Here is a 111385-nt window from a genome sequence, read left to right on the forward strand (position 1 = left end):
ATCATCCTGGCCAACATCCATCCACGATGGACATCAACCAAAGGAATCCGTCACAATCAATCCATGACGGGGTTGTGCATCATGCACTGGCTTTTAACACACTGTTGAGTTCTCAAGAAACGGACGCGTACACCCTCACCAGAACCACTCACGCGGTCCCCGCTCGGAGGCGCTCATTTCGTTTTGTTGTGCTTCGTTCGTTGTGTCTTAATTCTTTCAGCCGTTCAAGTCCCTGTCAAATTGACCGGACCCGCTCGACCTGCAGAAATTAAGCCGCGCCCCCTTTCGGAGACAACCCCTCTAACTTACCAGCACGTTGACCGATCTGCGAATCGATCTCCGGACCCGCGAGTCTGAAGGGATTGCCGGCGACCACGCCACAACACACCAAAGTCACCGGAGTGAAGGAGGAGGGTTGCGCCGCACCGCGTCGGCTCCTAAAGATTAGCAGCGCTCCCGACCTCTCGTGCCGCTTCGCCGCGTTCTCCGGCAACAGAACGATCACGACCGAACATAGACTCCCCCCGTGAGCAGTAACACGCCGCCAGTGGCGAAGAAGGTCCCTACGGAGCGCACCCATCACGGCGACACCGTCATCGACGAGTACGCCTGGCTGAGCAACAAGGAAGATCCAGACACCACCGCCTATCTGGAGGCGGAGAACGACTTTCTCAAACAGGAGACCGCTCACCTCTCCGAGCTCCAGGAGCAGGTGTTCCAGGAGATCAAGGGCCGCACCCAGGAAACCGACCTGTCGGTGGCCAGCCGGAAGGGCGCGTGGTGGTACTTCACCCGCACCGAGGAGGGCAAGCAGTACGCGGTCTCCTGCCGTGTCCCCGCCGACAGCGACGCGCCCCCGGAGATCACCCCGGGCGTGCGGCTCGAACGGGAGCAGGTGATCCTCGACGGCAACGAGCTCGCCGGCGACAGCCCGTTCTTCTCGATCGGCACCAGCTCCGTCACCCCTGACGGGACGATGCTGGCCTACTCGACCGACTTCAAGGGCGACGAGCGTTTCACGCTGAGGTTCAAGAACCTTGAGACGGGCGAGCTGCTCCCCGACGAGATCGCCGACATCTTCTACGGAGGCGCCTGGTCGGCCGACGGCTCGGCGTTCTTCTACACCCGCGTCGACGACGCCTGGCGTCCCTACCAGGTCTACCGGCACACCCTCGGCACCCAGGAAGACGTGCTGGTCTACGAGGAGAGCGACGAGCGTTACTGGGTGGGCATCGGGCTGACCCGCAGCGAGCGCTACCTCGTGCTGGGCGCCGGCAGCAAGATCACCAGCGAGGTGCGCATCCTCGACGCCAACGACCCCACGGGCGAGTTCCGGGTGGTCCGTCCCAGGACGACCGGCGTCGAGTACGGCGTCGAGCACGCGGGCGACTTCTTCTACGTGCTCCACAACGAGAACGCCGAGAACTTCGAGCTGGCCACCGCCCCGCTCGACGACCCGGCCTCCTGGACCCCGCTGATCGCGCACAGGGACGACACCAGGCTCCTGGAGATCGACGCGTTCTCCGACCACGCTGTCGTGCACTTCCGCCGCGACGGCCTGACCGGCCTGCGCGTGCTCCCCTACAGCTCCGCCGGGGAGACCTGGCGCGAGCGGGTCGAGGCGTCGGAGCGGAACGCGTACGAGATCGACTTCCCCGAGCCGCTCTACGACGTCGGCCCGGCCGGGAACCCGGAGTTCACGACCCGGCGGCTGCGGCTGGCGTACACCAGCATGGTCACCCCGCCCAGCGTGTACGACTACGAGCTGGACACCCACGAGCTGATCCTGCTCAAGCAGCGGCCGGTGCTGGGCGGCTACGACGCGAACGACTACGAGCAGTTCCGCGAGTGGGCCGTCGCCGAGGACGGCACGAAGATCCCCGTGTCCATCGTCAAGCGCAAGGACGCGGCGAAGCCCGCGCCGACCGTCCTGTACGGGTACGGCAGCTACGAGACCTCGATCGACCCCGGGTTCTCCGTCCCGAGGTTGTCGCTGCTCGACCGGGGGTTCGTGTTCGCCGTCGCGCACGTGCGGGGCGGCGGTGAGATGGGCCGGCGCTGGTACGAGGACGGCAAGCTCACCAGGAAGCGCAACACGTTCACCGATTTCGTGGCCGCGGCCAGGCACCTGAAGGCGACCGGCTGGAGCGAGCGGGTCATCGCCAGAGGCGGCTCGGCGGGCGGTCTGCTGATGGGCGCGGTGGCGAACCTGGCGCCGGAGGAGTTCGCGGGTGTCGTGGCCGAGGTGCCGTTCGTGGACGCGCTGAACACCATCCTCGATCCGTCGCTCCCGCTGACCGTGATCGAATGGGACGAGTGGGGCGACCCGCTGCACAACCCCGACGTATACGCGTATATGAAGAGCTACTCACCGTACGAGAACGTGGACGGCCGGCCGTACCCGCCGATCCTGGCGATCACGAGCCTGAACGACACGCGCGTGCTCTACCACGAGCCGGCGAAGTGGATCGCCAGGCTGCGGGCGACCGCGAGCGGCGGGCCGTTCCTGCTGAAGACGGAGATGGGCGCGGGGCACGGCGGGCGCAGCGGGCGTTACGACGCCTGGCGGGAAGAGGCATTCGCGCTCTCCTGGATCATTGAGAGGGGCACGTCATGACATATCAGGCCGACGAGGGGCGCTACGAGCGCCAGCCGTACAACCGCAGCGGGCGCAGCGGGCTCAAGCTCCCCGCGGTGTCGCTGGGCCTGTGGCACAACTTCGGCGACAACCGGCCGATCGAGAACTCCCGGGCGATCCTGCGCCGGGCGTTCGACCTCGGGGTGACGCACTTCGACCTGGCCAACAACTACGGCGTGCCGTACGGCTCGGCGGAGCGGAACTTCGGCCGGATCCTGCGCGAGGACTTCCTGCCGTACCGGGACGAGCTGATCATCTCCACCAAGGCCGGCTACGACATGTGGCCCGGCCCGTACGGCGAGTGGGGCTCGCGGAAATACGTCCTGGCCAGCCTCGACCAGTCGCTCCAGCGCATGGGCCTGGACTACGTGGACATCTTCTACAGCCACCGTCCCGACCCGGAGACGCCGCTGGAGGAGACCATGGGCGCGCTGGACCGGGCGGTGCGCTCGGGCAAGGCGCTGTACGCGGGCATCTCCAACTACTCGGCCGAGCAGACCACCCAGGCCGCGCGCATCATGCGCGAGCTGGGCACCCCGCTGCTCATCCACCAGCCGTCCTACTCCATGATCAACCGGTGGATCGAGGGCGGGTTGCTGGACGCGCTGGAGGAGGCGGGGATGGGCTGCATCGTGTTCTCGCCGCTGGCGCAGGGGCTGCTGACCGACCGTTACCTCGACGGGGTGCCGGCCGACTCGCGCGCGGCCACCAGCAGGTTCCTGAGCGAGGACAAGATCGACCGGGAGCTGGCGCGCGACCTCAACGAGATCGCCGGGGCCCGGGGGCAGACGCTGGCCCAGATGGCGCTGTCGTGGACGCTCAGGGATCCGCGGGTGACGAGCGTGCTGATCGGGGCCAGCAGCGTCAGGCAACTGGAGGACAACGTGGCGTGCGTGGACGGCCCGGCCTTCACCGAGGACGAGCTGCAGGCCATAGACAAGATCACAGGGCTTCGGACCGCTGGAGGTAGGTGAAGGCGGCCCAGCCGGGCAGCACCGGCAGCCAGAAGGTGAGCAGCCGGTACAACAGCACGGCCGAGGTGGCCAGTTCCTTGGGCACCCCGGCCAGCACCAGGCCGCCCACCAGCGCCAGCTCGACCGCGCCCAGACCGCCCGGTGTGGGCGCGGCCGAGCCGATGGCGTTGGCCGTGAGGAAGACGACCGCCACGGCGGTGAAGCTGATCTCGTAACCGAACGCGGCGATGCAGGCGTCCAGGCACAGCACGAACATGAGGGTGATCATGAGTGTGCCGAAGGACGCCTCGATCATCTTGCGCGGCGACTGCAGCACGTCGAGCAGCCTGGGCAGCACGTTCGAGAAGAGCTTGCGCAGCCGCGAGGTCACCAGGCGGCGCAGCGGCGGCACGCCGAGCACCGCCACGACCAGCACCGCGACCGCGAGCAGCACCAGGACGAGCCCGCGCGACGGCGTGAACGAGGTGGCCGTGTTGGAGCCGGTGATGTAGGCGAACAGCGCCAGCAGCGAGATGTGGAAGACCAGCATGATGAGCTGCGAGGCCCCCACGCTGGCCACCGCGCTGGCCGGCGTGATGCCGCGTTTCTGCAGGTAGCGGGTGTTGATCGCGACACCGCCCACCGCGGCGGGCGCGACCAGCTTGACGAAGGAGGAGGCGAACTGCACGAGCACCGTGCGCCAGAGCGGCAGGTGCTCGGGCACGAAGCCGCGCAGCATCAGCGCGGCCGCCACGAAGCTGGCGAACGAGGCCACCAGCGCCAGCCCCGACCAGGCCCAGTTGGCCGTGGTGAGGACGTGGTAGACGTCCACCTGGCTGAGCTGGGAGAGCACGATGTACGCGGCCAGCGTGCTGGCGATGATCGTGATCAGGGTGCGCGGGCGGAACCGTTCGAGGCGGATCTCCTCGACCTTGCTCTGCGGCTTGAGCGCGACGATGTGCTCGCGGATGCCCGGCAGTACGTTCTTGGCCTTCGCCAGCGCCGCGCGGGTCTCTCTGGTCAGCGCGATGCGCTGGAGCAGCGGCATGGCGGCGGCCAGCGCGTCGGGCCCCATCACGGCCGCCGCGGCGCGCACCGAGCGCTCGGGGCCCACGCGCAGTGACAGGTAGGTGAGGAGCTGGGCGACGTCGAGCCGCAGGAGCAGGTCTCCGGCGGCGACCTCGCCGCTGCGCGCGTCGGTGAGCACGACCCGGCCCGACCGGTCGAGGTGGATGCTGTCGCCGGTGAGCCTGCGGTGCGCCAGGCGCTGGATCTGCAGCAGCTCGACCTGCTCCCAGATCTGCGCGAGCAGCTCGTCGTCGATCTCGGCGTCGGGCACCTCGTCGAGCGGGCGGGTCTCGATGTGCTCGTAGGCGAGCAGCGCGGCCTCGGTGCCGATCTCGCTGGTGCCGAGCAGGCGCGGCGTGCTGGCGCCGGCCGCCTGGGCCGCGTACGCCATGAGCGCCTCGCGTTCGAGCTCGGCCCGCAGCGACCTGATCGCCCGGCGCTTGGTCTCGGAGTTGAGCCGGAAGCGCCGCCACAGCCGGTACGGCAGCCCGGCCACCTGCCGGTCGCGGTCGAGCACGGTGACGTCGAGGCTGGAGCCGTCCTTGAGCCCGATGGCGTAGCGGCGGCTGCCCTGGTGGTCGTCCTCGATGCGGCGGGCGGAGATCGGCGCGAACGACAGCTTGCGCAGCGCGGCCACCACGGCGCTGCCCGCCGGCCTGGTGTTGGGGCTGCCGACGCCGTACAGGGTGGCGTAGCCGATGGCCATGCCCACCAGGACCGTGACGATGGCGCTGGGGATCGTGATCTGGCGGCCGGAGAAGAAGGCCAGGATGTAGAGCGCGATGGTGGCCCACATCAGCATCCGCCAGGTGGGGCGGCGGGAGATGCGGACGGCGGTGGCGTACGCGATCACCGAGGTGAGCAGCGTGTTGAGCGGCTCGATCGTCCTGTCGCCGGTGAGCAGCACGCGCAGGTCGTCGACGTTGCCCGCGACGAGCCACTGCCCGAGCAGGAACGACCCGGCCATGCCCACGATGGCGGCGATCAGCCCTTCTGCGACGCGCAGCCCGTCGCGGTGGAAGACCCGCTCGACGGCGAAGGCCACGGGCACGATGAGCACGGCCGCCCCGCCCAGGAACGCGGCGATCCTGCTGAGCAGCGGTACGAGCTCCGCGCCCTCCTTGACGTCGGCCTCGAGCCCGATGAGCGTCTGCTTGGCGACCAGGGCGAGCAGGATGACCGCGCCGAGCACGATGAGCGTGGCGAAGAAGCGCAACAGGTCGGACGGACGGCGCAGGCGCTGGGGCAGCAGCGGCTCTACGACGTAGACGTCGGTTTCCGCGCGTGACTCAGCCACGGCTGGATCCCCCTCCGCGAGGTCCTCCGTGTCATCTCGTTCCCTGATATCGGCCACCGACAGCGATTCTGCACCTTCCCGGCCGAGACCGTACGATCTCTAACTTCCAGTGTCCTCAATCGTCCCCGCAGTAGTCGCACCGGGCAGGCTACACGCTGGAGTTCCCACTGTTCACCTCCGAATTGTTGTAGACGCGTAGACGTAAGCTGTGACCCATGTCGGGTGAATTGAGGGTTTTGGGGGCCTGTCCGCTGGACTGCCCGGATACCTGCTCATGGGTGGTGACCGTCGAGAACGGCCGGGCCGTCAAGATGCGCGGCAACCCCGACCAGCCCTACACCAGGGGCGCGCTCTGCGTGAAGGTCAACCGCTACCTGGAGCACACCCGCGCCGACGACCGCATCCTCCACCCGATGCGCCGCACCGGGCCGAAGGGCTCGGGCCAGTTCGAGCGGATCACCTGGGAAGAGGCGCTCGACGAGATCTCCGTACGGCTGCGCGGCATCGTCGAGGAGCACGGCGGCGAGGCGATCTGGCCGTACCTGGGCACCGGCACGCTGGGCTACCTGCAGGGCTGCGAGGGCGTGGCCGGTCGCCGGTTCTGGAACCTGCTGGGCGCCTCCAAGCACTGGCTCAACATCTGCTCGGCGGCCGGCAACAGCGGCCTGCGGCGGACGAACGGCACCGCGGCCGGCATGGATCCGGAGAACTTCGCGCTCTCCAAGCTCATCCTGCTCTGGGGCACGAACACGCTGACCAGCGGGCACCACCTGTGGAAGTTCATCCAGGACGCCCGCGCGAACGGCGCGCACGTCGTCGCCATCGACCCGATCCGCACCAGGACCGCCGACCAGGCCGACGAGCACCTGGCGATCAGGCCGGGCACCGACGGGGCGCTCGCGCTCGGGCTGCTCAACGTCGTGCTGGCGGAGAACGCGCAGGACGAGGAGTTCCTGGCCGAGCACACCGAGGGCTGGGCCGAATTCCGCGAGGAGATCCTGCGCCACCCGGTCGAGCGAGTGGCGGAGATCACCGGGATCCCGGCCGAGGCCGTCCACAGGCTGGGGACGAGGCTCGCCCACACGCGCCCGACCGCGCTGCGCGCCACCCACGGACTCCAGCGGCACGCGGGCGGCGGGGCCGCGCTGCGCACGATCGCCGCGATCCCCGGCGTCACCGGCGACTGGCGCCACCCCGGCGGTGGCATGGCCTTCTCCACCAGCGACCACGTGCACCTCAACGTCGACAGGCGCGACGACCTGCTGGCCGCGCCGGTGCGCACGCTGGTCATGACGAAGATCGCCTCGCAGCTCGAGTCGGTGAAGTGCCTGTGGGTGTACGCGGCCAACCCGGCCGGCTCCTCCCCCGACTCCAACGCCATCAAGCGGCAACTGGCCCGCGAGGACCTGTTCACGGTGGTCATGGAGCACTTCCCGACCGACACCGTGGACTACGCCGACATCGTGCTGCCCGCGACCATGCAGACCGAGCACCACGACCTGCACGCCGGCTACGGGCACCTCTACCTGCTGTGGAACGAGCAGGCCGTGCAGCCTCCGGGCGAGTGCCTGTCCACGACGGAGACGTTCCGGCGGCTGGCGGCGCACATGGGGATGACGGAGCCGTCGCTGTTCGACTCCGACCTGGAGCTGGCCGAGCAGCTCCTGACGAGCGGGCACCCGTCGCTGGAGGGCATCACGCTGGACCGGCTGCGCAAGGAGGGCTGGGTACGGCTGAACTACCCGCGCCCCTTCGCGCCGTTCGCCGAGGGCTTCCCGACGCGTTCCGGGCGGCTGCGCTTCCCTCCGGCCGGGCAGGCGTACGTGCCGCCGCACACGGCCGCCGCGGCGGGGCGCTCGCCGTACCCGCTGGCGCTGGTCACGCCCGCCTCGCACACGTTCCTCAACACGACCTTCGGCAACAACCCGGAGCTGCGGCGCCGCGCCAAGGGCCCGGTGGTGCTGGTCAACCCGGCCGACGCGGCCGACCGCGGGCTGGTGGCCGGCCAGCGCGTACGCGTGCGCAACGACGGCGGCGAGTTCCTGGCCGACGTGGAGATCAGCGACCGGGTGTCGGCCGGGGTGGTGGCCTCGACGAAGGGCCACTGGCCCAAGCTCACCCCCGGCGGCGCCAACCCGAACGCCGTCGTGGCCGAGCGCGACGCGGACATGGGGCGGGGCCCCGCCTTCCACGACAACCTGGTGGAGCTCACCCCGTACGCCCCCTGACCGGCCCCGCACCCGCCGCCCGCGCATCCTTCCGGGGACGGCCTACAGGGCCAGCTTGTAGCCCACGTGGGAGTCGGTGAAGCCGAGCGAGTCGTAGAAGCGGTGCGCGTCCGTACGGGACTTGTCGGAGGTGAGCTGCACCATCGCGCAGCCGCGCGCCCGCGCCCGGCCGATCGCCCACGTGATCATCCTGCGGCCCAGCCCCTGACCCCGGGTCGAGGCGGCGACCCGGATGGCCTCGATCAGGCACCGCTCGGCCCCCAGCCGCGACAGCCCGGCGAGGTACGTGAGCTGCATCGTCCCCACCACCTTGCCGTCGACCTCGGCCACGATCAGCTCGTCGGCGGGGTTGGCGTCGATCCGCTCGAACGCGACCAGATACCGCTCGTCACCCGGGTCGCCCTCCCGCGCGGCACCCAGGGGGTCGTCGGCCAGCAGCACCACGATGGCCGGCACGTCCTCCCTGCGCGCCGGCCGGAAGATCAGCGACAGCAGGTAGTGGGACTCCATGAGGGCGGGGTTCGACGGCAGGGCCATGACCTTGCCGCTGGGCGTGAAGCCCTTGCGCGCGTAGAGGGCGCGGGCGGCGTGGTTCTGGTCCACGGCCCAGAGGCCGGCCTCCTCGGCGCCGGCGCTCCTGGCCCACTCGACGCCCGCGTCCACCAGCCGGGAGCCCACGCCCGCGCCCCTGGCCTCGGGCGCGACCCACATGGACAGCACGTGCGCGTGCCGCGGCTCCTCCAGCATCATGCACACCATTCCCACGTCGGCGCCGTCGCGCGTGGCCACCCAGTAGCGCGCGTCCGGGTTCGCCAGCCGCTCCGCCCACTTCTCGGGCGGGAACTCGACCTCGCGGCCGTACGAGGACCCGAACGCGTCCGGCGAGTCCCGCAACGCGCGCAGGCGAACCTCCCGCAGCCGCGCGCCTTCGTCCGGACCGAGCTGCACAATGTCGATTTCCCTCATGTCCGAATCATGTCAGGGACAGTTCAGGGTCCGTCCCCGATGCCCCCAGGGTGGGACAAAAGGCAGCATGACGGTATGAACGAAATCAGTCGACGCGATGAGGTCTCGCTGTCCGGCGCCGCTCTCCGGGGCGCCCCTTGGAAGACCGCCGCCATCGGCGGCGGTGTCGTGTCCGCCGCCAGCTTCGGCATGGGCGTGCTCACCGGTGGCGGCGACCTGGTGTGGGCCCTGGGCCTGGGCGTCAGCCTGTTCGCCCTGATCGCCGCCATCGGTTCGGTCTCCAAGCCGAACGAGGGCGACCGGGTCACCCGCCAGGCCCGGCTCTGGTCGCTCAAGCATCCGTGGAAGTTCGCGCTCCTGCCGGCCGGCATCACGGCCGTGCTGGACTATCCGGTGCAGCTCGTGCTCGACGGCGAGGGCGTCTTCGGCTCGGCCTTCGACGCCCTGTGGCACGGCGCGCTCGTCTACCTGATCGCCGGCATCCTGACGCTCACGATGCAGGGACGAGCGCGATCGGGCCAGTGACCCCCGATCAACCCGCGGTGGCCTCCCTCTCGGCCTGGCTCCTGCAGACGCAGAACTCGTTGCCCTCGGGGTCGAGCATGGTGACCCAGCCGGTGCCGTCGGGCTTGCGCAGATCGTCGAAGACCGTCGCGCCCAGCCCGACCAGCCGCTCGACCTCCTGGTCACGAGTCCTGCCCTCGGTGCCGTTCACGTCGAGGTGCACCCGGTTCTTGACGGTCTTGCCCTCCGGCACGCGGATGAACAGCAGGAACGGATCCTGCTTCGTACGCAGCATGACCTCGTCGTCCCCCGGTTGGTCCCCCTCGCCCAGGGGCAGGCCCGTGGCCTTGCTCCACCAGCTGGCGATCTCGTAGGGGTCGGCGGCGTCGATGGTGACGGCATGAATCTCGATCATGAGGCCACCCAATCGCGACACCACCAAAGGCGTCAAGCCAGTGTTCGCAGCCCGATGACGCCGGCCAGGATCAGGGCGATGGAGATGAGCCGGGGCAGCGACACCTCGTCCCCCATGGCGATCATGCCCAGAATCGCGGTGCCCGCCGCGCCGACGCCGGTCCAGACGGCGTACGCGGTGCCCACCTCGAGCGACTTGAGCGCGTACGAGAGCAGCCCGAAGCTCAGCACGGCCGTGACCAGGAACGACAGGGCCCACCACAGATGGGTGAAGCCGTTGCTGAGCTTGAGCGAAAGGGCCATGGCGACCTCGAAGACGCCGGCCAGGAAAAGGACGATCCACGCCACGATGCGACTCCCTGAAGACGAGACTGACACGGTGCGTCGTCTTGGCGTTCCGGGTACGGCGCGTCTCGTCCGGGAGTCTTTTCAGCTCATCTGAGTGAACGTCGCAGGTAGAGCGATCATTCCCACCAGATCGTGACCCACCGGTCACGGGGCACCGGCCACATGCCGAGCTCCAGCACCGTCGCCGCCATCTCATCGGCCCTGGCGGGATCGAGGCAGACCCGCCGGCACGCGCTGGCGGCCAGCTCCTCCAGCGACGTGAAACGTTCCAGAGGGGCTTCCCTCTCCTCCACCCGCACCGCGAACCCGAGCGCCGCCGCCAGCGCCACGCAGTCCTCCGCGATGGGCCGCACCGGCCGGTCCACGCCGTGGAAGTGCTGCCACAGGGGCGCCATCCAGCTCATGGGATGGCGGTGCGGCAACTCCAGGACCACCCTGCCCTGCGTACGGGCGTCGAGCGCGCGCAGGAAGTCGGCCAGGTCGGGCACGTTGTAGACCACGTGCGCCGCCACGGCCGCGTCGGCCATCGGGACCTGGTCGGACACGTCGGGCCAGCGGCCCACGACCGTCGTCACCGGCACGCCCAGCTTCTCCGCCCGGGCCGTCAGCCCCTCCAGCATGGAGGCCGAGGTGTCCACCGCGTAGAGATGCCCGATGCGCCCGTGCAGCGGCAGGGACGCGGCCCCCGGGCCGGAGCCCACGTCGAGCAGCGTGCCCTTGTGGGGAAGGCCCTCGGACAGGCGGGTCATGGTCGGTCCGTCGTCAGGCTCGGTCAGCGCCCTGTCGGTACGGGTGCCGAACCTTTCGGGCGAATGACTCCACGGGTCCACGGGAGCCTTGGCCAGGATCTCGTCCGGAATCGCCCAGGATTCCAGTCGCTCTCGCCATCGTGCGGCGAGTTCTTCGGCGTCCATGGAGACGAGCATGCCATGCATAGCCTGGGTTACCCGCGGGTAGCATTTCAGAGTAAGGTTACTCACCAGTACAGAAGCCTCGGTTCAAGGAGATCGACGCCCATGGGCCACTACAAGAGCAACGTGCGTGACCTGGAATTCAACCTTTTCGAGGTGTTCGGGAGACGCGAGATCCTCGGCACAGGGCCATTCGCCGAAGTGGACGAGGATGTCGCCCGCAGCGTTCTGGACGAGATGAGCCGGCTCTCCACCGGCGTGCTCGCCGACTCCTTCGAAGAGGGCGACAGGCACCCGCCCGTGTTCGACGCGGCCACCGGCTCCGTGAAGGTCCCCGAAGGTTTCAAGAAGTCCTACAAGGCGCTGGTGGAGGGCGGCTGGGCGCACCTCGACCTGCCCGCCGAGCTGGGCGGCCCGGGCATCCCGCGAAGCCTGGCCTGGGCCACGGCCGAGATGGTGCTCGGCGCGAACCCGGCGCTCTACATGTACGCCGCGGGCCCCAACTTCGCCTACACCCTGTGGAAGGTGGGCACGCCGGAGCAGAAGCGCTTCGCCGAGCTGGCCATCGAGCACAACTGGGGCGCCACCATGGTCCTCACCGAGCCCGACGCGGGCTCCGACGTGGGCGCCGGGCGGACGAAGGCGGTCCAGCAGCCCGACGGCACCTGGCACATCGAGGGCGTCAAGCGCTTCATCACCAGCGCCGAGCACGACATGTCCGACAACATCTTCCACCTCGTGCTGGCCCGGCCCGAGGGCCACGGCGCCGGCACCAAGGGGCTGTCGATGTTCCTGGTGCCGAAGTACCACGTGGACCTCGAGACCGGCGCGCTCGGCGAGCGCAACGGCGTCTACGTCACCAACGTCGAGAAGAAGATGGGCCTGAAGGTCTCCACGACCTGCGAGCTGACCTTCGGCGACAAGCACCCGGCGATCGGCTGGCTGGTCGGCGACGCGCACGAGGGCATCAAGCAGATGTTCATGGTGATCGAGCACGCCCGCATGATGGTCGGCACCAAGGCCATCGCCACGCTCTCCACCGGCTACCTGAACGCCCTGGAGTACGCCAAGGCCCGCGTGCAGGGCGCCGACCTGACGAGGATGACCGACAAGACCGCTCCCCGGGTGACCGTGACCCACCACCCGGACGTGCGGCGCGAGCTCATGCTGCAGAAGGCGTACGCCGAGGGCATGCGGGCGCTGGTGCTCTACACGGCCACGTTCCAGGACACCCTGCTCATCGACCCGGACGACCGGCACGCCCAGCAGATGAACGACCTGCTGCTGCCCATCGTGAAGGGCGTCGGGTCGGAGCGGTCGTACGAGCTGCTCTCCCGCTCCCTGCAGACGCTGGGGGGCTCCGGCTACCTGCAGGAGTACCCGATCGAGCAGTACATCCGGGACGCCAAGATCGACTCCCTGTACGAGGGCACGACCGCGATCCAGGGCCTCGACCTGTTCTTCCGGAAGATCCTGCGCAACCAGGGCGCGGCGGTCGGCTCGCTGCTGGCCGAGATCAACGAGTTCGCCGGCTCCGAGGCGGGCAACGGCCGGCTCAAGGAGGAGCGCAAGCTGCTCACCGAGGCCGCCGCCGAGGTCAAGGCCATGGGCGACACGATGGCGGGCTGGGCGCTCGGCTCGCTGGAGGTGCCCCAGGAGGTCTACAAGGTCGGCCTGAACACCACCAGGTTCCTGCTCTCGCTGGGCGACCTGGTCATCGGCTGGCTGCTGCTGCGCCAGGCCGAGGTGGCCCTGGCCAAGCTGACCGAGGACGAGGACCCGTTCTACCTGGGCAAGGTCGCCGCCGCCTCGTTCTTCGCCAAGACCGTGCTGCCCCGGCTGTCCGCCGAGCGGCGCGTGCTCGCCTCCACCGGCCAGGAGCTCATGGAGCTCCCCGAGGAAGCCTTCTAGGACCACCACCTCTGCCACCCGCGGCAGTCACACCGGCCGGGCGCCCGCATCCGTGCGGGCGCCCGGCCGTCGTTGTGTCGGCCCGGACACAGTCACCGGATCCGGGGACGGGTAACGTCCCGGCCATGAGTTCGTCTTCACATGACCATCCCCTGCCTCCTCCGCGCATCGAGGAGGTGTCGGACGGCGTGTACGCATATCTCCAGCCTGACGGGAGCTGGTGGATCAACAACACCGGGTTCCTGGCCGGCCGGCGCGGCGTCGTCGTCGTCGACGCCTGCTCGACCGAGCGCCGCACGCGGGCCTTCCGCGAGGCCATCGGCAAGGTCAGCGACCGGCCGATCACCACTTTGGTCAACACCCACCACCACGGGGACCACACGTTCGGCAACTGGCTGTTCCCCGAGGCCACGATCGTCGGGCACGAGGGCGTACGCGAGCAGATCATCGCCGACGGCGTCCCCGCCTACCGCGCCGCGTGGTCGCCCGAGGTCGAGTGGGGGAAGATGGAGATCGCGCCGCCGTTCCTCACCTTCACCGACCGGGTCACCCTGCACTCCGACGACCTGCGCTGCGAGGTCAGGCACGTCGGGCACGCCGCGCACACGACCAACGACTCCTACGTGTGGATCCCGGAGCGGCGGCTGCTGTTCTCGGGTGACCTCGTCTTCAACGGCGGGACGCCGTTCGTGCTGATGGGCTCGGTGGCCGGTGCGCTGCGGGCGGTCGAACAGCTCAGGGAGCTGGGGGCGGAGACCATCGTGCCGGGGCACGGCGAGGTGTGCGGGCCGGAGGCGTACGAGCCGGTCGAGGGCTATCTGCGCTTCGTGCAGGAGACCGCCCGGCGGGGCAAGGAGGCGGGGCTGACGCCGCTGGAGACGGCCAGGGAGACGGACCTGGGCGAGTGGGCGGGGCTGCTGGACGCCGAGCGCATCGTGGGCAACCTGCACCGCGCCTACGCCGAACTCGACGGGCAGCCCCTCGGCGCGCCGATCGACCTGGTCACCGCCGTGCTGGACATGATCACCTACAACGACGGGAAGCCCTTGTCGTGTCTCGCCTGAGATGCGACGGGTGTGATCAACGATAGTCGGGTATGACCGAGGCTGTACTCGCCGTTTGCCTGGAGGTCGTCATGGGTGTCGGGGTCAGCATCTTCTTCCTCACGCTCGGCGCCATCCTGAGGTTCGCCATCGAACCCGACGTGTTCGGTCAGAGCGTTCACATGGACGTCGTGGGCGTCATCTTCATGATCGTCGGCGGCGTGGGAGTGGTGCTGAGCATCGTGCTGGCCCCGAGGCGGGGCCAGACGTCCGACCACAGACTGATGCACCGCGAGAACAACCCGCCTGACCTCTAGAGGCTCAGCTGCACGGCGGCGCGGGTCGCGAGGATCGGCTTGATGTGCTGGGCGATCACTGCCTGGTGGTCGGGGTGGTCGCGGTAGACGAGGTAGTCGTCGAGGCTGTCGAAGTCCGCAACCACGCCGTAGTCGTGGTTGCCCTGGTTGATGAGCGCGTCGGGGCCCACCGTGTAGGAGCGCAGCTGCGGGATGAGACCCGGCAGTTTGCGCAGCTCGGCCGTCACCGCGGCCTTCTGCTCGTCGGTCGCGTCCTCGGTCCAGGTGAACAGCACGATGTGGCGAATCATGCGAGTCACTTTATCGATGTATCTGATCCGGGCCTCGCGCACTCTGACGTGATCGGGGTGCGGGCGTCCCCACCGTACGGCGATCGCCGGGGGAGGGGTCCTCCCGGCGGTCGCCGTACCCGGTCCGGAGGTCAGCTCCAGGCGAGCATGCGGATGGGGTCCTCCAGCATGGCGCCCACGTCGCGCAGGAACAGCGAGCCCAGCTCGCCGTCCACGATCCGGTGGTCGAAGGAGAGCGACAGGGTCGTCACCTTGCGGACCGCCAGCTCGCCGTCCACCACCCACGGCATGTCCCTGACCTGGCCGAAGGCGAGGATGGCCGACTCGCCGGGGTTCAGGATCGGAGTGCCGCCGTCCACGCCGAACACGCCGACGTTGGTGATGGTGATGGTGCCGCCGGACATCTCCGCCGGTTGCGTACGGCCCGCCCGGGCCGTCTCCGCGAGCTGGGCCAGTCGCCTGGCCAGGTCGGGGAGCGACAGGGCGTGCGCGTCCTTGACGTTGGGCACCACCAGGCCGCGCGGGGTGGCGGCGGCGATGCCCAGGTTCACGTAGTGCTTGACCACGATCTCCTGGGCCGCCTCGTCCCAGGAGGAGTTGATCATCGGGTGCCGCCCGACCGCGGTCAGGACGGCCCTGGCCACCAGGAGCAGCGGGGAGACCTTGACCTCGGCGAAGTCGGGGAGCGCTCGCAGGCGGCGCACCGCGTCCATGGTGCCGGTCATGTCCACCTGGAGGAACTCGGTGGCGTGGGGGGCGGTGAAGGCGCTGGTGACCATGGCTTGGGCGGTCATCTTGCGTACGCCCTTGACGGGGATGCGCTCTTCCCGCTCCCGCGGCTGCGGAGCCGCCACGGGGGCCTGCGCGGGGGCCTGGGCCGCCGCCTGGATGTCCTCGCGGGTGATCGAGCCCTGCGGGCCCGTGCCGGTGACGGCGGTCAGGTCGACGCCCAGGTCCTTGGCCAGCTTGCGGACCGGGGGCTTGGCCAGGACGGCCACCCGGCTGGGCAACGGGGCCGCCGGTGCCGGTGCCGGTTCGGGGGTCGGGGCCGGGGCCGGTTCGGGGACCGGAGGGCCGTCCACCTCCACCCGGGAGGGGTTGGCGACCGGGTTGGCCGGGACGCCGGGGGACGGTTGCCTGCGGGGGCGGCGTTTGGTGGCGCCGGTCTTGACGCCGTAGCCGACCAGGACCGCCTGGCGTTGCTCCTTGGGCGCCGGGCTGCCGTGGGCGCCGGGCTCGACCGCGCCCTCCGCCGGCGGCTTCGGGACCATGTCGTCCGCCAGGGCCTCCAGCCTGCCCGCGGCACCGCTCTCGGCCCCGGCGCCTGAAACGGCGGCCGGGGCGGTGACGGCCGGAGTGGTGGCGGCCGGAGTGGTGGCGGCCGGGGCAGCGCCGGTCGGGCCGGGGGTTTCGCCGGGCTCGGTGGTGTCGACGGCGATGATCGGGGCACCGACGTCGACCGTCTGGCCCTCCTCGGCCATCAGGCCCGCCACCACGCCGTCCCACGGGATCGGCAGCTCGACGATCGACTTGGCCGTCTCGATCTCCACCACGATCTGGTTGACCTTGACGTCGTCACCGGCCTTGACGTGCCAGCGGACGATCTCCGCCTCCGTCAGGCCCTCGCCGACGTCCGGGAGCTTGAACTCGCGTCGCATTGACAACCCCTCAGTATCCGAAGGTCCGGTCGACGGCGTCGAGCACCCGGTCCAGGTCGGGCAGGTAGTGCTCCTCCAGCTTCGACGGCGGGTAGGGGGTGGAGAAGCCGCCGGTCCGCAGCACGGGCGACTCCAGGTGGTAGAAGCACTGCTCGGTGATCCTGGCCGCGAGCTCGGCGCCGAAGCCGCTGTTGACGGGCGCCTCGTGCACGACCACGACCCGCCCGGTGCGGCGCACGGACTCCATGACGACCGGCTCGTCCAGCGGGTTGAGCGAGCGCAGGTCGATGACCTCCAGCGAGCGCCCGTCGTCCTCGGCGGCCGCGGCGGCCTCCAGGCAGGTCTTGACCATGGGCCCGTAGGCCAGCAGCGTGACGTCGCTCCCCGGCCGCACCACCTTGGCGGCGTGCAGCGGCGACCACCAGTCGGTGGAGGCGGTGTCGATGTCGGCCTTCTCCCAGTAGCGGCGCTTGGGCTCGAAGAAGATCACCGGGTCGTCACTGCGGATGGCCTGCTGGATCATGGTGTACGCGTCGGCCGGGTTGGAGCAGGCGACGACGCGCAGGCCGGCCGTGTGGGTGAAGTACGCCTCCGGCGACTCGCTGTGGTGCTCGACCGCCCCGATGCCGCCGCCGCACGGGATGCGTACGACGACGGGCAGCTTGATCGCGCCGAGCGAGCGCATCGGCATCTTGGCCAGCTGGGTGATGATCTGGTCGGCCGCCGGGAAGACGAACCCGTCGAACTGGATCTCGCACACCGGCCGGTAGCCGCGCAGCGCCAGCCCGATCGCGGTGCCGATGATGCCCGACTCGGCCAGCGGCGTGTCGATGACGCGGTCCTCGCCGAAGTCCTTCTGCAGGCCGTCGGTGACCCGGAACACGCCGCCCAGCTTGCCGACGTCCTCGCCCATGATGAGGACCTTGGGGTCGTCCTCCATGGCCTTGCGCATGCCTTCGTTCAGTGCCTTTGACAAGCTGAGAACGGTCACTTCTCGAACCCCTCCAAGTACGCGGCGAACTGGGCGCGCTCCTGGTCGATCAGGGCGTGGGGCTCGCTGTAGACGTGGTCGAAGATGTCGAGCGGCTCGGGGTCGGGCATGGCCAGGCAGCGCCGGCGCAGGTCGGCGCCGAGCTGGTCGGCCTCGGCGTCCACCGAGTCGAAGAACGCCTGGTCGGCCTGCTCGTTCTTGAACAGGAACGACTTGACCCGCTCGATCGGGTCCTTGAGCTTCCACGCCTCCAGCTCGCTGGCCACCCGGTAGCGCGTGGGGTCGTCGGTCGTGGTGTGGGCGCCCATCCGGTATGTGTACGCCTCGATGAGCGTCGGGCCCTGCCCGGTGCGGGCGGCTTCGAGCGCCTTGCGCGTCACCGCCAGGCAGGCGAACACGTCGTTGCCGTCGACCCTGATCCCGGGGAACCCGAAGCCGGAGGCCCGGCGGTAGAGCGGGATACGGGTCTGCTTCTCCAGCGGCTCGGAGATGGCCCACTGGTTGTTCTGGCAGAAGAACACGATGGGGGCGTTGAAGACGCTGGCCCAGATGAACGACTCGTTGACGTCACCCTGGGAGGTGGCGCCGTCGCCGAAGTAGACGATGGTGGCGGCGCTGGCGTCGTCGCGCTGGATGCCCATCGCGTAGCCGACCGCGTGGAGGGTCTGGCTGCCGATCACGATCGTGTACAGGTGGAAGTTGTGCTCCTTGGGGTCCCACCCGCCGTGGTTGACCCCTCTGAACAGGCCCAGCAGCTTCACCGGGTCCACGTCCCTGCACCACGCCACGCCGTGCTCGCGATAGGTCGGGAAGGCCATGTCGGAGTCGGTCAGCGCGCGGCCCGAGCCGATCTGGGCCGCCTCCTGGCCCAGCAGCGAGGCCCAGATGCCCAGCTCGCCCTGCCGCTGCAGCGCCACCGCCTCCAGGTCGATGCGCCGGACGAGCATCAGGTCGCGGTAGAGCGACCGGATCTCCTCCGGGGTCAGGTCTATGTCGTAGTCGGGATGCTCGACCCGCTCGCCCTCCGGGGTGAGCAGCTGGACGAGCTCCGGGGGTGCGTCCGCACCGCGAGAGGCGTCGATGGTCATGCCACTCCTGCTGGTCGGGGCCGGTGTCGATGGGGTTGCCACGTGGCCGGCCTGCCTTGCGACGAACCGGGAGGTGGAGGTTCGTCAGCGTTTGGGGCCATCGTGGCAGACGTCACAGCCCTGTGCGCAAGCCCCATGTCCTCCCCGTTCCCGTTGTGTTCGCAGCCACACGCGCCGGTAGGCTGTGCTTCCCATTCACCCACCGCTCCCAGGAGGAACGCAGTGGCCCGCGTCATCGTGGACGTCATGTTGAAGCCCGAGATCCTCGATCCGCAGGGCCAGGCGATCGCCAGGGCGCTGCCCAGGCTCGGCTTCTCCGGCGTCTCGGCCGTGCGTCAGGGCAAGCGCTTCGAGGTCGAGATCGACGGTCCGGCCGACGATGCGGCGCTGGACGAGGTCCGCAAGATGGCCGAGACGCTGCTCGCCAACACCGTGATCGAGGACTACAGCGTCCGGGTTGAGGGCTAAGTCACATTTGGCGCCCTGTTTTCCCCTGGGGCGGTTAAAGTGAGGTTCCGACGTGCCACAATGCCACGGGCGTGCCAACACTAAATAACAACAACGTGATTTTGCGGTTAGCCCCGATTTCTCAGGGAAACCTACTCCAGGTGACATTCTGGCGCCCGGAGGAGTCCGGTGGATATTGAGTTCTCGTTGGCACTGCCCCGGGATGCGATCGGCATACCGATGGTCAGGCGAGTGCTTGGTGATGCCATGCGTTCACTCAACGTGAGCGAGACCTGCATCTCCGACATGCTCCTCGCCGTGTCCGAGGCGTGTTCCAATGCGGTCCGGCATGGAGGGCCGGCCAACCGCTACGAGGTTACGGCGGCGATCGGGTCCGGCCAGTGCGACGTGCGCGTCGCGGACAACGGTGACGGCGTCCCGTCGATGCCACCGCACTTCCCCCCTCCCGACACCGAGAACGGCCGCGGCCTGCTGATCATGCGCTCCGTGGTCGACGAGATCTCCTTCGGCGTCACGCCTGGCCGCGGCACCACGGTCCACCTGCGCAAGCTGCTCGCCTGGGACGACGGCGCCGAGGCCCGTCCCCGCGAGCTCGCCGCGGTCTGACCTGGTCGTTCGATCGGCGGCTGCGCTGCTCCGGGCCGATGCGGACCATGTGTGAGCACCCGATAACCTGATTACACCGCCGTCCACCCCGATCGGACGGTGGCGCGCGCATTCCTCCGGAGGGGACGACTGTCATGAGCGCTGCCCGTGTGGGCGTAGTCACGTTTCCAGGAACTCTCGACGACCAGGACGCAGCCAGAGCCGTACGCCTCGTGGGCGCGCAGGCGGTCCCGTTGTGGCACGCCGACCACGACCTCAAGGGGGTCGACGCCGTGTTCCTGCCCGGCGGCTTCTCCTACGGCGACTACCTGCGCTGCGGCGCCATCTCGCGCTTCGCGCCGCTCATGGACGAGCTCGTGCCCGCCGCCAGGGCGGGGCTGCCGGTGATCGGCACCTGCAACGGGTTCCAGATCCTGTGCGAGGCGCACCTGCTGCCCGGCGCGCTGACCCGCAACGCCTCGCTGCACTACGTCTGCCGTGACCAGCGGGTCAGGATCGAGCAGACCGCGACCGCGTGGACCAACTCGTTCGAGCAGGGCCAGGAGATCGTGCTGCCGATCAAGCACGGCGAGGGCCGCTACGTGGCCTCCGAGGACACCTTGGCCGCGCTCGAAGCGGGCGGTCACGTGGTCGTCCGCTATGCCGGCGGCAACCCGAACGGCTCGCTCAACGACATCGCCGGCATCCGCAACGAGGCGGGCAACGTGGTCGGCCTCATGCCGCACCCGGAGCACGCCGTCGAGGAGCTGGTCGGCGCCCCGAGCACCGACGGGCTCGGCTTCTTCACCTCCATCCTGAAGAACCTGGTGAACGCATGACAGACAGTGTGAAGCGGGCGGCGGAGACTCCCGACGAGCCGATGCCCTTCGCCGAGCTGGGGATGAAGCAGGACGAGTACGACCGGGTCAAGGAGATCCTGGGCCGCCGTCCGACCGGCTCCGAGCTGGCCATCTACAGCGTCATGTGGTCCGAGCACTGCTCGTACAAGTCCTCCAAGGTGCACCTGAAGCAGTTCGCCACCAAGGCGCCCAAGTCCGAGGCGCTGCTCGTGGGCATGGGCGAGAACGCCGGCGTGGTCGACATCGGCGACGGCTGGGCGGCCACGTTCAAGATCGAGTCGCACAACCACCCGTCCTACGTCGAGCCGCACCAGGGCGCGGCCACCGGTGTCGGCGGGATCGTCCGCGACATCATGTCGATGGGCGCCCGCCCGATCGCCGTCATGGACGCGCTGCGCTTCGGCGCCGCCGACGCCGTGGACACGCGCCGGGTGCTGCCCGGCGTGGTCGAGGGCATCAGCAGCTACGGCAACTGCCTGGGCCTGCCCAACATCGGCGGCGAGGTCGCCTTCGACCCCTGCTACATCGGCAACCCCCTGGTCAACGCCCTGTGCGTGGGCCTGCTGCGCAAGGACCAGATCAAGCTGGCCACCGCGCCCGGCCCGGGCAACAAGGTCGTGCTGTTCGGCGCGTCCACCGGCCCCGACGGCATCGGCGGCGCCTCGGTGCTGGCCAGCGCCACGTTCGAGGACGAGTCGCAGGCCAAGCGCCCCGCCGTGCAGGTGGGCGACCCGTTCATGGAGAAGCTGCTCATCGAGTGCTGCCTGGAGCTGTACGCGGCCGACGTGGTCGTGGGCATCCAGGACCTCGGCGCGGCCGGCGTCTCCTGCGCCACCACCGAGCTCGCCGCCAAGGGCACCGGCGGCATGAAGGTCGACCTCAACCTGGTCCCGCTCCGCGACCCCTCGCTCAGGCCCGAGGAGATCCTCATGAGCGAGTCCCAGGAGCGGATGATGGCCGTGGTCCGGCCCGACGACATCCCCGCGTTCATGGCGATCTGCGAGAAGTGGGACGTGCCCGCCACCGTCATCGGCGAGGTCACCGACACCGGCCGCCTGGTCATGACCTGGGACGGCGAGACCATCGTGGACATCCCGCCGGGCACCGCCGCCGACGAGGGCCCCGTCTACGAGCGCCCCTTCCACGAGCCCGCCGGCCAGGCCGCGCTCAACGCCGACACGCCCGACCGGCTGGAGCGGCCGACCGACCTGCGGGAGACGCTGCTCAAGCTGCTCGCCTCGCCCAACCTGGCCTCCAAGGAGTGGGTGACCTCCCAGTACGACCGCTACGTCCGCTCCAACACCGTGCTGGCCCAGCCGGCCGACGCGGGGATGGTGCGGATCTCCGAGGTCATGGCGGGCGCCGAGCCGACGACGCGCGGCATCGCGCTGTCCACCGACGGCAACGGCCGCTACGCCAAGCTCGACCCGTACGCGGGGGCGCAGCTCGCGCTCGCCGAGGCGTACCGGAACGTGGCCGTGACCGGCGCCAAGCCCCTGGCCGTCACCAACTGCCTCAACTTCGGCTCCCCCGAGGACCCGGAGGTCATGTGGCAGTTCGCCGAGGCCGTGCGCGGCCTGGCCGACGCCTGCCGGGCGCTGGGCGTGCCGGTGACCGGCGGGAACGTCTCGTTCTACAACCAGACCGGCTCGACGGCCATCCACCCGACGCCGGTCGTGGGCGTGCTCGGGGTCATCGAGGACGTGGCCAAGCGGGTGCCGTCCGGGTTCGTCGCCGAAGGGCTGCGGGTCGTGCTGCTCGGGGACACCCGCGAGGAGTTCGGCGGGTCCGAGTGGGCGCACGTCGCGCACCGCCACCTGGGCGGGCTGCCGCCGCAGGCGGTCCTGGAGGCCGAGCAGGCGCTGGGCACCGTGCTGGTGGAGGCGGCGCGCCGGGGGCTGCTCGAAGGGTCGCACGACCTGTCCGACGGCGGCCTGGCCATCGCGCTCGCCGAGTCCTGCCTGGCGAGCGGCGTCGGGGCCAGGGTGGAGCTGAGCGGTGACGCGTTCACCGACCTGTTCAGCGAGTCGGCCTCGCGGGCGCTCGTCGTGGTCCGGCCGGAGGCGTACGACGAGTTCGCCTCGCTGTGCGGGCGCCACGAGGTGCCTTGCTACGGCCTCGGGATGACCGGCGGGGCGTCGCTGGTGGTCGAGGGCGTGTTCGAGGTCTCCGTCGAGGAGCTGCGGGAAACGCACTCGGCGGCGCTTCCCGCGCTGTTCGGCTGATTTCTTCCACAAGAGGGCCGGTACGGGTCATCCGTGCCGGCCCTTTCGTTCCGGTGCGTTACGCCTTCTTCATGCAGACGACGTAGACGGTGCCGTTGACGCTGGTGCCGTTGTTCCCGCCGCCGTAGTTCTTGGCTTCGGGCGCGGGCGTCTCGGTGGTGGTGGTGCTGGCGTAGGAGTTGTGGCCGTTGTCGTCCTTGGACACCGAGACCGTCCAGCCACCGTTGGTGGGCTTGCTGGCCATCACGACGGCGTTCTTGAGCGTGCCGAAGGAGAAGCCGCCGCCCGTCACCATCCCACCGGGCCCGCAGTAGGCGGTCTCCGAGCCGAGCGAGTTGATCGACGCGACCTTGGTGTAGGTGATGTAGGAGCCGCCGTTGCCGGGCTCACCCTTCTCGCCCTTGTCGCCCTTCGGACCCTGGGGGCCCTGGGGACCCGCCGGGCCGGTCGCGCCGGTCTTGCCGGGCTCACCCTGCTCGCCCGGCTTGCCCTGCGGGCCGGCCGGGCCCGTGTCGCCCTTGGGGCCCTGCGGGCCCTGGAGGCCCTGCTTGCCCTGCGGGCCGACCGGCCCCATGTCGCCCTTGGGGCCCTGCGGGCCGGCGGGGCCACGGTCGCCCTGCTGGCCGGTCTGGACGGTGGTCGTGGACGAGCCGCCGCCGATCAGGATGCGCTCCTCCGTCTTCCGGCACTTCGTCGTGGGGTTGACGATCCGGGCGTACCGCGACTTCTTGTGCACGCAGGCGTGCACCTCGGCGGCGGCGGACGAGGCGGTGGCGACGCCACCGACGGCGAGGAGCGAGGCGGCCAGCGCTCCGACAGTGGCGAGCGTGATCGTGCGCCCGCCGCGAACCTTGATAGCCACGGCTTTCCTTCCAGAGGAACGAGTGATGCTCATGTTGTGCATGAGATTCACGTTTCAAACGTTCCAAGGGATGGCAGAAACTACATAACGTATCCATCACGAAACGGAGGGTTACTGACCAGATTGACCGATTGTCGGCAACTTCGGTGAGTAAAAGGACGCATCGAGGACATCGGTACCGCGTGGATAATCGGGTCTGTGTCAACGCCCGGTCGCCCTCCCTACCTCCCACCGGCCACTCAGCCGGTGCGTGGTGTGGTCTGGGCCATCCATCTGGTCCTGCCCCTGCTCGGACTCTGGCTGCTGCTGTCGCAGCCGGACGTCAACGTCTTCTGGCAGCACAACGCCGGCCACTTCTGGATGATCATCCTGGTCGCCGGGGTCAACGTCGTGCTCGGCGTCCTCATCAGCGAGGCGTCGCGGCGCCGGCAGGACGCTCGGCTGTTCCTGGTCTCCATGGTCTTCCTGAGCAGCGCCGGGTTCTTCTTCCTGCACGGCCTGGCCACACCGAAGATCATTCTGCCCACCGGATCCGTGGGGTTCGACCTGGGGCAGCAGGTGGGGCTGACGATCGCGTCGGCGTTCGCGTTCGCCTCGGCGCTGCCGCTGGACGCCAAGGCGGCCAAGGCCGTGCTGGGCTCGCAGCACTTCATCCGGGCCGTGCTCCTCGGGTTCATGATCCTGTGGGGCCTGGCGTCGCTGATCCCCGGCCTGACCCCCCTCAGCGAGCCGCCGATGGTCTCGCCGATCGACTGGCTGGTGTGGGCGTCGGTGCCCGGCCTGCTGCTGTACGCGGCGGCGAGCGTGATGATGTTCCTGCTGCACCGGCGGCGCCCGTCGGCCATGCTGATCAGCCTGATCACCGCGTACGCGCTGCTGGCCGAGTCGATGATCGCCGGGATGTCGCAGCTCAACTGGCATCTGTCCTGGTGGGAATGGCACATCCTGCTCACCCTGGCCTTCGTGTTCGTGGCCTACAGCGCCTACCTGCAGTTCCGGCGGGAGGGGTCGAGCGCGGGCCTGTTCGACTCGGTGACGCTGTCGGCGACCGTGGCCCGCATCCGGCGCGACTACGACGAGGCGCTGGAGGAGCTGGTCGAGCACGTACGCCGGGGCGAGCCGCTGGCCGCGACCCGGCTGTCGGGCAAGTTCCGGCTCAACGAGAGCCAGGCCGCCGTGCTCGACCGGGCCGGCGAGGCGCTGGCCAACGAGCGGGAGCTGTCGGAGCGCCTGTCCGCCCTGGTGGCGGTGAGCGCGCAGACCAGGATCGGCCTGCCCGAGGACCAGCTCCTGACGACGTCGCTGGAGCGGGTGCGGCAGGCGTACGGCGATGTCAAGATCGCCCTGGTCGCCGACGGGCGGACGCAGATCGGCTCGCGCGACTACCAGTTCGCCGACGGCAACCCGATCAAGCGCGACCAGCTCCTGGCCTTCCCCCTGACCGTCAAGGGCAACCTGGCGGGCGTGCTGGAGGTGCCCATCGGGCGGACGAACCAGGACGAGGCGCTGGCCGCGACGCTGGCCGGGCAGCTGTCCATCTCGCTGGAGAACGCCCGCCTCTACCAGGAGCTGCACACGCTCTTCCACCAGTACATGTCGCCCGACGTGGCGCACGCGCTGCTCGCCGATCCGGGGCAGGCGGCGCTGGGCGGCGAGCTGAAGGAGCTGACCGCGCTCTTCGCCGACCTCAAGGGCTTCACCACGTTCTCGGAGAAGGTCACGCCCGGCGAGATCGTCGAGATGCTCAACCGCTACCACACGGCCGCCGTTCCCTGCATCCTGAACAACGGCGGCACGATCGTGCAGTTCGTCGGCGACGCGCTGCTCGCCCTGTTCAACGCCCCGGCGACGCAGACCGGGCACGCCCGGGCGGCCTGCCGGGCGGCGCTGGAGATGCAGCGGGCGGCCTCCGAGGTGGCCGAGGAGATGGCCTGGAAGCGGACGGACGACGTCGAGTGGCCGACGTTCCGGGTGGGCGTCAACACCGGCCCCGCGCTGGTCGGCAACATCGGCAGCCCGGAGCTGCGCGGGTTCAACGCGATGGGCGACTGCGTGAACGTGGCCGCCCGGCTCCAGGCCGTCGCCGAGCCCGGCACGGTCGTGATCGGCGAGACGACCTACCGGCAACTGGGCGATGGCGTGTCGGTGAACCCGTTGGGCCAGCTCAACCTCAAGGGCAAAGAAGAGCTCGTGGCGGCCTACGTTCTGACCGAATTGAGATAGAAGGGTGGTGCAGGTACCGACATAATCGGGCGCATGGATTCAGAGCCCGGTGAGTTCCTGACCCTTCTCACGGACCAGGAGGTCGAGACCCTGCGCGCCGCCGGTCGGCAGCGGCGCTGGGATCGGGGCACGACCATCATGACCGAGGGCGACACCTCCGACTGGGTGCTGGTGCTGCTGGAAGGCCGGGTCAAGTGCTCGTCGCACACGAGCAGCGGCACCGAGGTGGTGCTGGCCGTGCGCGGCCCCGGCGCGCTCCTGGGCGAGCTGTCGGCCATCGACGGATCCCCGCGCTCGACCACGGTGACCGCGCTGGAGCCGATCTCCGGCATCGTGGTGCGCGACTTCCCCGCCTTCCTGGAGGCCCACGGGCGCATCGCCGTCCTGCTCATGCAGCTCATCAGCGGGAAGCTGCGCGACGCGGACCGCAAGCGCATCGAGTACGGCGCGTTCGACACCACCGGCCGGGTGGCGACGCGGCTGCTGGAGCTGGCCGAACGCTACGGCGAGAAGACCAACAGCGGCGTGCGCGTGGCGCTCCCCCTGTCCCAGGACGAGCTGGCCGGCTGGACGGGCGCCTCCCGCGAGGCCGTCAGCAAGGCGCTGCGCACGCTGCGCGACCGGGGCCTGATCGAGACCGGCAGGCGGCGCGTGGTGATCCACGACCTGGAGGGGTTGCGCAAGCGCGCCAGGTGACGCAGGTGACCCTGGTGACAAAACGGACGTACGTCGTACGTCATAGTGGAGGGCATGGTCGCGGTCACCCCCCAGGACGACACCCGCATGCGCTACGCCTGGCGGGTGTGCGCGGTCACCAGCCTGGGCCTGGTCCTCATCGGCATCGCCGGCAGCACGCTGAACGTGGCCTTGCCCACGGTGGTGCGGCACTTCCACGCCGACGCGCTTGAGTCGGGCTGGATCCTGCTGTCGTTCCTGCTGGTCAACACCGCCAGCCTGGTGTTCTTCGGCCGAGTGGCCGACCTGCTCGGCAGGCGGGAGGTCTACCTGACGGGCTTCGCCCTGTTCACGCTGGCCTCGCTGCTGGCCGGGCTGTCGCCCGACGTGTGGTTCCTGATCGCGATGCGGGTCCTCCAGGCGATCGGCGCCGCCATGATCCTCGCGAACGGCACCGTGATCATCACCGACGCCTTCCCGCCCGACCGGCTCAGCCAGGGCATGGGCGTCTACATCGGCACGCTGTCGGTGGCCCAGCTGGCCGGGCCCACGCTGGGCGGGCTGATCGCGGAGACGGCCGGCTGGCAGTGGATCTTCTGGGTGAACGTGCCGGCCGGGCTGGTGGCGCTCGGCGTCGGAGCGGCGATCTTACGCAAGATGCCCAGGCAGCCGAAGGTGCCCGTGGACGCGCTGGGCAACGTGCTGGTGTTCGCGGCGCTGTCGGCGCTGCTGCTGGCGCTGTCGGAGGCGGGCACCGGCGGGTTCTCCAGCCCGGTGGTGCTGGCCGGGGCCGGCGTGTTCGCCGTGCTGCTGCCGGTGATCTTCCTGACCGCGCGGCGGTCCCCGAATCCGGTGCTGGACCTGCGGCTGTTCGGCGGGCGGCTGCTGACCTACGCGAACCTGGCCTCGTTCTGCAACGCGCTGGCCAGGTCGGCGCTGATCCTGGTCGTGGCGCTCTACTTCCAGGCGGCCAGGGGGGTGGACGCGTTCGAGGCGGGGCTGAGCGTGCTGCCCGTGCCGGTCGGGATCGGGCTGGCCTCGCCCGTCGTGGGCATGCTGGGGCGGAAGGTGTCGCCGTACGCGCTGTCCATCGGGGGCGCGCTGCTGAGTGCGGCCGGGCTGGGCACGCTGATGCTGACGGCCGATCCGGCGACGCCGTACTGGGTGATCGGGATCGGGCTGTTCGTGGCGGGCTGCGGCAGCGGGACGTTCCTCACGGGGAACACCACGCAGGTCATGCGGGCGCTGCCGAGCGGGAGCCTGGGGGTGGTCAACGGGTTCCGCGTCATGGTGATGAACGTCGGCATCGTGATCAGCGTCGGCCTGTCGCTGAGCGTCCTCACCGGCTCGGTGGGACCCGCGTTGCGGGAGCAGGTCTACGCGGGGACGCTGTCCACGTTGTCGCCCGTGGCGGTGGGGCAGCTCATGGACGGCTTCCAGCGGGCGTACGCGGTGTTGTTCGCGGTCGCCCTGGCCGGAGCCGTCCTGGCGGCGCTGGCGCGCCCTCAGAAGGCGGTGGCGAGCCGGGACTCCACGTCCCGGTAGCGGGAGACCGGGACGAGGTGGACGCCGGCGAAGGCTCCGGTGTCGCGCAGGGCGAGGACCTGCTCGCAGGCCGCCTCCACCCCCGCCATCCGGTCCGCGGCCACCTTCTCGATCAGCTCCTCCGGCAGGGCGATGTCGGGGATGGCGGCGGCCAGGGTGCGGGCGTGGCGCTCGCTGGCCAGGACCATGACGCCGGCGTAGACGGGGACGTCGACCGGGTGCGCCTCGCGCCACGCGACCTGGGCCTCCACCGAGAAGCTGACCTGGGAGAACAGGAAGTCGGCGGTACGCTTCCAGGCCGGCAGCGGGCGCAGCGCCGCGGCCGCCCCCAGCCGGACGCCCGGCGTGAACTCCCGCGCCTCCTCGATCATCGACCGCACCGTCAGGTCACTCGTCCGGTTGCCGCTCGTCGGCTTGTCGCCGTAGACGAACAGGAACTGGTCGACCCCGTAGGCGGCCGCCGTCAGCAGGTCGCGCCGGAAGCCGAGCAGGTTGCGGTCGCGCGAGTTGAGACAGGCGATGCCGCGCCCGCCCATCGCCTCGACCTCGTGGGCCACGGCCACGCTGGACACGGTCGCGCGGCCGATGTGGTTGTCGGGGATGAGGAACGCGCTGGCGATCTTGCTCATGGTGCCGATCTGGTGCCTGACGTGCTTCAGATCGGGCTTGGTCGGGGGTTCGATCTCGCAGATCAGCTCGAAGGACATGATCACGACCCTATCGCCTGGCCGCGAGCGCCTCTATGCCGCCGAACGTCCCCCTGACGGCCGCCGTCCTCGGCGGCATGCCCAAGGACAGGTCGGGCGTGGCCTCGGGCATGCTCAACGTCTCGCGGGAGGTGTTCGGCCTGCTCGGCATCACGGTGCTGGGAGCCCTGCTGACCTCCAGGCAGGGCGCCGGGGACCTGCCGCCGCTGCCGGCCTTCCTCGACGCCTACCGGTTCACGCTGGTCGTCGCCGCGGTCATCGTCCTGGCGGGGATCCCGGTCGCGCTCTACTCGCTGCGCGACCGGGAGACGCCCCCCCGAGCCTCAGGCGGCCGCCCCGGTCACCGTGGGGTCCTCGAACTGAGTCCGGTACAGCTCCTCGTAGCGGCCGCCGGCGGCGAGCAGCTCGGCGTGGGTGCCGCGCTCGACCACGCGGCCGTCCTCGATCACGAGGATCACGTCGGCGGCCCGGATCGTGGAGAGCCGGTGCGCGATCACCACGGCGGTCCTGCCTTCGAGCGCCTCGCCCAGCGCCGCCTGCACGGCCGCCTCGGAGGTGGAGTCGAGGGCCGCGGTGGCCTCGTCCAGGATCACCACCCGCGGCCTGGCCAGCAGCAGGCGGGCGATGGTCAGCCGCTGGCGCTCCCCGCCCGACAGCCGGTAGCCGCGCTCGCCCACGACCGTGTCGAGGCCGTCGGGCAACGACTCGATGAGCGTGGCCAGCCGGGCCCGGGTGAGCGCGTCCCAGACCTCCTCCTCGCTCGCCTCCGGCCTGGCCAGCAGCAGGTTGGCCCGGATCGTCTCGTGGAAGAGGTGGCCGTCCTGGGTGACCATGCCGAGCGTGGCGCGGATGGAGTCGGCGCTCAGGTCGCGTACGTCCACCCCGCCGAGCCGTACGGCGCCGGAGTCGACGTCATACAGCCGGGGAAGGAGCTGGGCGATCGTGGACTTGCCCGCCCCCGACGAGCCGACCAGCGCCACCATCTGCCCCGGCTCGGCCCGGAACGAGACGCCGTGCAGCACCTCGACCCCGCCGCGCGAGTCCAGCGTGGCGACCTCCTCCAGCGAGGCCAGCGAGACCTTGTCGGCCGAGGGGTAGGCGAAGCGCACGTCGTCGAACTCCACCGAGACGGGCCCCTCGGGCACCTCCCGGGCGTCGGGCTTGTCCTGGATGAGCGGCTTGAGGTCGAGCACCTCGAAGACGCGCTCGAAGCTGACGACCGCGCTCATCACGTCCACGCGGGCGCTGGCCAGGGCGGTCAGGGGCGCGTACAGGCGGGTGAGCAGCATGGCCATCGACACCAGCGCGCCGGGGGCGAGCTGGCCGCGCAGGGCGTAGAAGCCGCCCAGGCCGTACACCAGGGCCAGGGCCAGCGCCGACACCAGCGTCAGCGCGGTCACGAAGGCCGACTGGGTCATGGCCGAGCGCACCCCGATGTCGCGCACCCGACGCGCCCGGCCGGCGAACTCCGCCGACTCGTGCGCCGGCCGGCCGAACAGCTTCACCAGCGTCGCGCCCGGCGCCGAGAAGCGCTCGGTCATCTGCGTGCCCATGGCCGCGTTGTGATCGGCCGCCTCGCGCCGCAGCCGGGCGATCCGGACGCCCATGCGCCGGGCCGGCAGCACGAACACCGGCAGGAGCAGCAGCGCCAGCAGCGTGATCTGCCAGGAGATGCCGATCATCGCGACGAGCGTCAGCATGAGCGTCACGACGTTGCCCGCCACGCCCGACAGCGTGTCGGTGAAGGCCCGCTGCGCCCCGATCACGTCGTTGTTCAGGCGGCTGACCAGCGCTCCCGTGCGGGTTCTGGTGAAGAAGGCGATCGGCATCCGCTGCACGTGGTCGAAGACGGCCGTACGCAGGTCGAGGATCAGGCTCTCCCCCAGCCCCGCCGACAACCACCGGTTCAGCAGCCCGAGCCCCGCCTCCGCGATCGCCAGGCCGGCGATCAGCAGCGCCACCACGACGACCACCTGGAGCGGCTCGCCGGTGAAGATGGCGTCCACCACCCGGCCGGCGAGCAGCGGCGCCCCCACCGCCAGGGTCGCCATCACCACGCTGAGCACCAGGAACAGCGTCAGCCTGCGGCGGTGCGGGCGCGCGAACCCGCCGATGCGCCGCAGCGTCGCCCTGGATACAGAGCGACGCTGCGGCTGGTTGTTCATCGAGTAAAGCTGGTGCCAGGCGGTCACTTCCATGCTCATGGCACGGACGCTATGCCCTCAAGTTAAGTTGAGGTCAAGCGCCGATCTTCTTGCCGGCACCGTGCCAGACCACGGCCACCGACGGGCGCGGCTGGCTGCCCTCGCCGTCGGGCCACCGGCTGCTGGGGCTCTCGGGGGTGGCGTCGTCGGTCTCGCCCGGGTGCTGCACCGCCACGAAGACGCTGCGCTGGTCCTCGGTGACGAGCGGGCCGCAGGTCTCGGCGCCGACCGGCACGGTGAGGAACTGGCGCAGGTGGCCGCGCTCCTTACCCTTGACCGGCATCACGAACAGGCCGTCGTTGGTGAGGAACGCGTTGCCGTCCGTGGAGATCCACAGGTTCCCGTCCTTGTCGAACGTGACGTTGTCCGGGCAGGAGATCCGGGAGACCTTGGTCTTGTCGTAGCCGGCGAAGTACGTGGCCGGGTCGCTCGGGTCGCCGCAGACCAGCGGGAGCGACCAGGCGAACGTCTTCTCGCCCGCGTCGTTGTGCCGCTCCACGATCTCCAGGACGTGGCCGTGCTTGTTCGACGGGCGCGGGTTGGCCTCGTCCACCTGGGCCGGGGTGCGGTTGCTGTTGTTGGTCAGGGCCACGTAGACGCCGCCGGTGACCGGGTTGCGCTCGACGTCCTCGGGGCGGTCCATCTTCGTCGCGCCGCCGTCCACCTTGTCGGCGGCCGTACGGGTGTAGACGAGCACCTCGGCGGCGGTCATGCCGTCCACGAACGACTTGTTGCCCGAGACCAGCGGGAGCCACTTGCCGGAGCCGTCGAACTCGCCGTCGGAGGGCAGCTTGCCGGAGCCGTCGATCTCGGTGGCCGGGCTGTCGCCGGTGAACTTGGCCACGTACAGGGTGCCCTCGTCCAGCAGCGTCCGGTTGTGCCGGTCGAATCCGGGGATGTAGCGGTCCTTCGAGACGAACTTGTAGATGTACTCGAAGCGCGAGTCGTCACCCATGTAGACGACCAGGCGGCCGTCGCGGGCCAGCGTCGTGGTGGCGGCCTCGTGGGCGAAGCGGCCGAGCGCGGTGCGCTTGATCGGCGTCGAGTCGGGGTCGAACGGGTCGATCTCCACGATCCACCCGAACCTGTTGACCTCGTTCGGGTGCTTGGCCAGGTCGAAACGCTCCTCGATCCGGTCGAACCGGCGGTTGTCCGACGGGGTGCCGATCGTGATCGCGTAGCGGGTGATGTACGGCTTCTGCGCCTCAGGCACCTTGTCGCCGTTGACGAAGTACTGGTTGAAGTTCTCCTCGGCGGTCAGCACCGTACCCCACGGGGTGGTGCCGCCCGCGCAGTTGTTCAGCATGCCGAGGGGCGTGCGGCCCTTGGGGTCGGCGGCCGTCTTGAGCAGGTCGCTGCCGGCGGCGGGCCCGCTGAAGGTCATCCTGGTCTGGGCGGTGATGCGCCGGTTGTAGCGGCGGCGGCCCTTGGTGACGAGCTTCCACTCACCGCTGCCGCCGGAGCGCTCGATCTCCACGACCGAGCCGCCGTGCGCGGCCAGTCCGATCTTGAGCTGCTCCTCGGTGGCCGTCGCGCCACTGGTGTAGCCGCGGAACATCAGGCTCTCGTCGCTGTACTCGTGGTTGACCCACAGCAGCGCCCGGTCCCGGCCCATCGGGAACAACGTCACGTAGTCGCAGTTGTAGCCGAACTGCTTGCTCTGCGCGTCCGCGGTCTGGTTCTCGAAGTCGAACTTCGGCGCGCCGGGCAGCACCGGGTCACCCCAGCGCACGACCACGGAGGACTTGTAGCCCTCCGGGACGCGCAACGCGTCTTCCGTGTTCGGCGGCACGGGAGTGAAACGGAGGTCTCCGCTGCCGCCACCGTGCCATCCACCCTTCGCGGCGGCGGTCTCGGGCTCGTCGGCCAGGGCCGGCGCGGCCCCCGCCACGCCCACACCCGCCACAAGAGCGCCGAGCGCGCCGGCGCGCAGCACGCCACGCCGCGACAACGCCTCCTTCACCACATCGCCGAAGTAGGCGTTGCCGGTGGTGTTGGCCACGTCATGCGCGCACGCGTTGCCGCAGCGGAACTGACAGGTCAGCGCGGAACGGCCACCTTTGTGCGGGGTGGAGAGCAGCGGTAGCAGCCGTCCTCCCGCGTTGGGGTTCGCCACAGGTCCTCCATAAATGTGCGCGGTTGTACGGCGGGGAGGCTACGGTCGTCGTCGAAACCCGAGGTGAACGACGACCTCCGTCGCGATGAACGCTGCCCGGGAGACAATGGTGGGGTGCCGCCACGCAAGATGGACCCGGAAAAGCTGAGATCAGCGCTCGACGCCCAACTCGTCGCCCTCGACGAGCCTCCCTACGACGGCCCCGCGTCCGCCCTGCCCGGCGCGCTCGTGGCCGCCGTGCTGGCCGCCTACGACCGGGGGCTGCAGCCGGAGCGCGACGCGGCCAGGCAGGCCGTGCGCCATCTGCTGGAGCGGCTGGCGAGCGCCGCGCCCGGAAGGACGGTCGAGGTGCGCGTGCCGCCGTACGCCGCCGTACAGGCGATCGCCGGGCCCCGTCACACGCGCGGCACCCCGCCCAACGTCGTCGAGATGGACGGGCGCACCTGGATCGAGCTCGCGCTCGGCCGCCTGACGTGGGACGAGGCCCACGCCAAGGGCGCGATCTCCGCCAGCGGCTCCCGGGCCGACCTGTCAGCCCACCTGCCGCTCTAGCGGGTGCCGCTCATCCAGGGAAACCTCTCCTCGAAGCACCGGTCGGCGAGCTCGCCGGGCAGGTAGGCGCATTCCTGGACCACGTTCCAGAACCACACGGCCACGATCGCGAAGAGGATCAGCGACAGGACGCTGATCACGATTCCGGCGATGGCGCGGCCCTTGCCGACGTGCTTGGCCAGGGCCACGCAGCCGAAGACGATCGACAGGATGGCCGTGATCAGGCCGGTGAAGCAGACGAACACGAGGAAGGGGCTGGCCACGCCGAGGACGAGCGAGGCGGTGGCCAGGCCGCTGCCGAGCTGCTGCGGCCGGTACTGCGGGGTCGGGATCCCGTAGGGGGCTCCCGGAGGCGGTGGCGGCGGGTAGCCGGGCGGGCCGCCGTACGGGCTGGAGGGCGTGGTGCCCGGCACGGTCGGCTCCTGGTCCGGTCGCGGTGCGTAGGCGCCCGGCGTGCCCTGGTACGGCGGCGTGGGGCGCGGCTGCTCCCCCTGGTCGCCCTGCTCGTAGCGGGAGGGCGTCTGCCGGGGCGGCTGCTCCTCGTCCTCCCGCGGGGCGCCTCCCCAGCCAGGGTAGGACGGGGTGGCGCCGGGGATCGGGTACGCCTGGGTCGTCTCGGCGTCGCTCGGCCTCGGGGTCTCCGGCGAGGTCGGCAGGTCGGGATGGGTGGGCTCACCGGTCGGCCTGGGCTCGTGCGTCGGCGGCACGTCGGGCCGCGGCACCACGGGCGGCACGGGCGCGATCGGCTCCTCCTCACCCGGCTCCCTGCCACCCGGCCGCTCGCTGGGCCGCTCGCTGGGCCGCTCGCTGGGCCGCTCACCGGGCCGTTCGCCGGGCCCCTCACCGGGCTCCCCGTCGCCGGGCCGCTCGGACCGCTCGGGCGGACGCTCGTCCTCCTCCAGCGTCCCTTCGCTCCACCACTCGGGCTGGTGCTGCGGGGGTGCGGGACGGGGTTCGCCCTCCTCGGGGCGGCCTTCGCGCGGATCCTGCCCCGGACGGGGCTCGTTCGGGTCCCCAGGTGTGGTCACGTCTGCGTCTCCCGACGGGTCAGCATGCCGGATACTTCACCCTTTCGCGGAAGCCATCCGCTAAACCGCGCGACACGGTAAGAGGGTGCTCATCCTTGGGTCACCATGCGCCAAAGCGGCAGGCGGAGGGCAAGATGAGTGCATGCTGGACGAGACCCTGACGTACGCGCTGATCAAGGTCATGAAGACGCACCGCAACCAGCTCGCCGCGGCGCTGGTCCCGCTCGGCCTGCACGTGGGCCAGGAGTTGCTGCTCAACCAGCTGTGGCGGGAGGACGGCCTGACGCAGGGCGAGCTGATCGCCAGGCTCGGCGTCGAGCCCCCGACCGTCACCAAGACCCTCCAGCGGCTGGAGCGCGCCGGCCTCGTCTACCGCGCCCCCGACCGCGAGCGGCCCCGGGTGGGCCGGGTGCACCTCACCGACGCGGGCAAGGCGCTGCGCCGGCCGGTGGAGGAGATCTGGAACCGGCTCGACCAGGACCTGCTGCGGGGCTTCACCGCCGAGGAGCGCGACCTGCTCACCCGTCTCATCCGTGCCATGCCTCACAGTCGCTTTCACTCCTAGCGAAACGCCCTTGCCGTCCGGGGCCGACTCCTATTAGCTGGCTAATTAGTCGGCTAATAGGAGACTTGAGATGCACGTACTGATAACCGGTGGATCGTCCGGCATCGGCGCCGCCACCGCGCTCGCGTACGCCAGGACCGGCGCGCGGGTCACGATCACCTACAACACGGGGGCCGACCGGGCGGCCGAGGTCGTCAAGCGGATCGAGGCGGAGGGCGGCCGGGGCGCGGCCGTACACCTGGACCTGGAGGACCACGCCACCATCGCCCCCGCCGTCGCCGAGACGGGCCCCGTGGACGCGCTCGTCGCCAACGCCGTGCGCTGGGGGAACGTCCTGCCAGGCAGCGTCCCCTTCGAGGGCGTCCCGGCCGCCGAGTGGTCGGCCATGATGCACGCCAACGTGGTCGGCAACGCGCTGCTGGTCCAGGCCGTGCTGCCCGAGATGCGGCGCAGGGGCTGGGGCCGGATCGTGTTCGTGTCGTCCGGCATCGGCGAGGAGGGGGTGCCGGGGCCGGGCGCGTACGGCACCGCGAAGATGGCCCTGCACGGCATGGCCCGCGCCCTGGCCTGGGAGGCCGGCAAGGACGGCATCCTGGTCAACGTGGCCGTCGCCGGCCTCACGATCACCGGCGTACGCCCGTTCCCGCAGGAGCTCCTCGACCGGCTCGCCGCCCGCACGCCCAGCCGCCGGCTCTCGACGGCCGACGACATGGCCGCGCTCATCCTCTTCCTCGGCTCCGAGGCCAACCGCAACCTGACGGGCGAAGTGCTCCGCGACGGATCGAATGCGGGCAGGTCAGCCCATGCCCTCTGATATCGCCCCCGGGTGTGCGAGCACAGAAGCCGTCAACCTAGACTGAGGCATGTGCTGAAGGGCGACGGCCGACTCGGCCATGACCTGGACCCCAACGACCGCGCACCTAAAGATGCCTGTGGCGTCTTCGGCGTCTGGGCTCCGGGCGAGGAAGTTTCCAAACTCACCTACTACGGGCTGTACGCGTTGCAGCACCGCGGTCAGGAGTCCGCGGGCATCGCGGTCAGCGAGGGCAGCCGCATCCTCGTCTACAAGGACATGGGCCTCGTCGCCCAGGTCTTCGACGAGTCGGTGCTCAGCACCCTGCGCGGCCACCTGGCCGTCGGTCACTGCCGCTACTCCACGACCGGATCCAGCGTGTGGGAGAACGCTCAGCCCACGCTGAGCTCCACCGACGTCGGCGGCCTGGCGCTCGCCCACAACGGCAACCTCATCAACACTCCCGAGCTGGCCCAGCGCCTGGCTCCGGGCTCCACCCGCGCCACCACCGACACCGAGGTCCTGACCACGCTGCTCGCGCAGGACCGCAGCCGCTCCATCGAAGACTCGGCCGCCGAGCTGCTCCCGCAGGTCAAGGGCGCCTACTCGCTGGTCTTCATGGACGAGAAGACCCTCTACGCCGCCCGCGACCCGCAGGGCATCCGCCCGATGGTCCTGGGCCGCCTGGAGCGCGGCTGGGTGGTGGCCTCCGAGACGGCGGCGCTCGACATCGTGGGCGCCACGTTCGTCCGCGAGATCGAGCCAGGCGAGCTGCTCACCATCGACGAGCGCGGCGTCAGGTCCCGCCGCTTCGCGCTGGCCGAGCCGAAGGGCTGCCTGTTCGAGTACGTCTACCTCGCCCGTCCCGACACCACCATCGCCGGGCGCGGCGTGCAGGTCACCCGGGTCGAGGTCGGCCGCGAGCTGGCCCGCGAGCACCCGGTGGAGGCCGACCTGGTCATCCCCACGCCGGAGTCCGGCACCCCCGCCGCCGTGGGCTACGCCCAGGAGAGCGGGATCCCCTACGGCCAGGGCCTGGTGAAGAACTCCTACGTGGGCCGCACGTTCATCCAGCCCTCGCAGACCATCCGCCAGCTCGGCATCCGGCTCAAGCTCAACCCGCTGCGCGAGGTCGTGGAGGGCAAGCGGCTGGTGGTCGTGGACGACTCGATCGTGCGCGGCAACACCCAGCGGGCGATCGTCAGGATGTTGCGCGAGGCGGGGGCGCGCGAGGTGCACGTACGCATCTCCTCCCCGCCCGTGGCCTGGCCGTGCTTCTACGGCATCGATTTCGCCACCAGGGCGGAGCTGATCGCGGGCTCGCTGACGGTCGAGGAGATCCGGGCCTCGCTCGGTGCCGACACGCTCGGCTACATCTCCCTGGAGGGCCTGACCAAGGCCACCACCATCCCCGCCGAGCGCCTCTGCCGGGCCTGCTTCGACGGCTCGTACCCGATCCCCATCGACCAGGACAACGTGGGCAAGTTCGTGTTGGAGAGCAAAGCGTGAGCACCTATGAGGCCGCCGGGGTCGACATCGAGGCCGGGGAGCGTGCCGTCGCCCTGATGAAGGACAAGGTGGCGCGCTCCCGGCGGCCCGAGGTGGTCGACGACGCCAGCGGCTTCGCGGGCCTGTTCGACGCCTCCGCCCTGCTGCGTTACCGGCGCCCGCTGCTGGCCTCCTCCACGGACGGCGTGGGCACCAAGGTCATGATCGCCCAGCGGTACGGCAAGCACGACACGATCGGCATCGACCTGGTCGGCATGGTCCTCGACGACCTGGTGGTCTGCGGGGCCGAGCCGCTGTTCATGACCGACTACATCGCCTGCGGGAAGCTGGTGCCCGAGCGCATCGCCGAGATCGTCGGCGGCGTGGCCGAGGGCTGCCGCCTGGCCGGGGCCGCGCTCGTGGGCGGCGAGACGGCCGAGCACCCGGGGGCGATGGGGCCGGACGAATACGACCTGGCGGGCGCCGGCACCGGCGTGGTGGAGGCCTCCGCCATGCTCGGCCCGTCGCGGGTGAGCGCCGGTGACGTGGTGCTGGGGATGGCGTCCTCCGGGGTGCACTCCAACGGCTACTCGCTGGTGCGCCACGTGCTGCGCGAGGCCTCGCTCTCCCTCGACACCGTGCTGCCCGAGCTGGGGCGGGCGCTGGGCGAGGAACTGCTGGAGCCCACCCGGATCTACTCGCTCGACTGCCTGGATCTGGCCAGGGCGGTCGACGTGCACGCCTACGCGCACATCACCGGCGGCGGCATCGAGAACAACCTCTCGCGCTCGCTGCCCGCGCACCTCGACGCGCTGCTGGACCGGGCCTCCTGGACCCCGCACGCGATCTTCGGGGTGCTGGCCGGCTACGGCCGGATCGCCCAGCGGGACATGGACCGGACGTTCAACCTCGGGGTCGGCATGGCCGCCGTGGTGGCCGCCGACTCGGCGGACGAGGCGATCAGGGTGCTGGCCGGCCGGGGCCTGGACGCCTGGGTGCTGGGCGAGATCGTCCCCGGCGAGGGCCAGGCCCGCTACCGCTGACCTCGGGCGTCGGCACGCGCTGCCGCCGCCGGTCGCCCACGGGCGGATCACGTGGATTTGTGCCGCTGGTAATAGCGCGCCACGCGGATCCGGTTGCCGCACAGGTCCGGTGAGCACCAGCGGCGGCGCGGGTGGGCCGGGAGGAAGAGCATCCGGCAGTCCGGCGCCTCGCAGCCCCGCACCTTGCCCACGTTCGGGTCGGTGAGCAGGGCCAGCGCGGCCTCGGCCAGCTCCGTGAGCAGGCGGGTCAGTGGCGTGCCGTCCCGCCGGCTGCCGCGCGCGAGCACGGCGCCCCGCGCCTCCATGCACGGGTACGCCGGCGCGCTCCGCAGAGCCTCGTTGAGCGCGGCCACCGACCCGGGCGGCGGCGGGGTCGCCTGCCGCACCGCCTCCAGCGTCGCCACCACATGTCCCCGCAGTTCACGCACCGCGGCCAGGTCCGGCGGCCCGAGACGGGCCTCGGGCACCGTGAGCCGGCCGGACTGCCGCTCCAGCCACGCGTGGAAGTCGTCCACCTCGTCCAGGGCGTCGTAGTCGGCCCCCGAGGGCAGGCGGGCACGCGTGTTCACCAGATCAAGCGCCAGCGGCTCACCTGTCAGCAACTCCATGCCCTAATGCTACATGCGGGGATTGACACATTAGGTGGGTCTCGCGCTATAACTAATGCCTCCTCACCGAGAAGAGGCATGTGGCATGGACATTCCGCAGGTCCGGCATGGGTTCGTGGACGTCGGCGACGTACAAGTCTTCTACCGGGAGGCCGGGCCCGCCGACGGCGAGCCGGTGTTGCTGCTGCACGGATTCCCGTCGGCGTCACACCAGTACCGGCGGCTCATGGACGCGCTGGGCGGCGGCCGGCACCGGCTGATCGCGCCCGACTACCCCGGGTCCGGGCACACGCGGGCACCCGAGGGCTTCTCCTACTCCTTCGAGCGGCTCGCCGACGTCATGGAGGGGTTCGTGGAGCGGGCCGGGCTCGCGCCTTTCGTGCTGTACGCCTTCGACTTCGGCGGGCCGGTCGGGTTCCGGCTGGCCACGCGGCACCCGGAGTGGATCTCGGCGCTGATCGTGCAGAACGCCAACGCCTACGAGGAGGGGCTGTCGGAGCTCGCCAGAAAGACGATCCACGCCCCGGCCAGGGACCTGGGCGGGCTGTTCACCCTGCCCGCCACGCGCGGCCAGTACGAGGACGGCACCACCGACCCCTCGCTGGTCTCACCCGACGGCTGGACGCTCGACCAGCACTTCCTGGACCTGCCCGGACGGAAGGAGGCACAGCTCGCCCTGGCGCTGGACTACCGGAGCAACGTGCGGCTCTATCCCGCCTGGCAGGCATGGCTGCGCCGGCACCGGCCGCCCACGCTGGTGCTGTGGGGCCGGGGCGATGCGATCTTCCTCGAGCCGGGCGCCCACGCCTACCGGCGGGACCTGCCCGAGGCGGAGGTGCGCGTGTTCGACACGGGACACTTCGCGCTGGAGGAGAAGCTGCCCGAGATCGCCCCTGTCATCGAGGCCTTCCTCAACCGCCCGACCACGTGACGAAAGCCCCACGGTTACCCGTGGGGCCCGACGAGCGTGAGCGAGGATCCGGCACCCTTCGCCGGGTCCTCGGCCACGTCAACCGAAACGGCTATCGGCGACCGGACGTACGGCCGTCGTCGTCGTCTCCGGTCCCATAGTCATCGGCGTAATCGGCATAGCGATCCGCCAGCTCATCATTGAGGTCGTCGGCGTCGTCATTGCGGCTGGAGTCTCCGACCCCGAGTTCGTCGCGAAGACGGTCAAGATCCGTGCCACCGCTGTTGTACTTCAGCTGGCGAGCAACCTTGACCTGCTTGGCCTTTGCTCGGCCGCGCCCCATTGGCTCGACCCCCTCGTGTGGGGTCGTCCCCGACCCCTCGTCGCTAACGCACCACACACTGACGCCGCCTGACTTTGGGCGTCAGCCTATCGTTCGCCTATTACCGTACCTGTTTTGTGCCCAGCTCGGTACGTCGTATGGGCGCGGGGCGTCAGTGGCCTAGCCAAATGCCCCGAATACGCCCGACTTCCGACATTCTGCGCTCGGCCAGCCTATCCGCTGCGACCGCGGGAGGAACGCCCTCGTCGGCCGCGATCCCGAAGATCTTCAGAGTCGTGTCATAGATCTGGGTCGCCTTCGACCTGGCACGATCCATGTCGAAGCCCTCGATCTCGTCCGCGACCTGGATCACGCCTCCGGAATTGACGACATAGTCGGGCGCGTACAGGATCCCCCGCTCGGCGAGTTGCTTCTCGACGCCGGGGTGGGCGAGCTGGTTGTTCGCCGCGCCGCAGACGATCTGCGCCCGGAGCTCGGCCACCGTGACGTCGTCGAGCGCGCCGCCGAGCGCGCAGGGCGCGAAGACGTCGATGTCGGACGTCATCAGGGCTCGCGCGTCGGCCACCACGTCGACCTCGGGACGGCGCAGCCGCACCCGCTCCACCGCCTTGGGGTTCACGTCGCAGATCACCACCTCGGCGCCGTCCTCGCGCAGGAGCTCGACCAGGCGGTGGCCCACCTTGCCGACCCCCTCGACGCCGACCCTCCTGCCGTGCAGCGACGGCGTGCCGTACACCCGCTCGGCCGAGGCCCGCATGCCCTGGAACACGCCGAACGCCGTGAGGATCGAGGAGTCACCCGCGCCGCCGTGGGCGAGCGAGCGGCCGGTCACGAAGCGCGACTCGCGGGCGATGACGTCCATGTCCTCGCTGTAGGTGCCCACGTCGCAGGCGGTGACGTAGCGCCCGCCGAGCGACTGGACGAATCTGCCGTAGGCGCGCAGCAGCGCCTCGCTCTTGTCGCGGGCCGGGTCGCCGATGATGACGGCCTTGCCCCCGCCGTGGTCGAGGCCGGCCAGCGCGTTCTTGTAGGCCATGCCCTTGGCCAGGTTGAGCACGTCGGCCAGGGCCGCCTGCTCGCTCTCGTACGGATAGAACCTCGTGCCTCCAAGGGCCGGGCCCAGCGCCGTGTTGTGGATGGCGATGATGGCTCGAAGGCCGCTCTGCTCGTCAGCGCAGAAAACGACCTGCTCGTGGGCGTCTTTGTGGGACGCTCCGAAGACGTCGGTCACGGTAGTGACTCCCTGTCCGGTCCGCCGCTCCGTCGCGGGCGGAGATCACCTCACAGAGTAGTAAGCCACAACGATGCACGCAGGTTCGCTTCGTGACACGATGCCTCCGTGCTGCCCTATGCCGCCTACCTCCGTGTCTATGAGCCACTGACCGCGTTCGCCGAGTCCGAGCGCAAGGTGTGGGCCGACTATGCCGACTCGCGTGACCGCCCTCGGCGCGCGAACGCGCTCAATGCGGAGCATGGCGAGTCCGTCATGCGCCTGCTCGGCATGCCCCCTCAACCCGTTCCCGCCCAGGAGAGCCCCAACGCCTATCTGCGGCGTGTTGAGGACCGCCTGTACGTGTGTCCTTGGCAGACCCGTTTGCGTTCGTGGCTGGCGTTCTCACGGCTTCGTGGCACCACACCTGTGAAACTGATGGACCACCTCGTGCCCAAGACGATCGCCGACCAGACGGCCGACGACTTCGACCGGTACAAGCGGAAGGCCGGTTCGGCCGCGTTGCGCACGCACATTCGCACCACGGCGTGGCATGTGCCGCCATCGTGGTTCGTGCCGTTTGATGGAAACGAGCGCTGGCTGGTGCTCGGCTCCGCGAACCCGGGACAGGACGTGACCACCACTACGGGGCGTAATCTGATCTACGTCACCTCCATGGCACAGGCCAGGAGGCGGGCGGCGCGCGCCCTCAACGTGCTGCGCCGCCACTTGGGCGACGTCTCGGCCAACTTCGACGTGGAGGACATCGCCAGGTGGCTGGAGGAGTTCCACCCGCACTCGCTGGTGGAGCTCGACTACGGCGGGCTCGTGCACCTCATGGACGACGACGCGCTGCAGGCCGACCAGTCCGTCGCCGAGCTCTCGGCGGCCCTGACGGGCCTGGACACGGGTCAAGAAGAACTTGCCTACGCCATGTACCAGAGGGTCATCCTGCGGTGGAAGTCAATGCAACTGCTGGAATCTGCCAACTGAACCCCAATACGGCCGTCTGACCTGCATGAGTAGGTCACGTCTCGCGGCTGCTCTCTTCTGCGAACTGAGTAGTTTGCCGTTTTCACTGCGATACCACGAACCGTGTCGCTAGAATCACCGAGCGTGACATCGCCACGGGGGCGGGCAGTTGGGTCAAAGAAGGGCTCGCCAATCGCTCTGCGTGGCGGTATGGTCACATCGGGTGATGCCGCATATGGCTCAGAAAAGCCGCACGCTCTGCGCCATAGGGGGACATCCGTGACACGCGCAAAGGCAGTCACAGGATCGCTAAGCCGGTCCACACGGAGGAGAGGCCGCACAAATGTCAGCTCGTACACCCGAGGCCGAGCCACTGCTCACGCCCGCTGAGGTCGCGACCATGTTCAGGGTCGACCCCAAGACCGTTACGCGGTGGGCCAAGGCGGGCAAGTTGACGTCGATTCGTACCCTCGGCGGTCATCGGCGTTACCGGGAGACCGAGGTTCGCGCACTGCTCGCGGGGATTCCGCAGCAGCGTTCCGAGTAGCTGGAGGGTCGTCACGGACCTCAGGGGGGTTTGAAGGGGTGGACCAGGCCGTCAGTGGGCAGGGTCCACCGCTGTGACGACTTGACGTCGCACGGGAAGTTGGCGCCGCCCGCCCGGCGCCACTCTTCCCACCGCTTCCGTCGCCGTGCCGGATCTTCCGGCGCTACGCCAGCTGATCGAGCAGCCTGGCGACGTCGCCGTCGTGGGCGGCGGCGACACCGAGCAGCGCGACCATGTGCTCGACCAGCAGCTTCTCGAGGGTCGGCCGCTCGATGTCGCGATGTTCCAGCCAGTCGAGGCCGGCGGTCTCGACGGAGGCGATCCACGACCGCAGAGTCGTGCGAAGCACCGGGCTCGGCTCTTCGACGCCCATTTGCTTCTGGATGAGGCGGAACAACCGTCGGCGCACGCCGTCGACGATCTCGCCCACCTCACCGGTCCTGTTGGCCGGGCCGCCGCGCAGGAGCGCGGCGAAGCCGGCGGCGTGCTCCTCGACGAAGTCGAAGTAGCGCTTGAGCCCGGAGGCCAGCTCGTCGAGCGGCCGGCCGCCCTCGTGCGGGCGCAGCCGGGACTCCAGCTGATCCGCCGCGCTCCTCAGCGCGGCCACGTAGAGCTCCTGCTTGCCGCCGAAGTAGTGATAGACCAGGGCCCGCGAAGCTCCCGCCGCCGAGGCCACGTCGTCGATCGAGACGTCTTCCGCGTCGCGGGTGCTGAACAGCTCCAGCGCCGCCGCCATGAGCTCTTCCCGACGCCGGTCCACGCTGAGCCTGCGCCGTGCCGGCCGTGCCGTCTCGGCTGACTTCCCGGGTGTCACACCTGCACATTATCCGACGCCGTACCCAATAGCTGACGTGCGACTGTGCAGTCAATATCCGCCTTTGGGGACGGAGGTTAAGCCAATCCGTAACGAAGGCCGTACCCTGCGGCTAACTCGATCGTTTGGTCAGACAGGTGCCCATATCCGCATCGCGGGGGAGACACATGTCAGGACCGCCCGTCAACACTTCAACCATCGCTGAGCTCAGAGAGGTAGACGCACTGCCTCGGCCCAGACCGACCATCCGTAACGTCGCCGAACGAGCCGGCGTGTCCAAATCGCTGGTCTCTCTCGTGCTGCGCGGATCCCCGCACGTGAGCGAGCACCGGCGCCAGGCCGTGCTGCAGGCCGCCCGCGAGCTCGGCTACCGGCCGAACGCGGTCGCGCGGAGCCTGGTGGAAGGCCGTACGCATCTGGTCGGCGCGCTCGTGGCCGACCTGCACAACCCGTTCTACGCCGAGTTCCTCGACGGTCTGCAGGAGAGCCTGCACGGCGACGGCCTGCGCATGCTGATCGGGAACAGCCAGTGGGACCCCGCGTTCGAGGACGAGGCCGTGGAGGCCTTCCTCGAGCTCAGGGTCGACGGGCTGGTCCTGCTCGGCATCGCGCCGACCAGCGAGACGCTGATCGAGGCCACCGCCTACACCCCGACCGTCGTCGTAGGGGAACGTGACATCGAGCTCGACGGCGTCGACATCGTGGTCGACGACGACCAGCTCGGCGCCCGCCTGGCCATCGACCACCTGGTCGAGCACGGCCACAAGCGGATCGCGCACATCGAGGGCCGGCGGTCGTCGCGCTGCGAGGGTTACCTCGTGGCGATGCGCAGGCACTCGCTGGCGCCCTACATCATGGTCGAGGCCGCGGACTCGACCGAGGACGGCGGCAGGGAGGCGGCGATCGCGCTGCTGAGCCGCGACCCCAGGCCCACGGCGATCTTCGCCGCCAATGACGTGGTCGCGCTCGGCGTGCTCTCCGCCGCGAGCGAGCTGGGCCTGCGCGTCCCCGAAGACCTCTCGGTGGTGGGCTACGACAACACGCACCTGTCGGCCTCCCGCCAGATCTCGCTCACCTCGGTCGACCAGCCTCGCCGGACCATGGGCAGGTCGGCGGCCGCGCTGCTGAGCGACCGGATCGGAGATCCGGCCAAGGGCGCGCGCCTGCGGGAGGTGCGTCCTGAGCTGATCGTGCGACGAAGCACGGGTCCGGTCTAAGAGCCGGTTAAAGCTGGGTCAAGCCGTGTGGAGGCGCGGCCGCACGGCGGTTTACTCGTCAGGGTCATGCTAATTGTGGCCGGATTCGGTCCGGTCACGATCTGATCCAGGGGGAACAGTCATGCGTGATCCGGAACTGGTGTCCTGCGCCCAGCGCGCGGCCGCCGAGCTCGAACGCGCCTGGGGACACTGGCGGGCGGGCAGGGGGCGGGGCACCGATGGCGGCGCGGAGTCGGTCGCCAGCTATGTCGCCCACTCGCTCGACCATCCGTGGGGCCGCCCCCGCGTCGTTCTCGGCCTCGACGCCGAGGACGCGCGGGAACTGGCCGCCCTGCTCGAACGGCAGGAGGTCGGCGAACACGTCTGGTGAGGACGTACGGCTGGCGCCCTGCGCCACGCTTGGTATAAGACGGGCTTGAGCTCCTGGTTTGCCGTAAGTTGGACGGCATGCGTGCTCTACCAGCCACAGTCCTCGCCGTTTGCGGCCTGATCGCCTCCGCGTGTGGCGGCACCGGCTCCGGTGGCGCCGCGGCAGGTCAGGCCGCCCCCGCGACCGCGGCGGGGCAGGCTTCTCCCTCCTCCGCCACCGCGAAGGAGGCGCCGCCGGCGGCCAAGCCGCTCGACGGCAAGGTCATCGTCATCGATCCCGGCCACAACGGCGCCAACTACCGCAACCCGAAGGTGATCAACCGCCAGGTCGACGTGCTGACCCAGAAGAAGGCCTGCGACACGACCGGCACCTCCACGAACAGCGGCTACAGCGAGGCCGCCTTCACGTGGGACGTCTCGAACCGGATGGTCAGGATCCTCGAACGCCGGGGCGCCACGGTCAAGCTGACCAGGACCAGCAACAACGGCGTCGGCCCGTGCATCACCGAGCGGGCCGCGATCGGCAACGCGGCCAGGGCGGACGCGGCGATCTCCGTGCACGCCGACGGCTCCGCGCCGGGCAACCACGGCTTCCACGTCATCATGCCCAGGAAGATCAACGGGCCGGTGGACAGGGTGGTGGGCGCCTCCAGCGAGCTCGGGATCGCCGTGCGCGACGCGTACCGGAAGGGCACGGGGATCGCCTACTCCACCTACATCGGCCGCAAGGCGCTCGACTACCGCAACGACCTCGGCGGGCTCAACCTGTCCACGGTGCCGAAGGTCTTCATCGAGACCGGCAACATGCGCAACGCCGGTGACGCGGCCAAGCTGCAGAGCCCGGCGTTCCGGCAGAAGATCGCCCTGGCGCTGGCGAACGGATTGCAGCACTATCTCGAAGCATGATTCCTCGTCCAGAGCTGCTCGCTGATCTTTCCGCTTCCTACGTGCTGACCTCGGGCGCGACGGTGTCCGGCGACCTGGTCGACGCCGTACGCCTGGCGCTTCCCGGGCTCGACCTCCGTCCCGGCGACTCGGGCGAGATCGACGTCCGGCGGGATCCGGGGCTGGGCGAGGAGGCGTACCGGCTGGCTGTGGGGTCGCGGGGCGTGGAGATCGTGGCCGGCGGGCGGGCGGGGGCGTTCTACGCGGCGCAGTCGCTGCACCAGTTGCTGCCCGACGCCTCCTACCGGTTCTCCGAGGGCTCGTCGTGGCCCGTTCCGGGGGTGCGGATCGAGGACGCGCCGCGCTTCGCCTGGCGGGGGCTGCACCTGGACGTGGCGCGGCACTTCTTCCCCAAGCGGGAGATCCTCCGCCTGATCGACCTGATGGCGATGCACAAGCTCAACCGGCTGCACCTGCACCTGGTGGACGACCAGGGGTGGCGGGTGGAGAGCCGGGCCTACCCGCTGCTGCACGAGGTGTCCTCGCACCGGCCGCGGACGGCGACCAACTACTACCGCGAGCCGGACGCGTACGACGACGTCCCGCACGGCGGCTACTACACGCTGGACGACCTGGCCGAGATGGGCGCGTACGCCCGCTCCCGCTGCGTCACGATCGTCCCCGAGATCGACGTGCCCGGGCACGCCTCGGCGATCCTGGCGGCCTACCCGGCGTTCGGGGCCACCGGGGAGCGGCACGACGTGCTCGACCGCTGGGGCATCTCCCCCGCGATCCTGTCGCCGCTGCCGCCGACCGTGGAGTTCCTGACCACGATCTTCGACGAGCTGATCGGCGCCCTGGGCGAGGCCCCGTACGTGCACATCGGCGGCGACGAGGTCGTGCTCGACCACTGGGCGGCCTCGGCGGAGATCGGCGCCTACCGCGCGTCGCTCGGGCTGGAGACGGCCAACGACCTGCAGGCGTGGTTCCTGCGGCAGCTGGCGGACGCGCTGGCCGAGCGGGGCGCGCGCGCCGTGGTGTGGGACGAGGCGTTCGTCAGCGGCGGGCTGCGGCAGGACACGATCGTCATGCCGTGGCGCGGCATGGGCGTGGGCCGGCGGGCGGCCGCCGCCGGGCACGACGTGGTGGCGACGCCGGTGTTCCCGCTGTACTTCGACTACGCCGAGGCCTCCTCCCCCGACGAGCCGATGGCCATCGGGGACGCGATCACGGTGGCGGACGTGGCGGCGTTCGAGCCGGCGCCGGCCGACTGGACGGAGGAGGAGCGGGCGCGCGTCATGGGCGTGCAGGCGCAGCTCTGGACCGAGCGGGTACCGGACGCGCGTACGGTGGACTATCGCCTGTGGCCCCGGGCCTGCGCGCTGGCGGAGGTGGCCTGGGCGGGCCCCGGACCGTCGGGCTTCGACGAGCGGCTGGCGGAGCACCTCGGGCGGCTGGACGCCATCGGGGTCGAATATCGTCCCCAGGCGGGGCCGCACCCCTGGCAGCGGCGGCGGCCGCACCGGCCCAGCGGGGTACGGGTCGTGGACGTGATGGCCCGCATCGACGAGATGACGCACGACGCCGAGTCGACCCGGCCCAGCATGTGACGCCTAGAAGGCCGGGCGGTCGTTGAGTATGCGCTGGAACAGGTGGTGGTCCTGCCACCGGCCGTCGATCTCGAGGTAGTGCCGGGCGGTGCCGTACCGTTCGAAGCCGCACTTGAGCAGGACGCTCTGGGAGGCCAGGTTGTCGACCAGGGTGCTCGCCGCGATCCGGTGCAGGCCCAGCTCCTGGTCGGCCAGCCGGCACACCTCCTGCGTGCCCCTGGTGGCCAGGCCGCGGCCGGTGTAGCCGGCGTCCGTCCAGTAGCCGAGGTCGGCGCTGAGCCACGGGCCCCTGACGATGTTGCTGAGCGTCATGCGGCCCACGACGCGGTCGCCGTCGGCGAGCACCCACGCCACCGCCTGGCCCGCGGCCTGCTGCGCGAGCAGGCTCTTGAGGCGTTCGGCCTGGCCCGGCAGGGTGTAGAACTCCTCGGGCCGGCGGGGCTCCCAGCGCTTGAGGTGGTCGCGGTTGCGGAGGTAGGCGGCGAGCAGGGGCTCCGCGTCGTGCTCGGTCGCCGGGCGGAGTGTGACGTCGCCCGCGAGCACCACTTGTTCGATCATTCGTCCCACGATAGGAGATGCTTCGGGCGTCACGCCGTGCGGCCGATGGCCTCCGTGACGGACTTGAGGCCGTGGCGGCGTACGCGGCGCTGGAGTTGCCGGTGGATGCGCGCGGCCCAGAAGGGGCCGCCGTAGATCCAGCCCGTGTAGCCCTGGACCAGGGTCGCGCCCGCGAGGATGCGCTCCCAGACGTCGTCCACGTCCTCCACGCCGCCCGCCGACACCAGCGTGAGGCGGTCGCCGACCTTGGCGCGCAGGCGCCGCAGGACCTCCAGGGAGCGGCCCTTGAGCGGCCGGCCCGACAGGCCGCCGGTCTCGCCGCCGTGCCTGATCGTGGTGTTGGTCGCGATGATGCCGTCGAGGCCCAGCTCCATGGCCAGCTCGGCGACCGCGTCGACGTCCTCGTCGGCCAGGTCGGGGGCGATCTTGACCAGCAGCGGGGTGCGGCGGGGCGTGGCGTCGGCCACCTCCTTGACCGCGGTGAGCAGCGGGCGCAGCAGCGAGACCGCCTGCAGGTTGCGCAGCCCGGGCGTGTTGGGCGAGCTGACGTTGACCACCAGGTAGTCGGCCAGCGGGGCCAGGGCCTTGGCGCTGGCCACGTAGTCGGCCGCGGCCTCGGCCTCCGGGATCACCTTGGTCTTGCCGATGTTCACCCCGACCACGACCGGCACGCCGCGCGGGCGGCGCAGCCGGCGGGCGGCGGCGAGCGCGCCGGAGTTGTTGAAGCCCATCCGGTTGATCACCGCCCGCTCCCGTACCAGCCGGAACAGGCGGGGGCGCGGGTTGCCCGGCTGGCCGTGGGCGGTGATGGTGCCGACCTCGACGTGGCTGAAGCCGAGCGCGGCGACGGCCTCCGCGCAGGCGGCGTCCTTGTCGAAGCCGGCGGCCAGCCCGAGCGGGCCGGGGAAGTGCACGCCGAACGCGGTCACCCGCAGGGCCGGGTCGTGCGGCGCGAGCACCCGGTGCAGCAGCCGCTTGATCAGCGGCAGCCGGGCGAGGAGCGCCAGGGCGCTCACGGTGAGTCGGTGCACGGCCTCGGCGTCGAAACGCCGCAAGACCTGCGAGAACACGAGGTGATACATCACGGGTCAGGCTACCAAGCCGGCCTCGTGGGCGATGATCGCGGCCTGCACGCGGTTGCGTACGTCGAGGCGGGTGAGGATGGCGCTCACGTACGCCTTCACGGTGCCCTCCACGATGTGCAGCTCGCGGGCGATCTCCGCGTTGGACATCCCCGCGCCGACCAGGGCGAGGACCTCCCGCTCGCGCTCGGTGAGCGCCTCGATGCGGTCGCGGGCCACCGCGCCCCTGGCCATCCGGCCACCCGCCAGCCGGCTGATGACGCGCTGGGCGACCTTGGGCGACAGGTACGCCGCGCCGTCGGCCACCGCGTGGATCCCGGCGATGAGCTCGCGCGGGTCGCCCGACTTGAGCAGGAACCCGCTGGCCCCGACGTCGAGCGCCTTGGCGATGTAGTCGTCCTCGCCGAACGTGGTCAGCATCACCACGGCCGTGCCCGGCGCGACCCTGCGCATCTCGGCCGCGGCGGCCAGCCCGTCGAGCCTGGGCATGCGGATGTCCAGGAGCGCGACGTCGGGGCGGTGGCTGATGGCCAGGTCCACCGCCTGCCTGCCGTCGCCCGCCTCGGCCACGACGTCCAGCTCGGGGTCGGACTGGAGGATCGCCCGGACCCCCGCCCTGATCATGGCCTCGTCGTCGGCCAGGAGTATGCGGATCACGCCCTCTATATTGGCCGACCTAGTATTGGCCGGCATGGCTCAGGTGAAGGTTTACGGACGCAGGGACGTGTGGGCCGGGCGGCAGCGGGAGGTCTCCGACCTGCTCCAGTCGTGCCTGGTGAGCGCGTGGGGATTGCCCGAGGAGAAGCGGTTCCACCGGTTCCTGCTGCTGGAGGCCGACGACTTCGTCTGCCCGCAGCGGAGCGAGCGCTATCTGATCATCGAGGTGGTCTGCTTCACGGGCCGCAGCGACGACGCCAAGCGGGCGCTGATCCGGGAGATCTACGAGAAGTCGGGGTACGACCCCGAGGACGTGGAGATCACGATCATTGAGATGCCCAAGGTCAACTGGGGAATTCGCGGTGTTCCCGCTGATGAGCTCAGTCTGTCGTACAAGGTGGAGGTCTGAGTTCGGGGGCAGCCACGGCCGGACGGTATGGTCCGACTCATGAGCACTCACTATGACGTCGTCGTTCTCGGCGCGGGTCCAGGAGGATATACGGCCGCGGTCCGCGCCGCCCAGCTCGGACTGCGCACCGCGGTCGTCGAGGAGAAGTACTGGGGTGGCGTCTGCCTCAACGTGGGCTGCATCCCGTCCAAGGCGCTGCTGCGCAACGCGGAGCTCGCCCACATCTTCACCAGCGAGGCCAAGACCTTCGGCATCAGCGGCGAGGTCACCTTCGACTACGGCGCGGCCTTCCAGCGCAGCCGCAAGGTGGCCGACGGGCGGGTCAAGGGCGTTCACTACCTGATGAAGAAGAACGCCATCACCGAGTACGACGGCCGGGGCACGTTCCTGGACGCCAACACCATCCAGGCGAACGGCGAGACGATCACGTTCTCCAACTGCATCATCGCCGCCGGGGCCAGCACCAGGCTGATCCCGGGCACGCAGTTGTCGGAGCGGGTCGTGACGTACGAGGAGCAGATCCTCACCGAGGAGCTGCCGGGCAGCATCATCATCGCGGGCGCCGGCGCCATCGGCGTGGAGTTCGCGTACGTGCTGCACAACTACGGCGTCAAGGTGACGATCGTGGAGTTCCTCGACCGGATCGTGCCGCTGGAGGACGAGGAGGTGTCGGCCGAGCTGGCCAAGCGTTACAAGCGGCTCGGCATCGAGGTGCTGACCTCGACCCGCGTGGACGGCATCGAGGACGCCGGCTCCTCCGTCAAGGTCACCGTCACCCGCGGCGACCAGACGCAGGTGCTCGAGGCGGACAAGGTGCTGCAGGCCATCGGGTTCCAGCCGCGCGTCGAGGGCTACGGGCTGGAGAAGACGGGCGTGGCGCTGACCGACCGGGGCGCGATCGCGGTGGACGGGCGGCTGCGTACGAACGTGCCGCACATCTTCGCCATCGGCGACGTCACCGCCAAGCTGATGCTGGCGCACGCCGCGGAGTCCATGGGCATCATCGCCGCCGAGACGATCGCCGGCGCGGAGACCATGGAGCTCGACTACGTGATGATCCCGCGGGCGACCTACTGCCAGCCGCAGGTGGCCAGCTTCGGCCACACCGAGGCGCAGGCCCGGGACCTGGGCTATGACGTGAAGGTGGCGAAGTTCCCCTTCACGGCCAACGGCAAGGCGCACGGGCTGGGCGACAGCGCCGGCTTCGTGAAGATCATCAGCGACAACACGCACGGCGAGCTGCTCGGGGCGCACCTCATCGGGCCCGAGGTGACCGAGCTGCTGCCGGAGCTGACCCTGGCGCAGCAGTGGGACCTGACCGTGCACGAGGTCGCGCGCAACGTGCACGCGCACCCGACGCTCGGCGAGGCGGTCAAGGAGGCCATCCACGGGCTGGCCGGCCACATGATCAACATGTGAGAGCTTTCTCCGGTTTCAGTGATCGGTACGGCTGGGCCGTACCGATCACATTTGCACTCTCTTATCCCATTGAGTAAGTGGGGGTGGGGGTGTTCACGGGGTTGACGTGGCAGTCTGGACTGACATGGAGATGCCCGCGAGGCGCCTCGCGGGTTCAGCGAGGCGCAGGGACCAGATCGTGTCGGCCACGATCGCCGTGCTGGCGCGGCGCGGCTACGCGGGGACGACGTTCGAGGCCATCTGCGCGCACGCGGGGCTCAGCAGCAAGCGGTTGATCTCCTATCACTTCGCGGGCAAGGAGGAGCTGCTCGCGACGGTGGTGCTGGCGGAGGCGGCGGCCTTTGTGCGTCCGGCCCTCGACGCGGCCGCGCGCCGTGAGGCCGGCGCGCAGGGGTGGGAGCGGGCGGGGCTGGCGGCGTACATCAGGGCGAGCCTCGACTTCGCCGCCGCCCGGCCCGAGCACGTACGGGCGCTGCGGCAGATCGCCTGCAACACCGGCGAGCAGGCGGCGGACGGGTGGCTGGCGGAGCTGTTCGAGGGCGGGCAGCGGGCGGGGGCGTTCCGGGAGTTCGACGCCGAGCTGATGAGCACGGTGCTGCGGGCCTCCATCGACGGGGTGGCCGAGCGGCTCGACCCCGAGGGTTGCGCGGACGAGCTCGTCGAGATCTTCGACCGGGCGACGCGGGACGGATCGTCGTAGGCGGGCCGTCGTAGGTGGGGCTTCGTAGGCGGGCCGTCGTAGGCGGGCCGGGGGATCAGGGCGGGGGCCGGGTGGCGCCCAGGGTCTGACCGGCGGCGATGGCTTCGCGCAGGGTCCTGGTCAGGGCGTCCGCCTGGGCGGTCAGGGCGCGCAGGCCGTCCGTGTCGCCGGTCTGGGCCAGGAGGTCGACGTACCTGTCGTTGCTCTTCTGCAGGTCGCCCGCCCGCAGCGCCGCGTCCGCCGCCCGCACGCGGGCCGCGTACGACTCCAGCTCCCACACCCGCTCCGTGACCGCCGCCACCGAGCGGCTCAGCGCCTCCCGCTGGGGCGCCAGGACCGCGGAGAGCTCGGGGGTCATCACCTCCTCCATCGCCTCCGCCTGCTCGGCCCGCAGGTCGGCCTGGACGCGTACGAGGCGGGCGACGTCCCAGAGGCGCTCCGGCAGCACGATGTCGTTGGCGATGACGTCGAGGAGGCCCCGGCGGTGCACGCGGGAGGCGGACACGTCCGCGATCGCCTTCCTGGCCCGGGCCACCAGGTCGAGGGCGGGGTCGTCCAGCTCGGCGGGGATGACGTAGCGGCCGGCGTACTGGCGGCGCAGCCGGCTGCCCAGGTTCGGGCGGGAGACGCCGACGAACAGGAGCGAGGTGAGGAAGACCATCATGGTGGCCAGGCCGGCGTTCTCGTGGCCGGTGTCGAACGCGACCGCGGCGAGCACGGCGCCGACCGCGGCGGCGCAGGCCGCGCCCACGGCGAACAGGCGGCGCGCCCATCGCGGCGGCTCGGGGTCGGGCCGCCCGAGCAGGAGCAACGGCGCTCCGGTCATGCGCCGGCGATCCCGCGGGGGAACGGCGGGATCCACGATCGGCTGGTCAATCCAATTCGCCACCAGCGGCACCCACCCTCATGCGGAATGTGTAGTAATCGACCTGCCAGCCGTCCCGCACGAGGCCCTTTCGCGCCACGACCTCGGCGGCGAAACCGGCCTCGCGCGCCAATGTCCGCAGATATTCCAGGTCCCCGGAAGTGCCGAAGAACACCAGCATCCGGCCGCCCGGCGCGAGATGGCTCCGGACGTCCTGGAAGAACTCGGTAAGGGCCCGGTAGTTCTCGTCGGTGATGGCGGCCTCCGGCAAATCCCGGGGCGCGAACCAGCGGAACGGCGGGTCGAAAACGATCAGGTCGAATTCGCCTTCGACCGCGCTGAAGACATCGCTCTCCCGCACGGTCACGGAGACGCCGTTGCGCTCGGCGTTGGCCCGCGCCGTCTCGACGGCCAGCGGGTTGATGTCCACGGCCAGCACCTCGGCGGCCGTGGAGGCGGCCAGGACGGCGTTGACCCCGCTGCCTGTGCCCATGTCGAGCACGCGATCACCCTCCTTGACCTCGGCCAGCACGGCCTCGCCGAGAAGGTGCGACATGCGGGTGATGGGCTGCACGCCGGGCGGCACCACGAGGGTCCGGCCCAAATAGCGGAAAGTCCGCTCCGCGGCGCCTTCCTCCTGGGCCGCGCGATAGGCGTTCTCGTGCCAGCGGCGAATCCGCTTGGCGTGCTCCGGAGAAACCAGCGGAATATGGCGGCTCTTTTCCGTCATGACGTCACTCTTCAGCACGCCCCCGGGAGCATGCCAGCGTATTTCGCACGGATGCCTCCTTGACGAGACGGTGTCGCTTCCGAGCACACCCCGTGCGGCCCGCCGGATCCACCAGGCCCGTGTGCGGATGTCGTGAAGATGTCGTGCAGCTATTCTTTCGGCCGTGTCCGAACTTCCTGAGTTGTACGTCGCCGTGGACGTCGAGGCAGACGGGCCCATTCCCGGGCCGTACAGCATGATCTCCCTCGGCATGGCCGTGGCCGGGCGGGAGCACCTCACGTTCTACACGGAGCTGCGGCCGATCTCCGACGACTTCGTGCCCGAGGCGCTGGCCGTCTCCGGGCTCGACCGCGACCGGCTGCTGCGGGAGGCGCCGCCCCCTGAGGTGGCGATGGCGGCGGCCGCCCGCTGGGTGAACGGCCTGCGCAAGATCGGGCGGCCGGTGTTCCTGGCCGCGCCCGCGGTGTGGGACGGCATGTTCGTGCACTGGTACTTCCTGCGGTTCACCGGGAAGAGCCCGTTCGGGGCGACCGGCTCAGGGGTGGACCTGCGGAGCTACTGGATGGGGCTGACCGGCTGCGAGTGGGTGGAGACGCACAAGGGGAAGATCAAGCGGCGGCTGGGCCTGGAGGGGGTGCCGCACACGCACCACGCGGGTGAGGACGCCGCCGAGCTGGCCCAGGTTGTTCGACGCCGTGCTGAGGCGCGAGGCGACCTGAGTTCTCACCAGATCTTCAGAATTCGCTGAGAGTACTCTGAGGATGCGCGGAGACGTTGGAGGCGAAAGAGACCCTCGCACCGGACGGTGGTCCCGCACATGACCTCAACTCCCCCTCAGACCACCCAGCGGCCGACACGCCGGCTCGCCCCCGCCGGCACCGCGGCCCTGCGGCTCGGGCTCCTGGCGCTGGTCGCGATCGGTATCGTGGGCGCCGCCCTCGAGCTCGCCTTCGAACGCCACTGGCAGAGCCCCGTCCAGTTCATCCCCTGGGTGGCCCTGGCGCTGCTCGCGGTGGCACTGGTGCTGCTCGCGCTGCGCGACTCCGGGCGCGCGCTCACCGCCGTACGCGTGCTCGCGGCGGTCGTCCTGGTGGCCTCGGCGTACGGCGTCTTCATGCACGTGTCCGTCAACCACGGCATGGGCGCGATGGACCCCGGCTGGGACTCGTTCTCGCCGCTCACCCAGTGGTGGTACGCGCTGACGAAGTCGGTCGGGACGGCCCCGCCGCTCGCGCCGGGCATGCTGGCACAGAGCTCCCTGCTCCTCCTGCTGGCGAGCCTGACCTCGAAGCGGAGGGGGAATTCCGTGAACACGAGCTGAACGCACCCGCACCATTTCGGAACCTTCTCCTCATTTTCCGCGTCACATCAGGGCAATAGCACTGCGACTGATGAGGCTGGTGAGGTTGGAGTGGCGTTACGACGGATATTCGTCGCGGCGGTCGTGATGGCGGCCACCGCGGCAAGCGCCGAAGGGGCGGCGGCCAGGGTCGCGCCCCGCCCGGCGGCCCAGACGGCCACCGTTGCCGAGTCGGCCCGACCGGCCGGGCTGGACGTGCCCGCGGTGGCGCCCACCACGAAGACCGCCGAGGCCGAGCCGGTGTGCGCCCGGCTCAAGGGCGCGGAGGCGTGCGTGGGCCCCGACGGCAGCGACCGGCCCGGCATCACGATCGAGGACACGAGCGACGACCGCCGCCACCCCGCGGTCGAGTACTACCTGAACGGCTACCTCGGCACCAAGTACGTCATCCACAACCTGGGCCGCGACGGCGAGGTACGCGGCAGCCGCGAGATCGGCAGGACCGTCACCTTCCGCGCCGCCCTCTACCAGGGCGACCGCCGGGTCAAGTACGGCCGCTGGAAGACGGTCCGCAACGTCGCGAAATATCCGGTTAATCGTGACACCCGCACGACCCCCGCCGCCGCCCGCGCCAAGTCCAGGGTGTGCACCTCGACGAAGGGCGCCGCGACCACCTGCTTCTCCGAGCGCAACACCCACGTCTACGCCTGCGACACCGCGGCCGACGAGTATCAGGCGCGCGCCGAGTACTTCGTCGCCGGCGACCCGACCGCCCGCTTCGAGATCCACCAGCTCGCCGGCGTCGGCACCTGCGGCAAGGCCGAGCACGGCGACCTGTCCATCAGCATGTACCGCGCCTCGGTGTTCGACCACGGCCGCCGCAAGGCCACGAGGCTCTACAAGTACAACTAGACGGGCGCGGCTGTAGGGCGCGAGAAGGGTGCGACTAGTAGAAGGGCGCGACTAGAAGGGTGCGATGGTCTCCCGCACGGCCTGCGCGCACTCCTTGGCGTTGTCGTCGTGGGCGATGCTGCTCAGCAGCTCCCGCAGGTGGAACACCCGCATGCGCTCCTGCCAGCCGCTCGGCAGGGGCGCCAGGGCCGCGTACACCTCGAAGAAGCGCTCGGAGGCCGGTGGGCGCGGCGAGCACCACAACATGCTGAGGTCGGCCTCCGCCCAGCTGTAGGAGACGGCCGGATCGATCAGCGCCGGGCCGCCCGCCCGCGCGGAGAGGATGTTCTCCAGCCACAGGTCGCCGTGCGTGAGCACCGGCGGGGCCGGCGGCAGCAGCTCGGGCAGGGCGGCGCAGAGGCGTTCGAGGGCACGGCGCTCCTCGCGGTCCAGCGCCGCCGCCACTTCCGGCTCGCTCAGCCAGCGCAGGATCCGGCGCTCGGCGAAGAAGGCGTGCCCGTCGTCGTCCCAGGTGTTGTCCTGCCGCAGGCGGCCCAGCCAGCCGTCCCGGTGCCAGCCGAACCGGTCGCCGGTCGTGGCGGTGTGCAGGGCGGCGACCGTACGCGCCAGGTCCTCCCAGAACCGCTCCCCGTCGCCGCGCGGCGGGAGCGGTTCGAGCACGAGCAGGTCCGGCGTCACCGCCAGCACCTCGGGGGTGGTCACGCCGCCCAGTTCGCGCAGCGCGCGCAGCCCTTCGGCCTCCACCTCGAAGAGGTCCGAGCCGGCCGTGCGCAGCGTCTTGGCGAACACCTCGGAGCCGTCGCGCAGCGTCACCAGCCCCGCCAGCGCCACCACGCCGCCGGGAGCCACGCGTACGGACTCCGCCTCGAACCCGGCGGCCCGCACGCGGGTCAGCAGCAGCTCCACGCTCACCGCCCGTACACGAGCAGGTAGCGCCAGAAGAGCAGCCTGCGGATGGTGGCACCGGGCAGCAGGTCGGCCGCCTCCCGCCGGATCTCCGCCAGCGACATCTCCGGCTGCTTGACCGGCGCCGGGCTCGGGGTGCCCCGGCCCGCCATCGCCAGCCTGGCGGCCGCGTTGACCGGGATGGCGGCCAGGGACCAGGCGTGGTCCGTCGCCGACACCTCCGAGTAGCAGCCGAGGACGGCCAGGACGCCGCCGGGGGCCAGGGCGTCCCGCAACCTGGCGACCGTGCCGAACGGCACGTGGTGGATGCTCGCCAGGCAGGAGATGTAGTCGTAGCGGCCCGCGGGCAGCTCCATCTCCGTGATGTCGGCGTGGTGGTAACGCACGCCCGGCGCGGGGCCGGCCGCCTCGATCACCTCCGCGGCCGGGTCGACCGCGTCCACCTCCAGCCCGCGGCCCGCGAGCCGGCGCGCGAACCCGCCGGTCCCGCAGCCGACGTCCAGCGCCGTCCTGGCGCCGCGCGGCACCAGGCGCAGGAGCCGTCCGTGGTAGTGGTCGTTGTGGCTGAAGGTCAATTCCGCACCGCCTCACGATCATCCGCTCAGTGAGCGGAGGTTAGCAGCCGGTCCGGCAGGTCGAACACGGATCCGAGCCGCCGCTCCTCCGGGACCGCCGCCCGCCGGTGGGGGTCGATGAGGTACGCCGCCATGCCGCAGCGCTCGGGCCCCGCGAAGTCCGGCCCGTAGGTGTCGCCCACGAAGACGGCGGAGGACGCCTCGATGCCCAGCACGTCGAGGGCGGTGGCGTAGATCTCCGGGTGCGGCTTGCGCCAGCCGACCTCGACCGAGGTGATCACGGCGTCGAACGACTCCAGCAGCCCCATCGCCGCCAGGTGCCCGGGCACGAGCGTCGCAAGGTGCGTGTTGGACACGACGGCGAGCCGGTGCCCGGCCGACAGCTCCTCGACGAGACCCGAGAGGCCGGGCAGGTAGTGGACGCCGGTGTTCCATTCCGCCACGTAAAGGGTGACGAACTCCTCGACCTCGGCCGGGGCCGGCTCGTGCGGCAGCACCCGGCCGAGGAACGCCGTGCCGGCCTCGGCCATCGAGAACTCGTGGTCGTCCAGGTCGCTGAGCCGGTCGAACTCTGCCGAGGTGCGCGACCAGCCGTCCAGGAACTCCTCGTACGGCAGGCTCGCCCCGAGCCGGCGCAGCAGCGCGTAGGTGGAGCGGTAGCCCTGCTCCGTCCGGCTGGGCGAGTACTCGACGAGCGTGCCGAAGAAGTCGAAGAGGATGTGTGTCCGACGCATGAAGCCTCGCCTCGCCGCCCGAGTAACCGGTACGCCCTGCCGGACCGGCCGGTCCATCATGGCATCCGGCCCCCGGTCTGAAAGTTTCAGCCGTAATTGACGGGTGCCAGGCCACGCCCCATGATCATGATGCTTCGAGGCAATACCACTATCCATGCGTTTCATGGCGAGGTGCGCCGATGCCGAAAACCCCCTTACGAGCCGCGTTGGCCGTCCTGCTGACGCTGACCGCCCTGAGCACCCCCAGCGCGTACGCCGACGACCCCGCCCCCGTCGCGGTGACCGTCAACGCCCGCGCCGCGCTCGCCGCCGTCCCCGAGACGGGCCTGGGCACCAACCACGCGATCTGGGACTCGAACCTGGGCACCGACGCGACCGCCGACCTGCTCAAGGACGCGGGCATGAAGCTGCTGCGCTACCCCGGCGGCTCCTACTCCGACATCTACCACTGGGCCGACCACACCGCCCCCGGCGGGTACGTGGCGCCCGACACCGACTTCGACACGTTCATGCGCGGCGTGCGCCGTACCGGGGCGCAACCGATGGTGACGGCCAACTACGGCACCGGCACCGCCGAGGAGGCCGCGGCCTGGGTCCGGCACGCCAACGTCACCAAGGGGTACGGGGTCAAGTACTGGGAGATCGGCAACGAGAACTACGGCAACGGCCACTACGGCGCCGCCTGGGAGGCCGACGACCACGCCGACAAGAGCCCGAACGAGTACGCCCGCCACGTCGTGGCCTACGCGGACGCGATGAAGGCGGTCGACCCCACCATCAAGATCGGCGCGGTCCTGACCACGCCCGCCAACTGGCCCGACGCCATCGTCGCCGAGGGCGACAGCGGCACCTGGAACAAGGTCGTCCTGTCCGCCGCCGGATCGAAGATCGACTTCGTCATCCTGCACTGGTACCCCGGCGCCCTGGACAGGACCGGCCACGTCCCCGACATGATCCAGCTCACCCGCGACCAGATCGCCAAATACGCCGGGCCCGGCTCGGAGCGGATCGGCATCGCGATGACCGAGTTCAACACCGGCAGCAGCAGCAACGGCACGAACACCCAGCCCGGCGCGCTGGCCGCCGCCGACGCCTACGCGACACTGCTGGCCAACGGGGTGTTCACGGTCGACTGGTGGAACGTGCACAACGGCATCGGCGCCGTCACCGAGGTCGAGGGGCACACCGACTACGGCGACTTCGGCCTGCTGTCGAGCGGCGGGTGCACCTCCGACGGCAGCGTCTGCGAGCCGCCGCTCAACACGCCCTTCGCCCCGTACTACGCGCTGCAGATGATGAGCAAGTTCGCCCGCCCCGGCGACCGGTTCGTCCGCGCCGCGACCGACCAGCCGAAGGTCACCGCGCACGCCGCCCGCCGCCCCAACGGCGACCTGGCCGTCATGCTGATCAACACCTCGTCCGACACGTCGTACCCGGCCGCGATCGGCTACTCCGGCTTCACCCCCGCCTCCGGCGCGCCCACCGTGCTGACCCACACCAACGGCGCCCAGAGCATCACCACGTCCACCACCGGGAGCGCGACCGCCCAGACGCTGCCGCCGCTCTCCCTGACCACGATCGTCCTGCGCCCCACCACCCAGCAGGCCGGCCGCCCCGGCGCCCCGGGCCAGCCCACCGCCACCGGCGTGACGGACAGATCCGCCACGATCACCTGGCCCGCCGCCGCCCCCGGCTCGCGCCCGATCGCCAAGTACGAGGTCCACCGCCAGAACGGCGCCGTCACCGAGCAACTCGGCGAGACCGCCGGCACCAGCCTCACCGTCCACAACCTCAAGCCCGGCACCCGGTACACCCTCAACGTGATCGCCCGCGACAGCGGCGGCACGCAGTCCTGGCCCTCGCCCCCGGTGACCTTCACCACCGGCACCCCCGCCACCAGCTCCTGCTCGGTCCGGCTCACCGTCCAGTCCGACTGGGCCAGCGGATACGTCGGCGCCATCGACATCACCAACAACGGCGCCCCCGTCAACGGCTGGACCCTCACCTTCGGCTGGCCGAGAACGTGGCAGAGCCTGGGCAGCGGCTGGAGCGCCGTCTGGACGCAGGAGGGGTCGCAGATAAAGGCGGTCAACGAGCCAGGGAACGGCGCACTCGCCACCGGCGCCTCGACCACGATCGGCTTCGTCGGCAACTACACCGGCCCGAACGTCCTCCCATCCGTCTTCACCCTGAACGGCACCGTCTGCACCACCCGCTGACAGCCCCCGGGGCCGCCTTCCGGCGGCCCGTCGGGCCAGCAGAAGCGCCGTCATGTCGGCGCTGTTCGACGCTGGTGGTCAGGGACAGGGTCGCACTGCCAAGCTCCCGCTTTTCAGGTGTCGCAATCTGCCTGCTCACTTGTCCGGCTACCGTGAGGCCATCGTCGCTCTCCGTCGGCTCGACGAAGATGTCCTCAGCGTCGAGGCACACCCCAAGAACCTGATCATCCTCATCGATCAGAAGGAACTTCTGCTCGACGGAATCCATGCACTCCATCCTCACCCGCGATCAATGACGTCGCTGTCACTGTTGCTGTCAGAGGAGATCAAAAAGCCCCGAACGGGAATCCGTCCGGGGCATCTTGGCTGGTGAAGTGTGGTGGTCAGGGGCAGGGCCGAACTGCCGACCTTCCGCTTTTCAGGTGTAGCAATCAGCCTGTTGGCAGGCCGCGACCAGGAGGTTGGGGGCCGCCTGTGGTGCCTTCCGTGTAGGACCGGTGGCTGACGTTGCCGTCAGCGTTGCCGTCGACATTCAGCGGGGGACCACCTGTGCACGGACGCCTGGAAGATCATCGAATGCGGCCGAGGCGTCCATCGTGATCACTGTTCTCGCGGTGGCCGCGGCCGTCGCCGCAATCAGGAGATCGTACGCGCCACGAGACTTACCTTCTCGTCGAACATGCGCCATAAGACGAGCATGGACTCTGGCGACGTCTGTCGTGTATTCCTCGACTGGAATCAACGCCAGGACTTCATCCACGAAGGCCTGCCGATTGGGCCGGCGAGCCGCATCGGCCATTTCCACACCGACGAGCAGCTCCGCCACAGTGATCGCCGCGATCGCCACATCATCGGGGTCTTCGATCACCGCGTCCACGGACGCCTTGCCCCGCTCGGCCGCGATGAGCACACCCGTGTCCAGGATCAGGCGTCGGGCCACGTGCCCCTCATCTCGTCGTCGATTGCCTCGCGGGCCGCCGCGACATCAGCCTCGAAATCCGCGTCCAGCGTCCCGGCCCTTCTGGCGAGAAACGCCTTGACCATACGCCCTGGTGCAGTGGGCGCAGGGCCGATCACGGCGATTTGCTTCCCGCCACGAGTCACCACAATGGTCTCCCCGTGCTCCGCCTCGTCTAGGACCGTGGCGAAGCTCCGAGACGCTTCAGTGGCAGTCATCACCTTCATAGAATCAGATTATCTGATGATGTCGGCTCCTGTTCAGTGAGTCGAAGCGTGCCCTTTCTCTCGTGAAGTCACTGACTTCAGCCAAGAAAGGATCAAGCCGTCACATGGCGATGCATAGGCGCGACAGCCGTAGCGATCTGCCAGCCGTTCATCCGGTGCTCACACCCCGACTGCAGATGACCGTCCGCTTCGTTTGTTGCCGTCAGCGGACACAAAAACGCCCCGGAGCGATCTTCGCTTCGGGGCATCTTGACTGTTCAAGGCTGGTGGTCAGGGGCAGGGTCGAACTGCCGACCTTCCGCTTTTCAGGCGGACGCTCGTACCAACTGAGCTACCTGACCCAGAGCGGTCCTGACGGGACTTGAACCCGCGACCTCCACCTTGACAGGGTGGCGAGCACTCCAAACTGCTCTACAGGACCTTGCTTGTCTTGCGTTTCGTGCTGTTTGCGCTCGCTTAGCTTACCAGCTCTTCGGTGGTCTTGGACCAGCCGTTTTGCGGGTGCGCCAGGCGCTCGCAGTGCCCCCAACGGGATTCGAACCCGTGCCGCCGCCTTGAAAGGGCGGTGTCCTAGGCCGCTAGACGATGGGGGCTCAGGATTCCCTGTCGCCTTCCGTCGGAGACCTCTGAAGCATAGGGGACGATTGCCCTTGATGCCAAAGTGGCGGACCGGCGGCCGGCGATGGTGGTGTGCCGCCGATCGTTCCCGTTGGCGACGGGGCGCTCGTTGGCTCTGGGGAAATCATACGTTGTGGGTCGGGCTCCACGTGACGCTGGATGTACACCGACTGCTCCCCCAGCCCGCCCAGCGTGATGTCGTCCCAGGCCTGCAGGCGCTTGGTCTCCTTGTCGAAGTACAGGACGGACGCCTGGACGGGGGTGGGCTGGGCGTGTTCGAGGGCGCGCAGGCCGGCCCCGCCGGTCGAGCCCTGGATGAGCATGCGGGTGCCCGTCGGGAGCATGGTCGTCTTTCGCTCGTGCGTGTGGCCGGCGAGGATCATGGGAGCCGCGCCCGAGAAGCCGCGCCCGATGTCAGGGTCGTGTACGGCGATCAGGTCCGCCTTGCCGACCTTGGCCAGGTGGGAGCGGGCGAAGCGGCCGAGGGCCGCCGGGTCGGAGTCGACGGTGACGGATTTGTCCGGGGTGAAGCGCGGGTCGCCGAGGCCGTAGATGTTCAGGCCGGCCACCTTCTGGGCCCTGTTGTCCAGGACTATGGCGTTCTTCTGCTTCTCCACGGCCTTCTGGGTGGTCATCGAGTCGTGGTTGCCGCGGACGAACACGTACGGGATCTTGAGGGTGCTGATCTCGTCGACGAACTTGTTCTCGGCCTTGGTGCCGTGGTCGGAAATGTCGCCCGTGTCGACGATCACGTTCACGGCGAACTGGTCCTTGAGCGAGCGGATGACGTTCCAGGCGATGGGATTGATGTGGATGTCGGAGATGTGCAGCACCCGGATGCTCTTGGGGTCGGCGTCGTAGAGAGGCAGGGTCGAGACCGTGTCGTACAGCTTCGAGACGTTCGTGACGAGTTTGGTGAGCTGAGACCGGTACGACTCGAACTTCGTGACGATCGACTCCGCGCTGCCGACAAGTGACGGCGCCGCGGCCACCAGCCCCGAATAGCGCGGCTCGACGAGCGAGCTCGGGCGGAAGGTGAGAGCGGCCAGGACTCCGGTGCCCGCGAGGGCCACAGAGGCCGCCAGGAGCCCCAGGAGAGCCACTCTCGGGCGCCTGAAGACCATCAGGACGGCGATCAGGGCCCCGGCCCCGGCACAGAGCAGCGAGCGGATGACGAGGGCGCGTACGCCGTCCAGGAGGTCGCTCTCGATCACGTCCGGCAGGCGGTCGGCCAGGCGCGGATCCTCCAGGAGCGCTTTGGCGCGGTCCTGGTCGATGTTCTCCAGCGTGATGCGCAGCCTGAGCGGCGCGTCGTGGGTGCGGAAGGTGAGGGTGCCGAGCGGGCTGGCGTCCACCACGGTCTCGCCGTTCCAGGCCGGTCGGAGGGACATCCCGGTCTCCACCGGCCCCACCTGGGAACGTACGGTGCCGCTGAAGAAAATGCCCAGCCAGGCGCCCACCGCGGCCACGAGGAGCACAGCCGCGATCCTCGCACCGCGCGATCGAAGGATTGCCTTTGACCTGTGTACGAACTTCATACAGCTTCTTGCTTACCTGACTGAGGGGGCAGAATGGCAACTGTGATCGAGGTTTCGCGGGAGAAGTTCGAGGAACTCGTGGCCGAGGCGTTGGACACGATTCCTCCGGAGCTCACGCGCGCCATGAGTAACGTCGTCGTCACTGTCGTCGATGATCCGCCGGAGCCCCACCTGCTCGGCCTGTACACCGGTGTCCCCCTCACGGAACGCGGCGACTGGTACTCAGCAGTCCTGCCCGACCGCATCGAGATCTACCGCAATCCGATATGCCAAATTTGCGACACCGAGGACGACGTGGTCGACGAGGTACGCATCACGGTCGTCCATGAAGTCGGGCATCACTTCGGCATCGACGACGCCAGGCTTCACGAATTGGGCTGGTAACCCTTTGCTTTTGGTTGGCTGCTTTGGGTTGCGGCCCGCCCCGTCGGTCGGGCACCTTAGGTGACATAGCGAGCACCCTGAGTCAGGCACAGCGGAGTCCAATGGGGGCCATGCGGGCGCGACGGCCGCCGGGACGGCATCGCCGTGCCGGAGAAGCACCACAAGTCACATATCGCGAAGTCATCGCCGTCAGGGAGTTCCGGGCGCTCTGGTACGGCCAGGGCCTCTCGCTCCTCGGTGATCAGCTCGCGCAGGTGGCGCTCGCCGTGCTCGTCTACGACCGCACGCGTTCGCCCCTGGCCACGGCTGCGGTGTACGCGCTGACCTACCTCCCCTCCATCGTCGGCGGGCCGCTGCTGGCCGGGCTGGCGGACCGGTTCGCGCGCAGGGGCGTCATGCTGACCTGCGACCTCCTCCGGGCCGTGCTGGTGGGCGCGATGGCGATGCCGGGCATGCCGTTCCCGGTGCTGTGCGCGCTGGTGTTCCTGGTGGTGCTGCTCAGCGCGCCGTTCTCGGCCGCCAGGGCGGCGTTGCTGCCGGAGGTGCTCGAAGGCGACGCGTACGTCATGGGCTCGGCTCTCCAGAACATGACGAACCAGGCCGTTCAGATGCTCGGTTTCGCGGCGGGCGGAGCGTTGATCGCCACCATGGGCCCGTACCGCGCCCTGGCCCTGGACGCAGCCACGTTCCTCGGATCGGCGCTGATCCTGATCTCCGGCGTGCGCCGCCGCCCCGCCGCCCACCGCGACGGCACCAGGCCGTCCATGTGGACGATGACCAGGGGCGGGGCCCGGCTGGTCCTCCGGTCGCGGAAGTTGCGCACGCTGGTGCTCTTCGCGTGGCTCTGCGGCTTCTACATCCTGCCTGAGGGCATCGCCGCGCCCTACGCGGCCAAGCTGTACACGGGCGGGCTGCCGGTGCCGGTGATCACCGGGCTGCTGATGGCGGCGATGCCGGCCGGGACGGTGGTGGGGGCGTTCCTGTTCAGCAGGTTCGTGCCGCCGGCACGGCGGCTGCGGCTCATGGGGTGGATGGCCATGCTGAGCTGCGCGCCGCTGATCGTGACCGCGATCCGGCCGCCGCTGGCCGTGGTGCTCGCGGCGTGGGTCCTGTCGGGGATCGGCGGGGCGTACCAGCTCGCGGCGAATGCCGCCTTCGTGCAGTGCGTACCGGCCGAACGTCGCGCCCAGGCGTTCGGCCTCGTGCAGTCAGGATTGATGGCCGTGCAGGGGATCGGCATCCTGGTGGGCGGTTTCGCGGCGGAGAGACTCGGCCCCGAGCCGGTGGTCGCGCTGGCGGGGATCGCCGGGGTGATCAGCGCGGCCGTGCTCGCCATGATCTGGACCGAGTCTCGCGACAAGCCCGCCCGGGTGCGTGCCCAGGCCGCCGCCTGATCACTGCTGCGGCTTCTGCTCGCCGCTCCAGTCCGTCGCCGCCTTGTTGGCCTGCTGCTTGTTGATCAGGTCCTGGACGATCGAGGTGTCGTGCTCCTCGTCGGGCATGAGGAGCCAGCCGATCGCGTAGATCCCGACGCCGACCCCGCCGAACAGCGTCGCGATCGCCAGCGCGATCCGCACCAGGTTGGCGTCGATGCCCACGTACTCGCCGACACCGGAGCAGACGCCCGCGATGATCCTGCCCTTGTGGGTCCGACGCAGCTTCTTGACGTTGTATTCGCTCATGCCTCAAGACTGCCCGCCGCCCCGGTGTTCGCACATCAGGATTGCCCCTGGTAGAACCCTGGTAGTCCCCTATATGAGGAGAGGACCCGCGATGGACGACCTGCTGCGCCTGGACGACCGGCTCAACCCCGACCAGCGGCTCATCCGCGACACGGTCCGGTCGTTCGTCACCGACCGCATCCTGCCGCACGTCGGGGACTGGTTCGAGGAGGCCGTCTTCCCGGCGCGCGAGTTGGCGCCCGCGCTCGGCTCGCTCGGGCTGCTGGGGATGCACCTGGAGGGGTACGGCTGCGCGGGGACGGACGCGATCTCGTACGGGGTGGCCTGCCGCGAGCTCGAGGCCGGCGACTCCGGCCTGCGCTCCTTCGTGTCGGTCCAGGGATCGCTGGCCATGTTCCCCATCTGGCGTTACGGCTCCGACGAGCAGAAGGACGAGTGGCTGCCCCGGATGGCCGCCGGCGAGGCGATCGGCTGCTTCGGCCTGACGGAGCCGGACCACGGTTCGGACCCGGCCAACATGCGGACTTATGCCAAGAAAGACGGATCCGACTGGATCCTCAACGGCTCCAAGATGTGGATCACCAACGGCTCCATCGCCGACGTCGCCGTCGTGTGGGCCCAGACCGACGAGGGCATCCGCGGCTTCGTCGTACCGACCGCCACGCCCGGCTTCTCCGCCCCTGAGATCCACAAGAAGCTGTCCCTTAGGGCCTCGATCACCTCGTCTCTCTACTTCGACGACCTACGCCTGCCCGCCTCCGCCGTCCTCCCCGGCGTCACCGGCCTGCGCGGCCCGCTCTCCTGCCTCTCGGAAGCCCGCTTCGGCATCATCTGGGGCGTCGTCGGCGCCGCCCGAGCCTGCCTGGAGGCGGCCGTCGACTACTCGAAGACCCGCGTCCAGTTCGACAAGCCGATCGGCGCCTTCCAGCTCACGCAGGAGAAGCTCGCCTGGATGTACGTCGGCACCGCCCAGGCCGGCCTGACCGCGCTGCACCTGGGAGAGCTCAAGGACGCCGGGCAACTGGATCCGAGGCAGATCAGCTTCGGGAAACTGGCCAACGTACGCGCGGCCCTGGACATCGCCCGCCAGGCTCGCACCATCTTGGGGGGTAACGGGATCACGCTGGAGTACCCTGTGATCAGGCACATGAACAACCTGGAGAGCGTGCTGACGTACGAAGGCACCCAGGAAGTCCATACGCTGGTGCTGGGGGAGGCGCTGACGGGCCTGGCGGCTTACCGGTGATGGAGGCGTCGCGGACAGGGCGGTAATCTCTGTACCCTTGCTGGTGCGAGGGGCGTTAGCTCAATTGGCAGAGCTGCGGACTTTTAATCCGTAGGTTCCGGGTTCGAGCCCCGGGCGCCCTACCACTCTCCACCTCGAATCCCGCTTTTGAGCTGGGGTTTCGCCTTGCGGTGGGCTGGGTGCCGGGTGCAGTCACAGGCCACCGGAAGCAGCCGTGTGCCACCCTTCGCGGAATATACGCGGAATCGATCTTGACGCGTTTCCCCTGGTCGGGGTAGGCATTCGGATGAGCACTTCGGGGATTCCGCGACAACGACAAAGGATCCCGAGATGTCCCGGGGTCCTTCTGGCCAGAGGTCCTGTCACGCGGCATCGAGGGCAGTCAGGATGCGCTGGTTCGCGATCTCCCGTTGACCGTCGATGCACTTGGCGTAGACGCGCAGGAGGACGTCCACGCCGTGCCCTGCCCGTTCGGCCGCCTCAGGGGCGTGAACACCGGCATTGAGCCACAGCGACACGGCCGCGTGACGCAGGTCGTAGGGACGGGCCGCCAGCGGTGAGGCGACCTGGTCGGGTGTGAGCGCGTAGGTACGTGCCTCGCGCCAGACCTTCGACACCGTCGAGCCGGGGAACGGCTTACCCGTGCCGCTCCGGAACAGCCGACCATCCTTGGACACACCGTGGTGTTCGATGTGGTGACGAAGGATCTCCACCAGTTCGGGCGGGATCGCTATCGGGCGAGTCTCCTTGTCGCGATGCTTCAAGCCGCGTTCGTCGTGGCTCTCGCCCGAGTCGGTGTAGCGGCTGTTGCTCTCCGGCCGGGTCTTCTCCAGCGTGAGCAGGCCCCATCCCTTCTCGGGCAGGTAGCAGTCCTTCTTACGCAGGCCCGCAGCCTCACCGGGACGAAGGCCGCCGAAGTACATGCACGCGAACATCGCCGCCATCATCGGTCCCCGACTCTTGCCCACGTAGGTAACCGCGACCAGCAGCTCGCGGGCCTGATGCGGGTTGACCACCGAACGACGGTCCACTTCGCCATTGACCTTGGCCTTGCGGAACTTGACCTTGTGCAGCGGGTTGGCCGACAGCTCCTCCAGCTCTACGGCGTATTCCAGGACGTGATGGAAGACCGCCCGCTTGCGCCGGTAGGTCAAGCGGCGGCGCGGCGCGCCGCCGTACCTCCAGCCCTCCGCCCGCCCGCCGTCCGGGCGTGCGGCCTGGGGGCCGGTCCCGGACGGCGGCGGGACACCGGGCCGGGCACCGCACGCCGGCCCCGCCGCACTTCCCGAACGCGCCGACCGGGTTGCCGCGCCGCCGCACAGATGCAGCCCTACGATCGCCACTGCATGGCTGGACGCCGCACATGGTTGGGGGCGATCGACGATCCAGGGTTCGTTCCTCACCCTGGCTCACCGAGGAACGTGGCTGATCACCTCGTGCAGTCGCCCGGCTCAGCCCGCTGGGCCACGCCCACGTGAATTTCCTGGGCCGCTATGCCATCGCTTCGTCCGGGCCTTCCGAGGGACTGCGCGAACTCGGCGAGATCCCCGATCTTCCCGAGATCAACAGCGGCGCGGTGCGAAGGGAGAGCTGACGGACAGCCTTCCCCGTGGGAGCCGATCAGCGAGTCAGGTCTGTGTCGCGTTCAACGAGGTAGACGTTCGTCAGCTCAGGCAGAACTCGTTGCCCTCGATGTCCTGCATCACGAGGCACGACTCGTTTTCTTCATCGGCGGGCAGGAGCCGCACGCGTTTCGCGCCGAGAGGGATCAATCGTGCGCATTCGGCCTCGAGGGTTGCCAGGCGCTCTGCACCGACGAGTCCGGTGCCGACCCGCACGTCAAGGTGCAGCCGATTCTTGACGACCTTGCCTTCGGGGACGCGCTGGAAGTACAGCCGCGGACCGACACCCGAGGGGTCGCTGCATGCGAACCATGAGTCCCGCTGCTCGGGCGGCAGCGTGCGATTGAAGTCGTCCCAACTGGCGAACCCCTCAGGCGGTGCCGGCGCGACGTACCCCAACACCTCGCACCAGAAGCGACCGACACGCTCAGGCGAAGCGCAATCGAAGGCGACTTGAATCTGCTTAACGGATACCATGGGAAAATCCTTCCATAGATCACTATGCATACCGTAATCGCCCACCGTGCACCCCGGCCGGATTGGCGAAGTCCTGAAAAGATCCACAGCGCCGGTCTGAACGCCTCGCCCGTCGAAGGGTTGCGAGATAACCTTCGTTATCTGGCAAGACCAAGATCGAATGGCCATGGTGAGCAGGGAATCATCCCTCGCCTTGCGCGATCCTGACGCCGACGACTCCGACGACGAGGATTGATGGGGATGCCCCCGCGCCGGGTTCCGAACATCTCCCCGCCCAGGGGGTGCCCGTCAAGGACGAGGACGTATGGGCGGTTCCATCAGGGTCGGGTGCGCGCTGAAGGCGGTCGTCCAGGTAAGCAAGATCCGGAACATGTGCGGATTATGACCAGCAGTCGACCAGGACTACGGCACGAAACCCAAGGTCATAGCCGCAGCGGCCCGAAGATGGACCTTCCACAGGCACAACGCTTGGCGGCGGGGGACGCGCCAGCGATCGTGAGCCCACCCCTGAGTTACAGATGAGCCGGGTCGGCAACCGGAGTCGTCCCGCTTACGGGGACGGTCAGCGCGCCTCCGTGCGCCTGATCACGGCGTTCGGTACGGCCCGGCCTTCGGATTCGCCCGCTTCCTCCAAAGGGAGCCTGCCAACGGCATCATCCCGGGTCGGCTCAGTGCCGCACGCGTACCGCACACGCACGGCCGGCGGGCAGGCGTAGAAACCGCTGCGAGAAAGGCGTCTCGCAGGCGAAATTTCTTGCCCTCCAACGGCATGCTTGTCATCGATCGCGAACCGGCGCTTGAGTCGACCCAGAGCTATAAGGATATTGCCAGTAAGACATCGCCCGCGCGGCGTGAACAAGTCTCCGAACGTGAAACACGGATACGCGGGTGGATCTACGCGCAATAGCGCAGCAGGCCCTTTCGGTATGGCGGCAGAGCGAGGGTTTCCAGGGTGCCTTATCGGAGGTGTCGAGGGGCTATGCGGAGAGCAAGTTGCCTCGTCGGTCGCAGGCCATCGCCATCGCAGCCGGCGGGAGGTCTTGCGTGCGGCCGCCAGCACCAGTTTCGCGCTCGCATCCGCCGCCGCCTCGCGGCACACCGTGGGCAGGACCGAGGTGTAGGTGCCGGCCGTGAGCACGATGCTGGAATGGCCCAGCATGCCCTGCACCATCTTCAGGTCGGTGTACGCGGCCGGGGCCAGGCTGGCCGCACCGTGCCGTAGATCGTGCAACCGGATCGGTGGCAGGCCGCTGGCCACGACGAGAGCGTGGAACCGGGCCGTCAGGTAGACAGACAAGACGGTCCAGCGGCCGTTCATGACGCGACCCCGGCCGATGGTCCAAGGTTGGGTGAATTATTCGAACTCAGGAAGCTATCCGGGCCAAGGCCCGGCCCAGCAGACGGCTAGGTATCCGAGGGCAGGAACGCTTTCGCAGTCTTGTTCCCCTCGAATCCAGAAGCAGGGATCTTGGCTGACGGTTTTGGAAGAGGTGATGTGGAAGCGGCCTGAGGTTTCTTACCGTCACTGAGATATCGGATTGGCGATGGCCCACGCGGATAGCAGATCAACACGGTTAAGTGGGTTCGCGAGTCTGGTCTTCTGTGTCGGGAGGACGGCCGTTGCGAACGCTGAGGTCTGTTGGGCGCGTCTTCGTGGGCGCGTCGCTGACGGTCGCGGCAGGGATAGCGATCAACCAGATCCTGGCCGACGGGACTCTGAGCTGGAGCTGGGGATATCTGGCTCTGGTGTTCACAGTCCTGGGCGCCCTGATCCAGGCGGGAGCAACTCCTGTAGCGTCCGGGGACGGCACTAGGGTACGGCGTGGAAGAGGGTCGCAGCGCGATTATCTGCGGCGGGTGCAGGCATCGGTTGACCAGATGGAGACGATCGGACTCCTTACCCAAGCGGAGTTCGTACTGCAGGCCCGGCAGGTCTACGTCGACGTGATGCTGCAGCCCCGAACCGTGGCCGATGCCGTGACTGACAGTGGTATCGGCCCCACCACTCCAGCGGACGGGGCTGCCGCCACAGCTCGGCGGGCGTCGCTGGAGTCGTTCCTGGTCAAGGGATGCGCACTGGCGGTGCTGGGCGCCGCCGGATCAGGGAAGACCACGCTAGCGCGCTATACCGCATTGGAGTTGACCGAACGACGGTGGCCGTGGCAGAGAGAGTTCTGGCGTCGTCGGCGGATCCCAGTCCTGCTGTACCTGCGTGACCATGCCGAGGCCATCATGGACGGCCGGCCGCGGGACCTGGCTCAGGTGGCGGTCCGTGCCCGATGGCTGGATGGCGTGATCCCGGCCGAGTGGCTGGAACGGTATTTGTCGCGTGGGCGGTGCGTGGTGCTCCTGGACGGGCTAGATGAGGTTGTTGACGCCGGGGACCGAGGCCGCGTGACACAGTGGGTGGAGGCGCAGATCGGCCGCTATCCCGGCAACTCCTTCGTCATCACCTCTCGTCCGCTGGGATATGACACCAATCGGCTGGCCAGGGCCGATGTCTTGGCGGTGCAGCGGCTCACCAGTGAACAGATCCAGGGGTTCCTGCACGACTGGTATCGGTCCATCGAGCAGCGCGCTCGCCAGGGCGATCCGCACGAGATCGACCGGGTCGCTGTCCAGGCCGCCGACGACCTTTTGCGCCGCATCAGAGGCCTTCCCGCGCTCTACGATCTGGCCGCCAACCCACTGCTCCTCACCATGATCGCCAACGTGCACCGATATCGCGGCAGCCTGCCCAGCAGTCGCGCTGCCCTCTATGAGGAGATGTGCCAGGTCCTGCTCCACCGCCGCCAGGAAGCCAAGAACCTCACTGACGAACTCGCCAGCCTCGACGGTGACAAGAAGGAACGCATCGTCCAGGAACTCGCCTTGCACATGATGCGCCGAAAACTTCGTGACATCTCCATCGAAGACGCCCAGCGCGCGATTCGCCCCGTCCTGGAACGCACCGCTCCCACCCTCACCCCAGCGGCGTTCCTCACTCATGCCCGACGCAGCGGCCTGCTCCTGGAACGCCGGCACAAGCGCTACGGCTTCGTTCACCAAACGCTGCAGGAGTACTTGGCCGCCGCTCTGATCTCCGATCATCGCTCCCGCCGCAAGCTCCTGAGCGACAACGTCAGCGACCCCTGGTGGCGCGAAACCACTTTGCTGTGGGCCGCCCGCGCTGATGCCAGCCGCGTCGTCCAGGCATGCCTAGCCGCCCGCACCGTTCCCGCGCTGCACCTCGCCTACGCTTGCGCGGCCGAGGCCCGCGAACTCGACCCCACCCTGCGCGCCCAGCTCGACCAGTTACTAACCATCACGCCTACCGATCCCGAACAGATCCGACTCCTAGACGGTGTCGCTGCCGCCCGCGCCCTGCAGGACACCCACGTCCTCGACGACGGCACCCGCATCTGCGCCCATCCTGTCACCGCCGATCTATGGAACCGCTACGCCGCCCGTACCTCCACCAGATCTGCCGGCTCGACGACTGGACCCGCCGTCGACCCATGGACCGCCGACATCACCGACTTTCTTACCTGGCTTCACACCCTGTTCACCGACGGCACCAATTATCGGCTGCCCACTACCGACGAAGCCCGACAGGCCATCAGCAGCGAGCTCTACTCACCGACAATCACCCTGTGGGCCAAAGACACTGGGACCGATGACTACCCTCGCCTCATATCTCCCGCTGTAGATCTTCACCCCCATCGGCCCACCCCTCAGCAGATCAGCGCTTACCCCGATCTGATTCTCGATCACACTCATCTCTTCCTCCGCCTCTTGTTCCCACGCTCCGCTCTCACCTTCACCCAACTGGTCGCCTACAGCCGCTCTCGAGAGCTGACCCGCCCTCAACGCCAACTTCTCCACAAGCTCGATATCGAGATCGCCCTTGCCCTCGCCCGCGACCCTCCACTTAGCGCGGTCCGCGCCCTCGCCCAGGACTTCTACCGCGCGTCCGGCCTCGACTTCACCCATAACTTCGACCGCACCCGCGCTCGCACCCTCGCCCGTGATCGCACCAGCACTCTCGCCCTCGCCTTTACCCGTGACCGCGCCCTTGCTCTCGACCTGAACCTCGACCTAGACCCTGCCCTTGCCCGTGCCCTTGACCGTGACCTCAATCTCGACCTGGACCGTAGCCTTGATCGTGACCTCGGTCTCGACCTCGCTTTCGCTCGTGCGGCTGCCGCAAGCGATCTGGGATTCCTGGATGTAGGCACTGTTGTAGTCCTCGGCCGGGCATGCCTTCAATTGATTCGCAGCCGCACCACACACGCAGCCGCGACCGGCGCGAGAATGCGTAGGCGTAAGGCAGGAGGAGCATCCCTCACAGAGTTCCTCCGTAACGAATTAGGCGCGGCCTCTACTTGGTCTCCAGCCGATGACCCAGCTGCGGCCTTGAAGGACGCCTTGTCCGTCGCGACGAGGATCGGTGCGGCGGAAACGAGGGCTTTGGTCGAAAACGCGTTGCACCTTGCTAGTCCACTGTGGGATCGAAGTCGCCCAATTCGCCAGAGCGACATGGTCCTCGCGGCCACTTTGGTCCTGGCAGCCCTGACCAAGAGCGCGCAAACAGCGCCGGATTCACGGCTGCCCCGAAGCCTGCGTGGTGTGCTGTCCACGCTCATCGCGCTGACCCCAAACGCCGACCTTACGGACACGACAGTACGAGACAAGCTACTGGTCCTGGTACGAACCTGAAGGCCTCGGCAGGCACCCTCATCCTCACGCGGCGGTTGAGAAGTTCGCGGCGGTACGACTGCACCCACTTCCACGATCGATTTCACACCCGGCTCTCAGCCTGATGTTTAACCCTTCCTGTTCTGGTGCTCGGTGAGCGTTTCGGCGCGTTTGGTGGTCTTGCCCACGTCGTGGTGACGGGCTCGTATCCGGGCGCGCGGCACGCCCGAATTACTTAACCGAAGTCAGTGGAATTTCTTTTCTGCGGCGATCGTCTCGTACGCCCGGGTTGGTTCACCGACGTTGTCGTCGTGCTCGAACTCATCGGGCGAACCAGCCACACGGGCCGCCTACTCTGAGAAGAGGACACAGCGAGGCGTGTCAGCGGGAGGCGATCCGCATGCCGAGCCAGAGGGACGAACTGGCCGAACGCCGCTTCGCCAAGCTCGTCGACCAGGTCAGGGTGATGATGTCCGCCCGCCTCAGACCGGAGTACCGCGGCTTCTACGGTCAGCTCGTTCTTGCCCGTGAGGCGGTGGCGGAGTTGGGCGAGCCGGCCGACGTACGGCGGGCGGCGCGGGCGGCGGGACACCGGCTCGGCTGGAAGGTCCGCACCTATGTCGCGCACGAGGGAACGCTCGTCGTCATCGACGATCGCGACCCGCCGCAGGAGGTGCGCGAGCTGGCGGCCCGCCGTTCAGCCGAGGCGGTGTCGGCCGTCATCGCCGGCGCCCAAGCCGAGGTCCACATGCTCCGCACCAGCGCGCCCGGCGATCCCTCCACCGGCCCGGGCGACGTGGGCGACCCGGGCGAGGGCCGCTGAACGACCGCCCGTTAAGGCCGGGCCGGGCCAGGCCGAGCCGGGCCGGGCCGGCAGTCGCCACGGGTTCGAGCTTCGGGTGCCCTACGGAGCGCCGAATCGGTCACGCATCGATGCCGGGTATCCGGAGTGTGGTGCGGGTGTTCGGCTACTGCGCACGTCGGCGGGCGGGGTGCAGCGCGGTCGGCCGTCACGCGCCGCAGCCGGTGCCTTCCAAGGGGTTCTTCAGCCGGTCGACGTCGGTGGCTGCCTGGTCAGCGCAGCTTCCGGAAGGTTTCCCGGATGTCGCCGGTGAAGGCTTCGGGGTTCTCGTAGTGGACGAAGTGGCCGCCCTTCATGTGGGCGTTGACGTTGATCACGTTGAAGGCGTCGCGGGTGGGGCCGTGCTCGAAGGCGGCGATGCGCTCCTCGACGGTGTTGACGCCGGGCGGGTAGGCGTCGCCGAGGAGGAAGGTGAAGCCGGCCGGTGCCTCGACGGTGGGCCGGCGGTCGTGGGAGGGCACCCACGGGTAGCGCACCGCGTTGCGGTACATGCGGATGGAGGAGCCGATGGCCTGGTTCACCCAGAAGGTGGTGGCCTCGGTGAGGATGAAGTCACGGGGGAAGTTCGCCTCGAAGTCGCCGCGCTTGTCGCTCCACTTCTTCCACCGCCGCAGCAGCCAGGCGAGCATGCCGATGGGCGAGTCGTTCAGGCCGTGGGTGAGGGTGGAGGCGTCGAGCATGTGGACCGCGACGTGGGAGGCGTAGGTGTTGACGAAGTTCTCCAGGCCCGCGCGCAGCTCCGGTGTGGCGTCCTCGGGGATCTTGGCGCCGTCGGTCAGGTCCCAGAAGCGCTCGTTGGCGAACATGCCGGGCGGCAGGTCCTGGCCGTAGTGCAGGCCGATGATGCTGTCGGCGTACTTGTGGCCGAGCGCGCTGGTGACGAGGGCACCGTAGTCGGTGCCCGCCGCGGCGTATGTGTCGTAGCCGAGCACCTCGGTCATGAGCTTGTGCATGATGTCGGCGATCTTCCAGTAGTTCAGGTCGCCCCTGCCGACGGGGGTGGACCAGGCGAATCCCGGCAGGTCGGGGATGATGACGTCGAAGGAGTCGGCCGGGTCGCCGCCGTGGGCGGCGGGGTCCGTCAGCGGGCCGACGAGCGGGAGGCTGAACCCGCTGGACCACGGCCAGCCGGAATGAACGGCGAGCGGGATCGGGTTCGGGCCCTTGCCGCGCACGTGGTAGAAGTGCACGGGCGTGCCGTCGATCTCGACCTTGTACTGCTCGTAGGTGTTCAGCCGCTGCTCCTGCGCCCGCCAGTCGAAGCCGTCCGCCCAGTACTCCACGAGCGGCTTGAGGTAGGCGGTGCTGATCCCGTAGTACTCCTCCTCGTTGTCCAGGTCGTCGAAGAAGCGAGTTCTCCTCAGACGGTCCTCGAGGTCGTCCAGGACCTCCTGGGGGACGGCGATCTTGTACGGCTCCAGCGCGCTGGGCCTGTTGTTGCTGCTGCTCATGGCAAGGCTGCTTTCGCGTAGCGGTGGAAGTGAAGGTGCTGTCCGGCAGGCGGAGCACCTGCCGGCGTTCTGGTCGTGCCGTGGCCGGGTGCGACCGGTGCGGGTGGCGTCAGCCGGTGAAGTCCAGGCGGACCCGGGTCTGCTTGAGCTCGGCGATGTACCAGGAGCCGTTCGTCCTGACGAAGCGCGCGTGGTAGTGGCCGAAGCCGTGCATGCCCCTGAAAGGGATGTCCTCCGACACCTCGGCGTCCTCGGGCCGGGTGATGATGTCCTCCATCGCCCATACGCCGTGGGCGGCGGTCGCCGAGTCGACATCGATCTCGTCAGAGAACAGGTGGTGGACCAGGGTGACGCCGGGGCCGCCGCCGGCGCCTACCGTGGCGGCGATCCCTTCCCGGCCCTCCATGTGCAACCAGACCGACCCGTCCGGCTTGTGCGGGGTGAACGTGCCGTCCGGCGTGAACAGGTTCGCCAGGTCCTGCCAGCGCTGAAGATCCGCGTACCGGACGTAGCGCGCCATCAGACGACGAAGCTCCTCGGTGATGCTCAGACGCTCAATGGCATCCACAATCGATCATCCCATCGTTCGACTTCCGTTCTGGACCAAGTGGTCCACTCATCATCGGCAGCACAGAATGGACTGGCAAGTCCAGAAATCGAGGGCGGCACGGCCCTGCGTCATGCCTGCTCAGCCACCGATGCGGGACGATCACCGCGCATCTGCTCATATGAGCAAAATCCGGCTCAAGTGTTGCAAGGAGGTTAATACGCGACTTACGGTGCGTTACCTACGTCACATACGGAGGCCCCAATGCGCGCATTCCGGTCGCTCACAATTCCCGCTCTCCTCCTGATCACCGCCCTTTCCGCCTGCTCGGTGTCCACCAACCCGGGCGGCTCCACCGAGGGCCCGCAGCCGGACGGTCCGGTCACCATCGGCTTCAGCCAGGCCACCCAGCAGTCCCCCTTCTACGTCCAGCTCCGCGAAGGGGCCGAGGCAGCCGCCAAGAAGGCCGGCGCCACGCTCTACTTCGCCGACGCGGGCGGCGATGTCACCAAGCAGAACAACGACATCCAGGACCTCCTCACCCGCCAGGTCGACGTCCTGCTCATCAACCCCGTGGACCCGCAGGGCGTACAGCCGGGCATCGCCGCGGCCAAGGCGGCCGGCGTCTCGGTCGTGACCGTGGACCGGCCGGTGCCCGAGGGCGCGGTCGCGCATGTCGGGCGGGACAACAAGGCGATGGGCGCGCTCGTCGGCAAGCGGCTCAGCGAGCAGCTCGGGGCCAAGGGCGGCAAGGTCATCGAGATCCGCGGCGACGCCGGTGGCGCCGTGGCGCGCGACCGCAGCGCCGGGTTCCACGAGGCGGTGGCGGCCAACCCCAAGATCAAGATCGTCGAGGGCCCGTACTCGGACTACGTCCGCTCCAAGGCGGTCACCGCGATGCAGGACCTGCTCCAGGTTCACCCCGACGTGGCCGCCGTCTACGCGCACAACGACGACATGGCGCTCGGCGCGTTGCAGGTGCTCAAGGAGAACGGCAAGGACAAGGTCCTGGTCTCCGGGGTGGACGGGCTCATGGAGGCGGTCAAGCAGATCCCCTCCGGCCAGTACGTCGCCACCGCGCTCAACGACCCCATCTCGCTCGGCTCGAAGGCCGTGGAGACGGTGCTCAAGGTCCAGAAGAAGGAGCAGGTCGAGCCCTCCATCGACGCCGGCACCGCACTGATCGACACGGACAACGCGGCCCAGTACGCCGGGACCGGCGAATTCGCCGAGGCCTCCAAGTAACCCAAGGAGAGAGAAGGATGTCGGAAACCATGCAGGCCGCGGTGCTCCACTCGCCTGGCGACATCAGGGTCGAACAGGTACCCGTGCCCGAACCGGGCCCCGGCGAGGCGCTCGTCCGTGTGGCGGCCTGCGGGGTGTGCGGCTCTGACATTCCACGCATGCTGCGCGCGGGGGCCTACCACTTCCCGATCATCTGCGGCCACGAGTTCTCGGGGCACGTGGTCGCGCTCGGCGACCGCCTGGCCGCCACCGGCCGGGTCCGCGAGGGCGACCTGGTCACCGTGCCTCCGCTCATCCCCTGCCACGCCTGCGCCCCCTGCAGCCAGGGCCACTTCAGCCTGTGCAAGGACTACGGCTACTTCGGCAGCCGCAGGGACGGGGCGTACGCGCAGTACGTCACCGTGCCGGACGAGAACCTGATGGTGCTGCCCCCCGACCTCGACCCGCGCGCCGCGGCCATGCTCGACCCGGCCGCGATCGCGCTGCACGCCCTGTGGCGCACCCGGATGCGCGGCGGCCGGCGGGTGGCCGTGGTGGGCGCCGGCCCGATCGGGCTGTTCGCCGTGCAGTGGGCCAGGATCGCCGGGGCGTCCGAGGTGCTGGTCATCGAGCTGAACGAGCAGAAGGCCGCCATGGCCGCCGAGGCCGGCGCCACGCATACCGCGACCAGCGCGGAGGAGGCGGCCGAGCGGGCCGGCGACGGGTACGACGTGGTCATCGAGTCCGCCGGCGTGCCCGCCACGGTCGACCAGGCCGTGGCCCTGGCGGCCCGGCACGGCGAGGCGGTGTTCATCGGCATCCCGCACGACCCGGTGGTGCTGCCGAAGGCCACCTTCAGCTCCTTCCTCCGCCGCGAGGTCACCTTGCACGGCGCCTGGAACTCCTTCTCGGCGCCGTTCCCCGGGGAGGAGTGGCGGGTCGCCGCCAGGGCGCTGGCCTCGGGCGACCTCGCGTGGAAGTTCATGATCACGCATGAGCTGGGGCTGGACGCGCTGCCCGAGACGATGGTCAGCCTCGGTGACCGGTCGATCTTCAGCTCCAAGGTCCTCTTCCTGCCGAACGAGGAGTGACGATGACGGCTTTCCTCGCTCTCGATCTGGGGACCGAAGGCGCGCGGGCCGCGGTCTACAGCGTCGAGGGTTCGCCGATGGGGGCGGGCGACGCCTCGTACCCGACGAGTTTTCCGCGGCCCGGATGGGCCGAGCAGGATCCGGACGACTGGTGGCGGGCGAGCGTGCACGCCGCCCGCCGGGCGCTCGCCGAGGCGGGTCACCCGCCCATCGCCGGCGTCGCGGTGGCGACCACGGCCTCGACGGTGGCCGTCCTGGACCGGCACGGCCGTCCCCTGCGGCCGGCCCTGCTGTGGATGGACGGCCGGGCGGGCGAGGAGTCGGCGCTGACCGCCGCGACCGGCCATCCGGTCCTGCGCTACTCCGGCGGCTGCGACGCGGTGGAGTGGCTGGTGCCCAAGGCCATGTGGCTGGCCCGCCACGAGCCCGGCACCTACCGCGCCGCCGCGCGCATCGCCGAGGCGGTGGACTACATGGTGTGGCGGCTGACCGGGCGGTGGGTGGCTTCGCGGATGAACGCCGTCTGCAAGAGCAACTACGACCCGCGCGGCGCGGGCTCCCCGCACGACCTGTACGCCTCGCTCGGCATCGGCGACCTGGCCGGCAAGCTGCCGGACGAGGTCGTGCCCGTCGGTGACCCGGTCGGGCCGCTCGGCGCGCCGGCCCGCGAGGAGCTCGGCGTCACCGGTCCCGCCGTAGTCGTGTCGGGCGGCATCGACGCGCACCTGTCGCTGCTGGCCATCGGCGGCGCCCCGGCCGGGCGGGTGTCGATCGTGTGCGGCACGTCCAACGCGTTCGTCACGGAGATCGACGAACCGGTCTTCCCGCCCACCGTCTGGGGGCCGTACCCGGACGCGCTGCACACGGGCCGCTGGCTCGTGGAGGGCGGCCAGGTGAGCGCGGGATCCGTGCTGGCCTGGGCGGGCGAACGGCTCATCGGGCGGCCGCGGGCCGAGCTCGGCGGGCTCATCAAGGCCGCGGCGGCGCTGCCGCCGGTCGAGCACGGGCTGATCGTCCTGGACTACTTCATGGGCAACCGCACGCCGCTGCGCGATCCCCGGCTCCGGGGCGCGGTGCTCGGGCTCACCCTGGCCAGCTCTCCCGAGCAGGTCTACCGGGCGGCCGTGGAAGGCGTCGCGTACGGCACCCGCCAGGTCATCGACTCCTTCACCGACGGGGGGATCGCCGTGGACGAGGTCTACCTGTCCGGCGGCATCCGGCACAACGAGCTGTGGCTCCAGACGACCGCCGACGTGCTCGGCCGGCCGGTCCACCTCGTCACCGGCGACAACCTGACGCTGCGCGCCTGCTCGGTGCTGGCCGCGGCCGGCACCGGCCGGCACGCCTCGCTGGCGGAGGCGGCGGCACAGTACGCGCCGCGCGTCCGCACGGTGGAGCCCGTCGCCGGGCACGTGGCGGCCTACCGCGGCGGCTACGCCGACTACCGCGCGGCGACCGCCGCCACGACGGAGATCTCCCACCGGCTGAGCGAACCGGGAAGGGGGGCCGGCTCATGAGCGACGACGACCAGCTCTACCAGGTGGCCGTCCGCTACTACGAGAGCGGCGAGACACAGGAGCAGATCGCCCACGCGATGCACCTCACCCGCTGGAAGGTGGGACGGATGCTGGCCGAGGCGCGCGAGGTCGGCATCGTGCGGATCGAGGTGCTGCATCCGCGCTCCCGGGTGGGCGCCCTGGAGCGGGCGCTGCGGGAGCGGTTCGGGCTGCGGGAGGCCATCGTGGTGGCGGGCGGCGGCAGCGACGACGACGAGCAGGTCCGTGACCGGGTGGCCGCGGCGGGCGCCGACCACCTGGCGGCGATGCGGCCCGTACCCCGGCTGATCGGTGTCTCCTGGGGACGGACGCTCGACCGGCTGGCCGGCGGGCTCACCCCCGGCTGGGCGACGGGCGTCAACATCGTGCAGATCAACGGCGCGCTCAGCCGGTCGCGGCGGCCCACCAGCGCCCAGAGCATGGCGAGCCTGATCGCTCACCACGGTGGCGGCACCGCGACGCTGCTGGCCGCGCCGGCGATCCTGGAGCAGCAGAGCACCCGGGAGGTGCTGGAGAGCGACCGATCCGTCTCGGACGTGCTCGCGCTGGCCGCCCGGGCGGACCTGTTCCTGTTCAGCCCGGGCGGCATGGGCAGCGACTCGGTGCTGGTGGACTCGGGTCAGGTCGACGCGGACGACCTGGCCAGGCTCGCCCGCGCCGGCGCGGTCGGCGACGTGCTGGGCCGTTTCATCGACGCCCGCGGCCGGATCGTCGATCCCGCCCTGGACGGGCGCACGCTCGGCCTGTCCCTGGACGTCCTGCGCTCGGCCGCCGCCTCGGTCGCGCTGGTCAGCGGCAGGGCCAAGCGGGCGGTGTGCCGGGCCGTCGTCACCAGCGGCCTGTGCGACGTGCTGGTGACCGACGACCAGAACGCGACCCATCTGCTGGAGGAGTCATGACAGAGCGGCTGCGCATGACCGGGATCGTCAAACGTTTCCCCGGCACCGTCGCGCTGGACGGCGTGGAGCTGAGCGTCCGCCCCGGTGAGGTCCACTGTCTGCTGGGCGAGAACGGGGCCGGCAAGAGCACCCTCATGAAGATCCTGGCCGGCTCCTACCGGCCCGACGAGGGCACGATCCTGCTGGACGGGCAGCCCTTCAGCCCCGCCACCCCGCACGCGGGCCTGGCGGCCGGCATCGCGGTCATCTACCAGGAGCTGGACCTGCTGCCCGACCTCACCGTCGCGCAGAACCTGCTGCTGGGCCGCTCCCCGCGGCTGGGCCCGTTCGTACGCCGGGCACGGCGCGCGCGGCTGGCCCGCGAGGCGCTGGACCGGGTCGGCGCGTCCTTCCCGGTCACCACGCCGGTCAGGGCGCTGCCGATCGCCGCCCAGCAGCTCACCGCCATCGCCAAGGCGCTGACCGCCGACGCGCGGGTCATCGTCATGGACGAGCCGTCGGCCACGCTCGGCGAGAGCGAGCTGCTCGCGGTGTTCGAGGTCATCCGGTCCCTCACCGCGGAAGGACGCTCGGTGATCTTCATCTCGCACCGCATGGACGAGGTGACGGAGATCGGCGACCGCGCCACGGTGCTGCGCGACGGCCGCACGGCCGGGGTCTACGACCTGGCCTCCACCGGGCCGGACGAGCTCGTGGCCGCGATGATCGGTGAAGCGGGCGAGCTCGTGGGCGCCACGGACCGGCCCCTGCCCGAGGGCGAGCCGCTGCTGCGCGTCGAGCGGGCCCACGTGCCGGGACTCCTCGACGTACGCGGCGTCGAGGTGCGGCCCGGAGAGGTCGTCGGGCTCGCCGGGCTCGGCGGCGCGGGCCGGACCACGCTGCTGCGCGCCCTGTTCGGCGATCTGAAGGCGCAGGTCACGGCCCATCTGGACGGCCGCCCGCTCAACGTCGCCAGCCCGGCCGCCGCCGTGCGCGCGGGCCTGGCGCTGGTGCCGGAGAGCAGGAAGGAGCAGGGCCTGATGCTCGGGCTGTCCGTCAGCCGCAACGCCGCGATCGGCGCGCTCGGCCGCCCGCCATGGCTGCTGCCGGGCCGGCTCGGGCGGCGTCTGGCCCGTCCCGCGCTCACCGACCTCGGCGTCAAGGCGGCCGGGCCCGGCCAGCTCGTCGGCCAGCTCTCCGGCGGCAACCAGCAGAAGATCGTGCTGGCCAAGTGGATCACCCGGGGCGGCATCCGGGTGCTGCTGCTGGACGAGCCCACGCGCGGCCTGGACGTCGGCGCCAAGGCCGACCTCTACCGCCAGGTGCGCCACCTGGCCGACCAGGGCGTCGCGGTCCTGCTCGCCAGCAGCGAGCTCAACGAGCTGACCGCCAACGCCGACCGTATCCAGGTCCTGTACGAGGGCCGCAACGTCGCCGCCTTCGACCCCCGCGTCAGCCCGGAAAGCGTCATCGCGCACACCGTCATCACAGGAGCCACACCATGACCGCATCCCTCGGACCCACGGTGACCTCGACCGCCGGGCCGGAACGCGGCGGCCGATCGCGCCGCGGCGCCGACCTGATCGTCAAGTCCAATCTGCTGCTGGTCTTCCTCGCCTTGTGCGTGGTGGCGTCGCTGCTGGCGCCGCAGTTCCTGACCGGCCGCAACATCGCCAACCTGCTGCAGCAGTCGTCGCTGACCGGGATCGTGGCCATCGGGATGACCATGGTGGTGCTGACGGCGGGCATCGACCTGTCGGTCGGGAGCGTCGCCGCGTTCGGCGGGATGACCATCGCCCTGCTCATGGCCGCGGGCGTGCCGGTGCTGCCGGCGATCCTGCTCAGCGTGGCGGTCGGCGCGGTGTTCGGGGCGACGATGGGCGGGCTGTCGGCCTACCTGTCGCTGCCGTCGTTCATGACCACGCTGGCCGGGCTCACGGCCATCCGCGGGCTCACCTACCTGCTGACGGACGGCAAGCCGGCGCAGGCCGGGGGCTCGGAGGCGTTCCAGCTCCTCGGTGGCGGGTTCATCGGTTACGTGCCGATCGTCGGGATCATCTTCGTGGTGGTCACCCTCCTCGCCGCCGCGGTGCTGCGCGGCACCACGTTCGGCGAGTACGTCTACGCCGTCGGCAGCAACAAGGAGGCCGCCCGGCTGTCCGGCCTGCCCGTGCGGGGCGTGATCACCGCGGTGTTCGCCGTGTCCGGCGCGCTGGCGGCGCTGGCCGGGGTGCTGCTGACCTCCCGCCTGACCGTGGGCCAGCCGACCGCCTTCAGCGGGCTGGAACTGGACGCGATCGCGGCCGTGGTGCTCGGCGGCACCAACCTGTTCGGCGGCCGGGGCGGCGTGTTCGGCACGTTCGTGGCGGTGCTGCTGCTGTCGGTGCTGCGCAACCTCTGCAACCTGCTCGGCCTGGGCTCCTTCTTCCAGATGGTGGTGACCGGCCTCATCCTGCTGGTCGCCCTGGTCCTCAACATGCTCATCGAAAGGCGGGGGGCTCGTGCCTGACTCCGTTCCCGGCTCGTTGCGGGCCTACCTGCACGGGCTGCCCGGCGTGGACGAGGTCGGCGTCCGGCGGCGGGCCGCCGACCTGGCCACCCGGTCGATCAAGACCACGGCCAAGCGGTACGCGATCGACCTGGCCATCAGGATGGTCGACCTGACCACCCTCGAAGGGGCGGACACCCCGGGCAAGGTACGCGCGCTGGCCGCCAAGGCCGTGCGGCCCGACCCGGCCGACGCCACCGCTCCCCCGGTCGCCGCGCTCTGCGTGTACCCCGACCTGGTCGCGGTGGCCGCCGAGGCCCTGCGGGGCAGCGGCGTCGGTCTCGCCTCGGTCGCCACGGGCTTCCCCGCCGGGCGCACGTCGCCGGAGGTGAAGCTGGCCGACACGGCCGCGGCGGTGGCCGCCGGAGCCACCGAGGTCGACATGGTCATCGACCGCGGAGCGTTCCTGGCGGGCGACTACCGCAAGGTCTTCGACGAGATCGCGGCCGTCAAGGAGCGGTGCGGCCCGGCCCACCTGAAGGTCATCCTGGAGACCGGCGAGCTGGTCACCTACGACAACGTGCGCCGGGCGTCCTGGCTGGCGCTGCACGCCGGGGCCGACTTCATCAAGACCTCCACCGGCAAGGTCGCGCCCGCCGCCACCCTGCCGGTCACGCTGGTCATGCTGGAGGCCGTCAGGGACTACCGGGCCGCCACCGGGCGGCAGGCCGGGGTCAAACCGGCCGGCGGCATCCGTACCACCAAGGACGCCCTCCGCTACCTGGTGCTGGTCAAGGAGATCGCCGGAGGCGACTGGCTGGACCCCGCGTGGTTCCGGCTCGGCGCCTCGACGCTGCTGAACGACCTGCTCATGCAGCGCACCAAACTCGCCACCGGCCACTACGGCGGGCCCGACTACTACACCATCGACTAGGGAGAGGCGTGGAGACCTTCGAGTACGCGCCGGCGCCGGAATCACGATCCGTCGTGGCCATCCGGCCGTCGTACGACCTGTTCATCGACGGCGACTTCGTGGCGGCCAAGAGCGGCGAGCGCATCGTCACCGTCAACCCGGCCGACGAGGAGCCGCTGGCCGAGGTGGCCGCCGCCGGCGACGCCGACGTGGAGCGCGCCTTCGCCGCGGCGCGGCGGGCCTTCGAGCGGGTGTGGTCGCCCCTGCCGGGCGCCGAGCGCGGCAAGTACCTGTTCAGGATCGCGCGCATCATCCAGGAACGCGCCCGCGAGCTGGCGGTGCTGGAGTCGCTGGACAACGGCAAGCCGATCAAGGAGACCAGGGACGTCGACCTGCCGCTGGTCGCCGCCCACTTCTTCTACTACGCCGGCTGGGCCGACAAGCTGGCGCACGCGGGGCTCGGCACCCGGCCCCTGGGCGTGGCCGCGCAGGTCATCCCGTGGAACTTCCCGCTGCTGATGCTCGCGTGGAAGGTCGCGCCGGCGCTGGCCACCGGGAACACCGTCGTGCTCAAACCCGCCGAGACCACCCCGCTGACCGCCCTCGCCTTCGCCGAGATCTGCCAGGAGGCCGAGCTGCCGCCGGGCGTGGTGAACATCGTCACCGGGGCCGGCGACACCGGCCGGGCCGTGGTCGCCCACCCCGGTGCCGACAAGGTGGCCTTCACCGGCTCCACCGAGGTCGGCAAGGAGATCGCCCGCGCCGTCGCCGGCACGGGCAAGCGGCTCACCCTGGAGCTGGGCGGCAAGGGCGCCAACATCGTCTACGACGACGCGGCGATCGACCAGGCCGTCGAGGGCGTCGTCAGCGGGATCTTCTTCAACCAGGGCCACGTGTGCTGCGCGGGCTCGCGGCTGCTGGTCCAGGAGTCGATCGCGGACGAGCTGCTGGCCCGGCTGCGCGCCCGCATCGAACGGCTGCGCCTGGGCGACCCGCTGGACAAGAACACCGACATCGGCGCCATCAACTCCGCGGCACAGCTCGCCAGGATCCGCGAGCTGGCCGCCGCCGGGGAGGCGGAGGGAGCCACGGGCTGGTCACCGCCGTGCCCGCTGCCGGAGCGCGGCTACTGGTTCCCGCCCACCGTGTTCACCGGCGTCACGCAGGCGCACCGGATCGCCCGCGAGGAGATCTTCGGTCCCGTGCTGTCGGTGCTCACCTTCCGCACCCCGGAGGAGGCCGTGGCCAAGGCCAACAACACGCCGTACGGGCTGTCCGCGGGGGTGTGGACGGAGAAGGGCTCCCTGATGCTGTGGACCGCGAGCCGGCTGCGCGCCGGCGTGGTGTGGTCCAACACCTTCAACGTGTTCGATCCCGCCAGCCCGTTCGGCGGCTACAAGGAGTCCGGGTACGGCCGCGAGGGCGGGCTGCTCGGGTTGGAGGCGTATCTCGATGTCTGAGCGGATCACGGTGACGCTGGAGGCGTACCTTGGCTGACATTTCCCCGCGCGTCGCTGTGCGCAGGACGTACAAGCTCTATATCGGCGGCGCGTTCCCGCGCTCGGAATCAGGCAGGTCCTATCCCGTGACGTCCCCGGCAGGAGACCATCTCGCCAACGCCGCCCTCGCCTCGCGCAAGGACGTGCGCGACGCCGTGGTGGCGGCGCGCAAGGCCTTCCCCGGCTGGTCGGGCCGCACCGCCTACAACCGCGGCCAGATCCTCTACCGGATCGCCGAGATGATGGAGGGGCGGCGGGACCAGTTCGCCGACGAGGTCGCCGCGGCGGACGGGCTGGGCCGGGGCCGGGCGCAGGCCGTGGTCTCGGCGGCCGTCGACCGCTGGGTCTACTACGCCGGTTGGGCCGACAAGATCGGTCAGGTGCTGGGCGGGGCCAACGCCGTGTCGGGGCCGTACTTCAACCTGTCCGAGCCCGAGCCGACGGGCGTCGTGGGCGTTCTCGCCCCGGCCGGCTCCTCGCTGCTCGGGCTGGTCTCGGTGCTCGCGCCCGTGATCGCCGCCGGCAACACGGCGGTGCTGGCGGCGAGCGAACGCGCCCCGCTGCCCGCGGTCACGCTGGCCGAGGCGCTGGCCACCTCGGACCTGCCGGCGGGTGTGGCGAACGTCCTGACCGGTCGCCTGCCGGAGCTCGCCCCGCCGCTGGCCGGGCACGCCGACGTGAACGCCCTGGACCTGGCGGGCGCGGGAGAGCTCGCGGCCGAGCTGGAGGCCCTGGCGGCGACCACGCTCAAGCGGGTCCTGCGGCCCACCGGCGACGACTGGACCGACCCCGATCCCGGCCTGTCCCGCATCAGGCCGTTCCTGGAGGTCAAGACGGTCTGGCACCCCATCGGCCGGTGAGCCGCGGGAACGTCGAGAGCCGGCCGGAAGCAGGAGACGCACCCTAGGACAGCAGCCCGCGCAGGCCCTTGGCGAGGAACAGCATGCCGAAGACCAGGATCAGGAGCAGCGTGAGGGCGCCGTTGTGCTGGATCAGCCAGCCGCGCATGCGCTGGAGTCGCTGTTCGCCGCCGCCGCTGAGCGCGGTGGCATAGGGGGCGAGCACGCCGATGCTGCCGATGGCGACGAACACGGCGGCCAGGACCAGTTGCCGGCCGAGGGGCAGGGGCTCGTGGGCGGCGGCGATGGCGCCGCCGGCCAGGGAGGCCAGGTTGACCGGGTTGGCCACGATGAGCAGCGCCGCCACGCCGATGATCTTGGGGGTGGTCATGGTGTCCATGGCGGCGATCCAGCGGGGCACCTCGGGGGCCTTGCCCTCCTTGCGGCGGGCGGTCCTGCGGATGCCGGCGATGGCCAGCATGAGCAGGAGTACGCCGACGATCAGGGCGAGCCAGGCGACCCAGGTGGGCCTGGCGTGTCCCGTGGCGCCGGCGGCGCCCAGCAGGGCGATGAGGACGAGCAGCACGACCCAGCTGATGACCAGCCAGGTGGCCTCGAACAGCAGGGCCTTGGCGCGGCCGTTCGCGCTGATCAGCAGGGCGATGACGGCCACGACCGGGAACGGTGAGACGATCAGGCCCAGGGTGTAGGGCAGCATGTCGGCGAACGCCTTACCCATGGTCACTCTCCCGGTAGGCGGCGGCTGCCGCCTCGTTGGAGTCGTAGTAGGTGAGCTCGGTCAGGCCGTAGTGGGTCAGCAGGTGGCGCAGGGCGGTGGTGGCGCGGGCGACGGCGAAGGTGACGCCGCGTTCGCGGAGCGCGTCGGCGGTTTCGCGGAGGGCCTGGGCGCCGGTGGTGTCGACGTCGGCGATGGCCTCGGCGTCCAGGACGATCCATCGGGCTCCGTGGTCGGCCAGGCGGGCGACCTCGGCCTTGAAGGTGCCGGCGTTGGCGAAGAAGAGCTGGCTCTCGAAGCGGTAGACGGCGAGCGGGCCTTCGGCCGGGCCTGTGACGTAGCGGCCGTGTTCGCCCGGTCGCAGGGTGGCGGTGCTGGGGCGGGAGGCCCGCCGTACGACGTCCACCGCCGACAGCAGGAAGGCGATGACGACGGCGGTGAGCGAGCCGAGCACGGGCACGCCGAGCAGGCACACCACGGCGATCCAGAACTCCGAGCGGCGCAACCGCCACAGCTCGGCCAGCTTGCGCACGTCGATGAGCCGGATGACGGCGACCGCGACGATGCCGGCCAGGGCCGTGTTCGGCAGGTAGGCCAGCACGCCGGAGAAGAACGCGACCAGGACGGCGACCACGATCGCGCAGACGGCGCTGGGGATCTGCGAGCGGGAGCCGGCGGCGTCCATGGCCGCGGTACGCGAAGCGCTGGAGCCGATGGTCATCGACTGGGTGAGCCCGGCGGCGATGTTGGCCAGGCCGAAGGCGCGCAGCTCCTGATTGGCGTCGAGGGCGTACCCGTGCTGTTCGGCGTAGCGGCGGGCGGTGAGCAGGCCGTCGGCCAGGGTGACGGCGCAGATGGCGATGGCGCCGGGGATGAGCGCGGCCCACTGGCCGAGCGTGATCGACGGCCAGTGCGGGACCGGCAGCCCGGAGGGGACGTGGCCGAGCACCGACACGCCGCGCTGGTCGAGCCCGGCCCAGGCGACGACCGCGGTGGCCGCGACGAGCGCGATCAGCGGGCCCGGTAGCGCGGGGGCGAGCCTGCGCAGCGCGACGATCACCAGCATGGTCGCGACGCCGACGACGATGCTCCACAGGTGTGCGTGCGGGATCTTGGTGATGATCTCCCACAGTTCCGGGAAGAACCGGTCGGCGGTGGCGTGGATGCCGAGGATCTTCTCGACCTGGCTGGTGAGGATCTCGACGGCCAGTCCGGCGATGAAGCCGACCAGGACGGGCTCGGACAGGAAGTCGGCCAGGAAGCCCAGCTTGAAGGCGTAGAACAGCAGGAACACGACCGCGCAGACGAGCGCTTGGGCGTAGGCCAGCTCGACGTACTGCGGGCTGCCGGGGCGGGTGCCGATCGCCACCAGCAGGGAGGCGATGAGCGCGGCGATGGGCGCGTCCGGGCTGGCGACGAGCTGGCGGGAGGAACAGAGCAGTGCGAACACCAGCATCGGCACGATGGAGGTGTACAGGCCGACGATCGGCGGCAGCCCGGCGATCTGCGCGTAACCGATGTTGAGCGGGATCGCCAGCGCCGCCAGCGTGACGCCCGCCGTGATCTCCCGGGGCCGGCTCAGCGGGCCTCGCATGCCCGCGGCGAACCAGGTCACGGCACCACTCCCCCCGTTGAGACCGGCTTACCCCCTTTGAGCAGGGATGATGCTCGGCACCGGCGAGCGGAGGACAGGCATGTACATGCGGATAGAGTGATGCCGGCTTCCCCTCGCTCTGGAGTAGTTCGATGCACAAGATCGTTCATGTGCGCCCCGTTGACGACAGCGTGAGGCATGAGGAATCCCCTCAGTGCGCATGCGGCCCGGCGGGGCAGGAGGTCCACCTCAGGGCGAGCGGGCAGGTCATCGGGATCATGTACCGCCACCACCCCCTCGTTGCCTGCCGCGAATGGGAAGCGTCCACGTCATAGGCTCACGCCCGACATGTGATTTCTTGAGGCTTTCGTTGCCCTTGCTGAAGGCTGCTACGGGCACGACCGTCCTATGGCAGACCTTCCCTTTCACGATCGGGCCGACTTCGACAACGCCGAGCGCGGCTTCATCGCGAAATTGACACCCGCGGTGATCAAGGCGGCCGACGGCAGGGTCGTGTGGGACAACGATTCCTACGATTTCCTCCAGGGCGACTGCCCGGAGACCGCGCACCCGAGCCTGTGGCGCCAGGCGCAGCTCTGCGCCAAGCAGGGGTTGTTCGAGGTGACGGACGGCATCTACCAGGTACGCGGCCTCGACCTGTCCAACATGACCCTCGTCGAAGGCGAACGCGGCGTCATCGTCATCGACCCGCTCATCTCCACCGAGTGCGCCGCCGCCGCGCTGCGGCTCTACCGCGACCACCGGGGAGACCGCCCGGTCACCGGCCTGATCTACACCCACTCCCACGCCGACCACTTCGGCGGCGCCCGAGGCGTCACCGACGGGACGGACATCCCGATCATCGCCCCGGCCCACTTCATGGAGCACGCCGTCTCCGAGAACGTCTACGCCGGCACCGCCATGAACCGCCGGGCCCTGTACATGTACGGCCAGCTCCTGCCCCACTCCCCCGAAGGCCAGCTCGGCTGCGGCCTGGGCATGGGCACCTCGGCCGGGACCGCCTCCCTCATCCCGCCCACCGTCGACATCACCCGGACCGGCCAGGAGGAGACGGTCGACGGCGTACGCATCGTCTTCCAGCTCACTCCCGGCACCGAGGCGCCGGCGGAGATGAACTTCCTCTTCCCCGACCACCGCGCCCTGTGCATGGCCGAGAACGCCACCCACAACCTGCACAACGTGCTCACCCTGCGCGGCGCGCTGGTCCGCGACACGCGCGTCTGGGCCCGCTACCTCACCGAGGCCATCGCGCTGTTCGCCGACCGCGCGGACGTGGCCTTCGCCTCCCACCACTGGCCCACCTGGGGCACCGGCGACATCGTCACCTTCCTGACCCAGCAGCGCGACATGTACGCCTACCTGCACGACCAGACCGTACGCATGCTGAACCGCGGCATGACCGGCAACGAGATCGCCGAAGCCATGCAGATGCCGCCCGCCCTGGAACAGGCGTGGCACACCCACGGCTACTACGGCTCGGTCAGCCACAACGTCAAGGCCGTCTACCAGCGCTACCTCGGCTGGTTCGACGGCAACCCCGCCCACCTGTGGGAGCATCCGCCCGTCCAGCAGGCGCGCCGCTACGTCGAATGCCTCGGCGGCACGTCCGCCGTGGTCGCGCTGGCCGACCGCTACGTCAAGGAAGGCGACCTGCGCTTCGCGGCCACCCTGCTCAACCACGCGGTCTTCGCCGACGAGGGCGACTCCATGGCCCGCAGGCTCCTGGCCCAGGTCTACACGCGGATGGGCCACGGCGCCGAGAACGCCACCTGGCGCAACTTCTACCTCACCGCCGCCACCGAGCTGACCGGCCGGCCCTCACCCGGCACGACCAGCACCACCTCTCCCGACGTGCTCAGCGCGCTCACCGCGGAGCAGATCTTCGACTCCCTCGCCATCCGCGTCCACGGACCGGACGCCTGGAACGAGCGGTTCGCCATCGACTGGCACCTCACCGACCTGGACGAACACCACCGCACCACCATGTCCAACGGCGTTCTGATCCACCAGAGCACGCCACCCGGCGACGGCGCCGACCTGACGCTACGGCTGACCAAACAGCGCCTGCTCGGCCTGGTCGACGGAGCCGGCGCCGACGGCATCGACCACGACGGCGACATGGACGTCCTGCGACGGCTGACCGCCGTCCTGGAGGAGCCCACACCGGACTTCCCCATCGTCACACCCTGACCGCACCGCAAGGAGGCACCGTCCATGAGTCACCTGATCGCCATCGCCTACCCCGACGTCCGTACGGCCATGTCCGTACGCGACCGCCTGGCACAGATGCAGAAGGAGAACCTCATCACGCTGGAGGACGCCGCCGTCGTCGAACGCGAGCAGGCCGGCAAGATCAAGCTGCACCAGTCGACCAGCATGGTGGGCATGGGCGCGGCCGGCGGGGCGCTGTCCGACGCCGGCGTGGACGACGACTTCATGCGCCAGTTGGCCACGAAGCTCGAACCCGGCACCGCCGCCCTGTTCCTGCTGGTCGTGCAGAGCACCCCGGACAAGGTCATCCCGCAGATCGCCGAGTACGGCGGCCACATCATCCAGACCTCACTCAGCCACGAGGAGGAAGAGCAGCTACGCGCCACCGCCCAGGCCGCCACCAGGACCCGCACATCTTGAAGGCTCTGCCAGGAAGCAGTCGCATGCATGGCTCCCAGTCAGATACGCAGGAGCACGTCATCGAGACGGCTACTCGTCTGTTCGCCTCTCTCGGGTATGACGCGACCCCGTTCCACATGATCGCCGACGCGGCCGGGCTCGACGTCGGCACCGTCACCGATCTCGTGGGTGACAAGCGCGACATCTACCTCGCGGTGATGGAGCGGACATACCTGAGCTTGAAGGCCTGTCACGATACGGCGTTCGCCGAGTTCACCCACGACCGGGCAGGCGTCCACCTGCTCGCGGATCACCAGCTGAACTTCTGCCTGGACCACCCCGAGGTCCCCGAGCTGTGGATACACCGATGGTTGTCGGACGCCGCCGACGTCACCGGGGTGGAGGCCCTCTACCTCAAGCCGCTGATCGACCGCGTCATCGACGAGCTTCAGGACCTCGTCGACCCCCACGTCGACCTCGACGGGGCATTGTGGACCCTGGTCTGGTGCATCCGCGGCTTCGTCGTCGGCGGCGTGCTCGCCCCGAACGGGCGGGTCGAGGGCCCGCGCAACGCCGCGGCGCTGCGGCGGTTCCGTGCACACCTGCACCTGCTCGTGGACCGGATGTTCGAGCCGAACGGCTGACAGCGGGTGGTCCGGCGCCCCTACCCGGCGGGCTCTCGCAGCTTCGCGGGACCCGCCTCCACCGGACGAGGGTCGGTCCCGGCGCAGGATCGCCTCTTCGACATCAGCCGCCGGCGGTGCCGCCCCAGAGAGACGGCCGCCGCCCAGCGCGGCGCGCTCATCCGCGACGGGAACGTTCGAGCGGCGGCGAGCACGCTCCGCACGGTGACGGTGTCGAGGCGGTTGGCGGGCCGGTTGTCAGGGGTCCAGGCCATGGTCAGCATGCCGCCCAGCAGGCCCAGGATCATGCCGATCAGGAAGCCGCCCAGGTTGGAGTAGATGAAGGAGGCCATGGACAGCAGCACGGCGATCAGTCCGAGGAACACCCGCTGACCGGGCTGGAGCCAGACCAGCACCCCTGTGATCACCATGACCAGGGCGATCAGGTAGCTCGCTCCGACCGTGCCGAACATGACGGCCACGGGCAGTGCGTTGACGGCGAGCGGGACGGAGAGCAGCTCCAGCCCCGCCGCCACGATGAACAGCCCGCCCCAGAACGGCCGGGAACGCCGCCACGACTTCATGATCTTGCGCCCTTTCGTCTCGCCCCGGCCCGCCCGCTCTCCGCCGGGCCGGGGCCGGCTCCGCCTCAGTAGCACTCGTGCTCGCCGCGCGACAGCTTGAGGCCGAGGTCCGGCAGGCTGAACGTGGCGGCCGTGACAGCCCTGGCGCCCAGCCTGACGTTGCGCAGGGTGACCACTCTGGCCTGGCCGCCGAAGGTGCCGGCCGGCCCCCTGCCGTCGGGAACCTCGTCCAGGGTGCTGGCGTCCCGGCCCAGCTCGAGGTCGCGGATGGAGGCCGCGGTCTGTCCTATCGACACATCGATCACCAGATCGTCGATGGTGACCTCGTTGCCGCCCTGGCCGCCGGTCAGCCGGAGCGTCACCGTGCCCACCGGTGTCTTCACCAGCGCGCTCGAACACAACTCGCTGACCGAGGCCCGCCGCACGCCGGCCACGATGACGGGGATCAGCCGGCCCTTCCTGGTCCGGTCCACGTCGGTGGCCAAGGTGAAGCCCTGACCGCGCAGCTCACCGGCGAACAATTTGAAGCCGTTGGCGGAGACCACGAACGTGGCGCCGATGACCCCCTGGGCCGTGGCGCCGACCAGCAGCGACGTCATCGCCGCGACAGGGGCGAGGATCAAGGCGAAGCGCTTCCATCGCACGCGTCCCTGCTCGGCCATGATTCCGCTCCACATCACGTTGTTCAGGATCAACCCGGCGTTCTGCTACGGAGAGTGACATGCCGGGCTGTTGCCGAGCATGCGTGACGTCTACCGAGTTTGTCGACGTACGCGCCGGGCGTCGCACCACTTATGGCTCGCGGCTGGACAATCTTGCCGAAGACCAGAAAGACCGCCTGTGGGCGCCGGATACTGCACCTGCGCCTCGATGAACGACACCCCGGCTGGTGGCGGTGCCGAGTGCTTCCCGGCGTACGGTGAAGGCTACGTGTCCTTCGGACGCGGGGCGGGCGGTCATGGCAGGTGGACGATGAACATGTGCTGCGCGTCTGGGCGTTGATCGGAACAGCGGCGGCGGCCCAGCAGGAGCCGGTCTCGGTCGGCGACGTGTGCGTGGCGTGCGCCGATTCGCTGGAGGTGAGCGGGGCCGGGCTGTCGGTGGTCAGTGGCGTTCCCGGGATGCGGCTGGCACCGGTGCACGCGGTCGGCCGGTTGGGGCGTGACCTGCTGGAGGCGGAGCTGACCAGCGGGGACGGGCCTTGCGTGGACGCGGTCAACGATCGCGAGCCGGTGCTGGTGGCCGATCTGCGCACACAGGAGGCGCAGGCGCACTGGCCGCTGTTCACCGCGCTGACCCAGACGGCGCGGGTGCGGGCGGTGTTCGCCTTCCCGCTGCTGGCCGGCCCGGACAGCGTGGGCGTGCTGGTGCTGTGCCAGGACCGGCCGCGGATGCTGGAGGAGGCCGAGCAGCGGACGGCCCGGCACTTCGCCGACGCGGCGCTGCTGCTGTTGCTGAACCTGGTCACGGTCAATGCGGCAGGCGAGTCACTGCCGGCGCGGACGCTGGCCCTGGGGCCGGAGATCCACCAGGCCAGCGGGGTCGTGGCGGTGCAGGCCGACTGCACGGTGGAGGAGGCGCTGGTCCGGCTGCGCGCCTACGCGCTGGCCGCCGACGAGCCGCTGACCCGGGTGGCACGGCAGGTGCTCGCGCACACGCTGCGGTTCTCCGGGCAAGAAGGCTGACTCCGGCCGGCCGGCGCTCTCGCCCCAGAGCCCTGACCGGCCATCCCACGCGGCCCTGACCCGGCACTATGGCTGAGCCCTGCCCACGGGCGACGAGCGGGCGTAGGCTGCCGAAGGTGGAGACTTCCCCGTCCCGCGAGCCGGAACGCCGGCTGGCCGAGGCGTTCGTAGCGCTGGCTGACACGCTGGTGACCGGGTTCGACCTCATCGATTTCATGCACGGCCTGACCGAGCAGTGCGTCGAGCTGCTCGGGGTGGACGCCGCCGGCCTGCTGATCACCGACCAGCACGGCAGCCTGCAACTGGTGGGCGCCTCCAGCGAGCAGACCCGGCTGCTGGAGCTGTTCCAGCTGCAAAGCGACCAAGGGCCCTGCCTGGACTGCTTCCGCTCCGGCCGGCCGGTGCACTGTCCAGACCTGAGCGGCACCCCGGCCACCTCCTCGTGGCCGCGGTTCGCCCAGCAGGCTCACGAGGCGGGCTTTCACGCGGTCAGCGCGCTGCCGATGCGGCTGCGCGATCAGGTCATCGGCGCGATGAACCTGTTCCGCTCCGAACCCGGCGAGCTGGACGGCGTCACGGCCGCGCTGGCCCAGGCGATGGCCGACATCGCCACCATCGGGCTGCTCCAGGAACGCGCCCTTCGCGAGAGCCAGGTACTCGTCGAGCAACTGCAGCACGCGCTGAGCAGCCGGGTGGTCATCGAGCAGGCCAAGGGCATGCTCGGCGAACGGCATGCCCTGCCCGTCGAGGAGGCTTTCGGCCTGCTGCGCCGGCACGCCCGCAGCCAGAACCAGAACCTCACCGAGTTGGCCCGCGAGGTGGTGGCACGCACCAGCGACGTCCCGCCGGAGCGGCCGGGCCCCGGGCCCGCCACACCCTCGACCGGTGGCTGATCCCGCCCGGACCCGGTGCGGGCGGGATCAGCCCGGCAGGCGGAAGGCGATCGACAACATGGTGCCGTCCGTGCCGCTGGTGAAGGTGACCTCGTCGGACAGCTGGCGGATCAGCCACAGCCCACGCCCGCCGATGCCGTTCAGCCGGGGCAGCGCGGCCCCGTTCAGCCTGCCCGGTACGGCCCCCGGCCCGTCGTCGCTGATCTGGCAGCACAACATCGTCCCGCTCCGCCACAGCCGCAGCTCGCCCGCGCCGCCCCCATGGTCGACCGCGTTGACCGCCGCCTCGTGCACCGCCAGGACGAAATCGTCCCAGCGCATACCGGTCAGTCCGGCCCGGGCCGCCTGAGTGGCCACCGCGTGCCGCAGCCGGGGCAACTCGGCCTGGCCGAACTGACACGCCAGCAACGGGCGCCGGTCACCGTTCAGGAAGCCGGTCATCGGCCCGGCCCTCCGCTCGCGGCCAGGAGGTCGCCGGTGATCAGCCGCGGGCCGGTCCGTGCCGACACGGCCACCCGGATGCGCCACATGCGCGCAGGCCGACCGATCGGTTCGCCTTCGGGCGTGGTGTTCGCTCGCCCGGATGCGGTGCCCGCGGACAGGAGCGATGGGTGTCTTCCGACCGCCGTGCCGCGGTCAGTCTCCAGGGCTGTCTCAGCCGCTGAACCCCTGAACGGTCGTCGGCCGGCCACCGCTATCACGGTCCTTCGCAACGGAACGGAACCGCCGGGGTCTGGGGCAGCCAGTGCTTGCCCTTCACCATGCCCCTGGCCGGGGTCGTCAACCCACCGCCAACGCTGGTTTGCTGGGCCGGGGAGAAAGACGGAGCTGTCCTGCCGTTGCCTGCACGGCGCGGGCGCGGGCGCGGGCCGGTGCGTGCCGCCCGCCGCGATGCGGCGGGCGGCTGCCGCGGACGTCAGGGCCGGGCGTGCCGTCCCACATGGGCCAGCAGCCGGACGAACAACGAGGCCGTGGGCAGGACGGGGATCGCCTCGGCGAACTGGCCGGCGCGCCGGTGGGCGTCGCCGACACCGGTTTCGGCGTACTGCCACGCTGCCCGCACAACGTCGTCATCGGCGGCGTAGGGGAGGTGGGCACCGGTGGCGATGTCCCAGCCGTGGATCAGCGATTCGTACAGGCTGATCGAGGCCAGCACGGCGCCGGGCACGGTGGTGCCCATGAAGGCGTACCGGCGTTCCAGAGTGCCGGGCGCGGCGAAGGCCGCCACCGACCGGTCGGCGATCGCGCGGAACGAGGCGGCGGGATCGGTGCCGAGGTGGTCGGTGTCGGCCTGACGCTGGGCGTCGAGTTCCTGGGGCTCCACCTGCTCGCCCTCGGCGAAGCGGGCGAGCAGCAGCAGGGCGCCCGCCAGGTGGTTGGCGGTCTGGCGGACGGTCCATTTCTCGCACGTACCGGCCGCCGTCCAGCCCGACGCGCTGATCCGGCCGAGCACCTGAGTGACCTGGGCGTGGCTGCGTTCCAGCAGGTCAGTGATGCCGGGCGGCTGGGCGGCGGTCATCGCGCGGCGCAGGTCTTCGGCGTCGTGGATCAGCTCGCCGGAGACGATCTCGCCGTCGCGGACACGCAGCAGTTCGGCGGCGGTCAGGGTGCCGGGCAGCGGGTCCATCTCCCAGTCGATGATGGAGCAGACCAGGTCGCCGTCGGTGAACTGGTGGCGCACGCGGAAGTCGCGGACCGCGGCGCCGGCCTGGAGGGCCATGGCGCGATAGCCGGCACTGCCGGCGAAGCTCGCGACGGGTCCGGTGAAGGCGAAGTCGTCGGCCAGCGGCACCTGGCTCATGTCGCCGGCCCGGTGTTGCCAGGCGCGGTAGTAGGGCTCGACGGTGATGCGAGGATCCATGGGTTTCTCCTGGTGCGAGGTCGCGGCGCGACCGTTCACCCCGACAGATCCGGCCCGTCACGCCGACTCATCGGATGCGGCGGGATTTCCACTTCGGGCGGGCACGAGGCAGGAGGCGGGGTACAGCGTTGCCGGCCGGGATGCGGATGCCGGAGCCGTACGGCATCGTGACGGATATGAGCCACCCCAGCATCGAAGAGATACGCGAGCGCAAGCGATGGGTCTTGTCCGTGATGGCGACACAGGGCGGAACCTTCCTCCGGCTGCCGCCACGCGATCGGCCGTACACGTGTCCGTGCTGCTTCCATCCCACCCTTCGGTACCGCGGCGGTTTCGGGTACTGCGAGGAATGCGATTGGGAGGACGACGGACAGGATGATCACAACGCCGATGTCGTCCTGGGCGGCCCCAACGGGTCGGATAGTTTGACGGCAGCACGGCGACGCTACCGCGATTTGCGGGGACTACCGCCGCTGAAGCTGTGACGGCAACGGTCACGGACGGAGGCTGGTCACCCCAGACGTCGGAACCGGCGTTATACGTTACGGAAGCCGTACGACCTGCCCGTACTTCCGACGGCAGGACCTGAAGGTGGGTGCCGTACGGCTTCGGGTTCCGGAGCCATCGCCGAGGGGCACCTGAGCGCAATCACCGAAGTCGCACAGCGCATCACCGCCGCCCAGGAAATCATCGACAACCTTCTCCATGGCATCGGAGCGTGGCAGGCACGACGCGGGACGTCGGAGAGCGGGGGCGCGGGGGCTGCATCCCCCGGGTTCCGGTGAGGGCGGTATGCGGAGGGTATGTCGAGGCGGGGTTCGCGGCACCGATTCCTTGACGGGTGAGCGGGCGGCTGGCGGAATGGGCGTCCGCAGCTTTGGAAGGAAGTCCGTGCGTCTCGCTCGCCCTCTCACCGCCACCATGCTCGTGGCCGCCGCCCTGTCCGTACCGCAGGCCGCGCAGGCCGCTCAGCCCGCGCAGGCCGCGCAGGCCGCGCAGGCCGCGCAGGCCGCGCAGGCCGCGCAGGCCGCGCAGGCCGCGCAGGCCGCGCAGGCCGCGCAGGCCGCGCAGGCCGCCGGGTTCAAGCATCCTGGCGTCCTGGTCAGCCGGGCTCAGCTTGACTTCGTCAGGGTCAACCTCGGCAACGAGCCGTGGAAGTCGGCCTGGAACTCCATGCGGAGCAGTTCCTACGCCTCCCTGTCCTACGTGGCCAAGCCCCGCTCCGTCGTCGAGTGCGGCCCGGTGTCGAATCCCGACCACGGCTGCTCGGACGAGCGCAAGGACGCCATGGCGGCCTACACGCATGCCCTGCAGTGGTACCTCACCAAGGACGCCCGCTACGCGGAGAAGGCGATCCAGATCATGGACGCCTGGTCGGCCGTGATAACCAAGCACACCGGGGACAACGCGCCGCTGCAGACCGGATGGGCGGGCGCCAACTTCTCGCGCGCCGCCGAGCTCATCAAGCACACCTACACCGGCTGGGCGGGGGCCGGCCGGTTCGCCGGCAAGCTGCGTACGGTGTACCTCCCGACCGTGATCGCCGGGCGGCCGAACAACAACGGCAACTGGGAACTGATCATGACCGATGCCGCCATCGGCATCGCCGTGCACCTGGACGACCGCGCCTCGTTCGACCGGGCGGTCGCGATCTGGCGCGGCAGGCTGCCCGCCTACATCTACCTCGCGACGGACGGCGCGGTGCCCAAGGCGCCGCCCGGCAGCAAGTACGACACCAGAGCCGAGATCGTCGACTACTGGCACGGGCAGACCAAGTTCGTGGACGGCCTGACCCAGGAGACGTGCCGTGACTTCTGGCACACCGGATGGGGCCTGGCGGCCATCTCCCACGTCGCCGAGACGGCCGGTCACCAGGGCGTGGACCTGTACGCCACGGCCAAGCACCGGCTGCGCTTCGCGATGGACCTGCACGCCCGCCTGCAACTGGGCGGGACGGTGCCGTCGTGGCTGTGCGGCGGCAAGGTCACCCTCGACCTCGGGAAGCACTTCGAGGTCGGCTTCAACGCGCTGCACCACCGGCTCGGGTACGACGACGTCCCGTACGCCGAGAAGTGGGTCGAGCAGAGCCGCCCCGTCGGGGTGTCGCACTTCCTGGGCTGGGAGACCCTCACCCACGCGCAGAACCCGCAGTACGCCGGGATGGGCACGTCCGCCATGCCGGACTTCGACGCCGACGGCGTGGGCGACCTCTTCTCGACCGCCACCGGAACGCTGACCATCTGGAACGGCGAAGGCGGCAACAAGTTCGGCCCCGCCACCGCGGTCGACTCCGGCTGGAGCGCCTTCAGCCGGCCGGTCGCCGGCGACTTCAACGGCGACGGGCTCACCGACCTGATGGCGGCCGAGAAGGACAGCGGCACGTTGCACGTGTGGAACGGCAAGGGCGCCAACAACTTCACCGCTCCCGTCGAGCTCGGGCCCGGCTGGACGCCGTACGCGAGCACGCTGATGTCGCTCGGCGACATCAACCAGGACGGCAGCACCGACATCGGCGCCGTGCACAGCGAGACCGGCGTCTTCTCCTACTGGAACGGCAGGGGCGGCAACAAGTTCGGCCCCGGCACCGCGGTCGGGGGCGGCTGGGCCGCCTTCAGCCGGCCGGTCGCCGGCGACTTCAACGGTGACGGCATCGGCGACCTGCTGGCGGTCAGGAAGGACGGCAACACGCTGCACGTGTGGAACGGCAGGGGCGCCAACAACTTCACCGGCGCCGCCGAGCTCGGCCCCGGCTGGGCGCCGTACGCGGGCACGCTGATGTCGCTCGGCGACGTCAACCAGGACGGCAACACCGACATCGGCGCCGTGCACAGCGAGACCGGCACCCTGTACGTCTGGAACGGCAAGGGCGGCAACAGGTTCGGCTCCGCCATCGCGGTCGGGCCCGGCTGGAAATCCTCCTTCTGAGGGGTCAGGTGCTGGTGGGAGCGGGCTCGGGCATGTGACGGGCGGCCTGCTCGCGGGCGTAGAGGCGGGTCAGGTCGTGCATCCGGCAGCGGCCGGGGCCGGTGGCTTCGAGCAGGCGGACGTCCAGGAGCTGGTTGAGCGCCGCTTCCGCGCGGCGTTCCGGCCAGCCGGTGAGCGCGGACAGGGCGGCCGCCGTGTGGACCGGGGTTTCCTGGAGGCCGAGCAGGAAGAACGCGTGGGCGGCGTCGTGGCCCGCGGGCTCCTCGGGAAGGTGCTGGAGGCCGACCGCGATGGTGTCCCGCATCGACAGGTCGGCGTGTTCGAGGGCATCGAGGCGGCGGCTGGGGTCGGCGAGCTGGTCGGCCAGACGGGACAGCGTACGGCCGGGCCGTGCGGCCAGGTGTGCCGCCGCGATGCGGAGCGCGAGGGGAAGGCCGCCACACCGCCGGACGATCCGGTGCGCCGCTTCCGGCTCGGCGCGGAGGCGGCCCGGATCCGCGAGGCGGGCGAACAGCGCGGCCGCCTCGGCGTGGCCGAGGCCGCCCAGGTGCAGGTGGCTCGGCAGGTCGGGTGCGGCCATGATGCGGCGGCTGGTGACGATGACCGCGCACTCGGGTCCGGCGGGGATGAGCGGCCGGACCTGGCCCGGGTCCAGCGCGTCGTCGAGGATGACCAGCAGGTTGCGCGCCGAGGTGAGGGAGCGGTAGCGGGCGGCGGCCTCGTCCAGGGTGGACGGTAGGGCGGTGGCGTCGAGCCCGAGCGAGCGCAGCAGCCGGCGCAGGCCTCGACCGGCGACAGCGGCCGGCGGCCGGCGGTGGCGGCGCGCAGATCGACGTGCAGGACGCCGTCGGCGAAGTCGCCGGCCACGGCGTGCGCGGCGTGGACGGCCAGCGCGGACTTGCCGACCCCGCCGGCGCCGTGGATCGCGGCGATGGCCGGCGATCCGCGTACGGTGTCGGTGAGCGCCCTGCGCACCCAGGCGACTTCGGCGGTGCGCGCGGTGAACGCCCGGATGCCGGCGGGGAGCTCGGCCGGGATGACGGGCCTGGTGAGCGTCGTTCGCTGGGCCGGGGAGGGGAGATCGAGCACGGGGTCCCGGCGGAGCACCGCCTGCTGCAGCCGGCGTAACCCCGTTCCCGGTTCGATGCCCAGTTCGTCGACCATGGTGCGGCGCGTCTCCTGGTACACCGCGAGGGCTTCGGACGACCGGGAGGCCCGGTACAGCGCCAGCATCAGCTGCGCGCGGGGGCGTTCGCGCAGCGGGTGGGCCTCGGCGTGCGCCGTGAGCACCGGCACCACCGCGTGATGGTCGCCGGCCGACAGGCGGAGGTCGACATGGTCCTCCAGCACGGCCAGCCGCTCCTCGTCCAGGCGCGCGGCCTCGACCTGGGCCCATGAGGCGGTCAGGTCGGCCAGCGCCCTGCCCCGCCACAGGGCCAGCGCCCGCTGGAAGAGCGCGTCCGCCCGCGTGATCTCGCCCTGGGCCCGGGCGGCACGCGCCTGGTGGGCCAGGAGCGTGAACAGGTGGGCGTCGATGCGCTCGCACGCGAGATTCAGCTGGTAGCCGCCGGAAACGGTCGCGATGATGTCGTCGTCCTGGTGCGGCGAGAGCAGGCTGCGCAGCTTCGACACCACGATGTGCAGTTGTTTGTCGGCCGTCGTCGTTGTGCTCTGGCTCCATACCTGGGTGAGGAGTTCCTCGTTGAGAACGGGCTGCCCGGCGCTCAACGCCAGCCTGGTCAGGACCCCGAGCCGCCGCTCACCGGCCACCTTCACCGGCTCGCCGTTCGCCGTGGCCTCCCATGGCCCCAGGAATTTGATCTCCAGTCCCATCAGGCTCTTTCTGTCCTCTCGGATGACCGACGCGAACGGAAGGAGACAGCCGCTGGTAGACGCAGGAACAACCGGTCCGTGCCGTCGGCTCTCCTGCCCGGTGACCCCGACGCAGGGCACGAACGATCCCGGCACCCCCGCCGGAGCATGGCCCCGGCCCTCGATGACGCCGCCCCCGACCTCTGGTCGTCACCTTACGAGGGTGCGGGGCGCGCCGGTGTCGGGTGAACGCCCTACAACGGGGGGCTTCCGGTCCGCGCTTCCGGTCCGCGCTTCCCGCCTGACCGGTCAGTACGAACCAGGAGAAGTCAGTCGAGCCAGATCACGATCCCGGTCAGGCCGTGGAGCACGGCCGAGACCCCGGCCCGGACGGCCCGCCCGGCGCGCTCGGGGGTGAAGGTGGCCGGATCGTACGCCGAGGACATGCCCAGTCCCTCGCCGCGGAACGACGCGCCGGTCCAGTCGGCGGCGGTGACGTTCGCCGTGGGCTCGGCCAGTTCGGCGCCGATCACGAGGAACTGCTGGTCGAGGTGGTTGGCGGAGACCAGCGCCAGGGGGTCGACGAGGTCGTTGCCGGCGCTGATGACGAGGTCGGGCGCCAGGTCGATGGCGTCGCTGATGCGCGCGACGTACTCCGCCGGCGCCGCGGCCGTGACCGTCTTGAGGCTGACGTCCTCCGCCCGCGCCCACTCCGTCACGGCGGTCACCAGCGTCCTGGTCTGGGCGTCCTTCCCGGCGGTGAGCAGCACCACGCGGTAACCCTCCGACGGGTGGACCCCGTCCCACGAGCGGGGCCGTGGCGTGATCGTGGCCTCCGGCGAGGGCGGGGTGGCGGGGTCGTGGAACCCGGGGCCGAGGGTGCCGACGGCCGTGGGCTTGTCGTGCGGCCGGGACCAGTCGTCACCCGGGGAGCATCCGCTGACCAGGACGGCCGTCGCGACTGCCACGGCCAGCGGGCCGGCGGGCAGAAGCCGAAAGCGCATGGGGGATCGTTCCTCCGAGGTGACGGGAAAGTGCGTCTATTTCCTACCTCATTGCGACCTATGTTCAGAGATGGGAGTTATTTTCGCCCGACGTGGTTCATCGATGATTCGCGCACGAGTTGACGTTCGTTCATCTGGGCCGAGCAGATTGCGGTCGTTAACCGTAGAGGAGTCACATGTTCCACGCCGCTCGGCGTCGTGTCTGTGCCGTCGTCGCCGCCGTCGCCGTGGCCGTCCTGCTCAGTGCCGTCCCCGCCCTTGCCCACGGGTTCACCTCGACCGTGTACGTGGACCTCACCTCGGCCCGGACCGGGCACGTCCGCTCCGCGCTCGGGCTGGAGTACGACCTGCTCGTCGTCTCGGCCGCGGACGCCCGGAAGGACGATCCGCTCTTCCGGGCGGGCACCGCGGCGTTCGAGTCCGGCGACGCGGCGGAGCAGGCGGCGGCGCTCGACGCCCACGCCGACTCGGTCGTCGCGTACGTGACCGAGCGCTTCGCCGTCACGGCCGAGGGCCGGGCGTGCACCCCGGTCCGGGAGGGCGGGTTCACGATCGACCAACGCGACGGCGTGCCGTACGCGCTGCTGGTCCTCGACCAGCGGTGCCCGGACTCCGCCGAGGCGCACGAGGTACGCAGCGGGCTGTTCCCGGAGTCCGAGGAATACGTGCGCGACACCAAGACGGTGGTCACCTACGACCTCGACCTGACCTCCGGCAGCGCCGCCCTCGACGCCGAGCGGCCGTCGTTCTCCACGCAACAGTCGTGGGCCGAGCGGTTCTGGGAGTTCTTCCGGCTCGGGGCCGAGCACCTGCTCACCGGCCTCGACCACATCCTGTTCCTGCTGGCGCTCATCGCGGGGTCACGCCGGCTGCGCGAGATCGTGCTGGCGGCGACGACCTTCACGCTGGCCCACTCGGTGACCTTCATCCTCGCCGCCCTCGGCCTCGTGCACGTGCCCGCGTCGTTCGTGGAGCCGGTCATCGCCCTGTCGATCGCGGTCGTCGCGGGCTGGCATCTGTGGCGGCTCCGGCGGCGGCGATCGCACGCCACGGACCTGGGGCAGACCGGCCTGGATCGCGCGGGCCGGGCGCGGCTCGCGGTGGTCTTCTGCTTCGGCCTCGTGCACGGTCTCGGCTTCGCCGCGGCCCTGGGGATCGACCAGCCCCTGTCGTGGACGCTGCTGTGGTCGCTGCTGGTGTTCAACGTGGGCATCGAGGCCGTCCAGCTGGCGATCATCGCCGTCGTCTTCCCGCTGCTCGCCGTGCTGCGCCACCGGCGGCCGGTCGCGGGCCTGTGGACGACCGGGGTGATCGCGGCGGGAGTGACCGTGATGGGCCTCGTGTGGTTCGTGCAGCGGATCTTCGGCGGCTGAGCGCATCACATCTTCCGTCAAGCGCAACGACGTGCCCGTCCAGGGTTCACCTCCAGGACATCCACCCCAGAAACCGTGACAAAGCTCTTTAACACCCCTTAATGGACGGAACCCCGATGAAGTTCGAAAATCGGACACAGGGCCTCGGGCCGGTCCGGCGCCGGGTGGCCGTGGGCGCCACCGCCGCTGCCATGGGCATCACCGCGATGCTCGGCAGCGGCCTGGCGACCGCGGCCCACGCTGCCGACACCGCCAAGCTCACCGGCATCGTTCTCGGTGTGGGCGCCGGAGAGTCGCAGCGTGCCGTGTCCTGGTACTCCTCGACCGACACACCCCAGATGGTCCAGGTCGTACCGACCGCCAAGCTGAAGCACGGCGAGTTCGACAAGCACGCCGCCACCTTCCCGGCCACCATCACCGCGAACAAGGTCACCGGCGGCTACAACGCCCACGTCACCATCGACGGCCTGAAGAAGAAGACCAAGTACTCCTACCGCGTCGGCTTCGAGGGCAACTGGTCCCCGACGTACTCCTTCGAGACGCAGGACTTCAAGGGCGACTTCGACTTCCTGTTCTTCGGCGACCCGCAGATCGGCGCCTCCGGCAACGTGGCCAAGGACGCCGCCGGATGGGCGGACACCCTGAACGTCGCCCTCGCCGCCAACCCGAAGACCGCGCTCCTGGTCTCGGGCGGCGACCAGGTCGAGACCGCCAACACCGAGACGCAGTGGGACGCGTTCCTCGCGCCCGACAAGCTGCGCCAGTACCCGTGGGCCGCCACCATCGGCAACCACGACGTCGGCGGCAAGGCCTACGAGCAGCACTTCTGGACCCCGAACACCGACCGTTCCGCGCCCTACTACAACGGCGACGCGACGACCCGGTCGGGCGGTGACTACTGGTACGAGTACAACGACGTCCTGTTCATCGACCTGAACAGCAACGCCTACGCCAACGGCGCCGACGCCGCGCACATCCAGTACGTCACCGACGTCGTCAAGGAGCACGGCGACGACGCCAAGTACACGGTGCTCGTCTACCACCACTCGATCTACTCGCCGGCCAGCCACGCCAACGACGGCGACAACCAGCAGCGCCGCAAGGACTTCCCGACCGCCTTCTCGAACCTCGGCGTCGACCTGGTCCTGCAGGGTCACGACCACGCCTACACCCGCAGCTACGAGATCAAGAACGGCCAGAAGGCGAACCCGAAGGAGCAGCCCGGCGCCGCCGAGGTGGTCCAGGGGCCGGGCGGCGTCATCTACGTGACGGCGAACTCCGCGTCCGGTTCCAAGTACTACAACCTGACCGCCCCGGACACGACCAAGGACCCGAACTACGGCCCCGACCCGCTGAACCCCAAGAGCCACTGGGCCAACTCGGTCGAGAACCAGGAGCACGTCCGTACGTACGTGAAGGTGCAGGTCCGCGACGACAAGCTGGTCGTCGAGAACCTGCGCAGCGGCACCTGTGCCGCCCCGAACGCCGCGGTCGAGCTGGGCCAGGAGGACTGGTGCGGCCCTGACAGCGGTGCCACCGCCGCTCAGCCGGTCGGCTCCACCGTCGACAAGGTGGTCATCCACCCGTACGACGGCAAGGGCGACCACGGCAAGTCCGACGAGCACAAGCCGGCCGCGGACGAGTCCGCCTGGCTCCAGTAGATGAACCGGGGTGGCGCCGGAGCCCCCTTCCGGCGTCACCCCTCACCACTTCCAGAGGATCACCCGATGCGTACGACCATGATCTGCCGGGCCGCCGCCGTGGCGCTGCTCGCCGCGCTCGGTCTCGCGGGCGCGCAGGCCGGACCCGCCGCGGCGGACACCTCCTGGACGGTGCGTACGGCGGCCAACGACTTCGGCTCCGACCGGCAGAACTACGGCTACACCATCGACCCGGGCGGGCAGGTCACGGACGGTCTCGTGGTCGACAACCCCGGCACCGCGCCGCTCCGCCTCGCGGTGTACGCCGCCGACGCCTTCACCGCCGGGAACGGCTGGCTCGACCTGGTCGCCAGGGACACGAAGCCGGCGGCCGTGGGCGCGTGGGTCCACCCGGCCCGGCCCGAGGTGACGGTCCCGCCGGGCGGGTCGGCCGAGGTGCCGTTCACGGTGACGCTGCCGCAGGACGCCGCGCCCGGCGAGTACATGGGCGGCATCGTCACCTCGCTCGCCGGGGCCGGCGAGGCGGACGGGACCGGCGCGGGCGGGCGGCTCGGCATCCGGATCCGGCTGCGGGTGGGCGGCGCGCTGAAGCCCGGCCTGTCGGTGGAGGACCCGCGGGTGCGCTACTCGGGCAGTCCGCTGGGCAAGGGTGACGCCACCGTCACGTACACGATCCGCAACACCGGCAACGCCATCCTCGCCGCCCGGCAGACGGTGTCCGTGTCGGGCCCGTTCGGGGGCTCGGGCGTACCCGCCGGGCGGATCGGCGACTCGCCCCAGCTCCTCCCCGGCGACACCTGGAAGGTCTCCGTGCCGGTGCACGGCGTGGCTCCCCTGCTGCGCCTGACGGGGACGATCAACCTCGTCCCGCTGCTCACGGACGCGTCGAACTCGGTCGCCCCGCTCGCCGCCGTCGAGACCACGGCGGACACCTGGACCGCCCCCTGGGCACTGCCGCTCCTCCTCGCCGCCCTCTGCGTGGTCGCGGCCCTGGTCCTCCGCCGCCGGCGGCGTCACTCGTAGCGGGCCCGGCGGGCGATCACCTCGAATCCGAGGCCGCGGAAGAGGGCGGCCGAGGCCGGGTTGTCGACGTTGACGTCCAGGAAGACCTCCGTCGCGCCGCGCGTGCGCATGCGGTCGAGCGCGGCGGCCGCGAGCGCCCGCGCCAGGCCGCGCCGCCGCCACCCGGGCACGGCGCCGACCTGGATCAGGAACCCTTCCGCGCACGCCACGAAGCCGGCGGCCCGGCCCGCCTCCCGCGCCACCAGCGAGCAGCCGGGCAGGAACTCGTCGTCGACCAGCCAGTCCACCCACTCCTCCGGCGACCAGCCGGGGAAGCCGGGGCGGTCGGCGAAGGAGGCGGAGTAGGCCTCGTGGAAGGCGGCTTCGGTGCCCTCCGACCACTCCTCGATCTCCAGCTCCGGCGGGAGGGGGACGGCCGGGAGCGGCCGGGTCAGGTCGCGGCGGTAGACGTCCTCGGCGAACGTCTGCCGGAAGCCACGCGAGCGGAAGAGCGCGTCGGCCTCCGGGGTCAGCGACTCGGTCTCCAGCCGGACCGGCCCCGCCCGCTCGACCAGCTGGTCCAGGAGGCTCGACCCCAATCCCCCTCCCCGGTGGCCCGGGTCGACCAGGCCGGTCGCCGCCGACGCGGCGCCCACCGGGCGCACGCCGCCGCAGGCGACCAGGCGGCCGTCGACGAACGCGCCCAGCGCCGTGCCCGCGCCGTACCTGCGCTCCAGGAAGGACGGGGACGCGGTCGCGGGAAGCCCGCCGTCGCGGGCCACGCACCGCCGGGCGAGCTCGGCGATCGCCGGGATGTCCGCGGGGGACAGCGCGACCCATTCGACGGTCACTGTCGGCTCCTTGCTCCTGATGCGCGAAGGCCGGCGATCACCGGCCTTCCCGCCCCAGGATAAGGAGGCGTTGCGGTCTCTGTGCCGGGGTGAAGTTACGTCGGTCGGGCCTCCCGCCCGTGGACGATGAGCGCGTACAGCACGAGCACGTCGATCGCGATGACGGCGAGCGACCACCAGGGATTCACCGCGATCCAGGTCAGCTGGGTCAGGGCGTTCAGCATCACCAGCACGACGCCGACGATCCTGGCCCAGTCCAGCCCCATGGTGACGCCGATGCCCGTGGCCAGGACGAGGACGCCCAGGATGAAGTGGAGCCAGCCCCACGTGGTGATGTCGAAGATCAGGAGGCGGGCGGGGGTCTGTACGTAGACGCGGTTGGCGAAGACGGCGGCCAGGCCGGTGATGATGTTGAACAGCCCGGCCATGACCATCATTGCGCCGCCGAACCAGACCCAGCCGACCCAACCGGTTACCCGAGGTGTGTGATGGTAGATCATCGGAGATTTCCCTCCCCTATGTCGTCCTGCGCTCCATGGCCTGCCCCGGCAGACATCACAAAAAGCGACATTCATCCATAAATGGGGATAAGGTGGCGGCGGATTTCCCCCGTCTTGGCGAAAGGCGGCGCGCACGAGACTGTACGGCGCGCACGAGCCGTACAGTCCCGGCCGGCGACCCGCTGACCGAAGCCGCCGGCCGGTAGGACCCCGGTCAGAGCCGGGCCCCGCCGTCGACCCTGAGGACCGCGCCGGTGACGAAGGAGGCACGGTCGCTGAGCAGCCACGCGGCCGCCTGGGCGATCTCGCCGGGGTCGGCCGAGCGGCCCAGCGGGGTGTGCGCCTTGAGCCGATCGACGAGGCCGGGCGAATCTTGCTCCCACGTACGGATCATCTCGGTCAGGGTGCCGCCGGGGGCGATGGCGTTGACGCGGATGCCCTCGGGGCCGTACGTGACGGCGGCCGACTCGGTGAGGCTGTTGACCGCCCGCTTCATCGCCCCGTAGGCCGGCAACTCGGGGTTGGCCCCCAGGCTGCCGACGCTGGAGTTGTTGACGATGGCCCCCGTGCCGGCGGTCGCCCGAATGGCGGCGACCTCGGCGACCATGGCCAGCCACGGGCCCCTGAGGTTCACGGCGTAGACGTGGTCGAAGTCGTCCTGCGCCACCTGGTCCATCGGGCCGGGCGGCACGAACGCCGCGCCGTTGTTGAAGGCCACGTCGAGCCGACCGTACAGGTCCACGGCGCGCTCGACGGCGGCCCGCACGCCGGCCGCGTCGGCCAGGTCGCACACCACGTGGTCGGCGGTGCCGCCCGCCGCCCTGACCTCCTCGGTCACGGCCTTCAGCTGGGCCTCGGTCCGGGCCGCGAGCAGCAGCCGGGCGCCCTCCCGGGCGAACAGCCGCGCCGCGGCGGCGCCGATGCCGCGCCCGGCGCCGGTGATGAAGGCGACCTTGCCGGCCAGCAGGCCCAGGCCGGCGGAGGTGTTCGGTGTCGTGTTCATGGTTACGAGCTTGCGCGGGTCCGCCGAGCCCATCCAGGTACCGCCGGTACCTGCATGAACGGCCCGGACCGGCACACACTGGAGGTATGGACAGACGAGAACTGGCGGCCTTCCTGCGCAGCAGGCGTGAGCGGATCGCGCCCTCCGACGTGGGTCTGCCGGCCGGGCCGCGGCGCCGTACGCCGGGGTTGCGCCGTGAGGAGGCGGCGCAGCTGGCGTACATCTCGACCGAGTACTACACGCGGCTGGAGCAGGCCCGTGGCCCGCGCCCGTCGCGGGAGGTGCTGGCCGGGCTGGCCCGGGCGCTGCGCCTGTCGGACGCCGAGCGCGTCCACCTCCACCACCTCGCCGGCGCCCCGCCCGGCCCCCCGCCGGGGCCCTCGCGCGAGGTGCGGCAGAGCATCCTCGACCTGCTGCGGCGGCTGCCGCTGGCCGCCGCGACCGTGACGTCCGCGACGCACGAGGTGATCGCCTGGAACGATCTGGCGGCCGCCCTCATGGAGGACTTCTCCGCCGTGCCGCGACGCGACCGCAACCTCCTGCGCCGCGCCTTCCTCGGACCGCACCCGGACGGGCGGCGGTTGTACGGGGTGTCGGACGCCGACGAGTTCGGCCGCCGCGCGACCCAGAACCTGCGCGCCGCCGCCGCCCGCTACCCGGACGATCCGGAAGTGGCCGAGCTGGTGCGCGATCTCCTGGCCGGGAGCGAGGAGTTCGCGCGCCTGTGGGCCTCCCACGACGTGAGCTCCGAGCCC

Annotated in this window: 106 protein-coding genes, 4 tRNA genes, 1 pseudogene and 1 riboswitch (1 of these 112 cut by a window edge); of the genes and pseudogenes, 60 read left to right on the forward strand and 51 right to left on the reverse strand. The window is 70.2% G+C overall.

What is annotated here, in order from left to right:
• Positions 1-526 precede the first annotated feature (526 nt).
• Both ACTWPW_RS11595 and mgrA read left to right on the forward strand, forming a co-directional pair.
• Entirely contained in the window at positions 527-2617 is a 2091-nt protein-coding gene (locus tag ACTWPW_RS11595; protein WP_443168686.1) for a S9 family peptidase, read from the forward strand.
• Positions 2614-3612, forward strand: coding sequence for an L-glyceraldehyde 3-phosphate reductase (gene mgrA, locus ACTWPW_RS11600; protein ID WP_443168687.1), 999 nt, complete (start codon positions 2614-2616; stop codon positions 3610-3612). Before ACTWPW_RS11595 ends, mgrA begins: the two co-directional genes overlap by 4 nt.
• Here the strand turns inward: mgrA and ACTWPW_RS11605 are convergent.
• The gene (locus ACTWPW_RS11605; RefSeq protein WP_375118007.1) at positions 3581-5956 is read right to left on the reverse strand and encodes a lysylphosphatidylglycerol synthase transmembrane domain-containing protein; all 2376 of its coding nucleotides are present in this window, start codon (positions 5954-5956) and stop codon (positions 3581-3583) included. The genes mgrA and ACTWPW_RS11605 overlap by 32 nt on opposite strands.
• Positions 5957-6171: 215 nt before the next feature.
• On the opposite strand from ACTWPW_RS11605, the gene ACTWPW_RS11610 reads away from it, so the two are divergent.
• Positions 6172-8184: a molybdopterin-containing oxidoreductase family protein gene (locus ACTWPW_RS11610; protein ID WP_375118006.1), complete on the forward strand. Its 2013-nt coding sequence runs from the start codon at positions 6172-6174 to the stop codon at positions 8182-8184.
• A gap of 42 nt (positions 8185-8226) precedes the next feature.
• On the opposite strand, the gene ACTWPW_RS11615 is transcribed toward ACTWPW_RS11610, so the two are convergent.
• Entirely contained in the window at positions 8227-9150 is a 924-nt protein-coding gene (locus ACTWPW_RS11615) for a GNAT family N-acetyltransferase (protein WP_443168688.1), read from the reverse strand.
• A gap of 75 nt (positions 9151-9225) precedes the next feature.
• Between ACTWPW_RS11615 and ACTWPW_RS11620 the strand changes: the two genes are divergently transcribed.
• Positions 9226-9675, forward strand: coding sequence for a hypothetical protein (locus ACTWPW_RS11620; protein ID WP_375118005.1), 450 nt, complete (start codon positions 9226-9228; stop codon positions 9673-9675).
• A 7-nt stretch (positions 9676-9682) separates the two neighbouring features.
• Here ACTWPW_RS11620 and ACTWPW_RS11625 read toward each other — a convergent pair whose 3' ends face one another.
• The 3 genes from ACTWPW_RS11625 to ACTWPW_RS11635 all read right to left on the reverse strand — a co-directional run bounded on the left by ACTWPW_RS11625 (position 9683) and on the right by ACTWPW_RS11635 (position 11330).
• The gene (locus tag ACTWPW_RS11625) at positions 9683-10069 is read right to left on the reverse strand and encodes a VOC family protein (protein WP_364124418.1); all 387 of its coding nucleotides are present in this window, start codon (positions 10067-10069) and stop codon (positions 9683-9685) included.
• A 32-nt stretch (positions 10070-10101) separates the two neighbouring features.
• Positions 10102-10416, reverse strand: a complete 315-nt coding sequence (locus tag ACTWPW_RS11630) for a DMT family transporter (RefSeq protein WP_375118004.1) — start codon at positions 10414-10416, stop codon at positions 10102-10104.
• A gap of 30 nt (positions 10417-10446) precedes the next feature.
• A riboswitch (guanidine-III (ykkC-III) riboswitch) is annotated at positions 10447-10507 on the reverse strand.
• A 25-nt stretch (positions 10508-10532) separates the two neighbouring features.
• Entirely contained in the window at positions 10533-11330 is a 798-nt protein-coding gene (locus ACTWPW_RS11635; protein ID WP_375118003.1) for a class I SAM-dependent methyltransferase, read from the reverse strand.
• A 102-nt stretch (positions 11331-11432) separates the two neighbouring features.
• Between ACTWPW_RS11635 and ACTWPW_RS11640 the strand changes: the two genes are divergently transcribed.
• The 3 genes from ACTWPW_RS11640 (at position 11433) to ACTWPW_RS11650 (ending at position 14598) form a co-directional block, all read left to right on the forward strand.
• Complete coding sequence (locus ACTWPW_RS11640) at positions 11433-13238, forward strand: acyl-CoA dehydrogenase (protein WP_375118002.1); 1806 nt, start codon at positions 11433-11435, stop codon at positions 13236-13238.
• Positions 13239-13363: 125 nt separating this feature from the next.
• Positions 13364-14302 carry an MBL fold metallo-hydrolase gene (locus ACTWPW_RS11645; protein ID WP_375118001.1) on the forward strand — a complete coding sequence of 313 codons (939 nt, stop codon included), beginning with the start codon at positions 13364-13366 and terminating at the stop codon, positions 14300-14302.
• A 32-nt stretch (positions 14303-14334) separates the two neighbouring features.
• Positions 14335-14598: a hypothetical protein gene (locus tag ACTWPW_RS11650; protein WP_375118000.1), complete on the forward strand. Its 264-nt coding sequence runs from the start codon at positions 14335-14337 to the stop codon at positions 14596-14598.
• Here the strand turns inward: ACTWPW_RS11650 and ACTWPW_RS11655 are convergent.
• The 4 genes from ACTWPW_RS11655 to pdhA all read right to left on the reverse strand — a co-directional run bounded on the left by ACTWPW_RS11655 (position 14595) and on the right by pdhA (position 18625).
• The gene (locus ACTWPW_RS11655) at positions 14595-14888 is read right to left on the reverse strand and encodes a Dabb family protein (RefSeq protein ID WP_375117999.1); all 294 of its coding nucleotides are present in this window, start codon (positions 14886-14888) and stop codon (positions 14595-14597) included. The two genes, ACTWPW_RS11650 and ACTWPW_RS11655, sit on opposite strands and share 4 nt — an antisense overlap.
• Before the next feature lie 131 nt (positions 14889-15019).
• Positions 15020-16546, reverse strand: coding sequence for a dihydrolipoamide acetyltransferase family protein (locus ACTWPW_RS11660; protein WP_443168689.1), 1527 nt, complete (start codon positions 16544-16546; stop codon positions 15020-15022).
• Positions 16547-16556: 10 nt separating this feature from the next.
• The gene (locus tag ACTWPW_RS11665) at positions 16557-17537 is read right to left on the reverse strand and encodes an alpha-ketoacid dehydrogenase subunit beta (RefSeq protein WP_375117997.1); all 981 of its coding nucleotides are present in this window, start codon (positions 17535-17537) and stop codon (positions 16557-16559) included.
• Positions 17534-18625, reverse strand: coding sequence for a pyruvate dehydrogenase (acetyl-transferring) E1 component subunit alpha (gene pdhA / locus ACTWPW_RS11670; RefSeq protein WP_375117996.1), 1092 nt, complete (start codon positions 18623-18625; stop codon positions 17534-17536). The genes ACTWPW_RS11665 and pdhA overlap by 4 nt, the downstream gene beginning before the upstream one ends.
• 222 nt (positions 18626-18847) lie before the next feature.
• On the opposite strand from pdhA, the gene purS reads away from it, so the two are divergent.
• The 4 genes from purS to purL all read left to right on the forward strand — a co-directional run bounded on the left by purS (position 18848) and on the right by purL (position 22763).
• Complete coding sequence (purS, locus tag ACTWPW_RS11675; protein ID WP_364124448.1) at positions 18848-19093, forward strand: phosphoribosylformylglycinamidine synthase subunit PurS; 246 nt, start codon at positions 18848-18850, stop codon at positions 19091-19093.
• A 219-nt stretch (positions 19094-19312) separates the two neighbouring features.
• A complete protein-coding gene (locus ACTWPW_RS11680) occupies positions 19313-19699 on the forward strand; it encodes an ATP-binding protein (protein ID WP_364124846.1) in 387 nt (128 codons plus the stop codon).
• 134 nt (positions 19700-19833) lie between these two features.
• The gene (gene purQ, locus ACTWPW_RS11685; protein WP_364124451.1) at positions 19834-20517 is read left to right on the forward strand and encodes a phosphoribosylformylglycinamidine synthase subunit PurQ; all 684 of its coding nucleotides are present in this window, start codon (positions 19834-19836) and stop codon (positions 20515-20517) included.
• Positions 20514-22763 (forward strand): phosphoribosylformylglycinamidine synthase subunit PurL, encoded by a 2250-nt coding sequence (purL, locus tag ACTWPW_RS11690; protein ID WP_375117993.1) that lies wholly within the window; start codon positions 20514-20516, stop codon positions 22761-22763. The genes purQ and purL overlap by 4 nt, the downstream gene beginning before the upstream one ends.
• A gap of 58 nt (positions 22764-22821) precedes the next feature.
• On the opposite strand, the gene ACTWPW_RS11695 is transcribed toward purL, so the two are convergent.
• Positions 22822-23625 (reverse strand): hypothetical protein, encoded by an 804-nt coding sequence (locus ACTWPW_RS11695; protein WP_443168690.1) that lies wholly within the window; start codon positions 23623-23625, stop codon positions 22822-22824.
• Positions 23626-23871: 246 nt separating this feature from the next.
• On the opposite strand from ACTWPW_RS11695, the gene ACTWPW_RS11700 reads away from it, so the two are divergent.
• The 3 genes from ACTWPW_RS11700 to ACTWPW_RS11710 are packed head-to-tail and all read left to right on the forward strand — an operon-like array spanning position 23872 to position 28068.
• Positions 23872-25848 carry an adenylate/guanylate cyclase domain-containing protein gene (locus ACTWPW_RS11700; protein ID WP_443168691.1) on the forward strand — a complete coding sequence of 659 codons (1977 nt, stop codon included), beginning with the start codon at positions 23872-23874 and terminating at the stop codon, positions 25846-25848.
• Between the two features lie 33 nt (positions 25849-25881).
• On the forward strand, positions 25882-26544 hold the full coding sequence (locus ACTWPW_RS11705) for a Crp/Fnr family transcriptional regulator (protein ID WP_364124462.1): 663 nt from the start codon (positions 25882-25884) through the stop codon (positions 26542-26544).
• Between the two features lie 54 nt (positions 26545-26598).
• A complete protein-coding gene (locus ACTWPW_RS11710; RefSeq protein ID WP_443168692.1) occupies positions 26599-28068 on the forward strand; it encodes an MFS transporter in 1470 nt (489 codons plus the stop codon).
• Here the strand turns inward: ACTWPW_RS11710 and ACTWPW_RS11715 are convergent.
• The 4 genes from ACTWPW_RS11715 to ACTWPW_RS11730 all read right to left on the reverse strand — a co-directional run bounded on the left by ACTWPW_RS11715 (position 28029) and on the right by ACTWPW_RS11730 (position 33095).
• Positions 28029-28775, reverse strand: a complete 747-nt coding sequence (locus ACTWPW_RS11715; RefSeq protein WP_375117989.1) for a methylenetetrahydrofolate reductase — start codon at positions 28773-28775, stop codon at positions 28029-28031. The two genes, ACTWPW_RS11710 and ACTWPW_RS11715, sit on opposite strands and share 40 nt — an antisense overlap.
• 10 nt (positions 28776-28785) lie before the next feature.
• Positions 28786-28926: a hypothetical protein gene (locus ACTWPW_RS11720; protein ID WP_443168693.1), complete on the reverse strand. Its 141-nt coding sequence runs from the start codon at positions 28924-28926 to the stop codon at positions 28786-28788.
• Positions 28927-29098: 172 nt separating this feature from the next.
• Positions 29099-30979, reverse strand: a complete 1881-nt coding sequence (locus ACTWPW_RS11725; RefSeq protein WP_375117987.1) for an ABC transporter ATP-binding protein — start codon at positions 30977-30979, stop codon at positions 29099-29101.
• 34 nt (positions 30980-31013) lie between these two features.
• Positions 31014-33095: a PhoX family protein gene (locus tag ACTWPW_RS11730; RefSeq protein WP_443168694.1), complete on the reverse strand. Its 2082-nt coding sequence runs from the start codon at positions 33093-33095 to the stop codon at positions 31014-31016.
• A 114-nt stretch (positions 33096-33209) separates the two neighbouring features.
• Between ACTWPW_RS11730 and ACTWPW_RS11735 the strand changes: the two genes are divergently transcribed.
• On the forward strand, positions 33210-33647 hold the full coding sequence (locus tag ACTWPW_RS11735) for a sterol carrier family protein (RefSeq protein ID WP_375117985.1): 438 nt from the start codon (positions 33210-33212) through the stop codon (positions 33645-33647).
• On the opposite strand, the gene ACTWPW_RS11740 is transcribed toward ACTWPW_RS11735, so the two are convergent.
• Positions 33644-34675 carry a hypothetical protein gene (locus tag ACTWPW_RS11740; RefSeq protein ID WP_443168695.1) on the reverse strand — a complete coding sequence of 344 codons (1032 nt, stop codon included), beginning with the start codon at positions 34673-34675 and terminating at the stop codon, positions 33644-33646. The two genes, ACTWPW_RS11735 and ACTWPW_RS11740, sit on opposite strands and share 4 nt — an antisense overlap.
• A 142-nt stretch (positions 34676-34817) precedes the next feature.
• Between ACTWPW_RS11740 and ACTWPW_RS11745 the strand changes: the two genes are divergently transcribed.
• The 4 genes from ACTWPW_RS11745 (at position 34818) to purM (ending at position 38564) form a co-directional block, all read left to right on the forward strand.
• On the forward strand, positions 34818-35240 hold the full coding sequence (locus tag ACTWPW_RS11745) for a MarR family winged helix-turn-helix transcriptional regulator (protein WP_375117983.1): 423 nt from the start codon (positions 34818-34820) through the stop codon (positions 35238-35240).
• A gap of 70 nt (positions 35241-35310) precedes the next feature.
• Entirely contained in the window at positions 35311-36054 is a 744-nt protein-coding gene (locus tag ACTWPW_RS11750; protein WP_375117982.1) for an SDR family NAD(P)-dependent oxidoreductase, read from the forward strand.
• A 51-nt stretch (positions 36055-36105) separates the two neighbouring features.
• Positions 36106-37542: an amidophosphoribosyltransferase gene (gene purF, locus ACTWPW_RS11755; protein ID WP_375117981.1), complete on the forward strand. Its 1437-nt coding sequence runs from the start codon at positions 36106-36108 to the stop codon at positions 37540-37542.
• Entirely contained in the window at positions 37539-38564 is a 1026-nt protein-coding gene (gene purM, locus ACTWPW_RS11760; protein ID WP_443168696.1) for a phosphoribosylformylglycinamidine cyclo-ligase, read from the forward strand. The genes purF and purM overlap by 4 nt, the downstream gene beginning before the upstream one ends.
• Positions 38565-38611: 47 nt before the next feature.
• On the opposite strand, the gene ACTWPW_RS11765 is transcribed toward purM, so the two are convergent.
• Positions 38612-39172, reverse strand: coding sequence for a CGNR zinc finger domain-containing protein (locus tag ACTWPW_RS11765; protein ID WP_443168697.1), 561 nt, complete (start codon positions 39170-39172; stop codon positions 38612-38614).
• A gap of 85 nt (positions 39173-39257) precedes the next feature.
• Between ACTWPW_RS11765 and ACTWPW_RS11770 the strand changes: the two genes are divergently transcribed.
• Positions 39258-40103 carry an alpha/beta fold hydrolase gene (locus ACTWPW_RS11770; RefSeq protein WP_375117978.1) on the forward strand — a complete coding sequence of 282 codons (846 nt, stop codon included), beginning with the start codon at positions 39258-39260 and terminating at the stop codon, positions 40101-40103.
• A gap of 91 nt (positions 40104-40194) precedes the next feature.
• On the opposite strand, the gene ACTWPW_RS11775 is transcribed toward ACTWPW_RS11770, so the two are convergent.
• Both ACTWPW_RS11775 and ACTWPW_RS11780 read right to left on the reverse strand, forming a co-directional pair.
• Positions 40195-40425 (reverse strand): DUF3073 domain-containing protein, encoded by a 231-nt coding sequence (locus tag ACTWPW_RS11775; RefSeq protein WP_364124497.1) that lies wholly within the window; start codon positions 40423-40425, stop codon positions 40195-40197.
• A 151-nt stretch (positions 40426-40576) separates the two neighbouring features.
• Complete coding sequence (locus tag ACTWPW_RS11780; RefSeq protein ID WP_443168698.1) at positions 40577-41656, reverse strand: Glu/Leu/Phe/Val family dehydrogenase; 1080 nt, start codon at positions 41654-41656, stop codon at positions 40577-40579.
• A gap of 108 nt (positions 41657-41764) precedes the next feature.
• On the opposite strand from ACTWPW_RS11780, the gene ACTWPW_RS11785 reads away from it, so the two are divergent.
• On the forward strand, positions 41765-42628 hold the full coding sequence (locus tag ACTWPW_RS11785) for a hypothetical protein (protein ID WP_364124503.1): 864 nt from the start codon (positions 41765-41767) through the stop codon (positions 42626-42628).
• Between the two features lie 322 nt (positions 42629-42950).
• Positions 42951-43154 carry a developmental transcriptional regulator BldC gene (gene bldC / locus ACTWPW_RS11790; RefSeq protein ID WP_013133571.1) on the forward strand — a complete coding sequence of 68 codons (204 nt, stop codon included), beginning with the start codon at positions 42951-42953 and terminating at the stop codon, positions 43152-43154.
• A 163-nt stretch (positions 43155-43317) separates the two neighbouring features.
• Here bldC and ACTWPW_RS11795 read toward each other — a convergent pair whose 3' ends face one another.
• Complete coding sequence (locus tag ACTWPW_RS11795; RefSeq protein ID WP_443168699.1) at positions 43318-43914, reverse strand: TetR/AcrR family transcriptional regulator; 597 nt, start codon at positions 43912-43914, stop codon at positions 43318-43320.
• Between the two features lie 221 nt (positions 43915-44135).
• Between ACTWPW_RS11795 and ACTWPW_RS11800 the strand changes: the two genes are divergently transcribed.
• The 4 genes from ACTWPW_RS11800 to ACTWPW_RS11815 all read left to right on the forward strand — a co-directional run bounded on the left by ACTWPW_RS11800 (position 44136) and on the right by ACTWPW_RS11815 (position 48049).
• Positions 44136-45185: a LacI family DNA-binding transcriptional regulator gene (locus ACTWPW_RS11800; RefSeq protein ID WP_375117976.1), complete on the forward strand. Its 1050-nt coding sequence runs from the start codon at positions 44136-44138 to the stop codon at positions 45183-45185.
• Between the two features lie 121 nt (positions 45186-45306).
• Positions 45307-45555, forward strand: a complete 249-nt coding sequence (locus ACTWPW_RS11805; RefSeq protein WP_364124509.1) for a hypothetical protein — start codon at positions 45307-45309, stop codon at positions 45553-45555.
• A gap of 77 nt (positions 45556-45632) precedes the next feature.
• Positions 45633-46460: an N-acetylmuramoyl-L-alanine amidase gene (locus ACTWPW_RS11810; RefSeq protein ID WP_443168700.1), complete on the forward strand. Its 828-nt coding sequence runs from the start codon at positions 45633-45635 to the stop codon at positions 46458-46460.
• Positions 46457-48049 carry a beta-N-acetylhexosaminidase gene (locus tag ACTWPW_RS11815; protein ID WP_375117974.1) on the forward strand — a complete coding sequence of 531 codons (1593 nt, stop codon included), beginning with the start codon at positions 46457-46459 and terminating at the stop codon, positions 48047-48049. The genes ACTWPW_RS11810 and ACTWPW_RS11815 overlap by 4 nt, the downstream gene beginning before the upstream one ends.
• A 3-nt stretch (positions 48050-48052) precedes the next feature.
• Here ACTWPW_RS11815 and ACTWPW_RS11820 read toward each other — a convergent pair whose 3' ends face one another.
• Genes ACTWPW_RS11820 through ACTWPW_RS11830 form a run of 3 tightly spaced genes read right to left on the reverse strand, consistent with a single transcriptional unit; the run spans position 48053 to position 50346 of the window.
• Positions 48053-48607 (reverse strand): GNAT family N-acetyltransferase, encoded by a 555-nt coding sequence (locus ACTWPW_RS11820; RefSeq protein ID WP_375117973.1) that lies wholly within the window; start codon positions 48605-48607, stop codon positions 48053-48055.
• A gap of 29 nt (positions 48608-48636) precedes the next feature.
• On the reverse strand, positions 48637-49689 hold the full coding sequence (locus tag ACTWPW_RS11825) for a quinone-dependent dihydroorotate dehydrogenase (protein WP_443168701.1): 1053 nt from the start codon (positions 49687-49689) through the stop codon (positions 48637-48639).
• A 6-nt stretch (positions 49690-49695) separates the two neighbouring features.
• On the reverse strand, positions 49696-50346 hold the full coding sequence (locus tag ACTWPW_RS11830; protein WP_375117971.1) for a response regulator: 651 nt from the start codon (positions 50344-50346) through the stop codon (positions 49696-49698).
• A 34-nt stretch (positions 50347-50380) separates the two neighbouring features.
• Between ACTWPW_RS11830 and ACTWPW_RS11835 the strand changes: the two genes are divergently transcribed.
• The 3 genes from ACTWPW_RS11835 (at position 50381) to ACTWPW_RS11845 (ending at position 52874) form a co-directional block, all read left to right on the forward strand.
• Positions 50381-50755: a tautomerase family protein gene (locus ACTWPW_RS11835; RefSeq protein WP_364124525.1), complete on the forward strand. Its 375-nt coding sequence runs from the start codon at positions 50381-50383 to the stop codon at positions 50753-50755.
• Positions 50756-50794: 39 nt separating this feature from the next.
• Entirely contained in the window at positions 50795-52174 is a 1380-nt protein-coding gene (lpdA, locus tag ACTWPW_RS11840) for a dihydrolipoyl dehydrogenase (protein ID WP_443168702.1), read from the forward strand.
• Between the two features lie 178 nt (positions 52175-52352).
• A complete protein-coding gene (locus tag ACTWPW_RS11845) occupies positions 52353-52874 on the forward strand; it encodes a TetR/AcrR family transcriptional regulator (RefSeq protein WP_443168703.1) in 522 nt (173 codons plus the stop codon).
• A gap of 55 nt (positions 52875-52929) precedes the next feature.
• Here the strand turns inward: ACTWPW_RS11845 and ACTWPW_RS11850 are convergent, their stop codons facing one another.
• The gene (locus ACTWPW_RS11850; RefSeq protein WP_443168704.1) at positions 52930-53700 is read right to left on the reverse strand and encodes a hypothetical protein; all 771 of its coding nucleotides are present in this window, start codon (positions 53698-53700) and stop codon (positions 52930-52932) included.
• Between the two features lie 46 nt (positions 53701-53746).
• Positions 53747-54469 carry a methyltransferase gene (locus tag ACTWPW_RS11855; protein WP_443168705.1) on the reverse strand — a complete coding sequence of 241 codons (723 nt, stop codon included), beginning with the start codon at positions 54467-54469 and terminating at the stop codon, positions 53747-53749.
• Positions 54470-54632: 163 nt separating this feature from the next.
• Between ACTWPW_RS11855 and ACTWPW_RS11860 the strand changes: the two genes are divergently transcribed.
• From ACTWPW_RS11860 to ACTWPW_RS11870, 3 genes are all read left to right on the forward strand, one after another.
• Positions 54633-55217, forward strand: coding sequence for an exonuclease (locus ACTWPW_RS11860; RefSeq protein ID WP_443168706.1), 585 nt, complete (start codon positions 54633-54635; stop codon positions 55215-55217).
• Positions 55218-55286: 69 nt separating this feature from the next.
• Positions 55287-55790, forward strand: coding sequence for a hypothetical protein (locus ACTWPW_RS11865; RefSeq protein WP_375117965.1), 504 nt, complete (start codon positions 55287-55289; stop codon positions 55788-55790).
• Between the two features lie 90 nt (positions 55791-55880).
• Positions 55881-56681 (forward strand): hypothetical protein, encoded by an 801-nt coding sequence (locus ACTWPW_RS11870; protein WP_443168707.1) that lies wholly within the window; start codon positions 55881-55883, stop codon positions 56679-56681.
• A 51-nt stretch (positions 56682-56732) separates the two neighbouring features.
• Here ACTWPW_RS11870 and ACTWPW_RS11875 read toward each other — a convergent pair whose 3' ends face one another.
• From ACTWPW_RS11875 to ACTWPW_RS11885, 3 genes are read right to left on the reverse strand one after another with little or no spacing between them, the layout of a single operon-like run.
• Positions 56733-57593, reverse strand: coding sequence for a fructosamine kinase family protein (locus tag ACTWPW_RS11875; RefSeq protein WP_443168708.1), 861 nt, complete (start codon positions 57591-57593; stop codon positions 56733-56735).
• Positions 57590-58162, reverse strand: coding sequence for a class I SAM-dependent methyltransferase (locus ACTWPW_RS11880; RefSeq protein ID WP_375117962.1), 573 nt, complete (start codon positions 58160-58162; stop codon positions 57590-57592). The genes ACTWPW_RS11875 and ACTWPW_RS11880 overlap by 4 nt, the downstream gene beginning before the upstream one ends.
• A gap of 26 nt (positions 58163-58188) precedes the next feature.
• Positions 58189-58896, reverse strand: coding sequence for an HAD family hydrolase (locus ACTWPW_RS11885; protein WP_443168709.1), 708 nt, complete (start codon positions 58894-58896; stop codon positions 58189-58191).
• A 179-nt stretch (positions 58897-59075) separates the two neighbouring features.
• On the opposite strand from ACTWPW_RS11885, the gene ACTWPW_RS11890 reads away from it, so the two are divergent.
• Together ACTWPW_RS11890 and ACTWPW_RS11895 are read left to right on the forward strand one after the other, a co-directional pair.
• Positions 59076-61115 carry a cellulose binding domain-containing protein gene (locus ACTWPW_RS11890; protein ID WP_443168710.1) on the forward strand — a complete coding sequence of 680 codons (2040 nt, stop codon included), beginning with the start codon at positions 59076-59078 and terminating at the stop codon, positions 61113-61115.
• Positions 61116-61167: 52 nt separating this feature from the next.
• Positions 61168-61488, forward strand: coding sequence for a hypothetical protein (locus ACTWPW_RS11895; RefSeq protein ID WP_443168711.1), 321 nt, complete (start codon positions 61168-61170; stop codon positions 61486-61488).
• A 159-nt stretch (positions 61489-61647) separates the two neighbouring features.
• On the opposite strand, the gene ACTWPW_RS11900 is transcribed toward ACTWPW_RS11895, so the two are convergent.
• From ACTWPW_RS11900 to ACTWPW_RS11925, 6 genes are all read right to left on the reverse strand, one after another.
• Positions 61648-62055 (reverse strand): PIN domain-containing protein, encoded by a 408-nt coding sequence (locus ACTWPW_RS11900; protein WP_375117958.1) that lies wholly within the window; start codon positions 62053-62055, stop codon positions 61648-61650.
• On the reverse strand, positions 62040-62300 hold the full coding sequence (locus tag ACTWPW_RS11905) for a type II toxin-antitoxin system Phd/YefM family antitoxin (RefSeq protein ID WP_103963733.1): 261 nt from the start codon (positions 62298-62300) through the stop codon (positions 62040-62042). Before ACTWPW_RS11905 ends, ACTWPW_RS11900 begins: the two co-directional genes overlap by 16 nt.
• Positions 62301-62564: 264 nt before the next feature.
• Positions 62565-62641 (reverse strand) — tRNA-Phe (locus tag ACTWPW_RS11910).
• Positions 62642-62646: 5 nt separating this feature from the next.
• Positions 62647-62721 (reverse strand) — tRNA-Asp (locus ACTWPW_RS11915).
• Positions 62722-62820: 99 nt separating this feature from the next.
• Positions 62821-62893, reverse strand: a tRNA-Glu gene (locus tag ACTWPW_RS11920).
• Entirely contained in the window at positions 62894-64396 is a 1503-nt protein-coding gene (locus ACTWPW_RS11925) for a metallophosphoesterase family protein (RefSeq protein ID WP_443168712.1), read from the reverse strand.
• 93 nt (positions 64397-64489) lie between these two features.
• Here ACTWPW_RS11925 and ACTWPW_RS11930 point away from each other — a divergent pair, with 93 nt between their 5' ends.
• A complete protein-coding gene (locus ACTWPW_RS11930; RefSeq protein WP_375117951.1) occupies positions 64490-64840 on the forward strand; it encodes a metallopeptidase family protein in 351 nt (116 codons plus the stop codon).
• 110 nt (positions 64841-64950) lie between these two features.
• Positions 64951-66234 (forward strand): MFS transporter, encoded by a 1284-nt coding sequence (locus ACTWPW_RS11935; RefSeq protein ID WP_443168713.1) that lies wholly within the window; start codon positions 64951-64953, stop codon positions 66232-66234.
• On the opposite strand, the gene ACTWPW_RS11940 is transcribed toward ACTWPW_RS11935, so the two are convergent.
• Positions 66235-66522, reverse strand: coding sequence for a PspC domain-containing protein (locus tag ACTWPW_RS11940; RefSeq protein ID WP_364124575.1), 288 nt, complete (start codon positions 66520-66522; stop codon positions 66235-66237).
• 91 nt (positions 66523-66613) lie between these two features.
• On the opposite strand from ACTWPW_RS11940, the gene ACTWPW_RS11945 reads away from it, so the two are divergent.
• Together ACTWPW_RS11945 and ACTWPW_RS11950 are read left to right on the forward strand one after the other, a co-directional pair.
• A complete protein-coding gene (locus tag ACTWPW_RS11945; protein WP_443168714.1) occupies positions 66614-67768 on the forward strand; it encodes an acyl-CoA dehydrogenase family protein in 1155 nt (384 codons plus the stop codon).
• A 49-nt stretch (positions 67769-67817) separates the two neighbouring features.
• Positions 67818-67893: transfer RNA gene (locus tag ACTWPW_RS11950), tRNA-Lys, on the forward strand.
• Positions 67894-68130: 237 nt separating this feature from the next.
• On the opposite strand, the gene ACTWPW_RS11955 is transcribed toward ACTWPW_RS11950, so the two are convergent.
• The 3 genes from ACTWPW_RS11955 to ACTWPW_RS11965 all read right to left on the reverse strand — a co-directional run bounded on the left by ACTWPW_RS11955 (position 68131) and on the right by ACTWPW_RS11965 (position 71185).
• Entirely contained in the window at positions 68131-68922 is a 792-nt protein-coding gene (locus tag ACTWPW_RS11955; protein ID WP_443168715.1) for a tyrosine-type recombinase/integrase, read from the reverse strand.
• Between the two features lie 510 nt (positions 68923-69432).
• Entirely contained in the window at positions 69433-69867 is a 435-nt protein-coding gene (locus ACTWPW_RS11960) for a VOC family protein (RefSeq protein ID WP_138667703.1), read from the reverse strand.
• Positions 69868-70429: 562 nt separating this feature from the next.
• Positions 70430-71185 (reverse strand): tyrosine-type recombinase/integrase, encoded by a 756-nt coding sequence (locus tag ACTWPW_RS11965; RefSeq protein ID WP_443168716.1) that lies wholly within the window; start codon positions 71183-71185, stop codon positions 70430-70432.
• A gap of 335 nt (positions 71186-71520) precedes the next feature.
• Here ACTWPW_RS11965 and ACTWPW_RS11970 point away from each other — a divergent pair, with 335 nt between their 5' ends.
• Both ACTWPW_RS11970 and ACTWPW_RS11975 read left to right on the forward strand, forming a co-directional pair.
• Positions 71521-74565: an NACHT domain-containing protein gene (locus ACTWPW_RS11970; RefSeq protein WP_443168717.1), complete on the forward strand. Its 3045-nt coding sequence runs from the start codon at positions 71521-71523 to the stop codon at positions 74563-74565.
• Between the two features lie 379 nt (positions 74566-74944).
• Positions 74945-75367, forward strand: coding sequence for a hypothetical protein (locus ACTWPW_RS11975; protein WP_443168718.1), 423 nt, complete (start codon positions 74945-74947; stop codon positions 75365-75367).
• A gap of 251 nt (positions 75368-75618) precedes the next feature.
• Here the strand turns inward: ACTWPW_RS11975 and ACTWPW_RS11980 are convergent, their stop codons facing one another.
• Together ACTWPW_RS11980 and ACTWPW_RS11985 are read right to left on the reverse strand one after the other, a co-directional pair.
• Positions 75619-76857 (reverse strand): epoxide hydrolase family protein, encoded by a 1239-nt coding sequence (locus tag ACTWPW_RS11980; protein WP_443168719.1) that lies wholly within the window; start codon positions 76855-76857, stop codon positions 75619-75621.
• A 109-nt stretch (positions 76858-76966) separates the two neighbouring features.
• The gene (locus tag ACTWPW_RS11985; RefSeq protein ID WP_443168720.1) at positions 76967-77425 is read right to left on the reverse strand and encodes a nuclear transport factor 2 family protein; all 459 of its coding nucleotides are present in this window, start codon (positions 77423-77425) and stop codon (positions 76967-76969) included.
• Positions 77426-77668: 243 nt separating this feature from the next.
• Here ACTWPW_RS11985 and ACTWPW_RS11990 point away from each other — a divergent pair, with 243 nt between their 5' ends.
• Genes ACTWPW_RS11990 through ACTWPW_RS12030 form a run of 9 tightly spaced genes read left to right on the forward strand, consistent with a single transcriptional unit; the run spans position 77669 to position 87913 of the window.
• Positions 77669-78649 (forward strand): substrate-binding domain-containing protein, encoded by a 981-nt coding sequence (locus tag ACTWPW_RS11990; protein ID WP_375117941.1) that lies wholly within the window; start codon positions 77669-77671, stop codon positions 78647-78649.
• 17 nt (positions 78650-78666) lie between these two features.
• Positions 78667-79719: a galactitol-1-phosphate 5-dehydrogenase gene (locus tag ACTWPW_RS11995; protein ID WP_443168721.1), complete on the forward strand. Its 1053-nt coding sequence runs from the start codon at positions 78667-78669 to the stop codon at positions 79717-79719.
• Positions 79720-79721: 2 nt separating this feature from the next.
• On the forward strand, positions 79722-81236 hold the full coding sequence (locus ACTWPW_RS12000) for an FGGY-family carbohydrate kinase (RefSeq protein ID WP_443168722.1): 1515 nt from the start codon (positions 79722-79724) through the stop codon (positions 81234-81236).
• On the forward strand, positions 81233-82174 hold the full coding sequence (locus ACTWPW_RS12005) for a sugar-binding transcriptional regulator (protein WP_364133765.1): 942 nt from the start codon (positions 81233-81235) through the stop codon (positions 82172-82174). Before ACTWPW_RS12000 ends, ACTWPW_RS12005 begins: the two co-directional genes overlap by 4 nt.
• The gene (locus tag ACTWPW_RS12010) at positions 82171-83658 is read left to right on the forward strand and encodes a sugar ABC transporter ATP-binding protein (protein WP_443168723.1); all 1488 of its coding nucleotides are present in this window, start codon (positions 82171-82173) and stop codon (positions 83656-83658) included. The genes ACTWPW_RS12005 and ACTWPW_RS12010 overlap by 4 nt, the downstream gene beginning before the upstream one ends.
• Positions 83655-84662: an ABC transporter permease gene (locus tag ACTWPW_RS12015; protein ID WP_443168724.1), complete on the forward strand. Its 1008-nt coding sequence runs from the start codon at positions 83655-83657 to the stop codon at positions 84660-84662. Before ACTWPW_RS12010 ends, ACTWPW_RS12015 begins: the two co-directional genes overlap by 4 nt.
• On the forward strand, positions 84655-85575 hold the full coding sequence (gene deoC / locus ACTWPW_RS12020; protein ID WP_443168725.1) for a deoxyribose-phosphate aldolase: 921 nt from the start codon (positions 84655-84657) through the stop codon (positions 85573-85575). Before ACTWPW_RS12015 ends, deoC begins: the two co-directional genes overlap by 8 nt.
• An 8-nt stretch (positions 85576-85583) precedes the next feature.
• The gene (locus ACTWPW_RS12025) at positions 85584-87014 is read left to right on the forward strand and encodes an aldehyde dehydrogenase family protein (RefSeq protein WP_375117935.1); all 1431 of its coding nucleotides are present in this window, start codon (positions 85584-85586) and stop codon (positions 87012-87014) included.
• A 29-nt stretch (positions 87015-87043) separates the two neighbouring features.
• Positions 87044-87913, forward strand: a complete 870-nt coding sequence (locus ACTWPW_RS12030) for an aldehyde dehydrogenase family protein (protein WP_443168726.1) — start codon at positions 87044-87046, stop codon at positions 87911-87913.
• A gap of 43 nt (positions 87914-87956) precedes the next feature.
• On the opposite strand, the gene ACTWPW_RS12035 is transcribed toward ACTWPW_RS12030, so the two are convergent.
• Both ACTWPW_RS12035 and ACTWPW_RS12040 read right to left on the reverse strand, forming a co-directional pair.
• Positions 87957-88631 (reverse strand): GAP family protein, encoded by a 675-nt coding sequence (locus ACTWPW_RS12035; protein WP_443168727.1) that lies wholly within the window; start codon positions 88629-88631, stop codon positions 87957-87959.
• Positions 88624-90243, reverse strand: coding sequence for a SulP family inorganic anion transporter (locus ACTWPW_RS12040; protein ID WP_443168728.1), 1620 nt, complete (start codon positions 90241-90243; stop codon positions 88624-88626). Before ACTWPW_RS12040 ends, ACTWPW_RS12035 begins: the two co-directional genes overlap by 8 nt.
• Before the next feature lie 387 nt (positions 90244-90630).
• Here ACTWPW_RS12040 and ACTWPW_RS12045 point away from each other — a divergent pair, with 387 nt between their 5' ends.
• Genes ACTWPW_RS12045 through ACTWPW_RS12055 form a run of 3 tightly spaced genes read left to right on the forward strand, consistent with a single transcriptional unit; the run spans position 90631 to position 93497 of the window.
• Positions 90631-92433 (forward strand): alkyl/aryl-sulfatase, encoded by a 1803-nt coding sequence (locus ACTWPW_RS12045; RefSeq protein ID WP_375117931.1) that lies wholly within the window; start codon positions 90631-90633, stop codon positions 92431-92433.
• Between the two features lie 24 nt (positions 92434-92457).
• Complete coding sequence (locus ACTWPW_RS12050; RefSeq protein ID WP_443168729.1) at positions 92458-92874, forward strand: DUF1269 domain-containing protein; 417 nt, start codon at positions 92458-92460, stop codon at positions 92872-92874.
• Positions 92875-92897: 23 nt separating this feature from the next.
• Positions 92898-93497, forward strand: a complete 600-nt coding sequence (locus ACTWPW_RS12055; protein WP_443168730.1) for a TetR/AcrR family transcriptional regulator — start codon at positions 92898-92900, stop codon at positions 93495-93497.
• 20 nt (positions 93498-93517) lie between these two features.
• Here the strand turns inward: ACTWPW_RS12055 and ACTWPW_RS12060 are convergent, their stop codons facing one another.
• Positions 93518-94060: a DUF6114 domain-containing protein gene (locus tag ACTWPW_RS12060; protein WP_443168731.1), complete on the reverse strand. Its 543-nt coding sequence runs from the start codon at positions 94058-94060 to the stop codon at positions 93518-93520.
• A gap of 65 nt (positions 94061-94125) precedes the next feature.
• Positions 94126-94722, reverse strand: coding sequence for a DUF6230 family protein (locus ACTWPW_RS12065; protein WP_375117928.1), 597 nt, complete (start codon positions 94720-94722; stop codon positions 94126-94128).
• A gap of 303 nt (positions 94723-95025) precedes the next feature.
• On the opposite strand from ACTWPW_RS12065, the gene ACTWPW_RS12070 reads away from it, so the two are divergent.
• On the forward strand, positions 95026-95745 hold the full coding sequence (locus tag ACTWPW_RS12070) for a GAF and ANTAR domain-containing protein (protein WP_375117927.1): 720 nt from the start codon (positions 95026-95028) through the stop codon (positions 95743-95745).
• Between the two features lie 116 nt (positions 95746-95861).
• Positions 95862-96638 (forward strand): ANTAR domain-containing protein, encoded by a 777-nt coding sequence (locus ACTWPW_RS12075; RefSeq protein ID WP_443168732.1) that lies wholly within the window; start codon positions 95862-95864, stop codon positions 96636-96638.
• Between the two features lie 27 nt (positions 96639-96665).
• On the opposite strand, the gene ACTWPW_RS12080 is transcribed toward ACTWPW_RS12075, so the two are convergent.
• The gene (locus tag ACTWPW_RS12080) at positions 96666-97079 is read right to left on the reverse strand and encodes an ATP-binding protein (RefSeq protein WP_443168733.1); all 414 of its coding nucleotides are present in this window, start codon (positions 97077-97079) and stop codon (positions 96666-96668) included.
• Positions 97080-97554: 475 nt separating this feature from the next.
• Complete coding sequence (locus ACTWPW_RS12085; protein ID WP_443168734.1) at positions 97555-98499, reverse strand: TIGR03086 family metal-binding protein; 945 nt, start codon at positions 98497-98499, stop codon at positions 97555-97557.
• A 233-nt stretch (positions 98500-98732) separates the two neighbouring features.
• Here ACTWPW_RS12085 and ACTWPW_RS12090 point away from each other — a divergent pair, with 233 nt between their 5' ends.
• Both ACTWPW_RS12090 and ACTWPW_RS12095 read left to right on the forward strand, forming a co-directional pair.
• Complete coding sequence (locus ACTWPW_RS12090) at positions 98733-98984, forward strand: CPCC family cysteine-rich protein (RefSeq protein WP_443168811.1); 252 nt, start codon at positions 98733-98735, stop codon at positions 98982-98984.
• 406 nt (positions 98985-99390) lie between these two features.
• Positions 99391-101424 (forward strand): FG-GAP-like repeat-containing protein, encoded by a 2034-nt coding sequence (locus ACTWPW_RS12095; RefSeq protein WP_443168735.1) that lies wholly within the window; start codon positions 99391-99393, stop codon positions 101422-101424.
• 4 nt (positions 101425-101428) lie between these two features.
• Here ACTWPW_RS12095 and ACTWPW_RS12100 read toward each other — a convergent pair whose 3' ends face one another.
• From ACTWPW_RS12100 to ACTWPW_RS12110, 3 genes and pseudogenes are all read right to left on the reverse strand, one after another.
• Positions 101429-102403 carry an NB-ARC domain-containing protein gene (locus ACTWPW_RS12100; protein ID WP_443168812.1) on the reverse strand — a complete coding sequence of 325 codons (975 nt, stop codon included), beginning with the start codon at positions 102401-102403 and terminating at the stop codon, positions 101429-101431.
• 134 nt (positions 102404-102537) lie between these two features.
• Positions 102538-103257, reverse strand: a pseudogene (locus ACTWPW_RS12105) (AfsR/SARP family transcriptional regulator); the annotation flags it as partial.
• A gap of 308 nt (positions 103258-103565) precedes the next feature.
• On the reverse strand, positions 103566-104240 hold the full coding sequence (locus ACTWPW_RS12110) for a hypothetical protein (RefSeq protein ID WP_375117922.1): 675 nt from the start codon (positions 104238-104240) through the stop codon (positions 103566-103568).
• A gap of 176 nt (positions 104241-104416) precedes the next feature.
• On the opposite strand from ACTWPW_RS12110, the gene ACTWPW_RS12115 reads away from it, so the two are divergent.
• The 3 genes from ACTWPW_RS12115 (at position 104417) to ACTWPW_RS12125 (ending at position 108297) form a co-directional block, all read left to right on the forward strand.
• On the forward strand, positions 104417-105613 hold the full coding sequence (locus ACTWPW_RS12115) for a HupE/UreJ family protein (RefSeq protein ID WP_443168736.1): 1197 nt from the start codon (positions 104417-104419) through the stop codon (positions 105611-105613).
• Positions 105614-105729: 116 nt separating this feature from the next.
• Positions 105730-107274: a fibronectin type III domain-containing protein gene (locus ACTWPW_RS12120; RefSeq protein WP_443168737.1), complete on the forward strand. Its 1545-nt coding sequence runs from the start codon at positions 105730-105732 to the stop codon at positions 107272-107274.
• Between the two features lie 66 nt (positions 107275-107340).
• Complete coding sequence (locus ACTWPW_RS12125; protein WP_443168738.1) at positions 107341-108297, forward strand: WxL protein peptidoglycan domain-containing protein; 957 nt, start codon at positions 107341-107343, stop codon at positions 108295-108297.
• Here the strand turns inward: ACTWPW_RS12125 and ACTWPW_RS12130 are convergent.
• The 3 genes from ACTWPW_RS12130 to ACTWPW_RS12140 all read right to left on the reverse strand — a co-directional run bounded on the left by ACTWPW_RS12130 (position 108288) and on the right by ACTWPW_RS12140 (position 110630).
• Positions 108288-109127: a GNAT family N-acetyltransferase gene (locus ACTWPW_RS12130; protein WP_443168739.1), complete on the reverse strand. Its 840-nt coding sequence runs from the start codon at positions 109125-109127 to the stop codon at positions 108288-108290. The genes ACTWPW_RS12125 and ACTWPW_RS12130 overlap by 10 nt on opposite strands.
• A 95-nt stretch (positions 109128-109222) precedes the next feature.
• The gene (locus ACTWPW_RS12135; RefSeq protein ID WP_443168740.1) at positions 109223-109627 is read right to left on the reverse strand and encodes a DUF7144 family membrane protein; all 405 of its coding nucleotides are present in this window, start codon (positions 109625-109627) and stop codon (positions 109223-109225) included.
• Positions 109628-109841: 214 nt separating this feature from the next.
• Complete coding sequence (locus tag ACTWPW_RS12140; protein ID WP_375117916.1) at positions 109842-110630, reverse strand: SDR family NAD(P)-dependent oxidoreductase; 789 nt, start codon at positions 110628-110630, stop codon at positions 109842-109844.
• 86 nt (positions 110631-110716) lie between these two features.
• Here ACTWPW_RS12140 and ACTWPW_RS12145 point away from each other — a divergent pair, with 86 nt between their 5' ends.
• Positions 110717-111385 carry the 5' portion of a helix-turn-helix transcriptional regulator gene (locus ACTWPW_RS12145; RefSeq protein WP_443168741.1) on the forward strand. It continues 183 nt past the right edge of the window, so only the first 669 of its 852 coding nucleotides appear in the window; it begins with the start codon at positions 110717-110719; the stop codon falls past the right edge of the window.

It is taken from the genome of Nonomuraea sp. KM90, assembly GCF_052246675.1.
In the GTDB taxonomy this organism is placed as follows: domain Bacteria; phylum Actinomycetota; class Actinomycetes; order Streptosporangiales; family Streptosporangiaceae; genus Nonomuraea.

Bases quoted from the DNA above. Each gene is read 5' to 3' on its own strand.
- ACTWPW_RS12010 (WP_443168723.1), top strand. From the start codon at position 82,171: ATGACAGAGCGGCTGCGCATGACCGGGATCGTCAAACGTTTCCCCGGC.
- ACTWPW_RS12045 (WP_375117931.1), top strand. From the start codon at position 90,631: ATGGCAGACCTTCCCTTTCACGATCGGGCCGACTTCGACAACGCCGAG.
- ACTWPW_RS11640 (WP_375118002.1), top strand. From the start codon at position 11,433: ATGGGCCACTACAAGAGCAACGTGCGTGACCTGGAATTCAACCTTTTC.
- ACTWPW_RS12065 (WP_375117928.1), bottom strand. From the start codon at position 94,722: ATGGCCGAGCAGGGACGCGTGCGATGGAAGCGCTTCGCCTTGATCCTC.
- ACTWPW_RS12135 (WP_443168740.1), bottom strand. From the start codon at position 109,627: ATGATCTACCATCACACACCTCGGGTAACCGGTTGGGTCGGCTGGGTC.
- ACTWPW_RS11835 (WP_364124525.1), top strand. From the start codon at position 50,381: ATGGCTCAGGTGAAGGTTTACGGACGCAGGGACGTGTGGGCCGGGCGG.
- ACTWPW_RS12090 (WP_443168811.1), top strand. From the start codon at position 98,733: ATGGCGACACAGGGCGGAACCTTCCTCCGGCTGCCGCCACGCGATCGG.
- bldC (WP_013133571.1), top strand. From the start codon at position 42,951: ATGTCAGCTCGTACACCCGAGGCCGAGCCACTGCTCACGCCCGCTGAG.
- ACTWPW_RS11965 (WP_443168716.1), bottom strand. From the start codon at position 71,185: ATGAACGGCCGCTGGACCGTCTTGTCTGTCTACCTGACGGCCCGGTTC.
- ACTWPW_RS11645 (WP_375118001.1), top strand. From the start codon at position 13,364: ATGAGTTCGTCTTCACATGACCATCCCCTGCCTCCTCCGCGCATCGAG.
- ACTWPW_RS11980 (WP_443168719.1), bottom strand. From the start codon at position 76,857: ATGAGCAGCAGCAACAACAGGCCCAGCGCGCTGGAGCCGTACAAGATC.
- ACTWPW_RS12050 (WP_443168729.1), top strand. From the start codon at position 92,458: ATGAGTCACCTGATCGCCATCGCCTACCCCGACGTCCGTACGGCCATG.
- ACTWPW_RS11800 (WP_375117976.1), top strand. From the start codon at position 44,136: ATGTCAGGACCGCCCGTCAACACTTCAACCATCGCTGAGCTCAGAGAG.
- ACTWPW_RS11905 (WP_103963733.1), bottom strand. From the start codon at position 62,300: ATGAAGGTGATGACTGCCACTGAAGCGTCTCGGAGCTTCGCCACGGTC.
- ACTWPW_RS12060 (WP_443168731.1), bottom strand. From the start codon at position 94,060: ATGAAGTCGTGGCGGCGTTCCCGGCCGTTCTGGGGCGGGCTGTTCATC.
- ACTWPW_RS11610 (WP_375118006.1), top strand. From the start codon at position 6,172: ATGTCGGGTGAATTGAGGGTTTTGGGGGCCTGTCCGCTGGACTGCCCG.
- ACTWPW_RS12085 (WP_443168734.1), bottom strand. From the start codon at position 98,499: ATGGATCCTCGCATCACCGTCGAGCCCTACTACCGCGCCTGGCAACAC.
- ACTWPW_RS11865 (WP_375117965.1), top strand. From the start codon at position 55,287: ATGACCTCAACTCCCCCTCAGACCACCCAGCGGCCGACACGCCGGCTC.
- ACTWPW_RS11935 (WP_443168713.1), top strand. From the start codon at position 64,951: ATGCGGGCGCGACGGCCGCCGGGACGGCATCGCCGTGCCGGAGAAGCA.
- ACTWPW_RS11810 (WP_443168700.1), top strand. From the start codon at position 45,633: ATGCGTGCTCTACCAGCCACAGTCCTCGCCGTTTGCGGCCTGATCGCC.
- ACTWPW_RS11725 (WP_375117987.1), bottom strand. From the start codon at position 30,979: ATGAGCATGGAAGTGACCGCCTGGCACCAGCTTTACTCGATGAACAAC.
- ACTWPW_RS11625 (WP_364124418.1), bottom strand. From the start codon at position 10,069: ATGATCGAGATTCATGCCGTCACCATCGACGCCGCCGACCCCTACGAG.
- purQ (WP_364124451.1), top strand. From the start codon at position 19,834: ATGAGCGCTGCCCGTGTGGGCGTAGTCACGTTTCCAGGAACTCTCGAC.
- ACTWPW_RS11770 (WP_375117978.1), top strand. From the start codon at position 39,258: ATGGACATTCCGCAGGTCCGGCATGGGTTCGTGGACGTCGGCGACGTA.
- ACTWPW_RS11650 (WP_375118000.1), top strand. From the start codon at position 14,335: ATGACCGAGGCTGTACTCGCCGTTTGCCTGGAGGTCGTCATGGGTGTC.
- ACTWPW_RS11895 (WP_443168711.1), top strand. From the start codon at position 61,168: ATGTCGGCGCTGTTCGACGCTGGTGGTCAGGGACAGGGTCGCACTGCC.
- purL (WP_375117993.1), top strand. From the start codon at position 20,514: ATGACAGACAGTGTGAAGCGGGCGGCGGAGACTCCCGACGAGCCGATG.
- ACTWPW_RS11960 (WP_138667703.1), bottom strand. From the start codon at position 69,867: ATGGTATCCGTTAAGCAGATTCAAGTCGCCTTCGATTGCGCTTCGCCT.
- ACTWPW_RS12005 (WP_364133765.1), top strand. From the start codon at position 81,233: ATGAGCGACGACGACCAGCTCTACCAGGTGGCCGTCCGCTACTACGAG.
- ACTWPW_RS12080 (WP_443168733.1), bottom strand. From the start codon at position 97,079: ATGACCGGCTTCCTGAACGGTGACCGGCGCCCGTTGCTGGCGTGTCAG.
- ACTWPW_RS11805 (WP_364124509.1), top strand. From the start codon at position 45,307: ATGCGTGATCCGGAACTGGTGTCCTGCGCCCAGCGCGCGGCCGCCGAG.
- lpdA (WP_443168702.1), top strand. From the start codon at position 50,795: ATGAGCACTCACTATGACGTCGTCGTTCTCGGCGCGGGTCCAGGAGGA.
- ACTWPW_RS11655 (WP_375117999.1), bottom strand. From the start codon at position 14,888: ATGATTCGCCACATCGTGCTGTTCACCTGGACCGAGGACGCGACCGAC.
- ACTWPW_RS11855 (WP_443168705.1), bottom strand. From the start codon at position 54,469: ATGACGGAAAAGAGCCGCCATATTCCGCTGGTTTCTCCGGAGCACGCC.
- ACTWPW_RS12140 (WP_375117916.1), bottom strand. From the start codon at position 110,630: ATGAACACGACACCGAACACCTCCGCCGGCCTGGGCCTGCTGGCCGGC.
- ACTWPW_RS11615 (WP_443168688.1), bottom strand. From the start codon at position 9,150: ATGAGGGAAATCGACATTGTGCAGCTCGGTCCGGACGAAGGCGCGCGG.
- ACTWPW_RS11850 (WP_443168704.1), bottom strand. From the start codon at position 53,700: ATGACCGGAGCGCCGTTGCTCCTGCTCGGGCGGCCCGACCCCGAGCCG.
- ACTWPW_RS11990 (WP_375117941.1), top strand. From the start codon at position 77,669: ATGCGCGCATTCCGGTCGCTCACAATTCCCGCTCTCCTCCTGATCACC.
- ACTWPW_RS11890 (WP_443168710.1), top strand. From the start codon at position 59,076: ATGCCGAAAACCCCCTTACGAGCCGCGTTGGCCGTCCTGCTGACGCTG.
- ACTWPW_RS11885 (WP_443168709.1), bottom strand. From the start codon at position 58,896: ATGCGTCGGACACACATCCTCTTCGACTTCTTCGGCACGCTCGTCGAG.
- ACTWPW_RS11635 (WP_375118003.1), bottom strand. From the start codon at position 11,330: ATGGACGCCGAAGAACTCGCCGCACGATGGCGAGAGCGACTGGAATCC.
- ACTWPW_RS11765 (WP_443168697.1), bottom strand. From the start codon at position 39,172: ATGGAGTTGCTGACAGGTGAGCCGCTGGCGCTTGATCTGGTGAACACG.
- ACTWPW_RS11775 (WP_364124497.1), bottom strand. From the start codon at position 40,425: ATGGGGCGCGGCCGAGCAAAGGCCAAGCAGGTCAAGGTTGCTCGCCAG.
- ACTWPW_RS11680 (WP_364124846.1), top strand. From the start codon at position 19,313: ATGGTCAGGCGAGTGCTTGGTGATGCCATGCGTTCACTCAACGTGAGC.
- ACTWPW_RS12125 (WP_443168738.1), top strand. From the start codon at position 107,341: ATGCGTACGACCATGATCTGCCGGGCCGCCGCCGTGGCGCTGCTCGCC.
- ACTWPW_RS11825 (WP_443168701.1), bottom strand. From the start codon at position 49,689: ATGTATCACCTCGTGTTCTCGCAGGTCTTGCGGCGTTTCGACGCCGAG.
- ACTWPW_RS11710 (WP_443168692.1), top strand. From the start codon at position 26,599: ATGGTCGCGGTCACCCCCCAGGACGACACCCGCATGCGCTACGCCTGG.
- ACTWPW_RS11815 (WP_375117974.1), top strand. From the start codon at position 46,457: ATGATTCCTCGTCCAGAGCTGCTCGCTGATCTTTCCGCTTCCTACGTG.
- ACTWPW_RS12035 (WP_443168727.1), bottom strand. From the start codon at position 88,631: ATGGGTAAGGCGTTCGCCGACATGCTGCCCTACACCCTGGGCCTGATC.
- ACTWPW_RS11720 (WP_443168693.1), bottom strand. From the start codon at position 28,926: ATGCCGAGCAGGCCGAACACCTCCCGCGAGACGTTGAGCATGCCCGAG.
- ACTWPW_RS11660 (WP_443168689.1), bottom strand. From the start codon at position 16,546: ATGCGACGCGAGTTCAAGCTCCCGGACGTCGGCGAGGGCCTGACGGAG.
- ACTWPW_RS12000 (WP_443168722.1), top strand. From the start codon at position 79,722: ATGACGGCTTTCCTCGCTCTCGATCTGGGGACCGAAGGCGCGCGGGCC.
- ACTWPW_RS12115 (WP_443168736.1), top strand. From the start codon at position 104,417: ATGTTCCACGCCGCTCGGCGTCGTGTCTGTGCCGTCGTCGCCGCCGTC.
- ACTWPW_RS11930 (WP_375117951.1), top strand. From the start codon at position 64,490: ATGGCAACTGTGATCGAGGTTTCGCGGGAGAAGTTCGAGGAACTCGTG.
- ACTWPW_RS12015 (WP_443168724.1), top strand. From the start codon at position 83,655: ATGACCGCATCCCTCGGACCCACGGTGACCTCGACCGCCGGGCCGGAA.
- ACTWPW_RS11750 (WP_375117982.1), top strand. From the start codon at position 35,311: ATGCACGTACTGATAACCGGTGGATCGTCCGGCATCGGCGCCGCCACC.
- pdhA (WP_375117996.1), bottom strand. From the start codon at position 18,625: ATGACCATCGACGCCTCTCGCGGTGCGGACGCACCCCCGGAGCTCGTC.
- ACTWPW_RS11975 (WP_443168718.1), top strand. From the start codon at position 74,945: ATGCCGAGCCAGAGGGACGAACTGGCCGAACGCCGCTTCGCCAAGCTC.
- ACTWPW_RS11715 (WP_375117989.1), bottom strand. From the start codon at position 28,775: ATGTCCTTCGAGCTGATCTGCGAGATCGAACCCCCGACCAAGCCCGAT.
- mgrA (WP_443168687.1), top strand. From the start codon at position 2,614: ATGACATATCAGGCCGACGAGGGGCGCTACGAGCGCCAGCCGTACAAC.
- ACTWPW_RS11745 (WP_375117983.1), top strand. From the start codon at position 34,818: ATGCTGGACGAGACCCTGACGTACGCGCTGATCAAGGTCATGAAGACG.
- ACTWPW_RS11705 (WP_364124462.1), top strand. From the start codon at position 25,882: ATGGATTCAGAGCCCGGTGAGTTCCTGACCCTTCTCACGGACCAGGAG.
- ACTWPW_RS11820 (WP_375117973.1), bottom strand. From the start codon at position 48,607: ATGATCGAACAAGTGGTGCTCGCGGGCGACGTCACACTCCGCCCGGCG.
- ACTWPW_RS12055 (WP_443168730.1), top strand. From the start codon at position 92,898: ATGCATGGCTCCCAGTCAGATACGCAGGAGCACGTCATCGAGACGGCT.
- ACTWPW_RS11940 (WP_364124575.1), bottom strand. From the start codon at position 66,522: ATGAGCGAATACAACGTCAAGAAGCTGCGTCGGACCCACAAGGGCAGG.
- ACTWPW_RS11995 (WP_443168721.1), top strand. From the start codon at position 78,667: ATGTCGGAAACCATGCAGGCCGCGGTGCTCCACTCGCCTGGCGACATC.
- ACTWPW_RS12120 (WP_443168737.1), top strand. From the start codon at position 105,730: ATGAAGTTCGAAAATCGGACACAGGGCCTCGGGCCGGTCCGGCGCCGG.
- ACTWPW_RS11945 (WP_443168714.1), top strand. From the start codon at position 66,614: ATGGACGACCTGCTGCGCCTGGACGACCGGCTCAACCCCGACCAGCGG.
- ACTWPW_RS11620 (WP_375118005.1), top strand. From the start codon at position 9,226: ATGAACGAAATCAGTCGACGCGATGAGGTCTCGCTGTCCGGCGCCGCT.
- ACTWPW_RS12110 (WP_375117922.1), bottom strand. From the start codon at position 104,240: ATGCGCTTTCGGCTTCTGCCCGCCGGCCCGCTGGCCGTGGCAGTCGCG.